We start from the raw sequence: 115,343 nt of genomic DNA on the forward strand, positions 1-115,343 counted from the left end.
CCCATTCACAACCCTCAACTCCTCGGCGCGGGGTGGAGCAGCCCGGTAGCTCGTCAGGCTCATAACCTGAAGGTCACAGGTTCAAATCCTGTCCCCGCAACCATACACACAACGCCCTCGCCAGCCAACGCTCGCGAGGGCGTTTTGCGTTCTGGCTACGCGTCTTCTGCGCGCCGACCCATCTCAAGACGGCGCCGACTTCGAAGTGCCACGTTGCGTGGACTTCACCGCGCTCGCCCTGAGCGTCAGGATTATCCCGTCGATGAGGCTGCAGGTGACGTCTGTTGCCTCGCCTTCGTTCTCGGGCGGTTCCGGAAGTCCGCCAAGCGCTCGCCCTTCGTACCCAGGTGCAGATCCGCAGCCCGCGGCTGACCAGGACCGCCAACGGCGTGGCGGCAACTTCCCAGCCGACTTACCTCTGCGACCACCCAGCCTCCTCCGCCGCCACCAGACTCGCGGACTCTGAACAGCCGCATCCCCGGAAGCGTCGAGTCCGTTGCGATTCCGATGCCTCCAGCCTGATCCTTAGCGACTGGCTATCGCCCGAAGACGGCAAACGCCTCGCGATCGTTGCTGCCGCCGCAGAAGCGACGTCGTTCCCTCGTCCCGCGCCGGCCCTCCGGCCTTGCACGCTCGCGCTACGAAAAACGTTTCTTTCTCCGAACCGTCACGATTTTGCCGTGCACGCTTCACAGCTCTGGTCCAGCAGCCCCGCAGCATTTCGGGGGAACCATGCATGATTGACCGGCACCTATTCGCGACCCTGCTCGCCACCACGGCGTTCGGCGTGCCGGTCCAGGCGCAGACCGCGATCGAGGATCGCGCCGCGGCGCCGGAGGGCGAGGAGATCTTCGTCACCGCGCAGAAGATCGAGCAGCGCGCGGTCGATGTTCCGATCACCATCTCGGCGCTCACCGGCGAGCGCATGGCCGAGATCGGCGTCGGCGATCTCGACGAACTGTCCAACTACGTCCCCGGCCTCAACATCCAGGAGCAGAGCGCTAACAATCCCGGCATCGTCATCCGCGGCATCACCTCGGACTCGGGGTCGTCGCAGCAGGGGCCGCGCGTCACCCTCTACTACAACGGCGTCGACATCTCGCGGTCGCGCGGATCGTACCAGGCGATCTACGACCTCGACCGGGTCGAGGTCATCAAAGGGCCGCAGGCGACGCTGTTCGGCACCGCCTCCGCGGTCGGCGCGATCAGCCTCACCTCGGCGCGTCCGCAGCCCGGCGTCTCGGGCGCGCTGACCGGCGGCTACGGCAACTACGACGCCCAACTCGTCTCGGGCTTCGTCAACGCCGGCTCGGACGTGCTTGCCGGCCGCGTTGCGTTCGAGTGGCGCAAGCGCGACGGTTATGTCGAGAATCTGGCGCCCGACCAGGACGATCTCTACGCGCAGGACCAGCTCGGCGTCCGCGCGTCGCTGCGCTATACGCCGAGCGACGCGCTCACCATCGACCTGATCGGCACCTACGATCGCCAGCGCAACAGCGGGACGCCGTTCGTCTCGCGCGCGCTCCCGACCGAGGGCGGTCCCGGCGATCCGTTCGGCAAGGCGCATCTCGGCGGCTCGCCGCTGTCCGAGGCGGTCCTGAGCGACGCGGAGCTCGGGCTCCACCGCGACGTTCACGACGTCAACCTGACGGCGGCCTACGACTTCGCCCCCGGCCTCACCTTCACCACCGTCAACGGCTATCGCGCGTTCGACAGCCGCGAGGTGTTCGACGCTGACGGCTCGGCGGCCTGGTATCTGGAGTTCGCCGAAATCGCCAAGGGATGGCAGGCGAGCCACGAGGGCCGCTTCTCCTACGGCGATCCGCATTGGCGCGCCGCGTTCGGGTGGAACGTGTTCGTCGAGGACAATCGCCAGACGGTGCCCTTCTCGTCGGAGGAGGGCACGTTCATCCAGTGCCTGACGCGCGCGGTGCCGAACCTCGGCTGCATCGACGCCGCGGGCGTGGTGACCGCCGCCCGGGCGACCGCGCTGGTCACGGGCGGTGCGCTCGCGCAGATCCCCTATCGCTCGGTGTACGAGAACCAGGGTCGCAACGACAGCTACTCGGTGTTCGCCGACGCGACCTGGATCCCGACGCCGTCGCTCGAACTCACCGCCGGGGCGCGGGTGCTGATCGAGACGCGGCGTTCGGGCTATCGTGCCGAGGTGCCCCGCCCGCTGCTGCCGACGCTGCTCCCCCCGGCGCTGCGCGCGCCGCTGCTCGCCGCGCTTCCCAGCCTCGTGCTGTCGCTGATCCCGGGTCAGGTCGATACCGGCGGCCGCACCTTCACGGCGGAGGACAGCTTCGCCGCGGTGCTGCCGCGCGTCAACGCGCTCTACCGGCTGAGCGATCGGATCAACGTCTTCGCCACCATTTCCAAGGGCCGCCGATCGCCGGTGGTGCAGCTCAACGCCGCGCGCGTCGGCGGCGTGCCGGCCGCCAACCTCCAGCCCGTGCCCGAGGAGACGGTGTGGAACTATGAAGTCGGGCTGAAGGGCAGCGCCGGTATCGTTTCCGGCGCGCTCGGCGTCTATTATCAGAAGTACGACGGCTTCCAGGTCAGCGTGCAGCAGCCCGACGGGACAAGCCGCACCGAGAGCGCCGGCACCGCCAGCAACCTGGGTGTCGAGGCCGAGCTGTCGGTGCGCCCGACCGAGTGGCTCAACCTGTTCGGCAATCTCGGCTATATCGACGGCGGCATCGACGCGAACGATGGCTTCGCCTCGGCCTATTCGGGGGCCCGCTTCCGCCTCCAGCCCGAATGGCAGGCGGCCGCCGGCTTCACCATCGATGCGCCGCTGGGCGGCGGCACCCGCGTGTTCGCGACGCCGAGCGTCACCTACCGCAGCCGCATCTTCTTCGAAGTGCCCAACAGCCGCGCGATCTCGCAGGGACCGGTGACGCTGGTCAACGCCCGCGCCGGGGTGAGCTTCCGCGACAAGGGCTTCGAGATTGCCGGCTTCGTTCGCAACGCCACCGACGAGCGCTATCTGCTCGACGCGGGCAACACCGGCGGCGGCTTCGGCATTCCCACCTTCATCCCGGCCGAGCCGCGCTTCTACGGCGCGCAGCTCACCGCGCGCTTCTGAGGACAGCAGACATGGCGATCAATCGACGCGGCGCGCTGGCGCTGATCGGCAGCGGCGCGGCACTGGGCGTACCGGGCGCGGGGATGGGCGCGGCCGCCACATCCGCGGGTTTCCGGCACGGCGTGGCGAGCGGCGACCCGGCGGCCGACGGCGCGGTGCTGTGGACCCGGGTCACGCCTGACGCGGACGAGAACGGCGACATCCCCGTGACCTGGCACGTCGCCGCCGCGGCGGACGGCACGCCGCTCGCCTCCGGCCGGACGAGCGCGCGCGCCGCCGCCGACCACACGGTCAAGGTCGAGGCGATCCGGCTCGAGCCCGGACGCGACTATTGGTACTGGTTCGCGCTGGCGAACGGCGACCGCTCGCCGGTCGGGCGCTTCCGCACGCTGCCGGTGGGCGCGGTCGAGGCGCTGGTGCTCGCGGTGGCATCGTGCCAGCTCTATCCGGGCGGGCTGTTCAACGCCTATGCCGACATGGCCGCGCTGCCGCGGCTCGACGCGGTGCTCCACCTCGGCGACTATATCTACGAGTACGGCGCCGACGGCTATGGCGCGGAGATCGGACGCACGCTCGGCCGGCTGCCGGACCCGCCGCACGAGATCGTCACGCTCGCCGACTATCGCCGCCGCCATGCCCAGGTGAAGGCCGACCCCGACCTGCAGGCCGCGCACGCCCGCGCCGCCTTCGTCTGCGTGTGGGACGATCACGAAGTCGCCAACGACGGCTGGATCGGCGGCGCCGAGAACCACGATCCTGCCACCGAGGGCGACTGGAAGGCGCGCAAGGCCGCGGCGATGCAGGCCTATTTCGAATGGATGCCGATCCGCGACCCCCGGCGCGGCCGGCCGTGGGAGGCGATCAACCGCAGTTTCGAGTTCGGCGACCTCGCGACGCTGGCGATGGTCGAGACCCGGCTGCTCGCCCGCTCGCGCCAGGCCGAGGTCAAGGGCGGCACGCCGGGCCCGGAGGACTATGCCGCAGTGATGGCCGAGCGGGCGCGGCCGGACCGCGAGATGCTGGGGGCGGAGCAGCAGCGCTGGCTGGAAGGCGTGCTCGCCGCGTCGGTGAAGGCCGACAAGCCGTGGCAGCTGCTCGGCAACCAGGTGGTGATGGCGCGCGTCGCGGGGCCGGACCTCCGCGCCTTCGCGCCGCGCATCGCCCAGCTGCCGCCCGCCTATCGCGACCGGCTCCAGCAGGCGGTCGCCGGCTTTGCGGCCGGGCTGCCGTTCAACTTCGATGCGTGGGACGGCTACCCGGCGGCGCGCGAGCGGCTCTATGCGGCGTTCCGGCGCGCCGGCGCGAAGCCGATCGTGCTGGCCGGCGACAGCCACGCCGCCTGGGCCAACGACCTGTACGACGCGGCCGGGACGCTGGTGGCGTCCGAGTTCGGCTGCACCGCGATCACCAGCCCGTCCTACGGCGCGCTGCTGCCCGGCGTCGGCACGGCGATCGCCGACGCCAACCGCGAGGTCGCCTTCTGCGACCAGGACCGCAAGGGCTACACGCTGCTGACGCTGACCCCCACGGCGGCGACGGCGGAGTTCGTCACCGTCTCGACGATCCTCGCCAAGCCGTTCGACCGCGCGACCGCCGCGACCTATCGCGCGGCGCCGGGCAAGGAACGGGCGCCCCTGCAGCGGGTGTGAGCGTCGGGGTCCCGGCAAACGCCTTGCTTTCTGCATCGCATCTTCATGTCGGGATGGCAGAAGGGGGGCATGGAGACACGATCCTCGCCGGCCTTGGCACCTGCGTCCCGAGCCCGTCCGCGGCGGCGCGCCCTGTTCACCTTCCGCTCGGGCTATGCCGGCCTCGCGCTGCTGGTGTTCGCGACGGAGGCGGCGATCGCGCTGTGGGTGCGCGACCGCATCGTTCGTCCCTATGCCGGCGACAGCCTGGCGGTCGTACTGGTCTATCTCGTGCTGCGCGCGTCGACGCGCCTGTCGGTGGGGGCGGCCACGGCCGCGGCGCTTGCGATCGCCTGCGCGATCGAAGGGGCGCAGCGCTTCCACTTCGTCCGGCTGCTCGGACTGGACGCCTATCCGGTCGCGCGGGTGGTGCTCGGCACCGGCTATGATCCCCACGACTTCCTCGCCTATGGCGCCGGCGGCATCCTGATCCTGCTGGTCGAGACGCTGCGCGCGCGTCGGCCGGCGCGAAACGCCACGAGCTAGGTCGGTCCCGGCCTTCATATGCGCAGCGACGCCGCCGGCGCTGTCGCAAAAGCGTAACCGCCGCGTCGCGAAGCTGAAACCAAAACCCGTCACCCGCCGCCCGAGCGAGTGAAGGGGGATTTCGATGATCATCGCGCGGATGCGGGCGCAGCTGATGCTGGGCGCGGCGGTTCTGGCGGCGCCGGTTGCGGCCTCCGCCGGCCAGGTCGTCGGCACGGTGTCCGACGCGAGCGGCACGCGCGCGCTGCCGAGCGCCGAGGTGGTGCTGGTCGAGCTCGGCCGCCGGGTCGAGGCGGACGACAACGGCCGCTACCGCTTCACCGACGTGCCCGCGGGCCGCTACACGCTGCGCGTGCGCTACACCGGCGCGGATCCGGTCGAGACGCCGATCACCGTCGACGCGAGCGGCGACCTTACCCAGGACGTGGTGGTCGGCGATCCCGAGGAGGGCACGATCCTCGTCACCGGCCAGCGCGCCAATCTGGCCAGCGCCCTCAGCCGCCAGCGCGGCGCCGACGGCGTCGAGAGCGTGTTGACCCGCGACTCGATCGGCCAGTTCCCCGACCAGAACGTCGCCGAATCGGTCCGTCGCGCGCCCGGCGTCAACGTCCTCAACGACCAGGGCGAGGGCCGCTTCATCGCGGTGCGCGGCCTCGACCCCAGCCTCAACGCCGCCTCGCTCAACGGCGTGCGCGTGCCCGCGCCCGAGGCGGATACCCGCTCGGTCGCGCTCGACGTGGTCGCGTCCGAGCTGATCGAATCGATCGAGATCAAGAAGTCGCTGACCCCCGACATGGACGCCGACACGATCGGCGCCTCGGTCGAGATCAACACCACCAGCGCGTTCGATCGCAAAAAGGACCTGCTCGCCGGGTCGATCGAGGGATCGTACAACGACTATTCGGGCAAGGTGACGCCCAAGGGCAGCGTCGATTTCTCGAAGAAGCTCGCCGACAATTTCGGCATCGCCGGCGGCGCCTCCTATTACCTGCGCAAGTTCGAGACCGACAACGTCGAGATGGACGGCTGGAGCGAGGACGGCTTCGCCGACACGGTCGAATATCGCGACTACGACGTGCGGCGCCTGCGCACCGGCGGATCGCTGACGCTCGACTGGCAGCCGAGCGAGTCCACCCGGCTCTATGCGCGGGGCATCTACAACCGCTTCTCCGACCAGGAGGATCGCCGCCGGCTGATCTTCGAGCTGAGCGACGCGCTGACCGGCACCACCGCGACCGGCGCGACCTTCCGCAGCGACGACAACGAGGACAGCCAGATCCGCGTCGAGCGCGACCTGAAGGACCGGTTCGAAAAGCAGGTCATCCAGTCCTATACGCTGGGCGGCGAGACCAACGTCGGCCCGTGGCGGCTGCAATATTCGGGCGCCTATTCGCGCGCGTCGGAGCTGGAGAACGGCTCGATCGATCCGATCGTGTTCCGCCGCGATTTCGAGCAGGGCGACGACCTCAGCGTCGGCTTCGACTATTCGAATTACCTCCGCCCGCGCTTCACCGTCGGCGGCGGCGATGCGGCGCGGTTCGAGGACGCGAGCGAATACGGCTTCGACAGCTTCGACCGTACGACGCTGAGCCGCGCGACCGATCGCGAATGGACCTTCCGCGGCGACGTCACCCGCAGCTTCCCGCTCGAAACCGGCACGTTCGAGGTGCAGGCCGGCGGCAAGGCGCGGCTGCGGCGCAAGGCCTACGACCTGGACGTCGACAGCTTCGACGGGTTCGACGGCGACTTCACCCTGGCCGACGTACTCGGCGAGCAGACCTACCGGCTGGCCGATCTGGGGCCGCTGGTCGCGAAGAAGGGCGAGCGCGGGTTCCTGTCGGACAATCTCGCCGGCTTCGAGCGCAACGATCTGGGCTCGGACTTCGATTCCGTAGCAGAGGATTTCTCGGTCGATGAGGACATCTACGCGGGCTATCTGCTCGGCCGCTATCAGGCGGGGCCGCTGCGCGCGATCGCCGGCGTGCGCATGGAGCACACCCGGAACGACATCCGCGCGAACACCGTCACGCTGAACGAGGATGGCGACGAGGGCGAGCAGCTGGTCGTCGCCCCCAACGCCTTCCGCCGCAGCTACACCGACTGGCTGCCGAGCGCGCTGGTCCGCTACGAGGCGACCAGCGACCTCGTGCTGCGGCTGGGCGTGTTCAAGAGCCTGGTGCGGCCGGGGATCGGCCAGCTCGCCCCGCGCTTTGCGATCGAGCGCGACGGCGACGATCTGGAGGGCGCGTTCGGCAACCCCGACCTCAAGCCCTATCGCGCGTGGAATCTGGATGCCGGCGCCGAATGGTATTTCGCCAAGTCGAGCGTGCTGCAGGCGGGCGTCTTCTACAAGCGCATCGACGACTACATCACCACCATCACCTTCGAGGGCGACGACGCGCCGTACGAGGGCATCTACCGCGGCATCGCCTTCACCGAGGCGGATATCCCGCTCAACACCGGCAAGGCGACGATCCGCGGCGTCGAACTCGGCTATTCGCAGGCCTATACGATGCTGCCCGCGCCGTTCGACGGGCTGCTGACCAACCTCAACTACACCTTCACCGACGCCGACGGGCAGACCTTCGACGAGGATGCCGGGATGCGCGACATCCCGCTGCCGGCCTCGTCGCGGCACACGTTCAACGCGGTGCTCGGCTACGAGAAGGGGCCGATCAGCGTGCGGCTGGCCGGCACCTATCGCGACAAATATCTCGACGAGGTCAGTGCGAACGCCGAGGAGGACCGCTACGTCCGCAACCATTTCCAGCTCGACGCCAGCGCGCGGGTGCGGGTGTCGTCGAACCTGCAGCTGTTCGGCGAGTGGGTGAACATCAACAATGCCAAGTATGTCGCCTATCAGCGCGGCCCCGGATCGCGCCGGCTGCTCCAGTATGAGGAATATGGCCCGACGGTGAAGTTCGGCCTGCGGGCGAACTTCTGATGCGGCGGGTCCTACTGGCCGCGCTGCTGCTCTCGGCGCCGGCGGCGGCGGACTCTGCGCCGCAGAGCGCTCCCCTGCCGGTGCCGCGATCGCCGGGCACGCCCTATGCGGCGAAGTCGCTGCCCGACCGCATCGTGCTGACCGCCGCCGCCGATCCGGCGCGCGGCATGGCGGTGGCGTTCCGCACCGACCGCGCCCAGGCGACCGCCGAGGCGGAGATCGCCGTCGCGGTGGACGGCCCGACGCTGGAGCGGCAGGCGCGGCGAGTCACCGGCACCACCCGCCCGATCGACAGCGCCAACGGCCCGGCCAACTATCACCAGCTGCGCTTCACCGGGCTGCAGCCCGGCCAGGTCTACGCCTATCGCGTGAAGGGGAGCGCGGGGTGGAGCGAGTGGCTTCAGTTCCGCACCGCCGCCGATCGCTTCCGCCCGTTCCGCTTCCTCTATCTGGGGGACACGCAGAACGGCATCCTGACCTATGCCGCGCGCGTGATCCGGCAGGGGCTCGCCGCCGGACAGATCGCGCTCACCGTCCACGCCGGCGATCTGGTGGCGCAGCGCGACGACCTGGACCATGACGACGAATGGGGCGAATGGACCCAGGCGGGCGGCTACAATTACGCGCAGGTCCCGCAGCTGCCGGCGACCGGCAATCACGAATATGTCGACGTGGCGCTGCCCGACGGGCGCGAGAGCCGGCGGCTGGGGCCGTACTGGCCGCTCCAGTTCGCGCTGCCGGGCAACGGCGTCGCGCCGGTCAAGGCGACCACCTATTTCGTCGACTATCAGGGGGTGCGCTTCGTCGTGCTCGACGGTACGGCCGCGCTCGATCTCGGCGCGCTCGACGCGCAGACCCAATGGCTCGACGCGACGCTGGCGGCGAGCAAGGCGCGCTGGAACGTGGTGCTGTTCCACCAGCCGATCTTCACCTGCGCGCGGCCGCAGGACACCGAGGAACTGAAGGCGGCGTGGAAGCCGGTGTTCGACCGCCGGCGCGTCGACCTGGTGCTCCAGGGGCACGACCATTGCTACAGCCGGCTGACCGCCGAGGCCGGGCGCGACGCCGGCCGCGCCGCGCGCGCCGGCGGGGCGACGCAGGGGCCGGTCTATCTGGTGTCGGTGACGGGATCGAAGATGTACGGCCTCAACGACCGCGCCCGCACCCAGCCCGACCGCACCGCCGAGGCGACCGAGCTCTACCAGATCGTCGATGTCGAGGCCGACCGGCTGAAGTTCCGCACCTATACCGCCAGCGGCCGGATCTACGACGGGTTCGACCTGGAACGGGGCGCGGACGGGCGCAACCGGCTGCGCGAGATCGCCGAGCCGCTGCCGCCGGTACGGACCTGCACCGGCGCGACCGGTCCCGATGGCGGCGCCTGCGTCGCGCGCGGCAAATAGGAAGATGACGATGACGCGTTCGATCCTCTGCACCCTGCCGCTGCTCGCGCTGGCCGCCTGCGCGACGCCCCATGCCGCGGTGCCGACCACCCCGGCGGCGAGCGTCCAGGCGCGTGGCGAGACCGAGCCGGTCGGCACCGGCAATGCCGACGCCGCCGACGACCCCGCGATCTGGCGCAACCCGGCCGACTCGGCCGCCAGCCTGATCGTCGCGACCGACAAGAAGGCGGGCCTCTACGTCTACGGCCTCGACGGCCGCCGCCGCGACTATCGCGTCGCGGGCCGGCTCAACAACGTCGACCTGCGCGACGGCGTCGCCATCGCGGGCACGACCGGCGTGCTGGTCGCCGCCTCCGACCGCAGCGACGTCGCCCAGGCGCGCATCGCACTGTTCCGGCTCGACACGCGTGGCGGCACGCTCCAGCCGCTGGGTGCGGTGCCGGCCGGCGCCGGCGAGGCGTACGGCATGTGCCTGGGGATGGTCGCGGGGAAACCCTATGGCTTCGTGGTGCACAAGGACGGCACGATCGTGCAGGTCGCGCTGGACGTGGCGGGCGCGGCGCCGGGCGGCAGCATCGTCCGGCGGATGAAGCTCGCCACCCAATCGGAGGGCTGCGTGGTCGACGACCGCACCGGCACGCTCTACGTCGCCGAGGAGGATGTCGGCATCTGGCGGTTCGATGCCGCGCCCGATGCTCCGGTCACGCCGGCCGCGGTCGTTAGGGTCGACGGGCGGACGCTGGTCGCCGACGTCGAGGGGCTGGCGATTGCGGCGACCGGCCGCGACGGCGGCTATCTCGTCGCCTCCAGCCAGGGCGACAACGCCTATTCGCTCTACCGCCTGCCCGACGGCGGCTATGCCGGGCGCTTCCGCATCGTCGCCGGCCGCGTCGGTGCGACCAGCGAGACCGACGGCATCGAGGTCGCGACCGGCGACTTCGGCCCCGGCTTCCCCGGCGGGCTGATGGTCGCGCAGGACGGCGACAACGCGCCGGCGGCGCAGAACTTCAAGCTGATCGCCTGGGAAGACGCGCTGCGGGCGGTCGCAGCCGACGCGCAATAGGCTCTTCCGGGAGCCATCGACCCGACCGAGCGTTTCACCGCCGCAACGACGCCGCGCGACCCGTGCGGCGCCTTCGGGGGACTACGGCGGGCATGACGCGCTTCAGACAGCGGATCGAGCGGGGCGGGCTGGTGCTCTTCCTGGCGCTGATCACGATCGGCCTCCTGCTGATCGTATCGGGGTTCATCGGCGCGCTGCTGTGGGCGGCGCTGGCGGCGCTGCTGTTCCAGCCGCTGTTCCAGCGCATGCTCGCGCGCTGGCCCGGCCGCCGCAACACGGCCGCCGCGGTGACGCTGCTCGTCATCACCGTCGCGGTGGTGATCCCGGCGCTGATCGTCGCCAGCCTCGTCGTCGAGCAGGCGGCCGGCGTCTACAACCAGATCCGCACCGGCCAGGTCGATTTCCGCCACTATTTCCAGCAGGTCCACGACGCGCTGCCGATCCGGCTCCAGAACGTGATCGACCGCTCGGGGTTCGACAGTTTCGAACAGGCCCAATCCCGCATCGCGCAGGCGCTCAGCAGCAGCGCGAGCATGCTGGCGAGCCGCGCCTTCTCGATCGGTGCCGATGCGGCGGCGTTCCTGCTGGTGTTCGGCGTTGGTCTCTACGTGACCTTCTTCCTGTTGCGCGACGGCGAGCGGATCGGCCCCGCCGTGGTGCGTGCGCTGCCGCTCGAGCCTTCGGTCGCAGACGAACTCGCCGAGCGCTTCGTCAGCGTCGTGCGCGCGACGATCAAGGGATCGGGCGTGGTCGCGCTGGCGCAGGGCGCGCTGGGGGCGATCACCTTCTGGATCGTCGGGCTGCCCGCGGCGCTGTTGTGGGGCGTGCTGATGGCGATCGCCGCGCTGCTGCCCGCGATCGGACCCGCGATCGTGTGGGGACCGGTCGCGATCTACCTGCTCGCCACCGGTGCGATCTGGCAGGCGGTGGTGGTGATCGTCTCGGGCGTGCTGGTGATCGGGCTGGCCGACAACATCCTGCGCCCGATCCTGGTCGGGCGCGATGCCGGCATCCCCGACTGGCTGGTGCTGGTCACCACGCTGGGCGGCATCAACCTGATCGGGCTGAGCGGCATCGTCATCGGCCCGCTCGCCGCCGCGCTGTTCCTCACCGGCTGGCGCATCCTGACCGAGCAGCGGCTGGGCGCCGACGCGGCCCAGCCCGTCGACACCGAAGGCTGAGCGGCAGGCAGACCGCTCAGTCGGTCGCCCTCAGCGGCGTCCATTTTTGCTCGCCGGCGGCGTTGCGGACGGCCGCGTCGACGAAGGCCATCGTGCGCAGCCCGTCGGTGAGGCCTGGGTAGCGCGGCTCGGCATCGTCGCGGACGCTGCGGCCGAACGCGCGATAGAGGTTGGCGAAGGCCTCGAGATAGCCCTCCGGATGCCCGGCGGGGAGGCGGAGCAGCGCCGCGGCTTCGGCGCTCAGCCCCGGGCCGCCGGCGCGGACGGTCTCCGCCGGGCGGTCGAGCCAGCGCAGCGTCAGTGTGTCGGGCGCCATCTGCGCCCACTCGAGCCCGCCCTCGCTGCCGTGGATGCGCAGCCGCAGGCCGTTCTCCTCGCCCGCCGCGACCTGGCTCGCGCGCAGGCTGCCGCGCGCGCCGCCGCCGAAGCGCAGCAGCGCGGCGACGTCGTCGTCGAGCCGGCGGCCGGGGACGTGGGTGGTGAGTTCGACGCTGACCGCCTCCACCTGCAGGCCCGAGACATGCTCGGCGAGGTGGAAGGCGTGGGTGCCGATGTCGCCCAGGCAACCGCCCGATCCGGCACGGGCGGGATCGGTGCGCCACGATGCCTGGCGGTCGCCCTCCGCATCGATCGGGCGGCTCAGCCAGCCCTGGAGATATTCCACCTCGATCCGGCGGATCGTGCCGAGGTCGCCGCGCTGCACGCGCTGGCGTGCCTCCTCGACCATCGCATAGCCGGCGTAGGTGAAGGCGAGGCCGTAGCGGCGGCCGCTGCGGCGCACCGCCTCGGCGATCGCCTGCGCTTCCGCGAGCGTCGCCGCCATCGGCTTTTCGGAGAAGACGTCGAAGCCGGCGTCGAGCGCGGCGATCGCGGCGGACGCGTGGAGGTGGTTGGGGGTGACGATCGCCAGCGCCTGCATCCGTGCGTCGGCCGGCAGCGCGCGTTCGCCGGCGAGCAGCGCGTCGACATCGTCGTAGACGCGGGCCGGGTCGAGCCCGACCGCGTCGCCGGTCCGGCGGTTGCGCGCGGCGTCGCTGCTGAACGCGCCGCATACCAGCGCCGTCTCGCCGTCGATCGCTGCCGCCATCCGGTGCACGGGCCCGATGAACGCGCCCTCGCCGCCGCCGACCATGCCGTATCGCATCCGCATCCTCCCGCTATCGCGCCGGTTCTTGCCAGCTTCTGTCCCGATTGGGCAGATTCCCTTTGCAATAATAACGCAAAAAGATATCCATAATAGCAAGCAGAGCGGATGAACCGCCGTGGAGAGGTATAGATGACAGGCAGAATCGGCCTGCTGTTGATCGCGACCGCCGCGACGATGGTGTTGGCGGGAACGCAGCTGTCGGCGCAGCAGAGCGCACCGGCGGCCGGTGCCCAGGTGTTCGCGACCTGCCGCGCGTGCCACACGCTCGGCAAGGGGCAGCGCAGCGGGCTCGGCCCCAATCTCAACGGCCTGTTCGGCCGGCAGGCGGCGAGCCTCCCCGGCTACAACTACAGCCCGGCGCTCAAGAAGTCGGGCATCCGCTGGGACGACAAGAGCCTCGACACCTTCCTCGCCGCGCCGACCAAGCAGGTTCCGGGCACGCGGATGGTGGTTCGGGTCGACGATCCCAAGAAGCGCGCGGCGCTGATCGCCTATCTGAAAGCCGAGACCGCGAAGTGACGGGCGACGGCCTGCGCGGGCCGGGCGTGTTCCTGGCCCAGTTCATGGGCGATGCCGCGCCGTTCGACACGCTCGCCAACGCGGCTCGCTGGATGGCCGAGGCCGGCTATCGCGGCGTGCAGATCCCGACCTGGGACGCGCGCTGCATCGACCTGCGGCTGGCGGCGGAGAGCCAGGACTATTGCGACGAACTCGCCGGCACCTGCCGCGAGGCCGGGGTCGAGATCACCGAGTTGTCGACGCATCTCCAGGGGCAGCTGGTCGCGGTCCATCCCGCCTACGACACCGCCTTCGACGCGTTCGCGCCGGCCGGGCTGCGCGGCAAGCCTGCCGAGCGGCAGCGCTGGGCGGTCGAGCAGCTGCGGCTCGGGGCCCGCGCGAGCCGGCGGCTGGGGCTGCGCGCGCAGGCGGCCTTCTCGGGCGCGCTCGCCTGGCCGTTCCTCTATCCGTGGCCGCAGCGTCCGGCCGGGCTGGTCGAGGAGGCGTTCGCCGAGCTCGCGCGCCGCTGGCGGCCGATCCTCGACGGCTTCGAGGAGGAGGGCATCGACCTCTGCTTCGAGCTGCATCCGGGCGAGGACCTGCACGACGGCGTGACCTTCGAACGCTTCCTGGCCGCGGTCGACGACCATCCCCGCGTCAACATCCTCTACGATCCGAGCCATTTCGTGCTGCAGGCGATGGACTATCTGCAGTTCCTCGACCTCTATCGCGACCGCATCCGCATGTTCCACGTCAAGGATGCCGAGTTCAACCCGACCGGGCGCGCGGGCGTCTACGGCGGGTTCCAGGACTGGGTCGACCGGCCGGGCCGCTTCCGTTCGCTGGGCGACGGGCAGGTCGATTTCGGCGCGGTGTTCTCCAAGCTCACGCAATACGGCTACGACGGCTGGGCGGTGCTCGAATGGGAGTGCTGCCTCAAGCACCCCGAGGACGGCGCGCGTGAAGGGGCCCCCTTCATCGCCGCACACATGATCCGGCGCCCGGAGCGCGCCTTCGACGATTTCGCGGGCGGCGGCGATCCCGACGCCAATCGGCAGTTGCTGGGGCTGACGCGCTAGGCGGCACAACAGGGGGGAGAGCGCGGATGATCGAGCGGACGATACACCGGGGGCGGCTGTTCTGGCTGGGGGTGCTCGCGCTGTTCACCGCCGCGACCAGCGCCGCGCTGCGCGCCGCGATCGCGAGCAGCCTGAAGGCGCAGTGGATCGACCCGATCGCGCCGGTCGAGGCGGGCGAGCTGATCGGTGCGGCGCTGGGCTCGGCCTTTCTGGGCTTCGCGGTGACGGTGTTCGTGACCAGCGCGGTGCTCGACCAGATCGGCATGCGGCGGATGCTGCTGGGCTGCGGACTGTGCTTCCTGGCCGGGACGCTGCTGGTCGTCGGCGCCGGAAGCCTCGCGAGCGGGATGGGTGTCTATCACCTCGTCTGGGCGGGGATGCTGCTGAGCGGGATCGGCTGGGGCCTGGCCGAGGCGACGATCAACCCGCTGACCGCGCGCCTCTATCCCGAGGACACCACCCATCGCCTCAACGTCCTCCACGCCTGGTATCCCGGGGGGCTGATCGTCGGCGGGCTGCTGGGCGTGTTCCTGGCGGACGCGCTGCCGTGGCAGGCGATCCTGGCACTGGTGCTGGTGCCCGCCGCCGGCGTGGTGCTGCTCGCCGCGACCACCGCCTTTCCCGCGCCGCAGCCGGTGGGCGGGAACGAGCCGAGCTTCCGCGAGACGATCGTCGAGGTGTTCCGCCGGCCGAGCTTCTTCCTGTGGTTCGGAGCAATGTTCCTTACCGCCTCGTCCGAGCTGGCGCCGGGGCAGTGGATCGACGTCGCGCTGTCCAACCGCGTCGGCATGCGCGGCATCCTGCTGCTGGTCTACGTCAGTGCGCTGATGTTCGTGTTCCGCCACTTCGCGGGTAGGCTGGCGGGCAAGCTGTCGAACCCCGGGCTGCTGTGGATCTCCAGCCTGCTCGCCGGCATCGGGCTGTTCCTGCTGTCGCGCGCGCAGTCGCCGGTGGCGGCGATTCTCGCCTCCACCGTCTGGGGGCTGGGGGTGTGCGCGATGTGGCCGACGATGCTCGCCTCGGTCGCCGAACGCTATCCGCGCGGCGGCGCCTGGGCGATGGGGCTGGTCGGATCGGCCGGCGCGCTCGCGAGCTTCTTCGTGCTGCCGCGGCTGGGCGCGATGTTCGACCAGGCCAAGGTCGAGCTCGCCGGCGGCGCGCAGGCGTTCGAGCGGCTGAGCGGCCCGGCGCTGCGCGCGGTCGAGGATGCCGCGGCGTCGATCTCGTTCGCACGGCTGACCGTGTTCCCGATCATCCTGCTGGTGGTGTTCGGCGGCATCTGGCTCGCCGAGCGCCGCGGCACCCGCCGGGTGCTGGCGGAGGGACGCGCGTGATGGTGTCGCGCCGCACCGTGCTCGGCACCGCCGCCGCCGCCGGCCTCACCGCGACGCTGGCCGGCGCGCAGCCGCGGGCCGCTACCCCGCGCTTCCTGCTCGACTACGCGCCGCACGAGGGCAGCTTCGCCAGCCGCGGCGGGCTGCTCGAACAGGTCGCCTATGCTGCCGATCAGGGGTTCCGCGCCTGGGAGGGCAACGAGGCGACGGCGCGGCCCGTCGCCGAACAGGTCGCGCTCGGTAACGAACTGCGCCGTCGCGGCATGCGGATGGGCGTGTTCGTCGCAAGCATGCCGCGCTGGGCGCAGTCGCGACCGCTGTTGGGCGGCAACGACGAGGCCGACCGCGACGGCTTCCTCGCCGACATCCGGGGCTCGATCGAGGTCGCCAAGCGGTTGGATGCCAAGTGGATGACGGTGGTGACCGGCTTCACCGATCCGCGGCTGCCGATCGACCTCCAGACCGCGCGCGTCGTCGACGCGATGCGCCGCGCGGCCGAGATCGTCGCGCCGCACGGGCTGGTGCTGGTGATGGAGCCGCTCAACACGCTGGTGAACCATCCCGGTGCCTTTATGCGCACCGTCACCCAGGGCTATGCCGTCGCGCGGGCGGTCGACAGCCCGGCGGTCAAGGTGCTCGCCGACCTCTATCACGAGCAGATTCAGGCGGGGAACCTGATCCGCACGCTCGAGACCTGCTGGGACGAGATCGGCTATATCCAGTTCGGCGACAATCCCGGGCGAAACGAGCCGCGCACCGGCGAGATCAACTACGCCAACATCGTCCGCTGGCTGCACGAGCGCCGCTACGCTGGCGTGATCGGCATGGAACACGGCAATTCGGCGAAGGGCCGCGCGGGCGAGGAGCGGCTGGTCGCCGCCTATCGCGCGATCGACCGCGCCGCGACGGGAGAGGGACTATGATCGACCGCAGAGAGGCGGTGGCGGGCATCGTCGCGATGTTCGGCACCGCGCTGTTCGCGCCGCTCGCGCGCGCGGCGGGCGTGGCGCAGGTGGCGCCGGCGGGGATCGCCGGCACCGTTCCCGAGATCAGCGGCGGCGCACCGACCGCGCGCGTCTTCACTCCCGCGCAGGCGGCGCTGGTGCGCACGCTGTCCGAACGCGTGCTGCCGACCACCGACACCCCCGGCGCGATCGCCGCCGGCGTGCCCGAGTTCATCGAGAAGCTGCTCGCGGACTGGTCCTACCCCAAGGAGCGGGTGCCGATCCTCGCCGGGCTCGACGCGATCGAGGCGCGCAGCCTGGCCGACCATCGCGTGCCGACGGCGCAGGCGACGCCGGCGCAGCTCGACGCGCTGCTGACGCTGGCGATGGACGACAAACTGCCGGGCGGCGCGGCCTTCTTCGAGCCGTTCCGGCAGATGGTGATCGCGGGCTATTTCACGTCCGAGATCGGCATCACCCAGGAGCGCGAATATCTGCCGGTGCCGGGCGAGTACGACGGCGCCTATCCCTATGCCAAGGTCAGCAAGGTGTTCTCGTCATGATCGATCGTCGCACCTTCGTCGTCGGCGCGGCGGCGCTGCTCGCCATGCCCGCCGTGCCCGCCTTCGCGCGCCGCGCCGCCGCGGTGCGGCCGATCGGGCTCCAGCTCTACACGCTGCGCACGCTGTTCGCGGCCGATCCGGTCGCCACGCTCGAGCAGGTCGCGCGGATCGGCTACCGCGAGGTCGAATATGGCGGCGGCGGCTACGAGGCGATGGACCCGGCCGAACTGCGCCGCACGATGGACCGGGTGGGGCTGCGCGCGCCGGCGGTGCACCTGGGCTATGAGGCGCTGAGCGAGCGGTTCGACCGGTCGGTGGCGATGGCCAAGACGCTGGGCGCCGACACGGTGGTGCTCCCCTATGCCGAGGATCGCTATCGCACCGAGGAGGGCTGGCGCGCGCTGGTCGCGGGGATGAACCGCATCGCCGCCCGGCTGGCCGACCAGGGGCTGGGGTTCGCCTATCACAACCATGATTTCGAGTTCACCACCCGGCCGGGCGGGATCAGCCTCTACGACCGGCTGATCCGCGATGCCGATCCGAAGCTGGTGCGGTTCGAACTCGACCTGTTCTGGGCGATCGAGGCGGGGCAGGACCCGCTGGCGCTGATCCGGCGGCTGGCGGGGAGGATTTATTCCTACCACGTCAAGGATCGCACCGCGGCCGGCAAGATGACCAGCGTCGGCGCCGGCACGGTCGACTTCGCCGGCATCTTCCGCCTCAACGCCCAGGCGGGCGTGCGCCACTTCTTCGTCGAGAACGACGAGGCGCCGGCACCCTATCTGCCCGACGTCACCGCCAGCTACACCCATCTCAGCCGCCTGCTCGGGCGTTAGGAGACCCCCCATGGCAGCAACCGACCGCTTCGACGCGATCGTCATCGGCTCCGGCATCAGCGGCGGGTTCGCCGCCAAGGAACTGACCGAGAAGGGGCTGCGCGTGCTGATGCTCGACCGCGGCCACATGGTCGAGCATGGCGAGTACCCCTACGACGGCAAGCCCGCCTTCGATATCCCGGCGCGCGACATGATGCCGGCGCCGCTGGTCGACAGCGACTATTTCATCGCCACCCACGGCTATGTCGCGCCGGGCACCCAGAGCTACTACAACAACGATCGCCTCAACCCCTATGCCTTTGACGAGGGGGAGAAGTTCTACTGGATCCGCCCGGCGGCGGTCGGCGGCAAGTCGCTGATCTGGGGCCGCTGGTGCTTCCGCTGGAGCCCGGCCGATTTCGAGGCGAACCAGCGCGAGGGCATCGGCGGCGACTGGCCGATCCGCTACGACGACGTCGCGCCGTGGTACGACTATGTCGAGGACTATATCGGCGTGTCGGGCGGCCGCGAGAACCTGGCGCACCTGCCCGACAGCCGCTTCCTCCCGCCGATGCCGATGAACGTCGCGGAGAAGTGGATGAAGGGGCGGCTGGAGTCGGCCTATCCCGACCGCAAGCTGATCAACGCGCGGCTGAGCAATATCACCGAGGACAAGCCCGACCAGAACCGCACCCGCTGCCAGAAGCGCAACCAGTGCGGCCGCGGCTGCTCGTTCGGCGCCTATTTCTCGACCCAGGCGGTGACGCTGCCCGCCGCACGCGCGACCGGCCGTCTGACGCTGCGCTCGGACGCGGTGGTGACCAACCTGGAATATGATGCGGGCCGCAAGCGCGTGACCGGCGTCCGCGTGGTGGATGCCAAGACCGGCCAGGCGGAAGTCATCCCGGCGAGGCTGGTGTTCCTCTGCGCCTCGGCGATGGCGTCGACGCAGATCCTGATGAACTCGCGCGACGCGCGCGGGCGCAGCCATTTCGACCGCAGCGGCACCCTCGGCCGCTACGTCATGGACCATATCTTCCGCGTCAACATCAGCGGCGAGATCCCGGGGATGACCGAGTTCATCGAATACGGCCGGCGGCCGGGCGGGGTCTATATCCCGCGCTTCCGCAACGTCGGCCGCGACGACGGGCTCGGCTTCCGCCGCGGCTACGGCTATCAGGGCAGCGCCTATCGCAGCCCCGCGCCGCCGCAGGGGTTCGGCGCGGCGATGAAGCACGGCATGCGGCGCTATGCCGGCTGGCGCTTCGGCATGGGCGCGTTCGGCGAATCTTTGCCCTACGAGGACAACCGCGTCTCGCTCCATCCGGACAAGGTCGACCGCTTCGGGGTGCCGCTGATGCGCTTCGACGTCACCTTCCGCGACAACGAGATGCGGATGATGGCCGACGCGCGCACCGAGGGCGAGGCGATGCTGCGCGCCGCCGGGCTGGTCAACGTCACCAGCGAGCGGCGCGAGCATGTGCCGGGCGATGCGATCCACGAGATGGGCGGCGCGCGCATGGGCGCAGACCCGCGTGCCTCTGTGCTCAACAAATGGGGGCAGGCGCACGATGCCGCCAACCTGTTCGTCACCGACGGCGCGCAGATGGCGTCGATCTCGTGCATCAACCCTTCGCTGACCTTCATGGCGCTGACCGCGCGCGCGGCGGACCATGCGGTGAAGCAGCGTACGGCGGGAGCGATCTGATGAGGCACGGACTCACCCGGCGCGGCTGGCTGGGCGGCGCGGCCGCGGCGGCGACGCTGGCGCTTCCCGGTGTCGCGCAGGCGCGGCGGCTGGCACCCAGCGACCGCGTCAACCTGGCGGTGATCGGCGCGGGCGGCATGGGCGCCGCCAACATGTTGCGGCTGATCAGCCAGAACATCGTCGCCGCCGCCGACGTCGATTTCGACCATGTCGCCAAGTCGTTCGTCGACGGCAAGGGCGCGGCCGTGGTCGAGCGCGCGCCGCTGCGCGCCGCCTATGATCGCGCGACTCGCCATGCCGATTATCGCCGGATGTTCGATCGCCACCGCGATCTCGACGCGGTGGTGATCGCGACGCCCGACCACCACCACGCGCTCGCCGCCAAGATGGCGATGGAGCGCGGGCTCCACGTCTACGTCCAGAAGCCGCTGACCTACACCATCGCCGAGGGGCGGATGCTCGGCGACCTCGCCCGCCGCAATCCCGAGCTGGTGACGCAGATGGGCAACCAAGGCCACTCGGGGCACGACGGCCGCCGCGTGGTCGAGCTGCTGCGCGGCGGCGCGATCGGGCGCGTGCGCGAGGTCCATGCCTGGACCAATCGCCCGGTGTGGCCGCAGGGCGTCGCCCGTCCGCAGCCGGTCGCCAAGCCCGCCAGCCTCGACTGGGACGTGTGGCTGGGGCCGGCATCGGTCGACTGGGGCTATCACCCCGATTACGCCCACTTCAACTGGCGCGGCTGGGTGCCGTTCGGCACCGGCGCGCTGGGCGACATGGGCGCGCATCTGCTCGACTTCCCGGTTTGGGCGCTCACGCCGGGGCTGCCGACGCGGGTCGAGGCGCGCCATTCGCTGTGGGGCGGCGACACCGACGTGTGGGACGGGCTGCCGCCCGCCGAGCTCGGCAGCTATCCGCTCGCCAGCACGACCTATTTCGAATTCGGCAAGGCGCCGGGCGGCCCGCTGCGGCTGACCTGGTACGACGGCGGGCTGATGCCGCCGACGCCGCGCGAGCTGCCGGCCGGCGCGCGGATGAGCGCCGAGGGCGGCGTGCTCTATGTGGGAGACAAGGGGATGCTGATGCACGACACCTATGGCGAGAAGCCGGTGCTGTTCGGCGCCGGTGCCGCCGAGCGCGGCGCCGCCGTCCCGCAGACGCTGCCGCGGGTCGCGGGCGGCCGCGACGGGCACGAGATGAACTGGATCGCGGCGATCCGCGGCGAGGCGCCCGCCTCCTCGCCCTTCGCCGAGGCGGTGCCGCTCAACGAGACGATGCTGCTCGGCATGGTGGCGCTGCGCGCGGGGCAGCCGATCGACTTCGACGGCGCCTCGGGCCGGGTGACCAACGTGCCGGACGCGAACCGCTTCCTCCAGCGCGACTATCGCGCGGGGTGGACGCTGTGAAGACGCTCGCCCTCGCCGCCGCCGCGCTTCTCGCCATGCAGAACGGTGCCAAGCCCGAAGATACCGAGGTGTGGACCCCCGAGGTGCCGGTGGTGACGCCGGGACCGCACGCCCCGGTACCGCCGCCCTCCGACGCGATCGTCCTGTTCGACGGACGCGACCTGTCGCAATGGGCGACCGTCAAGGACGGCTCGCCGGCGCGCTGGACGGTGGCCGACGGCGTCGTCACGGTCGCCAAGGGCACCGGCAACATCCAGACCCGCCGCAGCTTCGGCAGCTACCAGTTGCACCTCGAATGGCGCATCCCGGCCGGCATCACCGGCGAGGGCCAGGCGCGCGGCAACAGCGGGCTGTTCCTCGCGTCGCTCGGCAAGGGGGACGAGGGCTACGAACTCCAGATCCTCGACAGCTACCGCAACCGGACCTACGCCAACGGCCAGGTCGGCAGCATCTACAAGCAGTTCTCGCCGCTCGCGAACCCCTCTCGCAAGCCTGGGGAATGGCAGAGCTACGACATCCTCTGGACCGCGCCGACGTTCGATGCGTCGGGCACGCTGACCCGCCCTGCGGCGGTGACGGTGCTGATGAACGGCGTGGTGGTGCAGGACCATACGGTGCTCAAAGGTCCGACGCTCTACATCGGCCAGCCCAAGTACACGCCGCACGGCCGCGCCCCGATCAAGCTGCAGGACCATGGCGATCCCAGCGCGCCGATCAGCTTCCGCAACATCTGGCTGCGAGAACTGTCGTAGGACCAATGATGATCCAATGATCATACCAAGTCTTCGGAAGACTAAATAAACAAACTTGTTTTGCGATCTCATAAAAATAAGATATGTCCCATGAAACCGTGCGCATGACGCGGAACCTGGGAGAGAGCCTGTGCTGGATGGCGTTTCGATCATTGCTTTGTCGGTAGCGGCTGCTTCGGCAGCCGTGCCCCCTGCATCTCCTTCTAATCTCGGCTATATTCAGACGTCATCGGTAGAGTCTGCGCAGGACGGGTCCCTGACGGCGCCGGTTCCCGGCGCGCCCGCCGACAGCCCGACCTTGCCCGACCCGCAGCAGGCGCCCGCGCAGAGCGACGGCGACATCGTGGTGACCGGTCTTCGCCGCAGCGTTCAGGGTGCCCAGGCGCTCAAGCGCGACTCCGACCAGATCCTCGACGCGGTCGTCGCAGAGGACATCGGCAAGCTCCCCGACAACAACGCCGCCGAGGCGCTGGCGCGGATCACCGGCGTGCAGGTCTCGCGCTCGCAGGACGAGGCCAATGGCGTGTCGGTGCGCGGCCTGCCCGACGTCACCACCACCTTCAACGGCCGCGAACTCTACACCGCCGAAGGCCGCCAGGTTGCGTTCCAGGACTTCCCCGCCGCCTCGCTGGCCGGGATCGAGGTGTACAAGTCGACCACCGCCGACCTGGTCGAGGGCGGCATCGCCGGCCTCGTCAACGTGCGCTCGCGCCGGCCGTTCGACTTCGACGGGTTCGAGATCGCCGGCTCGATCCGCGGCATCTACGGGGACCAGGCGCGCAAATATGATCCGCAGGGCAGCCTGCTCATCACCGACCGGTTCGAGACCGGGATCGGCGAGATCGGCGCGCTCCTCAACGTATCCTATACCCAGACCAACTATCTGACCTCCGCGCGCTGGGACAGCGGCCGGATCGTCGCGCCGGCCGAAGACCAGCCGGTCACCACCCCCGGCGTCGGCCGCGACTTCCAGTTCCCGGAATCGGTCGGCATCTTCTACAATCGCGGCAAGCGATGGCGCCCGTCGGTCAACGGCACGATCCAGTGGCGCCCGGCCGACAACGTCGAGCTCTATGTCGAGGGGCTGTATCAGGGCTATCGCGGGCGCGAGAGCAACGACGAACTCGCGCTGCGGCTGGAGGGCGGCACCCCGACGCTGAGCAACGTCGTGCTCGACGAGGACGACCCGCAGAAGGTCAAGAGCCTCACCATCTCCAACGGTCAGGGATCGATCGGCACCGACCTGTTCCGCGGCGTGCCGCACAGCACCACCAACACCTACCAGTTCGCCGGCGGCGGCAGCATCGAGTTCGAGCATGCCAAGCTGTCGACCGACCTCGCCTACACCGACACCCATAATTATTTCACCGACTACGGCTTCGACTTCGCGGCGCGCGAGCCCGCGACCGCCGACATCGAGTTCGACATCGATCGCGACTATGGCGGCGTCGAGTACAGCCTGCCCGGCTTCGACCTCGGCGATCCGAACAACTACGTCATCCGCGGCATCTTCGACCGGCGGCGCGACGGCCGCGGTTCGGGCTGGCAGTGGCGGACGGACCTGGAGCTCGACTACGACCTGGGGCTGATCGACAAGCTCCAGTTCGGCACGCGCTTCACCACCCGCAAGAGCAGCTTCGCCGACGGCACCCGCTACGCCAACATCCGCGCCCAGCGCGTCTCGATCCTCGACGCGCCGATCGGGGCGGGCGGGCTGATCGTGCCCGGGTTCCGCGGCAGCGATGCCCAGCCGACGCGGCAATGGTATGCGCCCAAGGCCAGCGACATCTTCGGCAACATCGAGGCGCTTCGCCGCTTCGCGCAGGAGCGGCTGCGGATCAGCAACCTCGGCAACGCGGACCAGCAGCCGGAGATCTGGGACCCGGCGCTGCCGACCTACACCACCCAGTTCCAGGCCGACGAGAAGTCCTACGCCGCCTACGGCCAGCTGCACTATGCGTTCGACGTGGGCGGCATCGCGATCGACGGCATCGTCGGCGCGCGTATCGTCAACACGACGATCCGTACCACCGGCCAGGGGCTCGCCGACGGCGTCCCCAACACGACCGACGACCGCAAGAACTATGTCGACGTGCTGCCCAACGCGAGCCTGCGCGCGAAGCTGACCGAGCGGCTGCAGTTCCGCGCCTCCGCCACCGAGACGCGAACCCGACCGACCTTCGGCCAGACCAACCCCGCCTTCGTGGTGACGCGCGACGCCGTGAACCTGGGCGACTACAACGCGAGCAGCGGCAACATCGATCTCTCGCCGATCCAGTCGAAGAACTACGACGCCTCGCTCGAATGGTATTTCAGCCGGACGGGATCGCTGACCGGCGCGATCTTCCGCCGCGACCTCGAAGGCTTCATCAGCAGCTATACGACGCTGCAGAACGTGCCCGGCTTCGGCGAAATCCGCGTCACCCGCCCCGAGAATGCGGGCAAGGGCCGGATCCAGGGCGCCGAAGTCGCCTTCACCACCTTCTTCGATTTCCTGCCGGGCTGGCTGAGCGGGTTCGGCACCCAGCTCAACGCCACCTACCTCGACGGCAAGCAGGCGCTGCCGACGGTGCTGGGCGAGGAGGGCCGCATGGTGCGCGTGCCGAACACGTCCAAATGGACGTACAACGCCAACCTCCTGTTCGAGAAGGGGCCGGTGTCGGCGCGCCTCGCCTACAACTACCGCACCGACTGGGCGAACTTCTACAACAACACCGAGATGGAGGATGCCGTCGCGGGCGAGTTCACCCGCGCGACCGAGCGGCTCGACTTCTCCGCCTCGGTGACGCCGGTCGAGTATCTCACCATCACCTTCGACGCGACCAACCTGACCGGTGCGCCCTTCCAGAACGTGCGCAACTTCACCGAGACGCAGAGCTACCCGCGCGACATCCGGTACGAGGCGCGGACCTTCTCGCTCGGTGCCCGCTTCCGCTTCTGATCGCGGGCGGCAGCCGCCGCCTGTTCCCGCCCTTTCCATGACAGAGGACCTGATGCTGGCTTCTCCCTCGCTCCCCTCGCGCCGTTTCCGTGTCGCCACGCTGGCGGTGCTGCTCGCGGCCTCCTGTGCCGGGCCGCTCGCGGCGCAGGCGCCCGTCACCACGCGCACGCCGGCGACGCCGCTGGTCACGCACGACCCCTATTTCAGCCTCTGGAGCTTCGCCGACACCGCGAACGACCAGCCGACGCGCCACTGGACCGGCACCGAGCAGCAGCTGACCGGCCACGTCCGCGTCGACGGCAAGCTGCTGCGCTTCCTGGGCGGCGGACGCGGCGAGAAGATGGTGCAGACGGTGCGCGCGATCACGCCGACGCACACCGTCTACGACTATGAAGGGGCGGGGGTGCGGCTCACCGCGACCTTCTTCACCCCCGCGCTTCCCGACGATCTCGACGTGCTGTCGCGGCCGGTGACGTACCTCAGCTGGACGGTGCGCGCGACCGACGGGCAGCCGCATGCGGTGCAGCTCTATTTCGACGCGAGCGCCATGCTGGCGGTCGACAACGAGCAGCAGCGCGTGGTGTGGGGCACCAGCCGCGTCGGCGACATGAACGTCCTGCGGATCGGCACCAGCGAGCAGCAGGTGCTGCAGAAGGTCGGCGACAACGTCCGCATCGACTGGGGCTGGGCGCAGCTGGCGGTGCCGCAGCAGGCGGGCGCCACGACGGCGACGATCGGCGAGGGCGACCGCGGCGCCTTCCTGGAGGACAAGCCGGTGGCGGCGGACGACCTCGCCATGCCGCGGCTCGCGCACCAGAACCGCCCGCTGATGGCGGTGCGGTTCAATTTCGGCAGCGTCGGCGCGACAGCGGCCACGCGCCGCGCGATGCTCGCCTACGACGACCTCGAATCGCTCGAATATTTCAAGCGGCGGCTGCCGGCCTATTGGCGCCGCGGCGGCATGACGATGGCCGAGTTGTTGCTGAAGGCCGAGGCCGAGGAGACGGCGCTCCGCCAGCGCGGCGAGGCGTTCGACCGCGAGCTCACCGCCGATCTGGAGCGCGTCGGCGGGCGGCAGTACGCCGAACTCGCAGTGGTCGCCTATCGACAGACGCTCGCCGCGCACAAGCTCGTCGCCGACATCAACGGGCTGCCGCTCTATTTCTCCAAGGAGAATTTCTCCAACGGCTGCATCGGCACGGTCGACCTGACCTATCCGTCGTCGCCGTTCTTCCTGCTGCTCAATCCGACGCTGCTCGAGGCGCAGATGCGCCCGATCCTCGACTATGCGTCGATGCCGCGGTGGAAGTTCCCGTTCGCGCCGCACGACCTGGGCACCTATCCGCACGCCAACGGCCAGGTCTATGGCGGCGGCGAGCGCAGCGAGGACGACCAGATGCCGGTCGAGGAAACCGGCAACATGCTGCTGATGCTCGGCGCGCTGGCCAAGGTGCGCGGCAACGCCGATTTCGCCGAACGCTATTGGCCGCTGCTGGAGCGCTGGGCGACCTTCCTGCGCGAAAAGGGGCTCGACCCTGAAAACCAGCTGAGCACCGACGACTTCGCCGGCCATCTGGCGCACAACACCAACCTGTCGGTGAAGGCGATCAGCGCGCTCGACGCCTATTCCGAACTGGCGCGGATGCTGGGCAAGAAGGCGGATGCTGCGCGCTACCGCACCACCGCGCGGCAGATGGCGGCCAAGTGGCTGACGATGGCCAAGGACGGCGACCACACCCGCCTCGCCTTCGACCGGCCGGGAACGTGGAGCCAGAAGTATAATCTGGTGTGGGACAAGCTGCTCGGGCGCAACCTCTTCCCCAAGGCGCTGCTCGAGGACGAGGTGCGCTTCTACCTCCAGAACCAGCAGCCGTTCGGCCTGCCGCTCGACAGCCGCAAGACCTACACCAAGCTCGACTGGATTACCTGGAGCGCGACGCTGACCGACGACCGGGCGGCGTTCGAGCAGCTGATCGCGCCGGTGCACAAGTTCATGCGCGAAACGCCGACGCGGGTGCCGCTGAGCGACTGGTACGAGACGACCGACGGCAAGCAGGTCGGCTTTCAGGCGCGCTCGGTGGTCGGCGGCGTCTACATCAAGATGCTGTCCGACCAGGCGCTCTGGAAGAAATGGGCGGGCCGCGCGCAGGCCAGGGACTGAACGCGCGGCCCGGCCGGCGGCGTCAGACGGCGGGTGCGCGCCCGCCGCCGGCCGGAGTCTCCTGCAGCGTCGAGGACTTCGCCCACAGGTCGATCCCGCCCTCGCCGGCATGGACGTCGATCGCGGCCAGTTCCTCGGCGGTGAAGTCGAGCCGGCCGAGCGCGTCGAGGCTGTCGTCGAGCTGGGCGACGGTGCGTGCGCCGATCAGCGCGGCGGTGACGCGCGGGTCGCGCAGCACCCAGGCGATCGCCATCTGCGCGAGGCTCTGCCCGCGTGCCGCCGCGATTTCCCCCAGCGCCCGGATGCGCGCGAGATTCTCTTCGGTCAGCAGCGTCTGCGACAGCGAACCCTCGCGCGCCGCGCGGGCGTCGGCCGGCACGCCGCGGAGGTACTTGTCGGTGAGCATGCCCTGCGCGAGCGGTGAGAAGGCGATGCAGCCGGTGCCGAGTTCGCCCAACGTGTCGAGCAGTTCGCGCTCGATCCAGCGATTGAGCATCGAATAGCTCGGCTGGTGGATCAGCAGCGGCACGCGCTCCTCGGCGAGGATCGCGGCGGCGCGGCGGGTGAGCTCGGGCGAATAGGAGGAGATGCCGACGTAGAGCGCCTTGCCCTGGCGGTGGAGCTGGGCGAGCGCGCCCATCGTCTCCTCCAGCGGCGTGTCGGGATCGACGCGGTGCGAATAGAAGATGTCGACATAGTCGAGCCCTATCCGCCGGAGGCTCTGGTCGCAGCTGGCGATCAGATATTTGCGGCTGCCGCCGACGTCGCCGTACGGCCCGGGCCACATGTCCCACCCCGCCTTGGTCGAGATCACCAGCTCGTCGCGGTGCGTGGCGAAATCCTTGGCGAGGACGCGGCCGAAATTCTCCTCGGCCGAGCCGTAGGGCGGGCCGTAGTTGTTGGCCAAATCGAAATGGGTGACGCCGCGGTCGAACGCACGGCGCAGGATCGCGCGGCCGGTCTCGAACACGTCCTCCCCGCCGAAGTTCTGCCACAGGCCGAGGCTGATCGCCGGCAGGACAAGCCCCGATCGGCCGCAGCGGCGATAGGGCATGCGACCGTCGTAGCGTGCGGGATCGGCGGTGTAGGGGGGCTCGAACGGCATGGGGTATCTCCGGATGCGAGCATCCGCTTCTAGGCGCGCCCGGCGGAGACCGCCAGCGCAGCCGCGCCGCTCAGGCTCGGTCGGCGAAGGCCGGGGCGGGTTCGGGCTGGGGACGACCGATCCAATAGCCCTGGACCTGCTCGCAGCCCCACAGCCGCAGCATCGCCAGCTGCGCGCCGGTCTCCACGCCTTCCGCGACGACCGGGATGCCCAAGCTCGCGCCGAGCGCCAGCGTCGTGCGGACGATCGATTCCGACGGCGGATGATGGTCCATCGCGATCACGAAGCTGCGGTCGATCTTGAGCTTGTCGAAGCGGAAGTCGCGCAGGTTGCCGAGCGAGGCGTGGCCGGTGCCGAAATCGTCCATGACGATGCGTGCGCCCGCCTGCTGGAGCTGGTGGAGCACCGCGAGCACCGTGTCGCGGCGGCTGCCGAGCAGGGTCGCACTTTCGGTCACCTCGAACTCCAGCCGCGCGGGGTCGATGCCATGCGCGGCGGCGAGCGCGAGCAGCTCGCCGGCGAGTTCGCGGCGGCGCAGCTGGATGGGCGAGAGGTTGAGCGCGAGGAACTGGTGCCGCGGCCCACGTGCGGCGCGTGCCATCGCCTTGTCTGCAAGCCAAAGCCCGATCGAGTCGATCAGCCCGTCCGCCTCGGCCAGCGGGACGAACCGCTCGGGGGAGATCTGCCCCAGTTCGGGGTGGGTCCAGCGCAGCAGCGCCTCGTGGCCGAGCACGCCGAGCGTCCGCGCGTCGGCGAGCGGCTGGTACACCAGGTGCAGCTCGCCGCGCTCGACCGCCCGGCCGAGATCGCGCGCCAGCCGCCTGCGCAGCCGCACCTCCTCCTGCAGCCGGTTGTCGAAGAAGCGCGCGACGCCGCGCCCTTCCGACTTCGCCCGGTACATGGCCAGATCGGCGAGCACGTGCAGTTCCTCGAGATTCTGCTCGGGGCCGGACACGGCGACGCCGATGCTGAGGCGGATCGGGATGGTGCCCTGGGCGGTTTCCGCGCAGCCGCGCAGGATCCGCGCGGCCAGCGCCTCCGCCGCCGCCGGCTGGTCGGGGGCGATCTGGAGGATCGCGAACTCGTCGCCGCCGATGCGGGCGACCAGGTCGTCGCTGCCGACGCAGCCGGCGAGCAGCTGCGCGGCACGGCGCAGCGCGCGGTCGCCGCCGGCATGGCCGTGGCGGTCGTTGATCGCCTTGAACTCGTCCAGGTCGATCGCGAAGACCGCCACGCGCGCGTCGGTGCGGCGCGCCTCGCTCAGCGCCTCGGCGAGCCGGTTTTCGAACTGGAGCCGGTTGGGCAGGCCGGTGAGCGCGTCGTGATGGGCGAGATGGTCGGCGTGGCGCTCGGCCGAGCGCCGCTGCTCGACCGCCTGGCGATAGACGAACAGGCAGCGCGCGAGCTCGCCCAGCTCGTCCTCGCGCTGCAGCCCGGGCAGCTCGATCGCGGTCGCCTCGTTGCGGTTGAACGCGCGCAGCCGGTCGGCGATCACCACGATCGGCGAGATCACCTGGCGGCGCAGCCATACCAATGCACCCGCCAGCGCGACGACGGTGAGCCCGCCGGCGATCAGCACGCGCAGGATGTTGCGGTACATGGTGCGCGCGTTGCCGGTGATCGCCTCGTCGATCGTACGGGTCAGCACCATGCGCGTCGTGGACTGGGCGGCTTCGAGGTCGCGCAGCGCGGCGAGGAAGGCGCCCATCTGCGGCTTGATGGCGGCGGGGTCGCGCCGCGCGGTGGCGAGCAGATCGTTGCCGCGGGCCGAGAAGCGCGCGGCGGCTTCCGCGCGCGCCGCGACCGAGTCGCGCAGCTCGGGGACCAGATCGGCGGTTTCGGCCATGCCTGCGCGCTGCCCGAAGGCGCTCACGCCGCGCGACACCTGCGCCCAGCGCGCCGGCGGAACCGGAACGCCGGTTTCCGCTAGACGGGTGACCTCGCCGATCGCGAGGCGCAGTTGCTGCTGGAGATGATCCTCATGCCCTTGCGTGCGCAGTAGCGCGCTCATCCGCGCGACCTCGGCATTCTCGTCGCGGATCCGGTTGGCGACGCCCAGCCCGGTCGCCAGCAGCACGAACGCCACCAGCAGCAGGGTTCCGAAGGCAACCAGCACGCGCGTGGAGATCGATCTCGGCAAGCGCCCCCCTTGGTTCGTCAGGCTAGCCGTCGAGCCTTACCGGTTCGCAAGGACGGCGCAACGACGCTGTCAACGCACGGGCGCGCCGGTCGGGCGCCGCAGGATCCACAGCGCGCAGGCGGCGAGCACCGCCGCGATCGTCAGCGCGAGCCACAGCGGCGGGCGGGCGCCCCAGCAGAACAGCGCGTAGCCGACGGTCATGCTCAGGCACGCCGCCCATTTGGCATGCCGCGGGATCGCGCCGTGTCGCTGCCAGGCGGTGAGCGCCGGGCCGAAGCGCGGGTGGCGCAGCAGCCACAGCTCGAGCCGGGGCGACGAGCGCGCGAAGCAGGCCAGCGCCAGGATCAGGAAGTCGACGGTCGGCAGCAGGGGCACGAAGATGCCGACGAAGCCGATCGCCACGAGCAGCAGGCCGAGGCTCAGCCAGGCGAGTCGCGCCGGTCGCCCGCGCCGCAGGAGTTCGCTGCGTTCCGGGTCCGCGTCAGCCGAGCCGGGCATCGGCCAGCGCCTGCACGCGTGCGAACGCCGCCTCGGCCCCGGCGACTGCGCGCCTCTCCTCGGCCTCGGTTTCCAATGCGGCGTCGAGCCGCGCGGTGAAGCGACGCCAATGCTCGGCCGGCCCTTCGGCGGTGGGGGCGAGATGGCGGGCGCCGTGCGCGTCGGACAGTCCCAGCTTGGCGGCTTCCTTGCGCAGCAGCGCCGCACCGAGGTTTGATCCCTCGGCGACGTAGAGCCAGCCGAGTGCCTGGGCGACGTCGACGGGCTCGCCGGGCGCGAAGCGGGGGGGCGCGTCGGTGGCGGGGAGCGGCTGGCCGAGGTCGGCGAGGTCCCGCTCGATCGCCTCGATCCGGGATCGCGTCGCGAGGTCCGGCACCGACGTGGCGAGCGCGGGATGGCGGTAGAGCGCCTCGATGTCGCGGTGGAACAGCCACTGCATGGCGACGAATCGCGCATAGCCCTCGCGGGTCGCGAAGGCGTCGGCGGCCATGATCGTACCATCCAGCCGCTGATGTGTGTCTTGCGTCTGGTCACGCAGGCGCTTGGACAGGGGAAGCTCGATCGTCGCGGGCAATACGGGATCCTTTGCGGAGAGGATCTCCTCCCCGTCGGCGGCGGTACTGCGAACGGATCGCAACTTCAATCGGCAAACGCTCCGACGGAGCGGAGCGGCTGCCGACACCAGCGGCAACGGGGCCCGCCCGACGACCGGAAGTCGTTCGGTGCGAGCCCCGCTCCGGTCCGGCGGAGATCAGCCGCGCGGCGTGCCCGGCTGGTTCGGGATGCCGTCACCCGGCTGGGTCGGATCGCCCGGCTGCGGCGTGGACATCGGGTCCGTCGTGTCGGGCATCCCCGGCGTGGTCGGCATGCCGTCTGGCGGCGTCGGGGTGGTCGGCGTGCCCGGCACTCCCGGCGTCATCGGATCGCCCGGCATGTCCGGAGTCGTCGGCGTACCCGGCATCGTGGGGGTGCCGGGCGTGGTCGGCGTCGTCTGCCGGCTGCGGGTGGTGCGGCGGGTCTGCCGGTCGGGGCTGGTGGTGGTGCGGGTGTCGGGATTGCCGGGCACCGTCTGCGGCCCCGGCGTGCCGGGCGTCGTCTGGGTTCCGGGCACGCCCGGGGTTCCCGGCGTGGTGGGGGTAGAGGGGCTGGTGGTCACCTGAGCGATCGCCGTCCCCGAGCCACAGACCGCAAGCATCGCTGCCAACATCGTCGTGCGCATGATCGGGTTCCTTCTCCAAGTCTGGCGTGCCAACGCGCCACGACGGAAGAAGTGCCCATTTCCCGCCACAATGGCAGAAAAGCCGTTACTCTATCATAAGTTAGGATTCAGCCGCACTGCCCGCGATGCAGCAGCTTCTGGTCGGCGAGGACAAGCGCTACCATCGCTTCGACGACGGGGACGCCGCGGATGCCGACGCAGGGATCGTGGCGTCCCTTGGTGGCGAGCGTGGTGGCTTCGCCTTCCCGGGTGACGGTCTCCATCGGCGTCAGGATCGAGCTGGTCGGCTTGAACGCGACGCGCAGGCGGATCGGCTGGCCGGTGGCGATGCCGCCGGCGATGCCGCCGGCATGGTTGGCGAGGAAGCGCGGACCGTCGTCGCCCGGCCGCATCGGGTCGGCATTCTCCTCGCCGGTCAGTGCCGCGGCGGCGAAGCCGTCGCCGATCTCGACGCCTTTGACGGCGTTGATCGACATGGCGGCGGCGGCAAGCTCGCTGTCGAGCTTGGCATAGAGCGGCGCGCCCCAGCCGGCGGGCACGCCCGTCGCCTCGCACGCGACGACGGCGCCCAGCGACGATCCGGCCTTGCGCGCGCGGTCGACCAGCGCCTCCCAGCGCAGCGCCGCGTCTGCATCGGGGCAGAAGAAGGGATTGCGGCCGATCTCGGCGGCATCGAACTTCGCATAGTCGATCGCGTCGCCGCCGATCGCCTCGACCCAGGCGGTGATCGTCACCTCGGGGATCACCTGCCGGGCGACGGCACCGGCGGCGACGCGCGACGCGGTCTCGCGCGCGGACGAGCGCCCGCCGCCGCGATAGTCGCGGAAGCCGTATTTCGCGTCGTACGCATAGTCGGCATGGCCGGGGCGATAGGCCTTGGCGACGTCCGAATAATCCTTGGAGCGCTGGTCGACGTTCTCGATCATCAGCGCAATCGGCGTGCCGGTGGTGCGCCCTTCGAACACGCCGGAGAGGATGCGGACCTCGTCGGGCTCGCGCCGCTGCGTCGTGAAGCGCGAGGTGCCGGGGCGGCGCGCGTCGAGGAACGGCTGGAGGTCCGCCTCGCTGAGCGCGATCCCCGGCGGGCAGCCGTCGACGACCGCGCCGATCGCCGGCCCGTGGCTCTCGCCCCAGGTGGTGAAGCGGAACATCCGGCCGAAGCTGTTGACGCTCATGCCGCTTGCCCCAGCAGCGCGAAGGCGTCGGCATGGATCGCCTCGCCGCGCACGCCGCACGGCATCGCGCCCTGCTGCAGCGGCAGCGCCAGCAGGTTCTCGCCGGCATAGGGCGAGGCGAAGCCCTGCGCCCAGTCGGCGGAGAAGCCGAACCGCCCGTAATAAGCCGGATCGCCGAGCACGAAGCACAGGTGCACGCCCGCATCAGCGAGATGCTCCAGGCCGGCGCGGATCAGCGCCTCGGCCACGCCCTCGCGGCGATGGGCGGGGGCGACCGCGACCGGCGCCAGCGCGACCGCCGCCACCGACCGGTCCGCCACGTCGACCGCCATCCGGCTGAACGCGATCATGCCGGCGAGCATGCCGTCGTCCTCGTCGTCGGCGACCAGCGTCAGCACCATGTCGCCGGTGACGCACAGCCGCTGGACGAGCAGCGCCTCGTCCTCGGCCGGGAAGGCGGCGCGCAGCAGCGCGTCGATCGCCGCCACGTCGCCGCCCGATGCCGGGCGGATCGCGACCGTCACGACAGCGCGATGTCGGGCGCGTCCTCGGCCTTCATGCCGATGACGTTGTAGCCGGCGTCGACGTGGTGGATCTCGCCGGTCACGCCGCTCGCCAGGTCCGACAGCAGGTAGAGGCCGGCGCCGCCCACATCCTCGATGGTGACGTTGCGGCGCAGCGGCGAGTTCAGCTCGTTCCACTTCAGGATATAGCGGAAATCGCCGATGCCGGAGGCGGCGAGCGTCTTGATCGGCCCGGCCGAGACCGCGTTGACGCGGATGTTCTCCGGCCCCAGGTCGACCGCGAGATACTTGACCGAGGTGTCGAGCGCCGACTTGGCCACGCCCATCACGTTGTAGTGGGGGACGACCTTTTCCGAGCCGTAATAGGTCAGCGTCAGCAGGCTGCCGCCGTTCGGCATCATCGCGCGGGCGCGCTGGGCGACCGCGGTGAAGCTGTAGACCGAGATGTTCATGGTCATCAGGAAATTGTCGAGGCTGGTGTCGTAGTAGCGACCGCGCAGCTCCTCCTTGTCGGAAAAGCCGATCGCGTGGACGACGAAGTCGATCGTCGGCCACTGCTCCGCCAGCGTCGCGAAGGCGGTGTCGAGCTTGGCCATGTCCGACACGTCGCACTCGATCAGCCGATCCGAGCCGACCTGTGCGGCGAGCGGGCGCACGCGGCGCTCCAGCGCCTCGCCCTGATAGGTGAACGCCATCTCCGCGCCCTGCGCGTGCAGCGCCTTGGCAATGCCCCACGCCAGCGAGCGATCGTTGGCAAGCCCCATGATGAGCCCACGCTTGCCCTGCATCAGTCCCGTCACGCCGCAGCTTCCTCCATTGGTACAGCAGGGTCCTCTAGCGCCGGTTCGGGGGTTTCCGCCAGCGCCGCGTTCAATTCCACGCCGACCACCACGCCCAGACCGACGACGAAGAAGAAGATCAGCGCGATCATCACGCCCGCCAGGCTGCCGTAGGTGAGGTCGTAGCCGCCGAGCAAGTCGAGCGACAGCGGCAGCAGCGCGGTGGTCCCCAGCCACCAGCCGGCGGTGAGCGCCGCGCCCGGCCATTTCGGGCATTTGCTGTAGCGATATTTGCTGGGGGTGAGCGAATAGAAGAGCATGTAGAGCGCGACGAACAGCGCGACGGCAGGGGCGAGGCGCGCGACCGAGATCCATTGCGCGGTGTCGCTGAGGAACGGCAGCACGCGCAGGATGAACTGCTCGACGCCCAGCAGCACGACCTGAAAGCTGAACGCCGCCATCGCCAGCACCACCGAGGCGACGATCAGCCCGATCGAGCTCAGCCGATATTCCCAGAACGGGCGGGTGGAGGGGATGCCGTACGCCTGGCGCAGGATCGAGCGCACCGTCTCGATGAAGCCGGTGGTGGTCCACAGCCCGACGATCGCACCCAGCCACAGCAGCGACCCCGAGCGCGCCTGGAGCACGTCGAGGATCGGCTTTTCGAGCACGCTCGCCACCTCGGGCGGGACGGTGCGCAGGAACGCCTCGACCGCATGGACGCCGTCGCCGGTGCGCCCGACCAGCCGCGCCACCGCCGCCGCGACGATGAAGAAGGGAAACAGGGTGACCAGCGACAGATAGGCGAGGTTGCCGGCGTGGGTGAAGCCGTCGGTATAGGTGCCGACCGCGACCCGGCGCACGATCTCGATCACCCGCGCGCTCAGGCCGAGGCGCGACAGGATCGGCGCATGGCCGTCGCGCCGCGCCTCCGGGCTTTCCGGCGACACCGCGCCGGCTGCCGGGGCTGCGGCGCGGCGGTCGCTCACAAGCCCAGCTTCGCGCGCGGATCCTGGTCGCGGCCGGGCCAGCCCTGGACGAACTCGACCAGCGCGTCGTCGCCGACCGGCAGGTCGACCATCAGCGTCACCAGCTGGTCGCCGCGGCCGCCGCCCTTCTTGTGGAAGCCGCGGTTCTTGAGCCGGAGTACCTTGCCCGAGGTCGAGCCCTTGGGCACCTTGAGCATCACCGCGCCCTCTACGGTGGGCACGCGCACCTCGCCGCCCAGCACCGCCTCGGCGAGGCTGACCGGCAGCTCGAGCCGCACGTCGTCGCCGTCGCGGGTGAAGAAGCGGTGCGGCTGGACTTCGATCGAGACGATCGCGTCGCCGGCGCCGCCCGCGCCCGGATCGCCCTTGCCGGCGAGGCGCATCTGGGTGCCGCTCTCGACGCCGGCGGGGAGCTTCAGGTCGATGGTCTTGCCGTCGCGCAGCATGATCCGCTGCGGGCTGAGCGCCGCCGCGTCGGTGAACGCCACCGCCAGCCGATAGGGAACGTTGGCGCCCTTCGGCGCCTGGCGCCGGCCGAAGCCGCCGCCGAACCCGCCGCGCTGGCCGCCGCCGCCGCTGAACAGCCCCTCGAACAGATCCTCGAAGCCGCCGCCCTCGTTGCCACCGCCGAAGTCGAACCCGCCGCGCTGACCCGGCCGGAACCCGCCGCCACCCCCGCCGCCGCCGAAGCCGAACGGCGAGCTGGGATTGCCGTCGCCGTCGATCTCGCCGCGGTCGAAGCGCGCGCGCTTGTCCTTGTCGGTGAGCAGGTCGTAAGCCTGGGTCACCTGGCTGAAGCGCTCCGCCGCCTTGGGGTTGTCCTTGTTGCGGTCGGGGTGCAGCTCCTTGGCGAGCGTGCGATACGCCTTCTTGATGTCCGCTTCGCTCGCGTCGCGTGCGACGCCCAAAGTTGCGTAAGGGTCTGCCATGTCCCGTTAGCTAGGCGGTGCGGGGCCCGGCGACAATGGGGACGCGCGCATCCATTGCCGGGGCGGAACGAAGCCGGCGCCGCGGCCGTTTTCGCGGCCATGACCGACTGTGCCTCCCCCGCCCGCCGCCGGCTGCTCGTCCAGTCCGCCGCGTTGCTGCCGCTCGTCGCGCTCGCCGGCTGCGCCACGCCGCTCGGCAGCTATGGCGTGGAGGAGGGGGTGCGGCGGCTGCTCACCCTGTCGAGCCAGCGCGCCTTCGCCCGACTGACCGAGCCGGGCGGCTTCTACGACGACCAGCTCACCCGGCTGGTGCTGCCGGAGACCGGCGGCAACGACGTGCTCGGCGCGGTGCTGCGCACCAATGCGGTGCGCGGGCGGGTCGCGCAGGCGCTCAACGACGTCGCGGTCGATGCCGCCGACCGCGCGACGCCGGTGGTGCTCGATTCGATCCGCTCGCTGACGCTGACCGACGCGCTGGCGGTGCTGCGCGGCGGGCCGACCGCGGCGACCGACCTGCTCCAGCGGCAGGTCGGCGGCGCGCTGGTCGAGACGATGTTCCCGGAGTTTTCGGCCGGATTGCGCTCCGACACGCTCGAAATCCTCACCGCCATCGCGGGGGCGCGAACGGGAATCGACTATGCCGCGCTGGCGCGCACCGGCGCCGAGCAGGCGGGGCAGGCGATCTTCCGCGCGATCGGCCGCGAGGAAGCCGCGATCCGCGCCGACCCGCGCAGCACCCGCGACCCGACGCTGATCGCGTTGCTGAGCGGAGCATCGCTGGTGCGGTGACGCGGGCGTCGCGCTGGAGGGTCGGGCGTAGCGGCAATGGATCCTGACTTCCGTCAGGATGACGGTGGGGGGCGGTTTCCTCTCTTCCCCTCCGTTCGCCTCGAGTAGCCGTCGAGTAACGCCGTCAGGCGCGTATCGAGACGGCGTATCGAGAGGTCGGCTCCCGGGGCCGTACCTCGATACGAGCCCTCGATCCGCGCCTGACGGCGATACTCGGTCTCTACTCGGCACGAACGGGGCAGTGGGGTCGCTCCCCGTCACCCCTCCAGCGGCGCGACGTCGACCGAGACGTGCATCGTCTGCGCGCCTGATCCAAGCACGACGCCGTCGATCGGGGCGATGTCGGCATAGTCGCGGCCGATCGCGACGACGACGTGGTCGTTCGCCATCCAGATGCCGTTGGTGGGATCGACCCCGACCCAGCCGTGGCGCGCGCCGCACCACAGTAGCACCCAGGCGTGGGTGGCGTCCGCGCCGACCAGCCTCGGCTGGCCCGGTGGCGGCAGCGTGCGCAGATAGCCTGAGGCATAGGCCGCCGGCAGCCCCGCGGCGCGCAGGCCCGAGATCATGATCTGCGCGAAATCCTGGCAGACGCCGCCCCGCTTCGCGAAGGCGACGTGCGGGGGCGTGTCGACCAGCGTCGCGGTGGTGTCGAACGCGAACTCGCGCTGGATGCGCTGCGCGAGCGCGATCGCCGCCTCCAGCGCGCCGCGATCGGGATCGAGCTCCTCGGCGCACCAGGCGCCGATGTCGCGATCGAGCGGGATGTGCGGCGAGGGGAAGAGATAGCTCGCCGGGCTCGCCGGCCCGGCGTCGCGGCTGGCGCGTGCCTGGACGGCGATCTCGGCCAGCGTCGGATCGTCGGCCGCAGGGACCGGGATCGGCCGGTCGACGGTGACGCGGGCGCGGCTTTCGATGGTGAGCTCGCGCTCGGGCTTCTCCACCACCAGCCGCAGCACGTTGGCGAGGCCCGCCTGCGCGCGCGCGGGCGCGGTGTGGCCGCCGGGCTCGACCGACAGGTGATAGTCCTCCAGCACCTGTCCCGACCACAGGATCGGCTTCAGCCGCAGGTTGCAGCGCGCAAAGCCCGCCGCCTCGGCATAGTCGAAGCGGGTGACGTGGCGGATCGCGTAGCGCATCATGCCAGCGTCAGCCCGGAACCGCGCAAGGGCTCGGCGCCCTGCAGGAAATAGCGCGTGGCGATCGCGTCGGAGAGGCGCATCAAATGGCTCTCCAGCGCCTGCGCCGTCGCTGCGTCCAGCGTCGCGGCGGTCGCGGTCGCGACCGTGGCCTGCAGCGCGGTGGCGATCGCCTGCTGCGGCTCGGCGAGCCCCGAATCGGACAGCACCGGCAGCCGCGCGAGATGCTCGGCGATCGAGTCTGCCTGGAAGGCGATCGACCGCGGATTGCCGGGATCGAGCGCGATCAGGTCGACCACCGGCGCGGGCGCGAGCCCGGTCAGGTAGCGCTGGCGATAGCTGATCTGGCTGTCGGCCAGGTCGAGAAGCGTCGACAGATCGTCCGACGTCGCCGCGGGCGTGGCGAAGTGCCGGAGCGCCTGCGTCGCTGCCAGCGCGCGCTCGATCCGCCGGCCCAGATCGTGGAAGCGCCACGCGTCGGTGCGCGCCATATGTTCGGCCGACAGCCCCGCGAGTGCGGCGTAGCGGCGCTGGAGCGAGCCGGCCCGGTCGAGCAGCCCGCCGCGGTCGGGGGGCGGCGCCTCGAGCAGCCGCATCATGTCCGCGGCCAGCCGATCGCGCGAGATCGCGCCGATTCCCGCCGCCAGCCGGTTGATCGCGCGGACGCTGTGCCCTTCGCCCTCGATCGCCAGGCGGGCGAAGTCGACCAGTTCGCGGCGACGGCGGCCGGCGGGGGCGGGGGCGGCGCCGGCATCGGCGATCAGCGCCACCAGCCGCGCCACCGTCGCATCGGCGAGCGCAGCGCCGGTGTCGGCGCCGATCGAATGGCCGAGCAGCACCCGGATCGCGCCGAGCAGCGCCTCGCCGCGCTCGAGATAGCGGCCGAGCCAGAAGAGATTGTCGGCGACCCGGCTGGGCAACGTGCCGGGGTTGCGGCGCAGCTCGATCGCGTCGGCGGTGGGGAGCAGCGACACCGGCGGCACCGGATCGGCGCCGTGGACGCAGACGTCGGCGGACCAGCTCCCCGCGTCCATCCCCCCAACGTGCGTGTCGGCATGGCCGCCGATCCGCACCAGCCCGCCGGGGAGCACCGTCCACCCGCCCGCGGCATCGCGCGCGGCGTAGACGCGCAGCGTGAACGGGCGCGGCTCCAGCCGCTCGCCCTGCGCGAGTGGCATCGTCGAGAGGCGCACGACCTCCTGGCCGACATAGTCCTGCGGGCGGCGGGTCATGTCGTCGGCGAGCAGGCGGCGCGCGGCCGCATCGAGGTCGGCGCCGAGCACCGCGGCGCCGCCGGGCAGGCCGAGCGGCGTGGGGCCGAAGGCGGGTGCCACCACCAGCCGATCGAGGTCGGCGAGCACCCGGTCGCGCTCGGCCGGCTGGCCGCACCACCAGGTGGCGAGGTTGGGGAGCTTGAGCGGCGCGCCGGTCAGCCGCTCGGCGATGGCGGGAAGGAAGGCGGCGAACGCCGGCGCCTCCAGCATCCCCGCGCCGGGCGTGTTGGCGACGACGAGGTTGCCCGCCGCCATCGCATCGACCAGCCCCGGTACGCCGATCGTCGAACTGGCGTCGAAGGCGAGCGGATCGAGCAGTCGCGGGTCGACCCGCCGCCACAGGGCGTCGATCCGCTTCAGCCCGGCGATGGTGCGGACGTAGAGCTGGTCGTGGCGCACCGCCAGGTCGGCGCCCTCGACCAGCAGGAACCCCAGATAGCGCGCGAGATGCGCCTGCTCGGCGTAGCTCGGGTCCTGCCGGCCGGGGGTGAGCAGGCCGATGCGCGGCTCGGTGCGGCGGCACGCGGCGGCGAGCCCCTCGCGCATCGCCGCGAAGAAGGGCGCGTGGCGGCGGACGTTGAGCCGGCCCTGCAGCCCGCCCAGCGTGCGCGCGATCGCCAGCCGGTTCTCCAGCGCATAGCCCGCACCGACCGGCGCCCGAAGATGGTCGGCGAGCACCCGCCAGCCGCCGTCCGGGTCGCGGCACAGGTCGGCGGCGAAGAACTGCAGGTGGTGGCCGCCCGGCGGGACGACGCCGGCCATCGGGCGCAGGAACAGGGGGCTGCCGGCGACCAGCGCCGCCGGGATCGCGCCGTCGGCGACCAGCCGGCCGGGGCCGTAGAGATCGGCGGTCACCGCCTCCAGCAGCTCGGCGCGCTGGGCGATCCCGGCGGCGATCGTCTGCCATTCGCGGCTGTCGATCAGCAGCGGCACCGGCGACAGCGGCCCGCGGCGTTCCTCGCTCTCGCCGGGCATGCGGAGGCCGAGGTCGTCGGCCTGGCGCTGCGCCCGCTCGCGCGCCTGGTCGAGCGAGTCGCCCGCGGCGGCGGCGAGTTCTTCGAGGGCGGCGACCCAGGCGGCGCGCGCCCCGGCGCACAGCACGTCGCCGGCGGGGGCGTGCGCGCAATAGTCGGCGGCCCAGCGCTCGGCGATGGTGGCGGCGTCGAACAGGCTTGCGGCTCGGTTCGGCACGCGTCACTCCGATTGCGTTCGCCCGGTGTCACCACAAAGCGCGCGGGGGCGCAACCGGGAAGGGACAGGCAGGGGGGTGGTACAAGGCCCTGTTTCCCGCCTTCTCTGCTTTCCGTTCGTCTCGAGTAGCCGTCGAGTAGCTGCGCAAGCAGCGTATCGAGAGGGCGTATCGAGAGGCAGGTTGTGGGGCGGTACCTCGATACGAGCCCTCGACACGCGCCTGAAGGCGCTGCTCGGTCTCTACTCGGCACGAACGAGGGAGGGCCGGGGGTTTTCGGCTCCGCTCAGAAGTCCGGCAGCGGCTGGTCCGCAATCCCCCAGCCGGCCAGACCGCGGCCGTTGGCGCGCTCGATCAGTTCGTCGGCATCGTGGATCGAGAAGCGGCGGGGCGTCGCGATGTCGCCGAACTCCGCCCAGCTGACCGGGGCGGCGACATGCGCGCCGGGGCGGGCGCGGGCGGAATAGGGCATTACCGCGGTAGCGCCGCGCTGGTTGCGCAGCCAGTCGAGGAAGATCCGGCCCTTGCGCTTCGCCTTGGACATGGTCGCGACGAAGCGCTCGGGCTCGGCCGCCGCCAGCGCGCGGGCGAAGCGGTCGGCGAAGGACTTGACCGCCGGCCATTCGGCCTGGGGGGTGAGCGGCACCACAACATGCACGCCCTTGCCGCCCGACAGCATCGCGAAGCTCGCCAGCCCCATGTCGGCGAGGTGGCGCTTGACGTCCTCGGCGGCGCGCTGGACGTCGCGCCAGTCGAGCCCCTCGTCGGGATCGAGGTCGAACACCAGCCGGTCGGGCCGTTCGACGTCCTCCACGCGTGCTCCCCAGCCGTGGAACTCGATCGTTCCCATCTGGACGCACGCCATCAGCCCGTCGAGGTCGCGGACGTAGAGGTAGGGCTCGGTCGATCCGTCCTTCTCGCGGATGTCGACGTGCGCGACCTGGTCGCCGAAGCTGCCGGCGTCGTGCTTCTGGAAGAAGCACTGCTTGGCACGGCCTTGCGGGCAGCGCACCAGACTGATCGGGCGGTTGGCGACCCAGGGCAGCATGATCGGCGACACCTGCGCCACATAGGCGGCGAGATCGCCCTTGGTGGCGCCGTCTTCCGGGAAGATCACCCGGTCGGCGCTGCTGATCTTCACGGAGGATGTCGGAACCGCGGCCTTCTTGCCGGCAACCTTGGCGGGTCGGGTCGCGGCCGGCGGCGCCTCGGGAGCCTCGACGACCACCTCGGTTGCGGCCTTGTCCTCGCGCAGCGCGACGAAGCTGGCGTGGCGCACCACCTGTTCGGCGGTGAACTCGGCGAAGGCGACCTCGGCAACCAGCCGCGGCGTCACCCAATGCGCACCGAGCGCGGCGGCACGGGGCACCGCGACCGGCGGGGTCTTGCGGGCGATCCGGTCGAGCCGGCCCCGCAGATCGTCAATGGTGGCGGCTTCGAAGCCGGTGCCGACCTTGCCCGCATAGGTGAGGCCGTCGGGGCCGTTCACCGCCAGCAGCAGCGATCGAAGCCCCCGGCTGGCAGCGGTGGAGGGCAGCCAGCCGACGACGACGAACTCCTGCCGGCGGATGCACTTGGTCTTGAGCCAGCCCTTGCTGCGCGTGCCGCGATAGGGCGCGTCGGCGCGCTTGGAGACGACGCCCTCATAGCCCTCCCGGCACATCGCCTCGAACAGCTTCTCGCCGGCGCCGACGACATGTTCCGAATAGTGCAGCCGCGCGTCGACATTCTCGACCAGCGGGCGCAGCCGGTCCTTGCGCTGCACCTGCGGCAGCGCGCGCAGGTCCTCGCCGTCCAGTTCCAGCAGGTCGAAGGCGAAGAACGCCATCTCGCCGCCGTCCTTGATCGCGGCCTGCAGCGTGGAGAAGTCGGGGCGCCCGTCCTTGAACGCGACGATCTCGCCGTCGATCAGCGCACTGCCGGCCGGGATCGCGGCGGCGGCTTCGGCGATGCCCGGGAACCTGTCGGTCCAGTCGAGCCCGGAGCGGGTGTAGACCACCGGCCCGCCCTTGCCGATCGCGAGCAGCGCGCGATAGCCGTCGTACTTCACCTCGTGCAGCCAAGCGCTGCCGGTGCGGACCGCGTCGACCAGCGTGCACAGCTGCGGCTCGGCGAAGCTGGGGCGCTTGCCCGGCGCTTTGGCCTTGGCGCGTGGGTTCGTCGCGGCAGGCTTCCTCGCCTTGGGCTTGGTCGCGGCCTTCTTCCCCGCGGCGATCTCCTCCATCGTCCGGCCGGTTTTGATGCTGGTGAGCGCAGTTTCGACCAGCGTGTCGGCGCCGCCGGCGTGCGCATCGTCGATCTTGCGCAGCAGCCAGTTCTCGTTCTTCTCGCGGCCGCGCGGTTTCAGGCGGATCAGCAGCCACTCGCCCTTCATCCGTTCGCCGTCGAGGACGAAGTGGAGATGGCCCTTGTCGAGGTCCTTGGCCGACTTGCCCTTGATCGGCGCCCAGGTGCCATCGTCCCATAGCATCACCGTGCCGCCGCCGTACTCGCCCTTTGGGATGGTGCCTTCGAAGTCGCCGTAGGACAGCGGATGGTCCTCGGTGCGGACCGCCAGCCGCTTCTGGTCGGGGTCGAGGCTTGGGCCGCGCGTTACCGCCCAGCTTTTGAGCACGCCGTCCAGTTCGATGCGGAAGTCCCAGTGGAGGCGGGTGGCGTCGTGCTTCTGGACGATGAAGCGGTTGCCGTGGCCGGGCTCCAGCGTGCCCGCGGGCTCGGCGGTGCGGCTGAAGTCGCGCTTCGCGTTGTAGAGCGCGAGCGGGTCGGTCTTGGTCATGTCAGGCGGCCCTCGCCATCAACCGCGCGACACTATGCTCCCGCCCAATTCCGTGCTCCCGCGCAGGCGGGAGCCCAGGGTCGCGCACGCTACCTTTTGTGGTTCTGCCTGGCCCTAGGCTCCCGCCTGCGCGGGAGCACGGGTGCGGTGCAGGGGCGCGACCGTCGCGTACCCCGGCGAAGGCCGGGGTCCAGATGGGACTCACTGGCCGCTGCAGGGCTTGGCTCTGGATCCCAGCCTGCGCCGGGATACGGGTGCAGGGTGCGGGTAGGGCGTCAGGCACGTTTGCGCGCCGGGGCCTTTGCCGACGATTTCGCCGCCGGCTTCTTCGCGGTCGTCTTGCGCGCCGGCTTGCCTTCCGCGTCGTTGGCGGCCGCCTTGGTGGCGCGCTTCTTGGCCGCCGGTTTCGCATCGCCGGGCTTCTCCAGCGACTTCTTGAGCGCCGCCATCAGGTCGACGACATTCGCCCCGGAGGGGCGCGCGCCTTCGTCGGCGCTGGTGTCGACGATCTTGCCCTTGGCCTTCTTCTTGCGCTCGATCAGGTCCTTGAGCGCATCGACATAGCGGTCGTGAAACTCCTGCGGATCGAACTTGGCCGACTTCTTTGCGATCAGCGTCTCGGCCAGGTCGAGCAGGTCCTCGTCGGGCGCGTCGTCGGGAATGTCGCGGAAATAGCCCTGGGCGCGATGGACCTCGTCGGCGTAGCGCAGCGTCTCCAGCACCATGCCGCGCCCGCACGGTTTGAGGCTCACGACATATTCGCGGCCGCGCAGCGCGAGCTGGCCGAGCCCGACCTTCTTCGTGCGCTTCAACGCCTCGCGCAGCACGATGAACGCCTCTTCGGCCAGGTCGTCGGCCGGCACCACGAAATAGGGCTTTTCGTAGTAGAGCACGTCGATCTCGTGCGCGTCGACGAACTGGGTGAGCTCCAGCGTCTTCTTCGACTCGAGCTTCACCGCGTCGATCTCGTCCTGCTCCAGCAGGATGTAGTTGCCCTTCTCGACCTCGTAGCCCTTGACGATCTCGTCGGGATCGACCGGGCCGACGCCAGCCACGCTCTTTTCATATTTGATCGGCTTGCCGGTCGGCTCGTGCATCTGGCGGAAGGAGACCGTCGCGCTCGATTTGGTCGCGGTGTAGATCTCCACTGGGATCGACACCAGCGCGAGCCGGATCTGTCCCTGCCAATAGGCCCTTGCCGCCATCGCCCGTTCCCTGCTTGGTTGCGCAACCGATTCAATTCTCAGGCGAAAGAGTCGTTCCCGCGCGGGCCCGCCGATCCGATGGGGCGAAGGGGTGCGAAGCGGCGCCAAGCGGCGTATAGGCGCGGGCATGACGAACGATCCCTTCGCGCTGTTCGACGCCTGGCTGGCAGAGGCCGCGACGAGCGAACCCAACGATCCCAACGCGATGGCGCTCGCCACCGCCGATGCCGCCGGCCGACCATCGGTGCGCGAAGTGCTGCTGAAGGAGCATGGGGCGAAGACGGGGTTCGTCTTCTACACCAACCGGCAGAGTCGCAAGGGCGCCGACCTCGCCGCCAATCCGCACGCCGCGCTGCTGTTCCACTGGAAGGGGCTGCGCCGTCAGGTGCGCATCGAAGGCGCCGTGCGCGAAGTGAGCGACGCCGAGTCGGACGCCTATTTCGCCGTCCGTCCGCGCGATTCGCAGCTCGGCGCCTGGGCATCGCTCCAGTCGCAGCCGCTCGACGCGCGCGACAGCTTCGAGCGCCGCTTCGCCGAGGCGCAGGCGCGCTACGAGGGCGGCGACGTGCCGCGCCCGCCGCACTGGGGCGGCTATCGCGTCGTACCCGACCGGATCGAGTTCTGGCAGGACCGCGCCTACCGCCTGCACGAGCGGCGGCTGTTCACCCGCGCCGCCGACGGCTGGAGCGAGGGGCTGCTGTTCCCGTGACCGAGGCCGAGCGCGGGCGGATCATTCCCTTTGCGGTGCGCGCCGCCCTCGCCTCGGTGGCGATGGCGGTGGCGCTGCTCGTGCTCAAGGGAGTGGCGGCCTGGAGCACCGGGTCGGTGGCGATGCTCGGCAGCCTCGCCGACACCGCGCTCGACCTGCTCGCCTCGCTGGTGACGCTCTACGGCGTGCGGCTGGCGGCAACGCCGGCGGACCACGACCATCGCTTCGGCCACGGCAAGGCGGAGGCGCTGGCGGCGCTCTTCCAGGTGGCGCTCATCGCCGCCTCGGCGGTCGGCATCGCCTGGCGCGCGATCGGTGCCTTCGCCGAGCCGGGGGAGACCGCCGACGCGCAGTTCGGCATCGGCGTGTCGCTGTTCGCGATCGTCGCAACCTTCGCGCTGCTCGCCTATCAGCGCGCGATCATCCGCCAGACCGGATCGGTCGCGATCCGCGCCGACAGCGTCCACTATCAGTCGGACCTGTTGCTCAACCTGGCGGTGATCGCGGCGATCGTGCTCGACCAGTACGCCGGGCTGCCGGGCGCCGACCCGCTGTTCGGCATCGCCATCGCGCTGTGGCTGGCGTGGGGCGCGTTCCGCGCGTCGAGCCAGGCGATCGACCAGCTGATGGACAAGGAATGGCCGGAGGGCGAGCGCGCCGCCTTCCTCGACGTGGCGGCGCGGCAGGAGGGCTTGCGCGGCATCCACGATTTCCGCACCCGCCGCTCCGGCAGCCACGACTTCGCGCAGTTCCACATGGAAGTCGATCGCGACCTGAGCGTCGCCGACGCGCACGAGATCGTCGAGTCGGTGGAGAAGAACCTGCGCCGCGCCTATCCGCGCGTCGAGGTGCTGATCCACCTCGACCCCGAAGGCCATGTCGACACCGACAACCCGCTGGTCGAGGCCGACGTCACCCCGCACTGGTTCGGCAAGCGGGTAGGAGGATGACCATGGTTCCGTTCGCGCAAGTCGACGCCTTTACCGACCGGCCGTTCGCCGGCAATCCGGCGGCGGTGCTCGCGCTCGACGCCTGGCCCGAGGACGCGCTGCTCCAGCAGATCGCCGCCGAGAACAACCTGTCGGAAACCGCGTTTCTGGTGCCCGACGCGAGCGGGGCGGCGGATCGCGAGCTGCGCTGGTTCACGCCCGAGACGGAGGTGATGCTGTGTGGCCATGCTACGCTGGCGAGCGGGCATTTCCTGCTGTCGGCGGATCGCGCGCTGGAGCGGGTACGCTTCCGAACCTGCCACGCCGGGGTGCTGGAGGTGGCGCGCGACGGCGACGGCTATGCGATGGCGCTGCCGACCTGGGTGCCGGAACCCAAGCCGCTGCCAAAGATCGTCGCGGCGCTCGCCTGCGACGTCCAGGAAACGCTGTGGCACGACCATGGCTATGCCGTGGCGGTGGTCGCGAGCGCGGACTTGGTCGAGCAGCTCCAGCCCGAGCCCGCCGGCCTCTGCGTCGCGGGAGAGGCGATCGTGATCGTCACCGCGCCCGGCCGCGAGACCGACGTGGTCAGCCGGGTGTTCGCGCCGGGGTGCGGCATCGCCGAGGATCCGGTGACCGGATCGGCGCACGCCGTCATGGCGCGGTACTGGACCGAGCGGCTGGGGCGCGACCGTTTCACCGCCCACCAGGCGAGCGCGCGCGGCGGGCGGCTGACGGTGCGGCTGGACGGCGACCGCGCGATCCTGGGCGGGCGCTGCGTGACGGTGATCGAGGGGCGGTTCCGGCTGCCGTGAGGGTGGGAGGCACCGTCCCATCCTCCTCCCCGTTCGTGCCGAGTAGAGATCGAGTCGCGCCGCGAGGCGCGTATCGAGAGCTCGTATCGAGGTACGGTCCCGCACGCCAACCTGTCTCTCGATACGCCCTCTCGATACGCGGCTACGCCGCTACTCGATGGCTACTCGAGACGAACGGTTTGGGGGCTCACGCCGCCAGCGGCACAGCCGCTTGGGTTTCCGCGATCCAGCCGCCGCCTAGCACCCGCTCGCCCGCATAAAGCACCGCCGCCTGCCCCGGCGCCACGCCGTACTCTGGCGCGTCGAACACCAGCCGGTCGCCGTCGAGCCGCGCCGGAACGGGCTTGGCGAGCGAGCGCACCTTGGCGGTGAGCGGCTGGCCGCGATCGCCGCCCAGCCAGTTGATGTCGGAAAGCCGCGCCGCACCGACCGCCAGCGCGATGCGCGGGCCGACCACCAGCCGCCGGCTCTCCGGCTCCAGCCGCACGACGTACAGCGGCTCGGGCTGGCCGCCGATCTCCAGCCCGCGGCGCTGGCCCACGGTGAAGCCGACCAGCCCGGCGTGAGTCCCAAGTACCCGGCCTTCCAGGTCGACGATCTCGCCGCCGGCGTCGGCACCCGGCCGCAGCTTCTTGACCAGCCCGGCATAGTCGCCGTCGGGCACGAAACAGATGTCCTGGCTGTCGGGCTTGGTCGCGACGCCCAACCCCATCTCGGCGGCGATTTCGCGGACCCGCGCCTTGGGCATCCCGCCTAGCGGAAAGCGGATGAAGTCGAGCTGGCTGCGCGTGGTCGCGAACAGGAAGTAGCTCTGGTCGCGCGCCGGATCGACCGCGCGGTGGAGTTCGGCACCTTCGGCGCCCACCATGCGTCGGACGTAGTGGCCGGTCGCCAGGCAATCGGCGCCCAGATCGCGCGCGAGCGCGAGCAGGTCGGTGAACTTCGGCCCCATGTTGCACTTCACGCAGGGGATCGGCGTGCGGCCGGCGAGATATTCGTCGGCGAAATCGTCGATCACGGCTTCGCGGAAGCTGGTCTCGTGATCGAAGACGTAGTGGGCGATGCCCAGGCTGTCGCACACCGCGCGCGCGTCGCGGATATCGCGCCCTGCGCAGCAGCTGCCGGCGCGGCCGACCGCGGCGCCGTGGTCGTAGAGCTGGAGCGTCACCCCGATCGTCTCGGCGCCGGTCCGCGCCGCCAGCGCCGCGACGACCGAGCTGTCGACTCCGCCCGACATGGCGACGACGATGCGGCGTGCGGACACCGGAGACTCAAGCTGGAAATCGCCCTCGAACATGGCGGCGGACATAGGGCGCGCGACGACCGGATGCAAAAAACGCGACGGACCGAACCCGTCTTTACCCGGCCTTTAACATCCCGTCGTACCCCCGGCGCTGCCGATCGGTAGGGAGAAGCGACGTTTGGACCTGAGTTTTGCCCGGCTGGAACGCGGCGTCGCGGTGACGGCGCTGCCGGTCGACCTGGCGGTGCTGCTTGCGGGGGCGAGCGCGCGGCAGGCGGCCAGCGTGACGGCGCGGGTGCAGGCGAAGGTCACGATGGCGCGGGTCGGCGCCGGGTTGTTGGCGCCGCGGCACGGGGCGTTCCACCCGCTGGTGGCGGAGGTGCTGCGGCCGCCTCGGCCAACGGTGGAGGAACTCTCGGAAGCGTCACGGGACTGAACATGGGTGCGGGCCGCATCGGGAGAACGGCCGGCATCCCCAGAGGTAGAAGATGATCCAGAATCAGAAGATTCGTCCCGCAAAGGTGATCGGGCCGCTCGGCGAGCCGCTGACGATCGAGTCGCTGCCGCCGGCCGACACGACCCGCTGGGTCGTCCGGCGCAAGGCGGAGGTGGTCGCCGCGGTCAACGGCGGGCTGCTGACCGTCGACGAGGTCTGCGCCCGCTACGGCCTGTCGCCCGAGGAGTTCGCCGGCTGGCAGCGCGCGATCGACCGCTCGGGCATGCCGGGACTGCGCGTCACGCGCATCCAGCATTATCGTTCCCTGTACGAGCGCCAGCAGAAGTATTGATCGCGGTTGCCCGATACTCGTGACGCGCCCGGAACCTTCTGCCGCGTTGCGAGTCCTTCCACCAACAGGCCGAGTACGCGGCTGTAACGGAGGGACAAGGACTATGAACGTCATCATCTGGCTTATCGTGGGTGGTCTGGTCGGCTGGCTGGCGAGCCTGGTCATGCGCACCGACGCGCAGCAGGGCATCATTCTCAACGTCGTGGTCGGCATCGTCGGCGCGTTCATCGCGTCGCTGATCTTTGGCGCCAACATCAATGCCGGTATCACGGTGACGTCGTTCATCACCTCGCTGGTGGGTGCGATCATCCTGCTGGCGATCGTCAATCTGATCCGTCGCGGCACCGTCCGCTAAGCGGACGACGGGGCTTCCGCTAAGCGGACGCCCGGCCCCGCCGAGGGGCCCCGTCACACGCGGAATCGAAAAGGGCCGTCCCCTCGGGGGCGGCCCTTCTTCGTATTGGGGGAGGCGGCTCGGCGCCCCCCCCCGGTGCGGCTCAGCGCAGCAGAAATCGCACCGTCACCGTGGCGGTGATGTCCTGCTCGCCCGCAGCCATCGGCGTCGAGTCGGCCTCGGCCGACTGGAGCCGGACGCGGCCGGCCATCGGCATCGGCGGCGCCGGCACGTCGCCCTCGGCGATCGTCAGGATGCGATCGACGCGCAGCCCCGCCGCCTTGGCGTAGAGTTCGGCGCGGGCGCGGGCCTTGGCGATCGCGTCGGTGCGCGCCTCGTCGGTCGCCTGGTCGGCGGCGTCGACCGACAGGTCCGGCCCCTGGATCTGGTTCGCACCCTGCGCGACGAGCGCGTCCAGGATCGCGCCGCTCTTGGCGATGTCGCGGAAGCGCACCGACACCTGGTTCGACGCCTGATAGCCGGTGATCACCGGCGGCTCGTTTTCGGCATAGCGATACTGCGGCGACAGCGCGATGGTCGCGGTCTGGATATCGCGCGGCGCGACCCCGGCTTTGCGCAGGGCCGCGACCACGCGGTTCATCCGCGCCGAATTGTCCTGAAGCGCCGCCGCCGCGGTCACCGCCTGGGTCACCACGCCCGCACGCAGCGTCGCGATGTCCGGCACGCGCGTCGCCTTCCCTTCCGCCACCACGTCGAGCAGCGTCGCGTCGAGCAGCAGCGGGGCGTTCATCGCCTGCTGCGCGACGGCGGGGACGGCGGTACCGGCGGCCAGCGCCGCGGCGGCGAGAATCGGAAGACTGCGCAACGTTGTTCTCCTGTCGAAATCGGTCTGCGACCTGCGCTCTCCTTTGCGCGGCGCACGACAACGCAGGCTGAACGCCGGTTTTTCTTGCGGGCGGTTCGGGCAACGGGCAAGTCGCGAGCGCAGTCGTGCGGCCTTGAGGCGGGTGCCTTATTAGGATAACACAGCGGCGCGATGCGGCGGGGGAGTTGGCGCAGATGGAGTATGAGGCGAAGGCGATCGGGGAAGAGGATCGTCCCGCGCTGACCGGGCCGGAGGCGCCGGCGCGCCGCCGCCGCAAGTGGATTGTCGCCGCCGGACTCCTGCTGCTCGTCGCGATCGTCGTGGGATTCCTGATGAGCCGCGGCGGCGGCGAGGCGCCTGCCGCGCCCGAGGGGGGCGCTGCCGGCAACAGCCAGGTTCCGCGGGTGACCGTGATGGTTCCCGGGCGGGAGTCGGTGCAGAGCGTGGTGACCGGCACCGGATCGCTCGCCGCACGCCGCGAGATGCCGATCGGCGTCGCGGGCGAGGGCGGCGAAGTGACGCGCGTGCTCGTCGAACCCGGCAGCTGGGTGCGCGAGGGCCAGGTGCTCGCCAGCGTCGACCGGTCGGTGCAGGCGCAGACCGCCGAATCGCTGGAGGCGCAGGTACGCGTCGCCCAGGCCGACGCCCGCATTGCCCAAACCGAGCTCGACCGCTCGCAGCAGCTGGTCGGCCGCGGCTTCGTGTCCAAGGCCGACCTCGACCGCAAGACCGCGACGCGCGATTCCGCACGGGCAGGGGTGCGGGTGGCGGAGGCGCAGCTGGCCGAGGCCCGCGCGCGCAACCGCCGGCTCGACATCCGCGCTCCCGCCGCGGGGCTGGTGCTGACGCGCAGCGTCGAGCCGGGCCAGATCGTCTCGTCGGGCAGCGGCACGCTGTTCCGCATGGCGATGGGCGGCCAGATGGAGATGCGCGTGCAGCTGTCGGAAAGCGACATGGCGCGCATGACCGTCGGCGTTCCCGCCGAGGTGACGCCGGTCGGCTCGACCCAGACGTTCCGCGGCGAGGTGTGGCAGGTCTCCCCGGTGATCGATCCGGACACGCGGCAGGGCATCGTTCGCGTCGCGCTATCCTATGATTCCGCGCTGCGGCCGGGCGGCTTCGCCACCGCGCGCATCCTGTCGGGCGCGCGCGCCGCGCCGCTGCTCCCCGAATCGGCGGTGCTGAGCGACGCGGAAGGCAACTACGTCTATGTTCTCGACGCCAAGAACCAGGCGCAGCGGCGTTCGGTGACGGTCGGCGAGGTCTCGGACGCCGGCGTCGCCATCGCCGACGGACTCGCCGGGACCGAGCGGGTGGTGGTAAGCGCGGGGGCGTTCCTCAACCCCGGGCAGAAGGTCGATCCGACGCTGCGCAAGACGGGAGGCTGAGCCATGGGCTTCCGCAACATCTCCGCCTGGGCGATCCGCAACCCGATCCCGCCGATCGTGCTGTTCGTCGCGCTGACGATCGCGGGGTTCGTCAGCTTCTTCCGGATGGACGTCAACCAGGATCCGGACATCGAATTCCCGGTGGCGATCGTCGTCATCAACCAGCCGGGCGCGGCGCCGACCGAGCTGGAGACCCAGGTCACCCAGCGCGTCGAGGCGGCGGTGCGCAGCCTGCAGGGAATCGACGAGATCACCTCGGAGGTGAGCGAGGGCAATTCGACCACGGTCGTCCAGCTCGACATCGGCACGCCGATCGACCGCGCCGTCACCGACGTGCGCGAAGCGGTCAACCAGATCCGCAGCGAGCTGCCCGAGGGCATCCTCGAGCCGCAGATCTATCGCGCCAACACCACCGACAAGGACCTCGCCAGCTGGACCGCGATCGCCAGCGACATGACCGAGGAACAGCTCAGCTGGTACGTGGACAACACCGTCGCCAAGGAACTGCTGTCGATCGACGGCATGTCGACGGTCGAGCGGATCGGCGGCGTCGACCGCGAGATCCGCGTCATCCTCGACCCCGCGCGACTGCAGGGGCTGGGGGTGACCGCCAGCCAGGTGAACCAGGCGCTGCGCCAGGTGAACCTCAACGCCGCGGGCGGCCGCGCGCAGATCGCCGGCTCCGAACAGTCGGTGCGCGTGCTCGGCAACGCGGCGTCCGCCTACGAGCTCGGCCAGACCCGCATCTCGCTCGGCGGCGGGCGGACCGTGCGTCTCGCCGACATCGCCCGGGTGCGCGACGCCTATGCCGAGCAGCGCTCGGCCGCGGCCTACAACGGCCGCCGCGTGCTGTCGTTCGACATCAAGCGCGCCAAGGGCGCCTCCGACGTCACCGTGTTCCACGAGGCGGAGGAACGGCTCAAGGCGCTGCAGGAGCGCAACCCGCAGGTGCGCTTCGCGCTGCTGTCGGACAGCGTCAAATATACCGAGACCCAGTACGAATCGGCGATCGACGCGATGCTGGAGGGCGCGTTCCTCGCAGTCGTGGTGGTGTTCCTGTTCCTGCGCGACTGGCGCGCGACGCTGATCTCGGCGCTCGCGATCCCGCTGTCGGCGATCCCGACCTTCTGGTTCATGGACCTGATGGGCTTCTCGCTCAACCAGATGACGCTGCTCGCGCTCAGCCTGGTGGCGGGCGTGCTGGTCGACGACGCGATCGTGGAAATCGAGAACATCGTCCGCCACATGCGGATGGGCAAGTCCGCCTATCAGGCGTCGATCGACGCCGCCGACGAAATCGGCTTGGCCGTGCTCGCCACCACGATGGCGATCGTCGCGGTGTTCCTGCCGGTCGGCCTGATGCCGGGCATCGCCGGCCAGTTCTTCAAGAACTTCGGCCTGACCGTCGTCGTCGCGGTGCTCATCAGCCTGGCCGTCGCGCGTCTCATCACGCCGATGATCGCGGCCTATTTCCTCAAGGAACACGGCCACGTTACCAAGGGCGACGGGCCGGCGATGCGCGCCTATATGGGGACGCTGCGCTGGACGCTGAAGCATCGCTGGGTGGCGGTGGTCGCGAGCGCCGTCGCCTTCGCGGCAACATTGTTCATGTTCGGAGTGCTGCCGTCCACCTTCCAGCCGGCGCAGGACCGCGACCGCTCGACCGCGACGATCGAGATGGTGCCCGGCACCACGCTGGCGCAGACCGCGAAGGTGGTGAAGGAGGTCGAAGAGCTCCTGCGCGCGCAGCCGATCGTCACCTCCGCCTATTCGACGACCAACGTCGGCAACGGCCGGGTGAGCGTCGAACTCGCCGAAGACCGCGCAATGACCAGCATCGAGTTCGAGCGGAGCCTCGCGCCGCGGCTGAGCGCGATCCCCGACGCGCGCGTCGCGTTCCGGTCGCAGTTCGGCTGGGGTTCGAACAGCCGCGACCTGTCGATCGTGCTGGGTGGCGAGGACCCGGTGCTGCTCAACGAGACCGCCAGCCGGCTGGTGCAGGAGATGGCGAAGCTCAAGACCGTCGTCGCACCGCGCGTCAGCGGCGACCTGCAGCGGCCCGAGATCGTGATTCGCCCGCGGCTCGACCTCGCCGCGAGCCTGGGGGTGACGACCAGTGCGCTGTCCAACGCGATCCGCATCGCGACGCTGGGCGACATCGACCAGAACAGCGCGCGCTTCTCGCTCTCCGACCGCCAGATCCCGATCCGGGTCGCGCTGTCGGAGGATTCGCGCGAACGGCTGTCGACGATCCAGAACCTGCCGGTGCCGACCGGCAGCGGCGGATCGGTGCCGCTGAGCGTCGTCGCCGAGATCGGCTTCGGCGCCGGCCCGACCAAGATCGAGCGCGTCAACCAGCAGCGCCAGTTGGTGGTCGGCGCCGACCTGGCGCCCGGCGTCGTCAACAGCGAGGCGATGAAGCAGATCCACGCGCTGCCCACGATGCAGAAGCTGCCGATCGGCGTGCGCGAGCTCACGCTCGGCCAGGCCAAGTGGCAGACCGAGATGATCCAGAACTTCATGATCGCGGTCGTCTCGGGCCTGCTGCTGCTGCTGGCGGTGCTGGTGCTGCTCTACAAGCGGCTGATGCCGCCGTTCGTGAACATCGGCTCGCTGCTGCTGGCGCCGCTCGGCGCGCTGCTCGCGCTGTGGATCACGGGGCACGAGATCTCGATGGCCGTCTATATCGGGTTGCTGATGCTGCTCGGTATCGTCGCCAAGAACTCGATCCTGCTGATCGACTTCGCGCTGGAAGAGATGGGCAAGGGCGTCGAGAAGAGCGTCGCGATCCTCGACGCCGGGCACAAGCGCGCCCAGCCGATCGTCATGACCACGGTCGCGATGGTGGCGGGCATGGTGCCGACCGCGCTGGCGCTGACCGGCGACGCCTCGTTCCGCGCGCCGATGAGCATCACCGTGATCGGCGGGCTGATCCTCTCGACGCTGCTGACGCTGCTGATCGTGCCGGCGACCTTCAGCCTGGCGGTGGGGGTCGAGCGCTGGATCGGGCCACGGCTGTCGCGCCGGCTGCTCACCTACAAGCCGGGCGACGAGGTGCGCGACGGGCCGGTGATCGAGCACCAGCCCGGCGGCCACCTCGGCTATCGCGGCGACGGCCGCCCGGGCGAGGCGCCGGCGGAGTGACGCGGGAGGGCGGCGACCCGCAGCCCGCTCGCCTCGTCCTCCGCGTTCCGCACGTCCCCGGCGTCACCCTGAACTCGTTTCAGGGTCCATCTCTCCACCCGCGGCGCTGCTCCTGGGGCGCGGTGGATGCTGAACCAAGTTCAGCATGACGATGGAGCGGGATCGAGGCTTGCCCCGCATCGCGCGACGCTTCCGGCTTGAACCTTCCCCGGCTTCGGGGATTGTTTCGTCATGATCTCTTTCGCGCGCGCGCCCGGCACCGGGGGCGCCGTCCCGCCTGCGCTGACCCGGATGCGCCGAATCGCCACCGCGATGCTGGTGGCGATGGCGGCGCTGTTCCTCGCCTCGCGCGCGCTGGAGGCGCGGCATCCCGGCTGGGGCTTCGTCCAGGCGTTCGCCGAGGCGGCGATGGTCGGCGGGCTGGCCGACTGGTTCGCGGTGACCGCGCTGTTCCGCCACCCGCTCGGGCTGCCGATTCCGCACACCGCGATCATCCCGCGCAACAAGGACCGCATCGGCGACACGCTGGCGGTGTTCCTGCGCGACAATTTCCTGACCGCGCACGTAGTCGCCCGACGCATGCGGCGGCTCGACGTCGCCGCCATCGTCGGTCGCTGGCTCGCCAATCCGGTCGGCGGCGAGGGGCGGCTGCGCCACGGCGCCTCCCGGCTGGCGGCGGGCATGCTCCAGTCGTTCGACCAGGAGCGGCTGGGCGGCATGGTCAAGGGCGCGATCGCCACCCGCCTGCGCCAGACCGAGCTTGCGCCGCTGCTCGGCCAGGCGATCCAGGCCGCGATTGCCGAGGACCGGCACGTGCCGCTGATCGACGGCATGATCCGCTTCGTGGCGCGCGCGATCGACGCCAACGAGCAGGTGATCCGCACGATGGTGCACGACCGCGCCGGATCGGTGCTGCGCTGGACCGGGCTCGACGAGACGCTCGCCAACAAGATCCTCGACGGGCTGCGCAAGCTCGCCGACGACATCGCCGCCGATCCGCAGCACCCGCTGCGTGCCAAGGCGGAGGAGGGGCTGGCTCGGCTCGCCGCCGATCTCCAGACCGATCCCGCGCTCCAGGCGCGCGTCGAACAGTTCAAGGCGGACCTGATCGCCAATCCCGCGCTTCAGCGCTGGCTGGACGGCATGTGGGAGCGCAGCCGCGCGGCGCTGCTGCGCGTCGTCAGCGACCCCGACCGGGCGATGGCCGGCGGCCTGGGCGCCGCGCTGCGCCAGCTGGGCGAGACGCTGCAGCGCGATCCGCGGCTGTCGCGCACGATCAACCGTTTCGTCCGCCGTGCCGCGGTCGGCACCGTCGCCGATTACGGCGACGCGATCGTCCGGCTGGTGTCCGACACGGTGCGCGGGTGGGACGCGCGCACGATCACCGGCCGGCTCGAAAACGCGGTCGGCCGCGACCTCCAGTACATCCGCATCAACGGCACGCTCGTGGGCGGCATGGTCGGCCTGGCGATCCACAGCGTCGACGTGCTGTTGTGAGGGGCGCGTTGGGAGCGGAGCGCATGGCCTGCCGCGCTTCCCATCTCTTCGTCACCCCAGCGCAAGCTGGGGTCTCCCGGTGAGGGCGCGCGCCCGTGCCGCACGAGATCCCAGCCTTCGCTGGGATGACGGGAGTCGAGGTCGTGCCGCAGCGCCGATCACCCCTGCCAGTCGAGGATCCGCCACCCTTTCGCCTTGGCGAGCGCGCGCAGGGGCGGGTGCGCGTTGACCGCTACCGGCTCGTCCGCCCATTCGAACACCGGCGCGTCCGAGACATGGTCGCTGTAGAAGCGTACCTGCGTGTCCTCGCGCCGCAGCCCGTGCGCGGCGTACCAGGATTCGATCATCCGCAGCTTGCCGGGGCCGTAGCAGTTCTCGCCGTCGATCTGGGGCAGCAGCGCGCCGGCCTCGCTCAGCTTCGAATCGGTGGCGATGACATGGTCGAACCCCAGCCGCGCCGCGATCTCGGCCGCGTAGAAGCGGTAGGAGGCGGTGGCGAGCACCAGCGTGCGCCCCTCGGCGCGGTCGGCGTCGATCTGCCGCACCGCATCGGCGAACACGCCCTTGGCCAGCGTCCGCTCGGCGAAGCGGTGCGACAGCAGCTGCAGCGTCTCCTTCGGCACGGTGCGGCCCAGCATCAGCCGGTGGGTCAGCTCCTTCAGCCGGCCGCGGCTGTAGAGCTTGCTCGCATAGCCCGCGGCGAGCAGCACCGCGAGCGGCAGCAGCGCCACCCGCCAGCGCGCGCGGCCCTCGAGCGTGTGGAGGAGGAACGGCGTCCAGGTCCCGGCGCGGGTGATGGTCCGGTCCATGTCGTAGATCGCGAGGCGCTGCATCGTCCCGCCTCTGCAAGCTACCGGCTTGCCGATCCAGCACAAATCGCCGATGGAGCAGGACGATGACTGTGGCCGTCGACTTTGCCCCTGATCCGCAGGACCAGCGTGTGCTGCGGTTTACCGGGGATCTCACCCTGGCCCGCCTGGGCGACCTGCCCGACCGACTCGACGGATACGCCGAGCCGGTCGACCGAATCGACCTGTCCGACGTCGGGCGGATCGATACCGTCGGCGCGTGGCTGGTGCATCGCTTCGCCGTTGGTAAGGAGGCGGAGGTCGAGGGACTGGACGAGGACGGGCAGCATCTGCTCGGCCAGGTCCGCGATTCCGACAAGCCGGTGGTGCAGAAGGCGACGCCGCTGCCGCCGGTGATGCGGGTGCTCGACGAAATCGGCGCCGCGACGATGCTGTCGCTGCGCACGCTGCTCGGGCTGCTCGGCTTCCTGGGCGCGACGGTGATCGCGTTCGGCAACGTGATCCGGCATCCCAGCCGCTTCCGCTTCAACGCCACGGTCCACCGCTTCGAGGTGGTCGGCGTCTCGGCGCTGGCGATCGTCGGGCTGATGAGCTTCCTGATCGGCGTCGTCATCGCCCAGCAGGGCGCGGTGCAGCTGCGCCAGTTCGGGGCGGAGGTGTTCACGATCAACCTGATCGGGCGGATTACGCTGCGCGAACTGGGCGTGCTGATGACCGCGATCATGGTCGCGGGACGCTCCGGATCGGCGTTCGCCGCCCAGCTCGGCACGATGAAGCTCACCGAGGAGATCGACGCGATGCGCACCATCGGCGTGTCGCCGATGGAGGCGCTGGTGCTGCCGCGCACGCTCTCGGCGGTGCTGATGATGCCGCTGCTCGGCTTCTACGCCTCGCTGATCGCGATCATCGGCGGCGGGCTGCTGTGCTGGACCTCGCTCGGCATTCCGCCCGTCACCTACGTCCAGCGACTGCGCGAGGTGGTGCCGATCACCGACCTCTACGTCGGCATGATCAAGGCGCCGGTGTTCGGGCTGATCATCGCCGTGTCGGGCTGCTTCCAGGGCATGCAGGTCGAAAGCGACGCCGAGCAGGTGGGCCTTCGCACCACCTCCGCCGTGGTGCAGGCGATCTTCCTGGTGATCGTGCTCGACGCCTTCTTCGCGGTGTTCTTCGAACAGATCGGCTGGATATGACGAAGAACGACGAACCCGTCATCCGCGTCCGCGGGCTCAAGAACGTGTTCGGCGAACAGGTCGTGCACGAGAACCTCGACCTGGACGTGCGCAAGGGCGAGATCCTGGGCGTCGTCGGCGGATCGGGTACCGGCAAGTCGGTGCTGATGCGCTCGATCATCGGCCTCCAGACCCCGGCCGCGGGCGACGTCACCGTGTTCGGCGAGCAGGCGATCGGCCGCGAGGAGACCGAGGCGACCGAGATCCGCAAGCGCTGGGGCGTGCTGTTCCAGGGCGGCGCGCTGTTCTCGACGCTGACCGTGGGCGAGAACGTCCAGGTGCCGCTGCGCGAATTCTATCCCGAGCTGAGCGAGGCGCTGCTCGACCAGATCGCCAGCTATAAGGTGGTGATGACCGGCCTGCCGGCCGAGGCCGCGCCCAAATATCCGTCCGAGCTGTCGGGCGGCATGAAGAAGCGCGCCGGCCTCGCCCGCGCATTGGCGCTCGACCCGGACCTGCTGTTCCTCGACGAGCCCACCGCGGGCCTCGACCCGATCGGCGCGGCGGCGTTCGACGAACTCACGCTCTCGCTCCAGCGCACGCTGGGGCTCACCGTCTTCCTGATCACCCACGACCTCGATTCGCTCTATGCGATCTGCGATCGGGTGGCGGTGCTTGCCGACAAGAAAGTGATCGCCGTCGGCACGATCGACGAACTTCTCGCGTTGGATCACCCGTGGATCCAGGAATATTTCAACGGACCGCGCGGCCGCGCCGCGGTGGCCAGCGCCGGCGGGGCCGAGGCACGCCGGGCACAGGGGGCTTGAGAGGCTGATGGAAACCCGATCGAACCATGTCCTGGTCGGCGCGGTGGTGCTGATCCTGCTCGCCGTGCTGGCGATCTTCACCGTCTGGCTGGCGCGCGTGAACGGCTCGAACGAGCTGGAATACGACATCTTCTTCAAGCAGGCGGTCGACGGCATCAACAAGGGCTCGCCGGTCGCCTTCTCCGGCGTGCCGTCGGGCCAGGTGAAGGAGATCGCGCTGTTCAAGCCCGATCCCTCGCTGGTGCGCGTCCGCATCAGCGTGAACGAGGGCGTGCCGATCCTGGAGGGCACCACCGCCACCATCCAGGGCGTGGGCTTCACCGGCGTCAGCCAGATCGCGCTCGACGGCGCGGTCAAGGGTGCGCCGCCGATCGCCTGCCCGGCGGTCCATCCCGAAACCTCGTGCCCGATGGGCGTGCCGGTGATCCCGACGCGCACCGGCGGGCTGGGCGCGCTGCTGAGCTCGGCGCCGCGGCTGCTCGAGCGGCTGACGTCGCTGACCGAGCGGCTGACCGAGCTGTTGGGCGATCGCAACCAGAACTCGATCGCCGCGATCCTGGAGAACACCAACCGGCTGACCGATGCGCTTGCCGATCGCGGGCCGGAGATCGCCGCTACGCTCGCCGAGACGCGGGTCGCGATCCAGCGCGCCGGCATCGCCGCCGAGCAGATCGGCCAGCTGGCCGAGACCAGCAACGGCGTGCTCGCCAACGACGTGCGCCCGACGATCCAGAACCTGAACCGCACGATCGAGTCGGCGCAGCGCAGCGCCGAGACGCTCAACGCCGCGATCGGCGATGCGCGGCCGGGGCTGCAGACCTTCTCCAAGCGCACCGTGCCGGAGGTCGGCCAGCTGATCGCGGACCTGCGCCAGATGACCACTGCGCTCGCCGACGTGGCCGAGCGGGTCGACCAGGGCGGCGCAAGCTCGATCATCGGCCGGCAGAAGCTGCCCGACTACGAAGGCAAGTGAGGGACATGATGAAGAAGCTCGCCATTCTCGCACTGCTGCCGCTGTCGGCGTGCATCCGCCTCGGCGCCGAGCCGCCGCCGTCGCTGCTGACGCTCACCCCGACGCAGGGGGTGCCGGTCGGCAACGCGCAGAACTCGGGCGCGGCCAAGTCGATCCTGATCGCGGTGCCGAGCGTGCCGCAGGAACTGGCGGTGACGCGCGTGCCGGTGCGCGCGACCGACACCTCGCTCGCCTACGTCAAGGACGCGCAGTGGGTCGAGCAGCCCGGGCGGCTGTTCGCGCGGCTGCTGAGCGACACGGTGACGACGCGCACCGGCCGGGTCGTGCTGAGCCTGCGCCAGTCGAGCGTCGATCCCAGTTCGCAGCTGTCGGGCGAGCTGCGCGCCTTCGGCATGGACGCGACCACCAACGAGGCGGTGGTGACCTACGACGCGGCGCTGATCCGCGTCGGCCAGCCCAACGCGGTCGAGAAGCGCCGCTTCGAGGCGCGGGTGCCGGTGACCGCCATCACCAACGTCACCGCCGGCCCGGCGATCAACCAGGCCGCCAACCAGGTCGCGGTCGAGGTCGCCGACTGGATCGGCCGCTGAGGGCGACGCTCGAGCTTCAAAACCCCTCGTCATCCTGACGAAGGTCAGGATCCATTGCCGCTCCGCTTGCGTCTCCAGCGGTGCCCGTAGGAATGCGGACGTTCGTCGGCATGACGAGAGCGGGTCGGGCGTAGGCGAAGGTCTCGCGAAGCCCTGAGTGCCAGGGCCCGGATGCCGCCGCCTACGGCCGCCGTCGCACCTGCGGCGCCACGTTGCAGATATCCGCACCGCCCGCGGGCACGGTGAAGAACGGCGGCTGCCGGTGCTCGCGGTCGGCGACATAGGCCGCGAACCGCGGGTTGTCCGCGGCGCGATAGTCGAAACGCGGGCGCTGGGCTTCGGGCAAATCGCTCGCCAGCCGCACCGAGACGATCGGCACGCGCTCGTCCTCGCGCTCGTAGAAGCCGAGCTCGCCGGTGCCGCGCGGCAGCGTCGAGAGCCGCTCGATCCCCTCGATCACCCGGCCGACCAGCGCGATGTTGCGGTCGAGCTGGCGCGGCGCATGGCCGATCACCGTGTAGAGTTCGGCGCCGCTGCCGGTGCTCGGCGCCAGATCGCGCGCGACGCCGACCATCGCATAGCAGTGCGGCAGCCACGCCTCGCGGCTGCCGTCGCGCCAGCTGCCGCTCGCGACCGGCCAGCCTTGGGCGGTGAAGCCGGCGTGGCGGGCATAGGCGTCCGGCCGCGCGAGCATCGCCGCAAGCTTGGGCGTCGCGAACCCATATTCGGCCGGCGGGTTGGCGACGACGCCGGCGGGCAGCGGCTTCTTCTCGGTCACGTCGCCCCATTGCGCGACGTAGTTGTCCTGCACGCGGTACACGCTCGTCCCGTCCCACCAGTGCGCCCGCGCGAGCGCCCGGATGTTGGCGACGTGCACCGGCGCGGCGTCCGGCGTGAGGCGGATCACCACCTGCCTGCCGCCCGAGAGCGTCAGGACCAGCAGTTCGTCGTCCGGGATCGGCCGCCAGTCGGCGGCGAGCGGATCGGTGGGGCTGGCGGGCGCGCTTGGCGGCGCAGGGGCGGCCTGCGGGGCGGAAGCGCCGAGCAGCGCGAGCGGGAGGAGGGCGGTCAGCATCGCCGCACAGCGTGCCATGCCACCCCCGCTGCTGGCAACGGCATGCCGAGGAGCCTTGCGCCCCGCCGCGCGCCACGCTACGGCCCGCCGTCCAGAGCATGCGGAGCGGTGGCCGAGTGGTCGAAGGCGCTCGCCTGGAAAGTGAGTATACGGCAAAACCGTATCGAGGGTTCGAATCCCTCCCGCTCCGCCAAGGGCCATTCCACAGGGGGCCGCAAAAGGCCACTGGTCTCGACTTTTTCCTCCTGATTACCGATGCTTAGCAGACCGGTTCGGCCTCGGCCGTCCGTGCCCGTCCATGCCCATCCAGCGATTTGGAGGGGCGAAAACGAGGTACGCGCGGTCGAGAAACGAGGTATTTTCGGAGACCGAACCATGCTTACCGATGCCAGGGTGCGCACGGCCAAGCCGCGCCCCAAAGCGTACAAGATCGCCGACGCCAATCGCCTTTTCCTGATGGTGACGCCGAGCGGCGGCAAGCTGTGGCGCTGGAACTATGAATACGACGGCAAGAACAAGACGATGGCCTTCGGGGCCTATCCGCTCGTGTCGCTGGCCGATGCTCGTGAAAAGCGCGATGAGGCGTATTCCATGCTCTGCGAAGGGCATGACCCCAACGTCGCAAAACGGGTGAAGATCGAAGCGAACATCGAAGCCGGACGTCAGACCTTCGAGCGTGTCGCTCGCGAGTGGTATGGAAACGCCAAGGCGCAATGGGCGACGATCCACGCCAGCGACGTTATCCGCAGCCTGGAGCGCGATGTCTTTCCAACGATCGGCTCCTTGCCGATCGCGCAATTGACCCCACCCCTGATCCTCGGGGTGCTGCGGGAGATCGAGGCTCGCGGGGCAATCGAAACAGCGAAGCGCGTACGGCAGCGCATCTCAGCGGTGTTCGTCTGGGCCATATGCCAATGTTCGGCAGCCGCTGGTCCATACGCTCAACTTGGCGCACCTGATGCCGCTCTCCTCGGTCTGGGCGGGGCCGGTGGCGAACGCGCATCTCAAGGGCCCGCCGCTGCTGGTTGCCAGGACCGCCGGCTCGACGCCGTTCCGGTTGTCCACCCATGTCGACGATGTCGGTCATATGATGGTCGTCGGCCCGACCGGTGCTGGCAAGTCGGTGCTGCTCGGCCTGATTGCGCTCCAGTTTCGCCGCTACGCCGGCGCGCAGGTCTATATCTTCGACAAGGGCAGTTCCGCGCGCGCTGCGGTGCTGGCGATGGGCGGCGAACACCATGCGCTGGGGGCAGCGGGGGCAGGCGGCGAGACGCTCGCCTTCCAGCCGCTGGCAAGCATCGACGATGCCACCGAACGGAGCTGGGCGGCGGAGTGGGTCGCGGCGCTGCTGGCGCACGAGCATGTGCCCGTCACGCCGGAGATCAAGGACGCGGTCTGGACGGCGCTCGGCAGTCTCGCGTCGGCACCGGTCGAGGAGCGGACGATGACCGGCCTCGCGCTGCTGCTCCAGTCGAACGCGTTGCGCATGGCGCTCCAGCCCTACACGCTGGAAGGTCCGTACGGACGACTGCTCGATGCTGCCGAACAGCATCTGGCGCTATCCGATGTCCAATGCTTCGAGACCGAGGCGCTCATGGTCCAGACAGGCGCAGTCGCGCCGGTACTCACCTATCTCTTCCACCGCCTGGAGGAGCGGTTCGACGGTCGGCCGACCTTGCTGATCCTCGACGAGGCGTGGATTTTCCTCGATCACCCGCTCTTCGCCGCGCGAATCCGCGAGTGGCTGAAGGTGCTGCGCAAGAAGAACGTCGCAGTGCTGTTCGCGACCCAGAGCCTCGCCGATATCGCCGGGTCCGCGCGCGGTGGCGGCGCCGATTTGAACGCTGTCGGGCTCAGGGCGCCAGTGTCGCCCAACAGCCTGCTCGCCGGAAGCGTCATCGCGGCCAGTCTCATCACCGGGCTGAATTCCGACTTGCCGGGGATGGTGACGGCGCAAGTCACGCAGAACGTGTTCGATACGGTGACGGGCAGCATCCTTCTCGTTCCGCAAGGCGCCAGGCTGATCGGCAAATATGACAGCGTCGTGGCCTTCGGTCAGCGGCGCGCGCTCGTCGTCTGGCAGCGACTGATCCTCCCCGACGGGAGTTCGCTCCGGCTCGACAACCTGCCGGCCACGGACCTGGCAGGCTATGCCGGCGTTGCGGACAAGGTAGACTTCCACAGCTGGACGCTCCTGAAGGGCGTTGCGGTCGCGACGATGCTCGGCGTCGGCTCGGAATTGTCGATCTCGGGCGAGAGCGACCTCGTGCAGGCGATCCGCGAGTCTGCACAGTCGAACACTGCGCGGGCTGGTGACCAGATCACCCGCCGCAATCTCGACATCCAGCCGACCATCACCGTCCGGCCGGGCGCCCCCGTCCGCGTGCTGGTCACCCGAGACCTCATTCTCGCGCCATGGCGGCGCTAGGAGGCATCATGGACCTGAAGCTCGGCAAGCTCCCCGACCGGACGCCGGTCAAGTTGGCGATCACGATCATGCCGGACCTGAACGACGCGCTTCGCGAATATGCCCGATGCTATGCAGAAGCTTATGGTAGCGAGGAACCCGTCACCGAACTGATACCGGCGATGCTTGCGGCATTCCTCGAGAGTGATCGCGGCTTTGCTCGATATCGGAGCAACGGCCGATGATGGCCACGGACGCCGAAGCAGACCGGCTAATCAAGCTTGAGGAGGTGAAGCGCCGCGTCGGGCTGGGAAAGTCGATGATCTATCGGCTGATCCACGAGGGTACGTTCCCCGCGCCCTACAAGGTCTCCCCCGGCGCCTCGCGCTGGAGCAACCGGGAGGTACTCGCCTGGATTGATGACGTAAAAGATGGCTTTGAAGGCAAGCGCAGGAAGATTTGATCGGTACTTGCGCTTCGCCCACATGGGCAATGGTACAGAGGTGAACGCCGCCATAGTCGAGCACCTCGCGAACGGGGGGGCAAATAGGCTGTCTGCATCCAACGGAATCCCGTCGTCGACCAAGACGGAGAGGGTGTCGCCAAACGTGGCCCGCATCACGGCGGGATCTGGGTCGCCGAAGCCGAGCAGATCGAGATCACGCGTCAGACGCGCGGGGTCCTTGAGCCAGCTAGTGATCACCGGACCTCGGCCATCCAGTGCACCGCGTCCTCTCCCGCCGCAATTCCAAGCGGGGCGTTCAGATCGGCGGCCGCTAGCCAGACCGCCGCGGCCACGTCGGCGGCATGGGTGACAGGCCCGCTCTCGTCGCGGAAGCCAGCGATAATGCCTTCGATCATCGGCTCGTAGTCGGCATCATCGAGCCCGCGCAAATGCGGCATGGCACTGCTGCCAAAGCTCGTCTGGGGCGAGCGTCCGGGAAGGACGATGTGCACGCGCACGCCAAATGGCTCCATTTCGACCGCCAGACTTTCGGTAAGCGCGTTCACCGCCGCCTGGCTCGCGCAGTAGACGCTGACCAGCGGCAGCTGTTTGAGCGTCACCGTCGAGGTGACATGACGATAGTGCCGCTGCGGCGTTCGCGGAACCGGGGCAGGATCGCCTGCAGCATTGAGGTGGAAGGCTCGAACATTATCTACAGGGTCGCTCGACGAGCGCCCTCACGGCACTTGCAGAGAGGGGTCCTTCCACCTGGCATCCGACCGTTCGAGAAACGGCCGGTACTCTGTCCCCGTCTTGACGACGGCGTGAGCCACGCGCGCCATCTTGGCGGTGAGCGCCGTCATCGCCTTACGGCGACGGTCGGCATCGTCCGCGTGCCCGGCGACATATCGTCCGAGCTTATCGCGGAAACTGTTGTCGCGCTGACGCGCGGCGACCTGGGCAGCCATCCAGAAGGTGCGGCGCAGGCGCGCGTTGCCGTACTTGGACAGCTTCGTGCGGCCACGGAACGTGCCTGACTGACACGTTGCGAGATCGAGACCGCAGAACTTCAGGAACTGGCGATGATGATTGAAGCGTCGCAGATCGCCGGCCTCGGCTAGGATGGTCAGCGCGTTGATCGGGCCTATGCCGGGGATCTTGCGGAGCAACTGATAGTCGACGTGTTCGGCCAGTCGGGCATGGGCCAGCCGCTCGATCTCCTCGCGCTGGTGGATGAGGCTGCGGCCCTGCGCGATGACTATACGGAACATGGTGATGGCAGCTGAGTCTTCCTGCACCGGCAGCGCCGTCGAGGCGGACGCCGTCTCGTAGATGTCGTTGATGAGGCGTGCTTTGGAGACCTTGCGGCCAATAAGCGGCCAGGCCGCGGCCGAGAACGCCTCGCGGTCCAGGGCCGTGATGGTGGCCGGTGTCGGAAACCGCTCGATGAGCGCCAGGAACCAGTCGGACCGGCTGTTGCCTGCGAAGCGGGCGATCTCGGGGAAGTACAGCGGCAGGTAGTGGGTCAGGATCCGATGCCAGGTCTGCGTCTTCATCCGGGAGATCGTCTCGTGGGTCTTCGAGAGCTCCTGCAGGTCGTTGATCCCGGCCACCAACGGGTCGACGTAGCGCTGCGTCGCGCCGATCCGCAGCATGTGCAGGATGACTTGCGCGTCCTTGGGGTCGTTCTTGTCCCAGCCGTTGTGCAGCGCCTCGCGCGTTCGGGCGAGCGCGACTGACGAGATGAGCCGCAGCTCGAACCCCGCCGTCAGCAGCCGGTGCGCCAGCGTGCGATGGTAATTACCCGACGACGATGGGGCGCCCGATAGCAGGGAGCTGTTCGGCAAAGCCGTCATAGTCCTGCCTGGTCGCCATGACGGTAATCGGCCGGCGCCGGCCGCCTTCGGGTCGTTCTATAAGGACCTCCTGCCGGTTTTTGGACATGTCGATGGCTACCAGCACGGCGCCGGTAGGCGTAGGGATGAGCGCGGTCATGGTCGGTCGCCCTCCAAAGTGTTGTCTCGACAACCTCACTTTAGATACCTGCTGACCGGCCATGGCTTGCCCTGTTGAAGCCTGCGGCCGCTACGCGGCCTTGTCTTCAACAGGGCGCTGGCGGCTCCCGTTCCGACCCTTCCCAATGTGCTACGGCACCGAACTGACGTCGAACGCGGTGCTCGCCTGGTCCGGCGACGCCGGTGTCGAGTGGCATTACATCGCGCCGGGCAAGCCGACGCAGAACGGCTTCGTCGAGAGCTTCAACGGTCGCATGCGCGACGAACTGCTCAACGAGACGCTGTTCTTCACGATCGGTCAGGCCCGCTCGGTCCTCGCTCGCTGGGTCGACGACTACAATACCGAGCGCCCGCACTCCTCGCTCGGCTACGCCACCCCGACAGCATTCGCCGCCGAACTCGAACAGCAACGGGTGGGGTTAACCCCACCCGTTGCTTCACCTGCGCCCATGCGCGACAACACCGGTCGGTCTCTGGTTGCCGCTGGATGAAAAGCGGGGGTCACGTCACGCCCTGCCCGGCAATCCTGGCACTGACCAGCTGTAGCATGCTCGCAATATATACTACCTCGACAGATAGCCTGAATACCTACCAATCCGCTCGGGTTTTTCCTAACAGACTCGTAACTGGGGCGGCAACGCCAGACATCAGCGGCTCGCGAGCACCGCGGCTGGATTTTTGGCGCGTAGCACTCGCGCGCCTGAGCGCAAGGAAGTAGAGCATTATGAAGAGCTACATCTCGTGGGGCGTTGCTAGCTTGGTTTTCTTTGCTCCCACAGGTGCGCACGCCCAGATCGCTTCGCCGCCCCCTCCTGACGAAGGCGAGGATATTGTCGTCAGCGGGGTACGTCAGTCGCTAGAGAATGCTGCCCGCGCCAAGCGCGACGCGCCCCAGGTGCTCGATGCGATCTCGGCCGAGGATATCGGCAAATTTCCCGACAAGAACATCGGCGAGGCGTTGCAGCGGGTCACCGGCGTGCAGTTGACCCGCACCGGTGGAGAGGGATCCGGCGTCACCATCCGCGGTGCCGATCCGAGCCTGAACCGGGTGGAGATCAATGGCGTGACCCAGCTCTCCACTTCGGCAGGCGGTAGTGATGTCGACTTCCGGGATCTTCCGGTCGAGTTCGTCAACCGCCTCGAAGTGGTGAAATCGGTCACACCTGACATGACCGAAGGCGGACTGGGCGGCACCGTGCGGATCATCACCCGCCGCCCCTTTGATGCGCAGGGCGGCAACTATCTCGCCGGCTCGGCGCAAGGCACCTGGAGCGAGATCGGCAACAGCTTCGACCCCAAGTTCGCGCTGATCGGCAGCAAGACGTTCGCGAACGGCACCTTGGGCATCCTGCTTTCCGCGACCTACGAACGCCGGCACATCGAAACGCACGAGGCGCTGACCACCGGCTGGCGCCAGATCGACGGCGACCCGGCAACACCGGGCGTTCAACCGCTCGATCTAGACGGAAATGGACGGGGCGATTTCTTCCCCGAGATCCCGAGGTATTCGATCGGCCGCACCGACGCCCGTCGACATGCCCTAAACGGCGTCGTCGAGTGGCGGCCCGACGATAGCTTGCGCGTCTACGTGCAGGGCAATTATGCCGGCAGTACCCGGCAGGGAGAGTCTCAGTACCTACAGATGACGACGGTGGGCGCGACGCTTGACCGCGCGAACACGATCATCGGTCCAGACGACACAGTCTCACACGTCGAGTTCGTCGACGATCCGGCAGCCGCCATTAACAATCGTCTGGCGGCGGGCTATCGCACTACGCTCGGCAATTCCAAGCGCAAAACCTACAACATCGCGGCAGGGGGCGAGTATAAGAGCGATCACTGGAAGATCGTTACACAACTCGCCTACAGCTACGCGCATATCGACGACGGCTATGTAAACGCGACAGCGGATGCGATCGGTCTGTCGCGCATAGCCGTCGATTATCGCAACGGCCAGCAGGCGCCGTTGATCACGCTGCCGATCGATCCACTCACCACGCAGGGCATCAACCGGGTCGCGGTCCAGAACCGACCACGGATCAACGGCCAGGACGAATGGTCCGGCAAGCTGGACGTAGAGTACAAGGATCTTTCACCGCTGCTCACGGCGATCAAGGTCGGCGCGCAATTGCGCCGCGCCGTCTCCGACAGCCAGGAGTTCAATCGCTCGTTCACGTACGATGCGGTGACGAACCCGGCGCAGCTGTCGACCGTGCAGGATTTCGCGACGAATATGACGTCCAGCGGCAGCGATTTCTTCAAAACCGGAGACCTCGGCTACGAGGGCGGCATCCGCGACTGGCTGAACGCTGGACCGGCGTTCGCCGACGCCATCGGCATCCCCGATCCCTTCGATGCACCCAACCTGCTAAGCACGTGGGAGGTGAAGGAGCGCAATCTCGCCGGCTACACGCAGGCTTCGTTCGCGCTCGATTTGGGTGTTCCGGTGACCGGCACGGCGGGCTTTCGCGTCGTGAACACGCGTACCGTATCGAACGGCTACCTGACGGGTGGAGGAACGGTCAGCCCGGTGTCTTTCGATGGGGAGAACACCGAGTTTTTGCCTTCCGTAAACGCGTTGGCGCATCTGTCAGGTGATCGCCTGTTGCTGCGCCTCAGCGCAACGGAAGTGATCGCGCGGCCGACCCCGTCGCAACTCGCACCGCGGTTCAGCATCAATGCGGTCGGCCTCGTCGGCTCGCGTGGCAATCCCGAGTTGGAGCCGTTCCGGGCTCGGCAGTACGATGCGGGGCTTGAGTTTTATCTCAACCGCACCAGCTTTCTTTCCGCGACGTATTTCCGAAAGGAAATCGGCTCCTTTATCGAGAACATCGTTGCTCCCGAAGACGTAAACGGGGTCACCTACGCCATAACGCGACCAATAAACGGATCAAGCAAGGTCACGATCGATGGGCTGGAGCTTGGCGCCACGATCGACTTTTCGTTCTTGAGCGTTCCCGTACTGAACAAGTTCGGCGTAGTCGCGAATTTCACCTATTCCAAGGACTCGGGATACAGCGGAAAAGACTATTTCACGCAGTCGGCCCTGCCGTTCCCGGGGCTGTCACGCAACAGCTACAATGCCTCGGTTTATTACGAGGACGATCTGCTGAGTGTCCGCGGGTCCTACAACTGGCGCTCGGACTACCTGATCACGGCGCTGGGGCGCGGCAACAACCCAGAATTTGGCGAGGCGTTCGGCCAACTCGACGTTTCGGCGAGCATCAACCTGTCGCCGCGTGTGTCGGTGTTTCTGGAAGGGATCAACGTGACTGACGCCACCCAGGCACAGAACGCCAACAGCATGCAGCGCCGCACGACGATCGGGACCTATGGCCGACGTGTCTATGGCGGTGTGAGGTTCCGGCTGTGACCCGCTCTAGGTCGCGGTGGCAGGACAGGCGGACGGCTATCAGCGGCGCGGCAGTCGCAATTCCCTCCGACGTCCAAGATGCGCACCTGAACACATTTCGCAGCAATGCTTCTTCAAAGCGGCGTTCACTGGTGACCCGCCGCTTGTCTCCAACCCCTCATTCGACGGTGATACCGGCTATGCATCCTCGCAAAGTTGCTCTTTGGCTTCTATCTGGATTGGCGGCGCTTATGTCTCCGGCGGTGCTCCAGGCGGAGGAGAAAGCGCCTCCGCGTACATGGATCGACCCGGATACTGGCCACCGCGTCATCCGCCTTACAAAGGAGCCGGGTTCAGCCAGCCTCTATTTCAACATCAACGCCTATACCCCTGACGGCAAGCAGATGGTCTACAGCACACCGGACAAGGGTATTGGACTGATCGATCTGACGACGTTCAAGGAACGGCAGTTGGTGGCGGGGCCGGTCGGCGGCGGCCCAGGCGCCATTCTGGTCGGGCGACGCACCCCCACCGTCTACTTCTTCAAGGGGTCGGCATCGGACGCCAAGGCAGCCTCGCTGTGGGCAATCGATGCGCGCACGCGCAAACAGCGCAAGATCGCCGATCTGCCTCCGCGCGCAGGAATCTTTTCGATCAATTCCGACGAGACCCTAGGCGTGGGCAGCTATATCGTCGGGGACGGTGAGGACTACAACGGCCGCCAGGCCGGCCAGGTGGCGAGCAGTTCCGGTCACAACGAGCCGGAAGACAAGGGGGCGAAGATGGCCCGGCGTATGGCCGCGCGTCTCCCCATGGTAGTGTTCACGCTCGATTTGCGTTCGGGGCGCGTCCAAAACGTTTTCGAGAGTACCGACTGGATTGACCATCTCCAGTTCTCGCCGACGGACCCGACGCTGCTGATGTATGCCCATCAGGGCGCATGGCAGCAGGTGGAGAAGCTCTGGACGATCCGAACCGACGGTTCGCAGCAGACCCATATCAATCCGCGGATCATGAGAATGGAAGGCAGCGGGCATCAGTGGTGGGATACCAGGGGAGATGTCATCTGGTACGATCTGCACTTCCCGTTCGGAGTGACGTCTTACGTAGCTGGCTACAACGTGAAGAATGGCGAGCGGATCTGGTACCACTACCAGCCCGACGAAGCGTCGATCCACTTCCACCGCTCGTCCGACGGAAATCTGTTCGCAGGAGACGGCAGCACGGCGCCCGGTGCGCAGTGGCTCTACCTGTTCCGCCCCGAGCTGGTCCCCGACAAGCACACGCTTGGCCAGAACCTCATCCAGCCCGGCCAATTGCGGGCCGAACGGCTCGTGAACATGTCGCGGCACGACTATCGCCTCGAGCCGAACGTCAACTTCACGCCGGACGGCAAGTACGTGATCTTCCGTTCGAACATGTTTGGGCCGAGCTACGTCTTCGCCGTCGAGGTCGAGCGCGCCAAGACAGAAGAATAGAGCTCGATCTCAGCGGTGTTCGATGCGAAAGTTCGTCACGACTTGCTTCGAACCCGTGCTTCGCAACGCGAAATAGGAGAACGGCGGCGGCGTCTGAGCCGCGGAAAACAGCCGCTTGCCGTCGATGTAGAACTCTGTGCGATCGGGAAGGACGCAGGTCCGCAGATCGTAGCGACGGCCCGGCTCCAGCCGCATGTCTGACTCCGCCAGAAGCGGACGAGCCGCGCTACCATCGTAATGTCGGAAACGGCTGGTGGTGTTGTTGTTACCGCCGATGCCGACATAGAACAGGCTGTCGGGTGTGTAGGACTTGAACCGGCCGTCGCGGACGGCAGGCGCTTGTAGTGGGCGTGGATCGATCAGCCAGAACTGGTTAAGATCGGAAACCCTGAAGATCGTACCTTGCGATGGCAGGACTTCGCGCGTGTACCGGATGCAATAGGTCCCGCGGAGCTTCTTCAGCAACAGGACGGTGACGCCGCGAGCGGCGCTCACCGACATGGCGCCATCGTTGACGGTCACGATAGTTTCCGGGCTTGATGGCTCTGCTTCCACTCGCCATTTGTGCCCGGCGAAGGCGACCGTATCGCTCGGAGCGGCGTATCCCGATTCCGGCAACGTGAGGACCATAGAAGCGATCAGAAAGCTATCTTGCTTCATAAGGAACGCCTCCGAGACTATGTGCACGATCACTGCGCCTAAGTGAACCGCCCCGGATTGCCGGAGGCGTGGGTTTGTGAGTCACGCTGCCATGTCGATGGCATCCGCGGCAGCATAACATCGATCTTCGGCCTCGGCGAAGCGCTCGCTGTCTTTGACGGAGACGTGTCGGGCGGACTTGCGAGCCACGGTCGCTATGATGGATGAGACCGCCTCGATGGGCAGGCCGGCGGTCATAAAGCGCTTGTTCCAAAGCATCGAGGACGAAGCTGGCATGCGCTGTCCTGCTCGCTCGCCAGCCGACGATGGGCCTGGCGTAGGTGTCGATGACGAATGCGACATAGACGAACCCCGCTCAGGTTGCGACGTAGGTGAAGTCCGACACCCACAACATGCTCGGTGCTGGCGCGTAGAACCTGCGGTTGACGTGATCTAGCGGGCACGGTGCAGCTTTGTCGCTGACGGTCGTGCGAACCGGATTGCCCCGGATCACGCCTGCCCGACCCATCTCGCGCATCAGCCGTTCCACGGTGCAGCGGGCGACCGGAAAGCCTTCACGCATCATCTGCCGCCAGACCTTGCGGACGCCATAGACCGCGAAGTTCTCTGCGAACATCCGAGTGATCTCTGGCTTGAGAGCCTGATCCCGCTGCACCCGCGCCGACAGGCGCATTGAATATCGTCGCTGCGCGACACGTTTGAAATACGTCGATGGGGCGATTGGCAGGACGCGGCAAATCGGCTCGACCCCATAGGCTTCGCGATGATCGTCGATGAAGGCGATCATCGCCGGAACGGGCGGTCGAGCTCCGCCTGGGCAGAATACGCAGACGCCTTGCGCAGGATCTCGTTGGCCTCGCGCAACTCGCGGTTCTCGCGTTCCAACGCCTTCAGCTCGTCCGCCACATCGGTTGGAACTCCGGCGCACTTGCCGCTGTCGACCTCGGTCTTCTTCAGCCACTCATGCAGCGTCTGTGGCGCCCAGTCGATCTTCTCCGCAATGGAAACCACCGCCCCCCATCGCGACGGGTGGTCACGCTCATGATCCAGCACCATCCGCACCGCTCGCTCGCGAACCTCGGCGCAAACTTGTTCGTCGTCTTGCTCATACAGGCTCCACCTTCTCAGGAGTTGGAGCCTGCGACAAACACGGGGCGGTTCAGTCGGTAGATTTACCGTGTGGAGTTCCTCTTGTCGAAAAACTCGATCGCCTGCCCCGCTGCCGCGGAGCGGCTTCGTGCTCTGGATCGTATCAGCTTGGCGGCTGGAGTTCGCCTGTGAGCCATTCCAAGGTCATCCCCTGCGCGGCAGCAAGCATGGTTTGCTCCAATTCACGGTAATGCGTGAGAAGGGAACGCCCGAACTCCGTAAGTTTCGTGCCGGTAGGCCCGCCGACCTGTGTCTGTACGACCTTCGTCTTCCAATCTGCGTTGAGCGCCCGCACGAGAAGCCACACTCGGCGGTAGCTCATGCCGAGATCGCGCCCGGCGGCCGAGATCGAGCCGGTACGGTCGATCGCCTCCAGCACCATCGCCTTGCCCGGACCGATCGCCGGCTCTCGGCCGCGTAACACCTGCACGTTGAGCTTCAAGGGGCCGTCGATCGCCATCGCTTTCCTTATCCGCTGCCGGGACGGCAGAGATCGTCCGGGTAGCCGAACCGCTTGTCGGCCAGGAACGTGCGATCGGTCAACGCCTGGAGGAAGGCGATCAGCGCCGGCCGGTCGGCGGAGTCGCTGCCCGGATGAGCGGCCAGTGCGGCGTCGAGCGTCGCAGCCGAGCCGTCGTGCAACCAAGGTCCGGTCACTGCGACGTTGCGTAGCGAGGGGGTGCGGAAGGCGCCATCGTCCTCGAAACGCCCGGTGATCTCACCGGCGCCACGATCCGCTGCCGATGGAGGCCGAAGGCGGTGGAAGCGATCGTCGGTATAGTCGTGACCGGCATGGCACGAAGCGCATTTGACCGCGAAGATTGCAGCGCCTGCGGCCGGCGCCTCGCCGCGATCTACGGGCGCCTCAAATGACAACAGCGTCCGCTGGAACGCAGCCAGTGCCTGGATGACGCTCGCCTGGTCGATGCGGCCGCGCGTTGCCGGGAAAGCGGCCTTGAACATGCGGCGGTAGCAGGCGTCACGACCGAGGCGACGGGCGAGCTCCCGCCCGTCTTCGGCCATGCCCATCTCTACCGGCGTCATGCCGTTGAGCGGGATCGCAGCCTGCGCCTCCAGCGTGGTGGTGCGCGGATCGCCCCAGGTCAGCACGCGGCGCCACGCCACATTGGCAAGCCCCGGCACGTTGCGGCGACCGGGATCCCCGTGGACGCCGGCATGGGTGCGGTTGCCGTCGGCGAAGCCGCGATGCTGTTCGTGGCAGCTCGAACACGCCATCGTGCCATCGATCGACAGGTCGGCGTCGTAGAACAGCCGCCGACCCAGCGCGATCTTGGCTTCGCTCATTGGGTTATCGGCGGGAATGGGGGGTGCGATTACGCCGTTCGGCAGCGACCATTGCCATGACGATTGCGCTGCCGCGAGCAACGCGCCGGCCGTCAGCGTCAGGGCAACCCGGGCCAGCGCGCGCGGGCTCACGGCACGCGCGCGACCATCAGCGGCAGCGTCGGCGACCCGTTGCCTGCCACCTGGAGCAGGTAGCGGCCGGGCTGCAGGTCGAAGTCGACCATCTTGCGGATGCCGGTGCAGTCGGGGCCGTGCTCGTGGGCCACCGACGTGGCCGGAGTCGTGCCGGAGAGCACGTCGATCCACGCGCCGGAGCCCAGCGCGATGCGGTAGCGGCCCGCAGTCGGCACGCTGAATGCGAATAGCCCGCCATTGCTGACCGACCCGCCCGGCTTTTCCGGACGCACGGCATAGCGGACTTTGGGCGTCGGCAGCAGCGTTGCGACCACGCCGTGCCCGATCGGCAGCAGCGCGGCACCCGCCGCAGTCGCGCCGGCGCGAACCGGCCTGCCGGCAGACCAGCCCGCAAGCTCGGCAGGCGGCGGGGCGGGGGTTGAGGCGCAGGCGACCGGAGCGTGGTCCATGGTCTGCACCGCCTGCGACGGCGTGGCAGCAAGAAGCAGGGGCAGCAGGATAATGGCAGTCAAGGTCTTCTCCCCGGCAGATCGTCTGTATATGGCCGTATATAGCCAACGATGCGCCTGCGACAGGGCCGAGGTGGCGACAAGGGGATTTCACATGCGCTACCTGCTCTCGGCCGCCAGCCTGCTCGCCGTCGCCTCGCCCGCCTTCGCGCAAGAGGGTGTAACCCCGGAAAGCGAGACTCGGGCGGAGGCCGACACAGCGTTCGGGCTCGGCCAGATCATCGTCACCGGGCGCCGCCCCGAGGGAATTGCGATCGGCGGCGAGACGCTGGGCCAGGAGGCGATCTACACCTTCAACCGCAACAGCCTGGACGAGGCAGCCAGCATCATCCCCGGCGTCACCGCGTCGAACACCGGCGGGTCGCGCAACGAGCGGCTGATCTTCGTGCGCGGGTTCGACCGCTTCCAGGTGCCGCTGTCGATAGACGGCATCCGCGTCTACCTGCCCGCCGACAACCGCCTCGACTATGGCCGCTTCCTCACCCCCGACATCGCCGAGATCCAGGTGGTCAAGGGCTATGCTTCCGTACTCAACGGGCCGGGCGCACTGGGTGGCGCGATCAATCTCGTTACCCGCAAGCCGACCAAGTCGCTCGAAGTGGAGGCCCGCGGCACGCTGAACCTCGACCGCGACGTCGACTATGGCGGCTACAACGTCTTCGGCCTGCTCGGCACGCGGCAGGACAAGTTCTACGTCCAGGGCTCCTATGCGCGCAACGTGCAGGACCATTGGGATCTCGCCGGCGGCTTTGAGCCGACAGCCAACGAGGACGGCGGCGCCCGCGACTTCTCGTCAACCCGCGACTGGCGGTTGAACGCCAAGGCAGGGATCACGCCCAATGCGACCGACGAATACTCGATCAGCTACACGCGGCAGGAAGGCCGCAAGAACGCGCCGCTACACGTCACTGACGACATCGTTCCGCCGCTGGTGCCCGGCTCGCCCAACCCGCGCTTCTGGTCGTGGCCTTACTGGAACATCGAGAGCCTCTACTTCCTGTCGACCACTGCGCTCGGCGATCGCGCGACGCTCAAGACCCGCGCCTACCGCAACGCGTTCAACAATCTGCTCCGCTCGTTCGACGACCGGACGCAGACCACCCAGACGCTCGGCCGCGCGTTCAACAGCTACTATGAGGACCGCGCCTATGGGGGCTCGGCGCAACTCGACGTGCAGCTGACGCCCGCCGACCGCTTCAGCCTTGCCGCGCACTACCGGCGCGACAAGCATGTCGAGTTCCAGCAAGGCTTTCCCTCCGGCTTCACCGAGCCGCATCAGGAGAACCTGGAGGACACCTACAGCATCGCGGCCGAAAACCTGCTGGCGATCACGCCCGCGCTCAGCCTGACGCTGGGGGCGAGCTACGACTGGCGCGACCTCAAAAAGGCAGAGGAGTACGGCACCCCGCCGGGCGGCGGTGCGGCGCGGATCTTCAGCTATCCTCTGGCGAACGCGGCGGCGTTCAACTGGCAGGGCCGGCTGGAGTGGCGGCCTGAGGGCGACACGAGCCTCCACGCCAGCGTCTCGCGCCGTTCCCGCTTCCCGACCATCTTCGAGCGGTTCAGCACTCAGTTCGGCACCGCCGCCTCCAACCCCGGTCTCGATGCGGAGCGCGCGACCAACTACGAGGTGGGCGGCACCCGCGTCTTGGGCCCGGTGACAGTCGAGGTGGCAGCGTTCTACAGCGACATCAGCAAGGCGGTCGTCGCTATCCGGCCCGCCGACGCGCCGGCCGGCACGAGCCAGCGCCAGAACCTCGGCGATGCCGACTACTACGGTGCCGAACTATCGGTCACCGCCCGCGTCGCTGGGACGCTACTTGTGGGCGGGAACTACAGCTACATCCACCGGGATTTCGACACTCGCGAGCGCGCGGGCGTGGTCGTGCCGCTCGCGTTCGAGCTGACCGACGTGCCGGGCCACAAAGGCTTCGTCTACGCGGATTGGTCGCCGATGCCGCGGCTCCACATCGTGCCGAACGTCGAGGCGGCGTCGAACCGCACGACGCTCGCCTCCACCACGCCGACGCCGCCTGGCATTCCGTTCTACTACCGCATGGGCAGCTACGTGCAGGGCAACCTTCGCGTCGACTACGAGGTGGTGGACGGAGTGACGCTGGGCATGGGTGCGCGCAACCTGTTCGACGACAACTATCAGTTCGTCGACGGCTTTCCCGAGGCGGGCCGCAGCTTCTTTGCCAGCCTGCGCGCGCGCTACTGAAGGACAGGCGCCGGGTGGATGCCCGGAGGATCACTCGGCCGAGCCTTCACCGGGTGCCGGCCACGGGTGTCCGCATCAGGCGGAGCGCGATCGGCATGGCAAGCACCGCTGCGATCGCGCCGCCGAGGCGATCGGGCAGGTGGCCGCTGACCAGTCGCGCGACGATCAGCGCAACCGCGAAGGCGCTGAAGGCGAGTGCGCCGTGCGGCCACTGTCGGACCGGGAAGTAGAGGGTCATTAACGCCGTCACCGCACCGAAGGTGATGGCGGCGAGCGCGAAGCCGAGCCCCGGCAGCAGCACCGGGCCTAGGACGTCGCGGACAGAGCCCTGTGGCGAACGATGCGGCACCTTCGCCGGACGCGGAGAGACGATCGCCAGCGCGCCGAGCGGTAACGCGACCGTGACGGCGGCGATGCCGGCGAACGCGAAGCGGGCGAACACCGCACTGCCGAGCGGCGCGCCGACGGCGAGCGAGGCGAACATCGCCATGCCCATCCACGCGATCACCTTGGCCGATCGAACTGGCGACACGACCTCAAGGCCCCACAGCATGCCGCCGGTGATGACTAGGCTTTTCGACCCGCCGACCAGCATGCGGGCGAGGATTAGGATCGCGACCGACACCGTCGGCTACGTCCAGAACTGCAGCTAGAGAAGGTAGAACAGGCCGCCCGCAATCATCAGCGCCAGCCCAGCACCACAGCGCGCTTGGCTCCGCAACGATCCGCCAGGCTGCCCGCCCAGAAGCGGGTGACGAGCGCGGCGATGAACTGTCCCGCCGCCACCACGCCGACGACGGTCGGCCCAAAGCCCAGCACGTCGTGGACGTGGAGCGGCAGCACGGGAAGCGCCATGCCGATCGCCAGGAACGACAGGAACACTCCGCCCATCACCGGCAGTGTCGGCGCCATGTCGGTCCGCTTCGCGGCGGTGACGGGCGGAAGCGTGGCCATCGTTCAGCCGGCGGTGACCGTATAGCGGAGATGCACGGCGCCGCCGTCCAGCCGGTCGCAACCGGCGAGCGACAGCCTGGCCTTGCCCTTCAGCCCGTCCTCGCCCGCCTCGACGATGGCTGTGTTGGGCGCGCCATCAAGTGCGGGTGCAACCACCACGTGAAGTTCGTCCACCAGCCCGGCGGCAAGGAACGACCCGTTCACGTGGCCGCCCCCCTCCAGCATCAGCGTCTCGACGCCCAGTTCCCGCACGAGCGTCCGCATCAGCGGTGCGAGCGCCATGTCCTCGTCCTGCGCGACGAAGTACGACACGCCGTCCTCCGCAAGTTCGGCGAGATGGCTGTCGGGCACGTCGGGACCGAGCAGCACGACGACATGGTCGCCGTCGATCTCCGGCTTGGTGAAGTGCAGCTTGCCCGACCGGTCCAGCGCGATCGCGAACGGCCCCTCGCGTCGTGCGACATGGTGCGGGCGGGCGGGCGAATCGACATAGGCGGGCGGGTGCGGTTCGCCCTTGGCCATCTCGGCCATGGTCGTGCGCCCGACGATCCAGCCGTCCGCCTGCGCCGCGTCGTGAATTGCCTCGTAGGCGGTGCTCCAGTCCTCGCGCGTGCCGTCCGGGCTCGCGGTGTAGCGGCTCGGGTGCAGCCGTCCGTCGAGCGAGGACGTCATGAGGCAGATGATGCGGGGGCGGTCGGTCATGTGATCTCCGGGTGCGCTGTTCTGATGACACGTAGGGTGAGCAGCAGCGGGCGAAAGCTGAGCGGAGCCGGACGCGGCGATGATGCTCGCTCAACGCCATCGCTCGGCCATTCGAAGCCGAGCGGATCGGTTCTGAAGAAGCTTCGCTCGATTACGAGATTGAACGTATTTCACCTCGCAACGGTCCGCCGTCTCGATGAAGGGCAACGTGCCCGACAACTTCGCCGATTACGTCCGCATCGAGTCTCTCGCTTCGGGTGAGGAGCCGAGCCGTGTCGGCTCCGGCCACGTCACCTTCGCCCCGGGCGCGCGGACCAATCCGGTCGGTCAGTTCATCGTCATCACTGTCGGCAAGGACCGGGTGCAGACGGAGAGCGGGCCATGCGAGGCGGTCCGTTCCGGTGAAACCGTGTTCTTCGGCAAAGGCAGGAAGCATTGGCACGGCGCCACCGTCGACTACGGCATGAGCCACAATGCGGTAACCGAAATGGGCCCACGGCAAGGACATCGATCCGGTGGAGCCGGTAACCGACCCGGAATATCACGGGTCGGCGCGCTCGCTCGGTCGTTGCGCACGGGGTTGTCAAGGCTCATGATATTGCCATGCCAACCTCGCGTGCCGACCTCGCCGATTTCTCCTACTTCCTGGCGATCACACGCCACGGCAGCTTCCGCCGCGCGGCGCTCGACTTCGGTGTCAGCCCGTCCGCGCTCAGTCATTCGCTTCGCGGGCTGGAGGAGCGGATCGGCGTCCGCCTGCTCAATAGAACCAATCGTTCGGTCACGCTGACTGCAGCGGGCGAGGCGTTGCGCGATGCGATCGCCGATCCGTTTGAGCGGATCGATACCGCGGTCGACCTGCTCAACCGCTTCCGCGACGCGCCCGCCGGTCGAGTTCGCCTCAACGTCGTCGGCGATGCGGCGATCCTGCTGATCGCGCCGGTGATGCCGCAATTCGTCGACCGCTATCCTGACATGGCGGTCGACATCGTCGCCTCCAACCGGATGGTGGACATCGTGGCTGAGGGTTTCGATGCGGGCATCCGTCACGGCGGCACGGTGCCGGAGGACATGATCGCTCAGACGTTGTCGCCACCGATCCGCTGGGTGGTTGCAGGCGCGCCCGACTATTTCGCCCGGTTCGGCGTGCCACAGACGCCGGACGCCCTTGCCGCCCACCGCTGCCTCGGTGTGCGCCTAGGCGACGATCGCATCTACCGCTGGGAGTTCGAGGGCGAGGACGGGCCGTTCGACGTGGCGGTGCCGAGCACGGTCACTGTCGACGACAGCCGCCCGATGCTGGCGATGGCGCTGGGCGGCGCCGGGCTGATGTACGGGCCGGAGCCGATCGTCGCCGAGCATGTCGCCGCCGGCTCGCTTCGCCTCGTCCTGGAGGAGTGGGCGACGACCGGCCCCGGCTACCAGATATATCATCCCGGCCGCCGTCAACTGCCGACCGGGCTGAGATTGCTGATCGACCTGATCCGCGAGACGGCACCGATCGGTTTCTACCGCGCTTGATGAATGGCGCTCATCGCGGCGTAGAGCGATAGCGGCCTGATCGTCGGCCGCTCCGCTTCCCATATCGGGTCGGACACTGATGTGGAGACCCCATGACCGTTCAAGCATTTGGCGCGTTCGCCGCTGACAAGCCGCTCGAAGCCATGACCATCGAGCGCCGCACGCCCGGCGCGCACGATGTCGTGATCGACATCGCCTACTGCGGCGTGTGTCATTCCGACCTCCACACCGTGCGCGCCGAATGGGCAGGCACGCTGTACCCGTGCGTTCCCGGTCACGAGATCGTCGGCCGCGTCAGCGCAGTCGGCGACGAGGTCACGGCCTTTGCGACCGGTGACGTGGTCGGCGTCGGCTGCATGGTCGACAGCTGCCAGCATTGCGCCGAATGCGAGGCGGGCGAGGAGCAGTTCTGCCTCAACGGTATGACGCCCACCTATAACGGCCCGACCGAGACGGCGCCCGGCCATACGCTGGGCGGCTATGCCCAATCGATCGTGGTCAGCGACAAATTCGTGCTAAAGATCCGCCACCGCGAAGACCAGCTTGCCGCCGTCGCCCCGCTGCTTTGCGCGGGCATCACCACCTATTCGCCGCTGCGCCATTGGAACGTCGGACCGGGCAAGAAGGTGGGCATTGTCGGAATCGGCGGGCTGGGCCACATGGGCGTGAAGATCGCGCATGCGCTGGGCGCGCACGTCGTTGCCTTTACCACGTCGGAGGAGAAGCGAGAGGACGCGTTCCGGCTGGGCGCGGACGAGGTCATCAACTCGCGCGTGAGCGAGGAGATGGACGCGCATGCCCTGAGCTTTGATTTCATCCTCAACACCGTCGCTGCGAGCCACGACCTCAATGCCTACCTGAACCTGCTGAAGCGCGACGGTACCATGGCGCTGGTCGGCGTCCCCGAGCATCCGCACCCTGCGCCCGACATCGGGGCGCTGGTATTCAAACGACGTAGTCTCGCCGGATCGCTGATCGGCGGCATTCGCGAGACGCAGGAGATGCTCGATTTCTGCGCCGAACACGATGTGGTGGCAGATATTGAGATGATCCGCGCTGACGAAATCAACACTGCCTATGACCGGATGCAGCGCAGCGACGTGAAGTACCGCTTCGTCATCGACAACGCGACGCTTGCCGCGTGATACGATGAACCCGATTTACGACTTCTCGGGCAAAGTGGCGCTGGTGACGGGCGCCGCCATGGGCATGGGCCTCTCCGCCGCGCGCATGTTCGCCGCCAACGGCGCGGCGGTCGCGCTCGCCGATCTCGACGGCGACCTCGCCGAACGCGAGGCGAAGCGCATCTGCGACGGGGGCGGGCAGGCGATCGGCATCGCCTGCGATGTAGCGGACGAGGATCAGGTCGCGGCGATGGTGGACCGCACCGTCGCCGCGTTTGGCCGGCTCGACATGGCCTACAACAATGCCGGCATCCAGGTGCCGCCGTCCGATGCCGCCGACGAGCCGCTCGAAAGCTTCGAGCGCGTGACCGCGATCAACCAGCGCGGCGTCTGGGCGTGCATGAAGCACGAGCTGCGCGTGATGCGAGACCAAGGATCGGGCGCGATCGTCAACTGCTCGTCACTGGGCGGGCTGGTCGGCCTTCCGGGGCGCGCCTCCTATCACGGAACCAAGCATGCGGTGCTGGGCATGACCAAGAGCGCGGGCGTCGAATATGCCCCGCGCGGCATCCGCGTGAACGCGGTCTGCCCCGGTACGATCGAAACGCCGATGGTGGCGGACATGCTGGAAGGCCAGGCCGACGCGATGGCGGAGATCATGAAGCAGCAGTCGATCGGTCGCCTCGGCCGTGCGGACGAGGTCGCCGCCGCCGTCATGTGGCTGTGCAGCGACGCGGCGAGTTTCGTCGTCGGCGTCGGCCTGCCGGTCGATGGGGGCTTCACCGCGCATTGAGCGTTCCCCCCGTGCCTGCAAGCAACAGAGAGGCCCCTATCATGGCAGACGAACCGAACAACGCCCGCGACAGCTTTGGCGACATCGCGCCGCAACTCGCCGAGATCACCGACAGGACGCTGTTCGGCACGGTTTGGGAGGACCAGACGCTGTCGCCCCGCGAGCGAAGCCTGGTGACGATCACCACGCTGGTCGCGCAATACCGCCACAACGAGCTTGGCTTTCACCTGAAAAAGGGGCTGGAGAACGGCCTGTCTAAGGAGGAGATCATTGCTGCGATCACCCACATCGCCTTCTACGCCGGTTGGCCGAGCGCGATGACCGGGATTCAGCAGGCGCGCAAGGCGTTCGAGGACGCCTGATGCCTCACGTCCACGTCAAGATGTACGCCGGGCGCAGCGATGGCGAGAAGCAGGACCTCGCCGACCGAATTACGCAGGCGGTGACGACGGCGCTCGGCCATGACGATGATGCGGTGTCGGTCGCGATCGAAGACGTGCAGCCCACCGACTGGATGGTCGAGGTCTACGACCGCGACATCCGGGCCAACGAGGACAGGCTATTCAAGCAGCCCGGCTACAGTCCGCTCAAATGACGTAGCGGGACGGTGAGCGTCACTCATCGCCCCGTTCGACTGATCTCCAGCATCGGATCGACGCCCGATGCGTTGGTTGGTCATGGTGAAAATCAGGATAGCCGCCGCAGCGCCGCTGCTGATCGCGAGCCTGGCCTTGCCCTCTTCTGCTACAGCAAGGGCAGAGCCGCAGCAGGCTCCCGACTATGTCAGGCAGAGCGCCCCGGCGCTGGCGCGCTATACGCAGGACACGCTGTTCGGTGACTTGTGGAAGCGTTCCGACCTGTCCCCCCGCGACCGCAGCTTCATCACCGTTGCGACGCTGATCGCGACGGGCAAGGATGATCAGCTCGGATTTCACATCGGGCGCGCGCTCGACAACGGAGTGACGCCGGCCGAGATCGGCGGCATCATTACCCAGCTCGCCTTCTACGCCGGCTGGCCGAACGCTATGTCCGCGGCGAAGGTGGCCGATCAGGTGTTCAAGGAACGCGGCATCAAGACAGCTGCGGCGCAACCCGCGCGGGCGGCGATGCGGGCGGCACCGGAAGGCGACGGCAAGCGTTCGCAGTCCGTGCGCGAGGGCGTCGGCACCGTCGCTCCCACGCTCGCGGAGATGACCAACAAGGTGCTGTTCGACGATCTGTGGCGGCGCACCGACCTGTCGCCGCGTGACCGCAGTCTCGCCACCATCACCGCGTTAACCGCGGGCGGCGACGCGGCGCAGCTCGGCTTTCACCTGAAGACCGGCCTGTCTAACGGCCTCACCCGAGACACGATCGGCGCGGCGATGGCGCAGATCGCGTTCTACGCGGGCTGGCCGAAGGGCTATTCGGGCGCGACGGCGCTCCTCGACCTAGAGAAGGGGCGATGATCGACACGCTCGATTCGGGCAGGTCGGTGGTCGAATTCGCCGACCCGCACGACATGCTGACGCAAAACAGCAAGACGAACTCGTCCAAGATGCTGGAGGCGGGCGCATATTCGCGAACGAGCAATGCGCCGACGAGCATTTTGCCAAGATTATGGAATTGAAAATGGTTGTTGTATCTCCGCTACTGCCGTGAAGTACTTCATGCTGCGCGACGAGGGGCGGATCATCAACATTTCGGTCAACGGCAGGCCGGCGATCGACATCCCGCGCCTCCGGTCGGGCTACGCTCTCCCTACGCCCCAATCAGGGCGAATGCTGTGCCCGTCATACCTGGCGCGCGCATCCGCAGATGGGGTGCCTTTTGGACGCCGATAGCCGCAGCCCAAACGAACAAGGTAGCGCACGGCGTTGATCACCTCGCGGAAATCCACCTCGCGGGGAGTGCCCCGGCGTTCCGGCTTGGGCATCAAGGGCGCTAGGCGCTTTCATTCCTCCTTGATCAGATCTCTGGGGTAGCGCTTCGTCTTTCTGGCAATGCGGGCCATTCGCCCGCGGCTCTGCTGCGTGCACATGCAGAGCCTGAGTCGAACAGAACGTTCCTCCACAAACCCCCTCGCCAATTTTCCGAACAGCCTCTCATGAGTCGAAGCATCGACGAAGCTGCCGCGGTTCAGAATGAGCTTTGCCAGCGCTGGCAATAATTGCTTTGACGAGGATCGTATCGGCAGTTTACTCTGACAAATGTACGGATCGTGAAGGGTGAACACACCCGCAGGATCGTGGCGCAAGGCGGAAGACCTGCGGCGGAATCAACGGCTGTGTTGGATTCCCGTGCGACAGATCGGAGAGGATTCAACATGTCCGAGCTTACAGTGAGGCTGCTAACCGGCATCGGGGTAACGGCCGCGTTCCTGCCCAGTCTGGCGTTTGCACAAGAGACTGCCACTCCGGGGGTGGAGCAGGCGGAGGTGTTCGAGAGCCAGGCTTCCGCCGGTGAGGCCGGTCCCGCAGGCGACATCGTCGTGACGGGCTTTCGCCAGAGTCTTCGGACCGCCCAGAACATCAAGCGCAACGCATCCGAGATCGTCGACTCCATCGTCGCGGAGGACATCGGCAAGCTTCCGGACAACAATCTGGCGGAAGCGCTCCAGCGCGTTCCCGGCGTCCAGATCACGCGACATCACGGCGAAGGCAGCGGCATCTCGATCCGCGGTCTCACCCAGACGAGCACGTTGGTGAACGGCCGCGAGGCGTTCAGCGACAACGGCCGCAGCCTCTCGCTTGAGGCGATCCCGGCAGAGGTGCTGGCCGGGATCGACGTGTACAAGAACCCCTCCGCGGCGTTGATCGAAGGCGGCCTCGGCGGCGTCGTCAATCTGAAGACCCGTCGTCCATTCGATTTCGCCGGCTTTCAGGCCAGCCTGAGCGTCCGCAACAACTATTACGACTTCGTCGAGCGCTCGCGGCCGCAGGTGTCGGGGCTGGTCTCCACGCGCTTTGATACCGGCGCCGGGGAGATCGGCATCCTGCTGGGCGGCGCCTTCATACGGTCGGCGGGGCGTCGCGACCAGCAGGGCGCCGAACCCTTCAACAACCGCTACAACCTCGTCGACTTCAACGGCAACGGCGTGTTCGGAGGGATCGACGCCACCAACGCTGCCGCACAGGCGGTCGATCCGGGCGATCTCGTCCTCGCCCCCAACGGGGGCGGCGCCACGATCGAGATCACCGACCGGACGCGTACCGCCTTCAACGGCGCGATCCAGTGGAAGCCTAGCGAGCGCCTCTCCGTCTACTTCGAGGGCTTCTACAACCGGTACAAGTACGAGCAGGAAGGCTATCTGGCCTACGCAAATCGCGGGCCGCTGCTGGCCGCGCCGGATGCGACCTTCACCTTCCACGAGGGAACGAACGTCGTCCGGTCGGGATCGTACCGGGACGTCGAGTTCACCGCCAACGCCAGCCTGGCGCCCTCGCGGTCCCGGGTGTGGCAGCTGGCCGGCGGTGCCGAGTGGGAGGCGACGGACAATCTGAAGCTGTCGGCCGACCTGGCCTATACGGACTCGACCCGCACCAGCGACTTCAGCGCGACGCGCGTCGGCAACAACGGCAACACTGCCGGCACCCGGCTCGACTTCGACACGCAGGGCGATCAGGTCCTGCTGAACCTCACCGGGTTCGACTTCGACAACATCGCGAAATACCGGTTCCTGGAATCATTCGCGCAGACCGAGGTGGCAAGCAGCGACGGATGGGCCGGGCGCGCGGACGCCGAATACAGCTTCACCGACTCCGTGCTCAAATCCGTCTCGATCGGCGGGCGCTTCACCGACCGGAACGTCGACCGCAGGCAGGGGACGCAGAACCACTTCCCACCCGCAGCGCCCGGACAGCCGGCGAACACCTTCCCGGGAACGGTGTTGCCGGAAGCCTTCGTGCCGATCGGGCTGGCGAACAACTTCTACCGCAACGGCAACGTCCCCAATCCGATGAACGTCGTGCTTTCCGTGCCGATCTGGCTGCAGCGCGACCAGGCACGGCTCTGCCAGGTGTTCGGCGACACAGTCTGCGAGCCGCAGTTCAACCCTGCCAACACCTACTCGCAGCAGGAGCGCACCTATGCGGCCTATGGCCAGGCAGGGTTCGATCTGGAGCCGCTCGGCATCCCGGTCGACGGGACCTTCGGCGCACGGTACCTCAAGACCGAACTCTCGACCGTCGGCGTGGTGACCGCACCCACCGGGGCAACCTCGCCGATCAACCAGGATTCAAGCTACGAGAACTTCCTTCCCAGCGCGAACATCCGCTTCAAGATCATGCCCGACCTCTTCCTTCGCCTGGCCGCCGCGAAGCAGCTCACGCGCCCCGGGTTCGGCAGCCTCAGCCCGACGTTGAACGTGACCTCGCTGGCCGCGAGCGGCGTTCTCAACATCAACGCGGGCAATCCCGACCTCCGGCCGCTGCGTTCGACCTCGTACGACGCCAGCCTGGAGTATTACTTCACGCGCAACGGCTATGCGTATCTGTCGGGGTTCAAGAAGGACGTGAGCGGGTTCATCCAGAACTTCATCTCGCGCGAGACGGTGAATCTCCCTGCCTTCCCGAACGTGACGCAGGCCGACATCAACCGGCCGCAAAATGGCGATGATGGCTCGATCAAGGGCTTCGAAGTCGGCGTCCAGACCTTCTTCGACTTCCTGCCGCAGCCGCTCGACGGCTTCGGCATCCAGGCCAACTACACCTATGTGGACTCCAAGGCGCCGGGGCCGATCGCCGGCGAGACGGTGCCGCTGGAAGGTCTGTCGAAGAACAGCTACAATCTGGTCGGCTTCTACGAGAAGAACGGAATCCGCGCACGCGTCGCCTACACCTGGCGCGACGATTACGTCGAGACGACGAGCGGTCCGGGATCGGGCGCCTTGCCGATCTACGTGCGGCCCTTCGACCAGCTGGATGCGTCGATCGGCTACACCGTCAACGACCATTTCGACATCTCGCTGGATGCCTCCAATCTCCTCAATTCCTCCACCAACACCTATTTCGGCGAAACCATCCGCCCGCGCTTCAACAGTGTCGTCGACCGCCGCATCGGGCTGGTCGTCCGCATCAAGAGCTGAGCAGGCGGCGGGGTTCGCGATGGCGGTGTCGGCACGTGGGCGACGACGGCTTGCCCCGCGTGCCGATGCCCGCCCGCTTGTCGGGACGGACCAGGCATCGGAGAGAGGGGGTACGCATGGGGTGTTCTTGACCCTGCTGCCGCCGAGAGAACCGGGCGCGCCCGGACCCATTGGATGAGATGCAGATGAAGCTGGCAAGACTTGGTTCGTTCGTGGTCGCCGTTGCGGTCGCCGGAGGCGCCGTCGCGATTCCGGCGCAGCCGGGCGATCCGAAGGTCCATCCGGTTCAGGTCGATCCCAGCCGCCCGGATTGGGAGAACCCGGCGGTGTTCGCACGCGGCAAGCGTCCGGCGCGCGCGACCGGCTTCCCCTTCGAGAGCCGCGAGCGCGCCCTGTCCAGCGACCCCGCGCGATCAACCCGCTACCAGTCACTGAACGGGCTGTGGAAGTTCGCCTTCTCCCCGGGCGCGGACCAAGTGCCGACCGGGTTCGAAGATCCCGGCTTCGACGTGTCGCAGTGGCGGTCGATCAAGGTGCCCTCAGACTGGCAGGCGGAAGGCTATGGCCAGGCGGTCTATAACAACTGGAAATATCCTTTCCCGGCCAACCGCCCACTCATCCCGCACGCGACCAACCCGGTCGGTTCCTATCGGCGCGATTTCGACGTTCCGCGCGACTGGGACGGCAAGGACCTGATCCTGCACATCGGCGCGGCCGGCTCCGCCTATTACGTCTGGGTCAACGGACGGAAGGTCGGCTACGCCCAGGACAGCAAGCTGCCGTCGGAGTTCGACATCACGCCGTATGCGCGTACTGGCCGAAACACCGTTGCCATCCAGGTGTTCCGCTGGTCCGACGGCTCCTACCTGGAGGATCAGGACTTCTGGCGCGTGTCGGGAATCGAGCGCGACGTCTTCGTCATCGCGGCACCCAAGGCGCGCATCGATGACTTCTTCGTCCATGCGGATCTGGACGGCAGCTACCGCAACGGGCGCCTATCCACCGACCTCGTAGTGACGCCGGGGCCGAAGGCGCGCGCGCGCCTCACTTTGATGGACGGTGACAGGGTCCTTCTCCGCCGCGACGCTGTCGTCCCCGCGGGCGCCGCGCAGCGCAGCCTCACCCTGCGTGGGGACGTGCCCGCGGTCCGCGCCTGGACCGCCGAGACACCGAACCTCTACACGCTGCTGGTCGAACTGGAGGACTCCTCGGGGCGTCTCGTGCAGTCCACGCCGACGCAGATCGGCTTTCGCACGGTGGAGATGAAGGACGGCCTCGTCACCGTGAACGGGCGACCGATCACGATCCGGGGCGTGAACCGCCACGAGCATGATCCGGAGACGTTCCACGTCCTGTCGCGGGAATCGATGGAGCGCGACGTCCAGCTCATGAAGGCGAACAACGTCAACGCCATCCGCACCGCCCATTACCCGAACGACCCCTATCTCTACGAGCTTGCCGATCGCTACGGGCTCTACGTCATGGACGAGGCCAACATCGAGAGCCACGCCTATATGGAGATCGGCAACCGCTTGCCCGACAAACGCGCCGACTATCAGATCGGCTTCGATCCGGCATGGCGCGACGCGCATGTCAGCCGCGTGATGAACATGCTGGAGCGGGACAAGAACCATCCCTCGATCATCTTCTGGTCGCTCGGCAACGAGGCGGGCATCGGACCGACCTTCGAAGCGGCCGCGCAGCAGGTGAAGCAGCGCGATCCCGGCCGCCTGCTGAGCTACCTCGGCTGGGGACCGTTGCCGGTCGGCGATCACCGTCCCAACTGGTATGCCGACATCTATGCTCCGATGTACGATCCGGCCGTCAAGATGGCGGACTATGCGACGAACTGGTCGTTCCGTCAGCCAATGATCCAGTGCGAATATGCGCACATGATGGGCAATTCCGGGGGCGACCTGCAGGAATATTGGGATACGATCTATGCTCATCCTCACAAGCTGCAGGGCGGGTTCATCTGGGACTGGGTGGACCAGTCGATGTACGGCTACACCAAGGACGGTCGGCGCTACTGGGCCGACGGTGGCGAATACGGCCCCAATTATTCGGGAGACATCGAGTTCGGCGACGGCCTGATCCAGTCGGACCGGACGCCGAACCCGGCGCTGCACGAGCTGAAGAAGGTGTCCGCACCGATCCAGTTCGCGAACTTCGACCCTACCGATGGATCGGTTCAGGTGCGCAACCGGCAGGACTTCCTCGATCTCGGCCGATACCGCTTCGACTGGGAGGTGCTGGAGAACGGGCACGTCGTCGCGGCAGGGTCTCTGGAGGCACCGGATGTCGCCGCACGGGGATCGGGTACGCTCGTTGTTCCTGTTTCGACGATCGAGCGCCGTGCCGATGCGGAGTATTTCGTGACGGTTCGCGCGCGATCCACGGCAGCTCTGGTCCCCGGCGTTCCCGCTGGCGAGACGATCGCATGGGAGCAATTCTCCCTGTCGCCGTATACGGCGCCCGCGGCGCCTGCTTCGGGAGCGGTGTCGGTGGTCGAGAACGGAACCGAGGTGCGGTTTGCGGCGGCCGGGGCGGTCCTGATCCTGGACCGTCGCACCGGGCTGGTGACATCCTACGCCAAGAATGATCGGCAGCTTCTCGAGGGCGGCGCCCCCAACTTCTGGCGGGCCGAAACCGATCCCAGCCTCGGTACCGGCACCGCGAAGAAGCTGGCGATCTGGAAAGGCATGAGCGAAACGCGCGAGGTCTCGAGCGTCACGGTCCGGCACGATGCCGGCGGCACGGCCGAAGCCGTGGTGGAGTTCGCCTGGAAGGCGGGCTTCGCGGAACCCGCGGTGACCTTCCGTTCGGGATACCGCATGGCCGCCGACGGGTCCGTGCAGATCTCCGCCGCGTTCACACCGTTGCGGCAGGACCTCCCGCCACCGTTCCGGGTCGGACTCGCCTTCACGCTTCCCGGGGCGCTGACCACCGCCGAGTGGTACGGCCGCGGGCCGCACGAAAGCTACGTCGATCGTAAGCGTTCGGCGGCAGTCGGCCTGTGGCGCGGATCGCTCCGCGACCAGCCGCACGACTACATCCGGCCGCAGGAAACCGGCAACAAGGTGGACGTCCGCTGGATGGAGCTCTCCGGTGCGGACCGCGGCTTTCGGGTGGAGGGCTCCCGACCCTTGATGATGAACGTGCTGCCCTTCGCCTACGACACGCTGTACCGCCGCGCCCCTGGGACATGGAAATGGACCGACATCGCGATGGAGGAGGAGGGCACGTTGCTCGTCGACGTCTCGCAATGGGGGGTGGGCGGAGACAATCAGTGGAGCGACTTGGGGCAGCCTCTGCCACAATATCGCACGAAGCTCGAGCCGGCGTCGTTCGCCATTCGCCTGAGCCCCGGCGTCGCCGCTCCGCGCCCCGACGCGAAGCCGGGCGGCAACGAGGTACCGCCCTCGGGCGGCTGATGACTGGTTGCTGCGCGATCGTACGAACCGATCGCGCAGGGTCTTGAACCGCTGCGCTACTTGGGAGCCGGCCCGGTCGATTCCGCGGGCATCAGCGCGAGGGTCATCCTCGGCGTTGGCGGGATCTCATCGCCTTCGATCCGTGCAATGAGGCGTTCCGCCGCCGCTGCCGCCATTTCGGCGAAGGGGCGGTGGACCGAGGCGATCGCGGGCGTGAGCATCTTGGTGATGGGGCTGCCGTCGAAGCCCACTACCGAAAGAGCGCCCGGAACGGCGATGCCACGCCGGGCGGCGACCTTCAGCACACCGGCGGCCATGATGTCGTTCGCCGCGAACATGCCGGAGGGCGGGTTCGGTGCCGACAACAGCTGCTCCGCTCCCGCGACCCCCGAAACGAAGCCGTAATCCCCCGGCGCTTCCGCCACGGTGACGCCGGCCTCGCGCGATGTCTCCGCGAGGAAGCCCGCTCGGCGCTCTCTGGCGGAGGTGGCGTCCGCAGGGCCGTTGATGATCCCGAGCCTGCGATGGCCGAGATCCATGAGGAAGCGCGCGACCTGAGCACCGGCCACTCGCTCGTCACTCACGATCACATCCTGATAGCCTTCGAGAGCAATGGAGGAGAGGGCGACGGCAGCGATCGCGTTTCGGGAGAGCGTCGCGGGGAGGTGAAGAAACTCCGAAATCGGCGGCAAGACGATCAGCCCGTCCACTCGGGAGCGCTCCGCGAACGCGATCACGTCCTCTACAGCCTGTTGCGGCTCGAGCGGAGTGGGATGAACGATGACTTCGTAGCCCTTCGCAGCCGCCGCGTCGGCGAGGCTGCGCTGTATCGAACCCAGGACGAGGGCGTTACGATCATGATGGATCAGGCCGATAAGAAAGGACCGCCGCATCGCAAGCGCGCGCGCACGCGCACTCGGGCGAAAGCCGAGTTGTTCGATAACTAGCTCTACGCGCTTTCTCGTCTTTTCGTTGACCTTGGCAGACCTGTTCAGCACCCGGGAAACGGTGCGAATGGAGACGTCCGCGCCCGCCGCTACATCCTCGATCGTAGAGCTATTCTTACGGTGCACGCCGTTCACTCGGGTCATCGCCCTCTCATGCGCCCTGCTTGGCGCGCACGCAACGCCGTGCTGGCTGCGCGGGCACCCTCGATCTGGCCCCTCGCGCCGAGCGTGCAGTCGTTCTGAAATGCTTTCGTACGGCTTGAACTTGAGAAGGATTTACCTGGGGCGGGGCGCTGATGGAGCCTGCATGCTGGGGATGCGGCGGCAACGGTGCAGGCTTGGCGTCGTCAATCTTCGATCCGCATACCCATGAGGCGATGCACGATTGCAAAGACGTCCTGACCAGGCGACGCGTTGAAATCAGGGGCGGCCGTCATCAGAATATCCGCCACGGAGGTGACGATCGCGCCGGTACGCTCGATCCGCCGCAGCGCGGCCGTTTCGGTGCGCGCGGCGCGGGCGCCGCAGGCATCGAGTGCCACGACCACGCGATAGCCGCGCTCGATTGCGTCGAGCGCGGCGAACTGGACCACCGCTTCGACGGAATAGGCCGCAAGCACGATGGTCCGGCGTCCGGTCGCCTCGAGTGCGGCAGCGAAGGCATCGTCCCCGAAGGGGCTCGCGCAGCGCCGCGTGAACACTCGCTCCACCGTGGCGGATGGCGCAAGGCCCGGCAACGGGGTCGCGGATCCACCGTCCTCGGGCACCACGCTGAACAGCAGCGGCCAGCCGAGCAACCCCGCCGCCTCGGACAGCGCGGCGGCGCCGGCTTCGATCATCGCCGGCGTGTTGGTGCGGCTGTTGCGAACCAGCACCGGTTGCAGGTCGGCGAACAGGACGAGCGCGTCGGTGGGATCGACGGCTCGGGCCAACGCCGTCACCAGGCGTAGGCCATGGGCGCTTCACCGCCGGGGCCGGGCCATATCTCGTCGAGGCGCTTCAGCGTCTCTTCGGAGACGGTGACGTCGAGCGCGGCGATATTGTCGCGCAACTGGTCGAGGGTGCGCGGGCCGGTGATCGCCGCGGTGACGATCGGATTGTGGAGCAGCCACGCCAGCGCCACGTGCGCGGGTTCGGCCCCGATCTCGCGGCACAGTGCCTCATACCGCTCGACCTGCGGACGCACTTGGTCGAGCTGCTGGTTCAGCTTGTCGCTCGACCGGCGGCCCTCCTCATGCTTGGCCAGGATGCCCGTCAGCAGTCCCTGCCCGACCGGGCTCCACGGGATCAGCCCGATGCCGAGCGCGCGCAGCGCCGGGATCATCTCCAGCTCGATCGTCCGCTCGGTCAGGTTATAGAGGCTCTGCTCCGAGGCGAGGCCGAGCAGCCCGCGCTTCTCGGCTTCGTACTGCGCCTGCACGACGTTCCAGGCGGCGAAGTTGCTGGAGCCGACATAGGTGATCTTCCCCTCCCGGATCAGCTGCTCCATCGCCTGCCACACCTCGGCCCAGGGCGTGTCGGGATCGACATGGTGCATCTGGTAGAGGTCGATGTGATCGGTGCCGAGCCGCCTCAGGCTGGCCTCGCACGCGCGGCGGATGTGATAGGCGGAAAGATATTTATCGTTCGGCCCGGTCTCCATCGGCTGGTAGACCTTGGTCGCCAGCACGATGCGGTCGCGCTTGCCGGTCTTGGCCAGCCAGCGGCCGATGATCTCCTCGGAGATGCCGTACCCCTTCTCCATGTCGGGCTTCTGCGGCCCGCCATAGACGTCGGCTGTGTCGAAGTGGTTGATGCCGGCGTCCAGCGCCTCGTCCATGATGCGGAAGGCGGTCTGCTCGTCGGTCAGCTCGCCGAAGTTCATCGTGCCGAGGATCAGCGGGCTGACGCGGAGGCCGGTGCGGCCGAGATGGCGATAGTCCATGATCGTGCTCCTTCAGACGGGAAGGTGGGGGGAGCGGCTGGCTTCTCCGCCGCGACGCTCCCTCTGGCTCAGGCGGCTCGCTCGCGCTTCTTGCCGAACACGGGGAAGGCGGATGCCTCGCCGTAGTTGTCGCTCGCGTCGATCGCCTTCAGCGCCGCCATGTCGTCGTCCGAAATGGCGAAGTCGACCGCGGCGTTGCTGCGCAGGTGCTCCGGATTGCTGCTCTTGGGCAGCGGCAGCAGGCCGAGCTGGAGGCAGTAGCGGATGCCGAGCTGGGCGACGCCGACGTCGTAGCGATCGGCGATCCGGCGCAACTCCGGATGGTCGAGGATCGCACCGTGGCCGACCGGCGAATAGGCCCCGACCAGCATGCCCTTGCCGCGGCAGTAGTCGATCAGGTCGAACGGCGTGTTGCCGACGTGCGCGAGGACCTGGTTGACCATCGGTGCGACGCTGCCGTTGTCGATCAGATTGTCGAGGTCCGCGCGTTCAAAGTTGGACACGCCGATCGCGCGCAGCTTGCCCGCCTTGTGCGCGTCTTCCATCGCGCGCCACGCTTCCAGATTGCCTTCGTCGAACCGCTCGCCCTCGCGGAACTCGGCCCAGGGCTGCGGGCTGTGGATCAGCAGGAGGTCGATAGCGTCGAGGCCGAGCGTGGTCAGCGAGCCGTCGATACGCGCCTTGGCCTCCTCGTAGCTCTTCGCCTCGGCCACCAGCTTGGTCGTCACGAACAGCTCGTCGCGTGCGACGCCGCTGGCGCGCACCGCCTCGCCGACGCCGCGTTCGTTTTCATAGGCCTGGGCGGTGTCGATGTGGCGGTAGCCGGCGTCGATCGCGGCACGGACGACCTGCCCGACGGCGTCGTCGTCGATGCGCCACGTTCCGAGCCCCAGCTTCGGGATCGTGACGCCGTTCGACAGGGTGTAGGTTTCTTGGAGGATCATGTTTCGTCTCGCTGGATGCTCGGCGACGACCGCAGCCGGTCTCGTCTGCCGATTGAAGGTGGATGGCTGGGCTTCAGGACCTCGCTTGCCCCGGCCGCGGGCCGTACCCCGGCTCCTTGGCAAGCTGGTCCCACTTGCCCAGAATGTCGGGCTCGAAGACCTGCTCGGTCCAGTCCGCCGACGCGACCTCCTCGAAGGCGACCGACACTGCGTCGTCGCCGTAGCCGAGGATGCTTGTCACGTTCTGCGTGATGGCGTCGGCAAGTCGCTGCTTCTGCGTATCCGACTTGCCGGGCCAGAGCTTCACGATGACGTGCGGCACCGGATCATTCCTTGCCGAGCGGGGTGTTATATTCCTCGTCGGTCACCTTCTCCATCCACGTGACGTTTTTGCCGTCGATCGACTCCTGGATGGCGACATGGGTCATGCCGTCGTGCGGGGTGGCGCCGTGCCAATGCTTGTGCTCGGCCGGGCACCACAGCACGTCGCCGGCATGGAACTCGTATTTCGGACCGCCCTCGATCTGGGTCCAGCCGACGCCCTCGGTGACGATCAGCGTCTGGCCGGCAGGATGCGTGTGCCACGCCGTGCGCGCGCCGGGCTCGAAGTGGACGATCGCGCCCGTTACCCTCGACGGCGCCTCGCGCTGGAACTGCCCGGTGATCGTCGCCTTGCCGGTGAAGTATTCGGCCGGTCCTTCGACCGTCTTCATGTCTTCTTTGCGTTCGATGGTCATGGTGCTGGTTCCTTCCTGCGCGTGCGCCGCGCCCGATACCGAGATCAGGACGGCCATGGTCGCTGCATAAAGCTTCATCATCACGATCGATCCTTTCCCGGGCGGCGCGCCGGAATGGTGGCCGCTACACCCACGAGATAGGGTGGCGCACCTACCCGGATTAGTAGGCGCGTGATGGATGATCTGATGAGCCGCGCTCAACAATGCGCTATGGCGGCGACATGAGCCTGAGCCGTGCCGACCTGGCGGACTTCGCGTATTTCCGCGTATTTCATCGCCATCGCGAAGCATCGCAGCTTTCGGAAGGCTGCTTCGGAAATGGGGGTTTCGTCCTCCGCAATGAGCCATGCCATGACCGCATTGGAGGAGCGACGCGGGGTCCGGCTGCTCAACCGGACGACGCGAAGCGTGACCCTGACCGCCGCGGGCGAAGAACTGCAGGCCGGCATCGAGATTTCGCTACACACGATCGGCGAGGCGGCCGAGCGCCTCCACCGCTACCGCGACGTGCCTGCCGGGCGGATCAGGATCAACGTTCTCGAGGATGCGGTGCCGCTGCTGATCGAGCCCGTCATTCCGGCGTTCGTCGAGCGCTACCCGGAGGTCGAAGTCGACGTCAGCGTCAGCAATCGCTTGATCGACGTCGTCGACAGCGGTTTCGATGCCGGCATCCGCTACGGCGGCACGGTCCCCGAGGACATGATCGCACAGCGACTGTCCCAGGACATCCGCTGGGTCGCCGCCGCTGCCCCGACGTACCTCGAACGCTTCGGCGAACCGGCGACGCCGCAGGACCTGGCGAACCATCGCTGCGTGCGCATGCGGCTGGGGGACAACCGGATCTATCAGTGGGAGTTCGCACGCGGCGACGAGGAGATCGCCGTAGCGGTTCCTGGGCCGCTGACCGCCGACGGCAGCCACGCCGTCCTCGGTTTCGGACTCGGCGGCGCAGGCATCATCTACGGTGCGGAACCCGTGCTGCGTGCGCATGTGGAGCGAGGCGCATTGAAGGTCGTGCTGGCAGACTGGGCGGCAACGGGAAGCGGATTCCACGCCTATTACCCGAGCAGACGGCAGCTCCCGACCGGCCTGCGGCTGTTCATCGAACTGGTTCGAGAGTTTCAACCCGTCAAATAAACCTTCTCCAAAGGGAGGCAGTGCGGGTGCAAAGACCTGGCTTAGTTGCGAAGTTCCGATGATCAGCTGGCTCCGCCGATCGCGGATGGCGTCAAGGCCAGCGCCAGGAGGATCAGCGCGATGCCGACATATGCATATGCGCCCATCCCGGCCCATGCGATCCGGCGCGCCGTCCGCTGACCCTTCTCGGCTTTTTGCAGGCGTTTGGCGTAGATGATCACGCCCGTCCCCGACATGCCTGTCAGGACGAGTCCGAAGAGGAACCAGAGCGCCTTGGTCACCAGGCCTCCGAAGGTGCCGAAGTGAAGGGGGTCGGCCATCTCGGCGATCCGCTGATGGGCGTCGAGATCGGTGCCGTCGAGCGACGTGAGGATGCGGCCGTCGGCCGGATCGACCGCTACCTCATTGGCGCGATCCCGAACCAGCCAGGCGTGCTCCTGGCCGAGCAGCACCACGCCGTTCTTCTGCGTGAACCGGATTTCGCGAATGTCGAGAGAAGGGCGCTCGCGGCGTGCGCCGGCAATCAACCGATCGAGCTCGGCACCCGTCGGGACCGCGGCCGCCGATCTGACCTCCGCCAGACCGGGGACGGGCGCTCGTCCGCCCAGCGTCTCGACCAAATACCACATCCCGGTCAGCGCGATCAGGGCGACGAACCAGAGGCTCCACAGCCCGCCGAGACGGTGCAGATCCCCACTCAGCTTGCGGGCATCGCCGCCTTTCGGCAGCCGGAAAAAGCCGCGCCACCATTTCTTGTAGGTGACGATGCCGGTGATGAGCGAGGCCAGTAGCAGGAACGCGAGCGAACTCACGATCGGGATGCCGATCTTCGTCGGTAGCATGAGGTGGCGATGCACCTGCCGCAGGAAGCGATGGACATTGGCCCAGCCGTGCGTGCCGGTCACCCGTCCGCTCCACGGGTCGACATAGACGCGGCGGGGCGCGCCTTCGCCAGTGTCCATCAAGACCTCGGCCGTGAACCAGGGGTCGATAGGGGCATAGATGATCTGCAATCGCCCGTGCGGCTCGGCACGCGTGGCCGCAGCGGCAAGGGTGCCCCAGCTGACGCTGGGACCATCCTGCGGTGACGCTCGCATCGCGGGCGTCACCAGCCAGTCGATCTCGTGCGCGAAGACGGCCAACGTCCCGGTAGCCAGCACGAAGGTCATGAAGATCGCCAGCTTCAGCCCGGCCCAGCTATGGACCCGCCACCAGAGCGAGCGCCCCTTGGCCTTGGCTTTCGCATAACCCCCTGCCTTCACCACTTTCAGAACCGCAGGCGCAGTTCGGCCAGGAACGTGCGCGGCTCTCCGGGGAAGTGCCCGCTGCGATCCGAAAAGCCGGATGCGGCATAGACCTTGTCGAAGATGTTATCGACGCGCAGCAGCACTTCGGCGATGCCCAGGCTCTTGGTGATCGAGGCATCGAAGATGGTGTATGGCTTCACCGTCTGTCCGGACAGGCTGATGCGCCGCGACACGTGCTCGCCCCCGACCGCGAACGCCGTACCGATGGCGGGCACCTGATAACGCGTCCAGAAGCCGACCTTGTGCTTGGGCGCGTTGGCGAAGCGGTCGCCCACGGCGTTGATGATCGACTGCCCCTCGGCGGTGCCGGTGATCTTGGTGTCGTTGTAGCCGTAGTTCACCAGCAGCACCCAGTCGGGCGTGATGTCGGTGGTCAGGTCCACCTCGAAGCCCTTGCTGGTCACTTCGCCGATAGGCGCGAGCTGGTCGATGCCGTTGATCGGCGGCAGCGTGGGATCGACCTGGACGATGTTCTTGCGAACGATCCGGTATGCGGCCGCGTTCGCCTGCAGGCGGCCGTTGAACAGCTGGGTCTTCACCCCGCCTTCGACCTGGTTGCCCGTGACGGGGGCGAAGGGGCCGCCGGCGTCGCCGTTCTGGTCTGCGGCGGCTTGCGGTTCGAAGCTCTGCGACCAGCTGGCATAGAGCGATATGTCCGGCCGCGGCTTGTAGATCGCACCGCCACGAAACGTCACGTCGCTGTCGGAGTAGGAAGAGCGGCCCGTGGCGTCGCCGCCGGTGCTGGTCGTTACCCCGTCGTCGAACTTGTCATAGCGCACGCCCGCCACCAGCAGCAGCGCGTCGGTGAGGCTGATCTGGTCCTGGAGATAGGCGCCCTTGCGCTTGGTGCGGGTGTCGGTGGTGGTATAGGGCAACAGCGCCGCGCGCGCCGCGTCGCCCTCCGCCTGACCATAGACCGGGTTGCTCAGGCTGAGCGGGGGCACGCCCGCGCGCAGGATGCGCGATTGCAGCACGCTCTTTTCGTCGTACCAGTCGGCCCCGGCCTGGAACTTGTGCTCCATGCCCAGGATATCTACGCGCGCGGTCATGTTGGCCATGAACGACAAGCCGTCCACCGGGCGGATCTGATCGCGAAATTCGCGAACCACAAGGTCGGGGTTGCCGGCGACCAGACCGCGCGGCTCGTGGTACTTCTGCGTCTCCTTGGCCTTGAAGTAGCGCGCGCCGGCATCGAACGTCACCCTGTCGCCGATCGTCGTGGCATAGCGCGCCTGATAGGCTTCTGACCGCAGGTTCAGGAAATCGCTCTTCTCGTTGGCGTTCCAGCGGATGTCGGTCAGGAAGTTGCCGTCGTCGTCCACCAGCACGCCGCGCAGGCGGTTCGCCTGCAGTTCGTTGTCGTAGGCCGTCGCCTGGAGCGTCAGCTTGCCGCCTTCGTTGGTCCTGATCGCGATGCCCGCATCACCAATGCGCGACTTGTGCTGCGTGTTGCGGCGGTAGGGATCCGTCGATTCATGGAACCCGCCGAGGCGATAGGTGACAATTCCTCGGCTATCGATCGGGCCGGTCGCTTCGGCCGAGATCCCGACGCGATCATAGTTTCCTCCGGTGATCACGGCGCGCAGGCCAGTCTCGTCCCGGGGGGTCTTGGACACGTAGTTGATGATGCCGCCGGGCGACCCCGGGCCGAAGAACAGGCCTGCCGGGCCCTTCAGCACTTCGACCCGATCGATGTTGAACAGCTGGGGCACGGAAAAGCCGATGAACGGGTTGCCGCGCTGGCCGTCATAGAAGGACTGGTCCTGGCGAAAGCCGCGAAAGGTAACGCCGGAATAGCTGAAGAAGCTCACCCCGGAGATGTTGCGATAGATGTCGGTCGCATCGCGGGCGCCCTGGTCGGCGAACAGGTCCGAGTTGATGACCTGCACCGCCTGCGGAATGTTCATCGGGTCTTCAGCGGCTTTGCCGACTGTGGTTTCTTCGACGCGATACAGCCGCTGTGCGCGGCCGACGACGACGATCTCGTCAGTCGCAGCCGAGGGCTCTTGCGATCCGTTTTGTGCGAATGCGGGCACTGCGATAACGGAAACCGACGCGATCATCGCTGCCCTGGAAAACGACACCTGTGCTCCTCCTCGGATTAGAATTGCGAGGCATTCGCAATGATCGCGTCCGTTAACGGCTGAGCTGGCGATAACCAAGGGTATATTGCGAACTATTATCGACGCTGCGGGAGTGGGGTAGGTGCGTTTCGTCCCGCTGCTATGTCAGGGCGTTCGTCCGCGGTCTGTTCGCTGGCGCGGCCGCCGGCAGGACCGCCGCGCGATCGCGATCAGTCCGGCGACTGACCGGCTTCACGTTCCGAATGAAGCAAAGCCGGCTGCGCAGCGTCTGATTCTGATGGGCCACCGGATCCCGCAAGCGATGAGCTGGGCAGATGGATATGCGCGCATCCAGGCAGCCCCAGACGGATAGGCGATGCGGCAGTCCGCAGACCGCGCCGGCGCCCTACGCCGCGCTATCGGCGAGCGGGCTGGGCGGCGGCGAGCAGGTCGACGAGGTCGCTGACGGTGTCTCGAAGCGCCTCGATCTGCCCCGCGTCCTGGCCGCGCATCATGGTTTCCGGCACCGTTACCGCCCTTGCCCGGAGCGATCGACCCGCCTCCGTCAGCGAAACCAGCACGCGGCGCTCGTCCGCGCGATCGCGCTCTCGCCGGACCAGGCCGAGCGCCTCCATTCGTTTCAGCAGCGGTGTGACCGTGGCGCTGTCGAGGTGCAGCCGTCGGCCCAGCACGCCGACCGAAATCTCGTCGCGCTCCCATAGCACCAGCATCACCAGATATTGCGGATAGGTGAGTCCCAGCTCGGCCAGCACTGGCGCGTAGAGGCGGTTGATCAGGTTGCTCGCAGCATAGAACTGGAAGCAGAGCTGGCGATCGAGGGCCAACGGGTCTGCCGCGGCTACGCTCTCGTTCACACCTCCCATCATCCACCTTTCGCAGCGAACATGCCGGGCGGGCGAGAGGCCGAGGCCGCACGCTGAGCTATTTCGAAGAGAGGTGAGCGCAAGTGCTGCATCGCTGTCACGTTAGCGCGGACGTCGTCGATTGCCACTGGTCAAAAACCTCGTGCGCGACTTAATCGCTAGCGGTGGAACTATTTCGGGCTGCGGGGTTTGGATGCGTGCAAGCCGCCGCCTGGCGGGCAAACGGAAAAGAAAGGCATCGCCGGATGGAGCAGCTTGCCGACAAGTTTTGGAATTTTCGCGGGATTTTCAAAATCGGCGGGCTCATTGACGTTGGCACGCAGATGTCGCTGGTTCGGCGCGCCAACGGACGCTTCCTGCTGATCGACAGCTATTCGGCCACAGACTCCGACAAGCAGAGCCTGCTGGCGCTGACCGACAATGGCACCGCCGTTGACGCGATCATCAACGTGCATCCCTTTCACACGCTGCACTGCCGGGTGGCGCATCACTTGGCGCCGCACGCGCGGCTGATCGGCACGCGGCGCCATCGCGAGCAGGTGCCCGAACTGCCTTGGGAGGGCGGGGTGATCGAAGACCCGGCGATCCAGACCGAATTCGCCGCCGATCTGGAATTCACCGTTCCCGCCGGGCTCCAACTGGTGACGGCCGACGACAGCGTTCATGCCGCGTCGGTGCTCGTGCGACACCGCGAAAGCGCGATCGTGCACGTCGACGACACGCTGAACGTGCTCGCCGCGCCGGGGCCGCTGAAAGCCGTTCTTCCCCAGTCGCGGCTGCGCTTCCATCCGATGCTCGGCAAGGCGCTGGAGCCGCGCCCCGGCGCGGCGGATGCATTCGCCGCCTGGGCGCGCGGCCTTGCCGATCGCTGGGCGGGAACGCCGATCGTGTGCGCCGCCCATTCGGCAGTGCGCCGTCTGGCCGACGGCGGCTGGCGCGAGGAGGTCGGGCGCGCCCTCTCCGACGTCGAAAAGACGCTCGCGACGCATCGTTCGCGGCACGGCTGACCCGGCCTGCCGCCCACCTACTCCCCGAACAAGGATTCCTGCATCATGCACGACAATCAATTCCAGACGATCAATCCGCTGACCGAGGAGGTCATCGACACCTACGCCTTCCTGTCCGACGAAGAGGCGGCCGCCGTCGTTCAGGCGAGCCACGATGCCTTCCTGGACTGGCGGCTGCGCAGCCTGGAGGAGCGCGCGCAGGTGATCGCCGCCATCGCCCGGGCGCTGCGCGATTCGAAGGAGGAATTCGCGCAGTTGATGACGCGCGAAGTCGGCAAGCTGATCGGCGACAGCCGTGCGGAAGTCGATCTCGTCGCCGCGATCTGCGACTATACCGCACAGCATGGCCCCACGGAGCTCGCCGACGATACCCGCGAGGCGAACGGGGCGACCGCCTTCGTCACCCACGCGCCGATCGGTGTCGTCTACGGAATCCAGCCGTGGAACTTCCCCGCCTATCAGGCGGTGCGCTATTCGATCGCCAGCCTGATGGCGGGCAATGGCGTGCTGCTCAAGCATGCCGAAAGCTGCACCGGCAGCGGGCTGTTCCTGCGCGACCTGTACGAGCGCGCGGGCCTGCCGAAGGGGCTGTTCGGCGTGCTGATCATCACGCACGAGCAATCGGATCGGATCATCGAGAATGACCTGGTGCGCGGGGTAACCCTGACCGGCAGCGACCGCGCAGGCCGCGCAGTCGCCGCAAAGGCGGGCGAACTGGTCAAGAAGACCGTGCTCGAACTGGGCTCCAACGACGCCTATCTGGTGCTCGACGACGCCGATCTCGATCTGGCGGTGAAGACCTGCGTCGCAGGCCGCCTCTACAACAATGGCCAGACCTGCGTGAACGCCAAGCGCTTCATCGTCACCGAGAAGAACTACGACGCGTTCGTGAAGGGCTATGTCGAGCAGTTCGGCGCGATCACGATGGGCGATCCGACCGATGGCGACACCAAGCTCGGGCCGCTGGTGAGCCGCAGCCAGCGCGACCAGCTCGACCGGCAGGTCCGGGAAAGCGTCGCCAACGGTGCGCGCTTGCTGGTCGGTGGGGCGGTGCCCGATCGCACCGGCTGGTTCTATCCGGCCACGGTGCTTGCCGATGTCGCGCCGGGGCAGCCGGCCTATGACGACGAACTGTTCGGGCCGGCCGCCGCGATCATCCGCGCCAAGGACGACGACGACGCGATGCGGATCGCCAACGACAGCCGCTATGGCCTGGGTGGGGGGATCTTCAGCCGCAACGTCGATCGTGCGCGCGAGCTGGCGGCGAAGTTTTTCGATACCGGCATGGTGTTCATCAACAGCTTTGACGTCGCCACGCCCAGCCTGCCGTTCGGCGGCGTCAAGAATTCGGGCTATGGCCGCGAACATGGGCCTGAGGGCCTGAAGGAGTTCGTCAACGTCAAGTCGATCAAGATCGGCTGAGCACGATGGCGGAGCTTTTGCAGTGCGACGTCGCGGTGGTGGGAGCCGGCACCGCCGGACTCGCCGCCGAGCGCGCGGCGCGCAAGAATGGCGCATCCACGGTATTGATCGATCCCGCGTTCAAGGGGACGACCTGCGCAACCGTCGGCTGCATGCCTTCCAAGCTGCTGATCGCGGCAGCGAAGGAGGCGCGCAGCATCGGCCGTGCCGGGCTGTTCGGGATCGAGGTGGAGTCGGTGCGGATCGACGGCGCGGCCGTGCTGCGCCGGGTGCGCAGCGAACGCGACCGCTTCGCCGCCCGCACCCGCGAGTCGTCGATCCACTCCCTGCCGGACGGCGTCGCAATCCGTGCCCGGGCGCGGTTCGACAGTCCGAACCGGCTGGTGCTGGACGACGGCCGCGCGATCGAGGCGCGCGCGATCGTGATCGCCACCGGTTCGGCGCCGGTGCTGCCGCCGCCGTTCGCGGCGCTCGGCGATGCGGCGCTCACCAGCGACGGCATCTTCGATCTCTCCGATCTGCCGAAGCGGCTGGCTGTGGTCGGCTCGGGGGCGATCGGGCTCGAACTGGCGCAGGCCTTCGCGCACCTCGGCGTCGCGGTCGCGCTGTTCGACAAGGGGCAGCACATGGCAAAGCTGCGCTGCCCCAAGGTGCACGCCACCCTGCGCGACGTCCTCGAACGCGATCTCGCCCTGCATCTGGGCGTCGAGGTGTCGCCCGAGCCGGCGAAGGAGGGAGTGTGCCTGCGCTGGACCGGCGACGACGCGGGTGAGGCGGTCTTCGACAAGGTGCTGGTTGCGGTCGGACGGCGCCCGCAGTTGGCAGCGCTCGCGCTGGAAAAGACGGGGCTGCCGCTCGACGAAGAGGGCGTGCCGCTGCACGACCGCGCGACGATGCGCTGTGGCGACAGCGCGATCTTCCTGGCCGGCGACGTCGCGGCCGATCTGCCGCTGCTCCACGAAGCCTCGCACGACGGTGCCATCGCCGGGCGTAATGCCGCGGCCTTTCCGGCGCCGATCAGGGCGTCACGCAACACCGCCTTCAGCATCACCTTCACAGAACCTGCGCTCGCCACCATCGGCAAGGCCGAAGCGGACGGTGCCGTCACCGGCACCGCGACATTCGCCGATCAGGGACGCGCACGCGTGGAGGGTCGTAACGACGGCGTGCTGACGCTCTATGCCGCCGCACCCGAAGGGCGGCTGATCGGCGCCGATCTGATCGCGCCGGCCGGCGAGCATCTGGCGCATATGCTCGCCTGGGCGATCCAGCGCGGCACCACCGCAACGGAACTGCTCGAAATGCCCTTCTATCACCCGACCATCGAGGAAGGTCTGAAGCAGGCGCTGCGGACGATCTGTGCCTCGACCCCCATTCCACTGCCACAGGACCAGGACACCGGTACACCTGCTGGTGCCTGACGGCGATCAAGGAACGAAGAATGACCGATACCAGCATCCTCTTCCGACCGCTGCGCGTGGGGGCGCTCGATCTCCGCAATCGCGTGCTGATGGCGCCGCTGACGCGCAGCCGCGCGTACGCCGACGGGACCCCAAAGGAGCTTGCGATAGCCTATTACCGCCAGCGTGCCTCGGCAGGGCTCCTCATTTCCGAAGCGACGCAGATCTCGCCGATGGGCAAGGGCTATATCGACACGCCCGGCATCCACAGTGACGCGCATGTCGAGGGGTGGAAACCGGTGATCGAGGCGGTGCACGCTGCCGGCGGCGCCATCTTCTGCCAGCTATGGCATGTCGGGCGGATCAGCCATACCTCGCTGCTGCCCGGCGGCGCGCAACCGGTGTCGGCGAGCGCGGTACGTGCCAAAACGCAGACCTTCACCGCGGAAGGGCCGACCGATACGTCCGAACCGGTAGCGCTCGATGTCGACGGGATCGCGGCCACGCTCGACGCTTATTCGGCTGCCGCGCGTTATGCGAAGATGGCGGGGTTCGACGGGATCGAGGTGCATGCGGCCAATGGCTATCTCCTCGACCAGTTCCTGCAGGACGGCACCAACCGGCGTGACGACGATTATGGCGGTTCGATCGAGAATCGGCAGCGGCTGCTGCGCGAAGCGCTCGACCGGGTAGGCGAGGTGTTCCCGGCGGACCGCGTGGGCGTGCGGCTTTCGCCGCTCGGCCAGGCCAACGACATCCGCGACAGCGATCCCGAAGCGACCTTCGACGCCGCCTATCGCATGCTCGGTGACCGCAATCTCGCCTATCTTCACGTGATCGAGGAGTTCTTCGGTCAGAACACCAGCGACGATCAGCGCGCGATGCTCAAGCGGCTGCGCAGCCGCTACGACGGCATCTACATCGGCAACGGCGGGTACAACGCCGAACGCGCGGCCGCGGCGATCACCGGCGGTGATGCGGATGCGGTCAGTTTCGGCAGGCCGTTCATCGCCAATCCCGACCTGCCCGAGCGTTTCCGAATCGGCGCGCCGCTTGCGGAGCCCGACCAGGACACCTTCTATGGTGGCGATGCCAAAGGCTATTCCGACTATCCCGCCCTGCCGCCCGCGCATTGAAGGGCGGACAGGTCATTACCGCAGATCGGCCCGCGCCGAGGGCGCGGAGTTGACTCGCTAAGGGGGGCGGGCGGGGCCCGGCACCTTACCTGCTCGTGGCAGGAGTCTCACGCACGACGCAGCGAAATCCGATATGGGTGGTCGAAGAGTCTATGGTCTGGGGGTGGCGCGCCGCTGGACGGTAGCGTTGACAGTAGTTTTGCGCACACAGATGCGAGCCGCCCTTGACGACCTTTCGCCCGATTGCAGGCGCCCCTGGTTCCAGGCTGTCGCGCTCGCGTCCGCCGCGTGGATTGGTCGGCACCTGGCAGCATCCACCGCGACCGGTAGCCTTGGCAGCGTTGCGACGCCGCAGGGCAAACCAGTCGCTGGTCCATTCCCATACGTTGCCGATCATGTCGTAGAGGCCGAAGCCGTTCGCCGGGTATGTTTGTACCGGCGAGGTGCGCTCCCATCCGTCGAGCATCTGGTTGGCGAACGGAAAGAGCCCCTGCCAATAGTTCGCCAGCATCGCCCCGCCGGGCGCGAGTTCGTCCCCCCAGGCGAACTCGGCACCCGACAAGCCGCCGCGTGCGGCATATTCCCATTCGGCTTCCGTCGGCAGCGATTTGCCGGCCCACCGCGCGAACGCTTCGGCGTCCGCATAGGCGACATGTACCACCGGATGGTCGTCCAGTCCCTCGATCGAACTGTCCGGGCCAAGCGGGTGGCGCCAATCGGCCCCGAAGCGGAAATGCCACCATGCGGAAACGTCGGACAGGTCGACCGGCCCTGAGGTCTTTTCGAATACGAGCGAACCGGCGATCGCCCTTTCCGGCTCCAGATCGGCGTAAATCTCAGGATCGGGTGCCTGCTCGGCAACGGTGATGTGCCCGGTCGCTTGCACAAATCGCGCGAACTGCCGGTTCGTAACCGGCGTTTCATCGATCCAGAACGGGTCGACACGCACCGTGCGGACCGGCGCCTCCTCAGGATAGAAGCGCTCGGAGCCCATCCGAAAGCGGCCGCCGTCCAACCGGCGCATGCCAGCCATCAGGTCGTCCCCGTGTGCGATCGCTTCTACCATGTCGTCACTTCCTCCCACAGTCCACGATAAGTGGGGTGCGGCCGCACGTCCAAGCAAGCGGACGCCATTTCCGGCCGTGGCAGCCGTGCAGCACTGCATGTCCGGCCGAGGCGCGCAAGATATCAGTCCGCGGGCGGGCCGGGTACTGGGAAGCAGGCCCCAGAGTCCGCGTTCGGTACCGGTCGCATCCGACAGACGCATTTTTTCATGACGGAACGGGCGGGCTGCGGACTCATGGGGTCATCGGGAGTTTGGATGGTACCGGACGAAGAGAGTGTTGCTGACTGGATCGGGCGCGAGATCCTGCCGCATGAACGCGCCCTGCGCGAATGGTTGCAGCACCGCTTCATCGCCGTCCGAGACGTCGAGGACATCGTACAGGAATGCTATTGCCGTCTGGCGGAGTTCGAGGACGTGACCCGGATCCTGAACCCGCGGGCGTATCTATTCACCATGGCGCGCAACCTGGCGCGTCATCAACTGAAGCGCGCATCCGTCGTCAGACTTGAACCGTTAACCGCAGCGAACGGATACGAACTCGCCGGATCGGATCCCTTGCCGGACCAGATCCTCGCCTCGAAGCAGGACCTGGACCGGTTGCAGGCGGCGCTCGCCGCACTTTCGGAACGCGCGCGCCGCATCTTCGTCATGCGAAAGGTCGAAGGATTGAGCCAGAAGCAGATTGCGGAACAGCTTGGTGTTACCGAACGCGTTGTCGAGAACGATGCAAGCCGCAGTTTGCGCGCCGTTCTCGATACGATCACGCGACCGGATGAGATGATGCAGCTGACCCCGAAGACGGGGACGCGTCGTGACTGACGCGATCGAAGATGCCGCCGCGCGCTGGGCCGTTCGCCACCCGTTGAGCCCCGAGGACGCCGACAAGATGGATGCATGGCTGAAGCAAGACCGGCGCCATGCAGGCGCCTTGCTGCGCGCGCGCGCAGGCCTCAGTCGGATCAACGACGGCTTGGTCAGTGCGCGGCGGGATGCCGGAATGCCCGGCGCACAGCGTGTCACGATTGACCGCCGTTGGATGCTGGCCGGCGCAGGCGGCGCCATTGCCGCGACGATTGCGGCCGTAGTGGGTGTGCGCATCCCCGGGGAGGAGCGAATCGCGACCGCACACGGCGAGATTCGGCGGCTGCCGCTCGAAGATGGCTCCGAAGCCGTTGTCGATTCGGATACCGACTTGCGGATCGCCATGTCCGAGGGGGCACGTCGGATCAAACTGAGGGAGGGACAAGCGTTCTTCAGGGTGGCCAAGGACAGGAAGCGGCCGTTTACCGTTGAGGTTGAAGGTGTCGAAGCGCGCGCCATTGGTACCGCTTTTTCCGTGAGCCGGACACCGGACGAGGTGCGGGTGCAGGTGACCGAAGGGGTGGTGGAGACTTGGGCAAACGAGACTTCCACCAGTTCCAAGTTACTGTACGCGGGGCAATTCGCGATTTTTCGAAAGAGCGACGCGGCGCCTGTGATCGGATCCGCTCCCGACCGGATCGAACAGTCGCTCGCCTGGCGCGACGGTGAAATCTGGCTGGAGAACGACACGCTGGCGTATGCCGTTCAGCAGTTCAACCGATACAATAGGCGCCAGCTCGTATTGGGCGAGGAGAGCCTGGCGAACGAGCGCCTCGTCGGCGTTTTCAAACTAAGCCGGCCCGAATTGTTTGCCGACGTGCTGGCCGAAAGCTTGGAGGTGGCGGTTTCGACGAAAGATCGGCAGATCACGCTTTTCCGGAAAAATAAATCTTCGGACCGGTGACGGAATCGGCGTTCGCCACACTCGTTGATCGCAGAAGCGGAAGTTTTAAGCCGCGGATCGTCAAGGGGAGGGATGAATGGCTAGACGTTGCCACTGGCTGCTGGCGGGGGTCGTAGGCGCTGGATACATCGTGCAAGCGCCGGCGGCATCGGCCCAAGTGCGTCACTTCGACATCGCCAGCCAGCAGGCCGCGACAGCCATTCCGCTCTTTGCCAAGCAGGCCGGTATCCTGATCATCGCATCGTCGGACGTGGTCGAGGGCGTCGTCGTCCGAAAGATCTCCGGTACGATGGATACGGCAGCAGCGCTGGACGCATTGCTGGCCGGTACGGGCCTGACGACGGTACGTGTCGGTCCGTCCATCGCCGTCAAGCGCAGCCGAGACATCGCCAAGCCCGTTCTGACCGCCTCGGCCGTTCAGATGACGCCGGTGCAGCAGCAGGCGCCGTCCATCCCCGCGCCGGGATCCACGCCCGCGCCGCAGGACGAATTCGTCGGCGAGGATATCGTCGTCACGGGGGTGCGGCAGAGCCTGGAAAAGGCAGCGCAGATCAAGCGCAACGCAGATCAGGTCGTCGACTCGATTGTCGCCGAGGATATCGGCCGCTTCCCCGATCCAACCGTCGCGTCCGCGTTGCAGCGTGTGCCCGGCGTGCAGGTCACGGTTGCTGGAAACAACGAGATCGCCAGCCCGATCATTCGCGGGTTGGGCGACATCCTGACCACGGTGGACGGCAGGGAGATCTTCACCGGTATCGGCCGGGGCTTCGCGTTTCGGGATCTGCCGGCCGAGGCGCTTGCAGGTGCCGATGTCTACAAGTCGAGCTCGGCCGAGCTGATCGAGGGCGGCGTCGCAGGCGCAATCGACCTGAAGTTGCACCAAGCCTTCGACTTTCGGAAGCTGACCGTCGCCGGGACCGCGCGCGCAACCTACGCGCCGCGCGCCGATGCCGTAAACCCGACCATCGGCCTGTTGGTCGCAAATCGCTGGGACACCGGTATCGGCGAGATCGGCGCACTGTTCGACGTGTCCTATTCCGACAACAAGTTCAGCCGCCAGACCCCCTTTAACGGCAATTTCCGCGGCAGATTGTATCCGATCTCCGGCGCCGACGGCATCGTCCAGCCGACCGCTGCCAACCTACTCAATTCGAATGGCGACTATCAGCGCCCGCAAGCCAACCTGTCGCTGCAGTGGCAGGCGAATGACGCGTTGCAGGTCTATGTCAACGGTCTGTTCGCCGGCTACCGCACGCGCTTTGCCAACAACTACAGCTTCCACGACGTGTTCAATGCGCAAAGCATTTCGGACGTGGTCGTGAACGACGATTGCGCCGACTACCAGGTCGGCGCCAACAGCTACTACAATCCCAACGGCACCGTTCGCCGGCTTTGCACCGTGTCTTCGTACACGGCGAACAACACCTTCGGACAGGCGCAGGCGGAGGCGCGGCACCAGACGACCAACCTTTATCTGGCCGCGGGTGGCTTCCGGTACGACGAGGGCGCGCTGCACGCCAATGTCGACGTTTCCTGGCAGCGTTCTCGGACTCGTACCGAGCAATTCACCGTGGTGATCGGCAAGCCGATTGCGGCGCTGAACGTGCGAACCGATGTCGACGGCGGACTCTCCTTCGATTCGCCGGGCAACCCGATGGGCGACCCGTCCGACTTCCGGTTCGCGCAGGGTCTGAACCAGAACTATGACGACGCGGTCGGCGAATTGTTCGCAATCAAGGGTGACGCGTCCGTCGACCTGGATGGGGTGGTGCAGAAGATCTCCGGCGGGTTCCGGTATGCCTCGCGAGACAGTACGCTGCTGTCGGCTTATCTCGGCAAGCTGGCGCCGGGCGGGGATTATGCGACCCCGATCGCGAGCGTGGCACTGCCCGCCGATTTCCTGGATCGGGTCGACTATCCCGGCCGGGTGAACGGCGGCGGCAAGTTCGTCGTGCCACGCACCAGCTATCTTCTGGACAACGACGTGCAGGACGTCCTGCGCGCCGCCTATGGCGTGCCGCTGGGCCGGCCCGCCTATCAGCCGGAGCGTGGATTCGACGCGAGCGAAAAGACGCTGGCCAGCTATGTTCAAGCCAAATACGCCATCGACCTGGGTGGCGCGATCGCGGTCGATGGCCTTGTCGGCCTGCGCCTGACGCGGACGACCCGCGACGTGGCGGGAAGCGGCGTGGTCACCGCGCCGGACGGCGTTCGCACGGTAACGCCCGTGCAGCGTTCGACGCAGGACACGGATCTGCTGCCGAACCTCTCGGCGCGCGTGCAATTCGGCGGCGGCCTCCAGGCCCGCTTGTCCTATGCCAAGGCGATCAGCCGGCCGGACTTCGCGTCGCTCAACCCGGGGCTGAACTATGCGCTATCCACCAACGCCTCGATCCTGAACTCCGGCTCCGCCGGCAACCCCGAACTGCGGCCGCAATCGTCCGACAGCATCGACGGCAGCCTGGAATATTATTTCGGCCGGCGCGGATATGTCGCGATCGTCGGCTACTACAAGGATATTGCGGACCGCGTCACCAGCACCGTCACCCGCGAGCTGATCGGCGGCGTCGAGTACAACATCAGTCGTCCGCGCAACATCGGTAGCGCCAAGCTGCGGGGCCTGGAGGTCAGCGGCCAACTGTTCATGGACTTCCTGCCGGGTGCCTTGTCGGGCATCGGCGCGTTCGGCAACTACACCCTGGCGGATAGCGAGGTGACGACGCCCGGAGATCGCCTGTTCGGCCTGCCGCTGACCGGCGTCTCGAAGCACAGTTTCAACCTCGGCCTGCTGTATGAGAAGTACGGCTTCCACAATCGTGTGGTCTATACATACCGGTCCAAGTTCGCGGTCGGGGACCTGACCCAGGCGCAGGACGTCCGGCCGACGACGGAGTTGGTCTATCTCAACGAGAACCGTGCCTATGGCCGCCTCGATTTCGGCTTGAGCTACGACTTGACGCCGCGCATCGTCCTGAACCTGGACGGGACCAACGTGCTGAACAGCAAGACGCGTTCGTATCGCGCGGTCGACGGGCGTCCGCTGTTGCCGCGCGACTATTCGTTCGACGATAGTACCTATTCGGTCGGATTGCGCTTCAATTTCTGATCCCCGGAGATACGATGAACAGAAGACAGCTACTCGGATCCGCCGCGGCGACCCTGGTTCTGGCCAGTCGCGCCGCCGGCGCGGTACGGGCGCGTCGCAAGCCGAACTTCATCGTCGTCCTGTGCGACGATTTGGGCTTCGGCGACGTCGGCTTCAACGGCGGCAGCATCCCGACGCCGAACATCGACCGACTGGCGCGCGAGGGGTTGCGGCTGGAAAATTACTACGCGCCGGCCAACCTGTGCACGCCGTCACGCGCGGGGTTCCTGACCGGCCGTTACCCGGTCCGCACGGGGCTGGGCTGGGCGGTAATTGGGCCCAACGACGATCGCGGCCTGCCGCTGGGGGAGCAGACGATCGCCAACGCGCTGGAGGGCTACGCCAGCGCGCTGGTCGGCAAATGGCATCTCGGGCACGTCGCGCCTTACTGGCCCCCGACAAAGCACGGGTTCGACCTGTTCTACGGCATCCCGTACAGCCACGACATGGACCCGCTGGCGCTTTACGAGGCGCGCGCGACCAGCACCGAGGTGAAGAGCCAACCTGTCGATCTTCCGGTGCTCCAGCAGCAATTCTATGCCGCCGCCGAGCGCTTCATCGACGAAAACCGCACGCGTCCGTTCTTCCTCGAACTGGCGCTGAGCGCGCCGCACCTCCCCAACAAGTCGCCGCCGCCTTTCGACGGGGCGTCGCCGCTCGGCCCCTATGCCGACACGGTCATGGAGATCGACTCCATCATCGGCCGGCTGCTCGCCAAGCTGAAATCGGCGGGGATCGATGAAGACACGCTGGTGGTTCTGACATCCGACAACGGTGCGTGGTTCGAGGGATCGAGCGGCCCGTTGCGCGATCGCAAGGGCGGCGCGGCCTACGACGGTGCCGCGCGCGTGCCGTGCGTGGTCCGGCAACCCGGCGTGATCCCCGCCAACCGCCGGGCAGAGGCGATCACCTGCGGAATCGACTGGCTTCCCACCTTCTGCGCCCTGTCGGGTTCCGGCAATCCGCCGGGAGTGGAACTGGACGGCCGCGACATTTCCGCCGTCCTGACCCAGGGCGCGGCGTCGCCGCACGAGGAGATTCTGCTGTTCGACGACGAAAACGTGGTTGGTCTTCGCACCCAACGCTTCAAATACGTGCAGAGCGGCTATTGGCGCGGTGGGCTGATGAACTTCCAGGACAAGGGGTATGACGAACTGTACGACCTGACCCTTGATCCGGGGGAAAACTACAGCGTATCCGAACGGCACCCGGACGTCGTCGCGCAGATGCGCGCCCGGCTGGAGCAGGCGCAGCAGCGTTTCGCCCCGTTCCGACACGCGGGACGGCCGCCTTACGGCACCGGCCTGCGCCCCCGGCACGATCAGAGGATCGACTGAATGAGCCATCGTGCACCCGCCATGCTCGCGCGCATGGTCAAGTCGCGCGCGACCCTGCCGCTGTTGCTGGCATGCGCATCCGTCCTGGCACCTGCCGCTTCGGCGCAGCAGCCGACCCAACCCGTCCAGCCGGCGATGCAGGGGCAGGCGTCGCAAGGCGCGGTGGTAGAGCGCGGGCCGGCCCGCTTCACCGTGCTCACCCCCCATCTGATCCGGATGGAATGGGCCGAGAATGGCCGTTTCGTGGATGCTCCCTCGCAGGTCTTCGTCAATCGCGCACAGCCGGTTCCCGCCTACACGGTGCGCACCCGCAGCGGCGTGCTGGAAATCCAGACGGACGCGTTGACGCTGACCTATCGGATCGGCAGCGGCCGGTTCGACAAGTCCAACCTGCGGGTGCGTTCACGCCGCCTCAAGCCCGCCTTCGACTGGCATCCGGGTGATCCGGAGTCCGGAAACCTGGGCGGAACCGCGCGCACGGTGGATCGCTACTCTGGCGATCGCCACATCGACAGTGGGGAAAAGCTCGATCTCGGCCAGGGATTACTGTCGCGCGCCGGCTGGCATGTCCTCGACGATTCCGCATCCTTTCTCTTCAGCAGCGATCCTTGGCCTTGGGCGCAGAAACGCGCGTGTGCCGACTGCCAAGACCTGTACTTCTTCGGCTATGGCCACGACTATCGCCGCGCCCTGTCCGACTATGCCAGCGTCGCGGGCCGCGAACCGATGCCGCCGCGCTACGCCTTTGGCTATTGGTGGTCGAGGTACTGGAACTATTCCGACCGCGAGATGCGCGAACTGGTCAACGATTTCGAGCGGTATCGCCTGCCGTTGGACGTGATGGTCGTCGACATGGACTGGCACCGGACCGACGGGCTTAGCTGGGACGAACGACACGTCCAGCGCGACGTCTTCGGGCAATCGGTCGGGTGGACAGGTTATACCTGGAACCGCAGCCTGTTCCCCGAACCGGGCAAGCTGCTGGCCTGGCTGCACGGCAAGGGGCTCAAGACGACGCTGAACCTGCATCCTGCATCCGGCATTCCTTCGGATGAGGAAACCTATCCCGCCTTCGCCAAGGCAATGGGGATCACCGGCGGCGCGCCAGTTCCGTTTGAGGCCGCGGACCCGCGGTTCGTCCGCAACTGGTTCGATATCACGCTCGACCCGCTGACGCGTGCCGGCGTCGATTTCTGGTGGCTCGACTGGCAGCAATGGGCGGATTCGAAGGCGATGCCCGGCCTGTCGAACACCTGGTGGCTGAACTACGTCTTCTACAGCCACATGCAGCGGACAGAGGCCGAGCGGGCGATGATCTACCATCGCTGGGGCGGCATGGGGAACCATCGCTACCAGATCGGCTTTTCGGGCGACTCGGTCATCTCCTGGCCATCGCTCGCCTATCAGCCCTACTTCACCGCCACCGCGTCCAACGTCCTGTATGGGTATTGGAGCCACGATATCGGCGGTCACTTCTTCGCGGAAACCACGCCAGTCAGCGAACGCCAGATCGATCCGGAACTGTACGTCCGCTGGATGCAGTTCGGCGCGTTCAGCCCGATCCTGCGCACGCATTCGGCCAAGGAGGCGGGCCTGCGCAAGGAGCCGTGGCGTTTCTCGCCCGACGTATTCGCCGTTCTTCGGGACACCATCGACCAACGGTACCGCATGGCGCCCTACATCTACACCGCCGCCCGTCAGGCCTATGACAGCGGCGTCTCGATCATGCGCCCGCTCTATTAC

Annotated in this window: 94 protein-coding genes, 2 tRNA genes, 5 pseudogenes and 1 other annotated feature (1 of these 102 running past the window's edge); of the genes and pseudogenes, 61 read left to right on the forward strand and 40 right to left on the reverse strand. The window is 68.1% G+C overall.

The annotated features are described in order from the left end of the window. Positions 1-26: 26 nt before the first annotated feature. From ACBY01_RS05235 to ACBY01_RS05270, 8 genes are all read left to right on the forward strand, one after another. Positions 27-103: transfer RNA gene (locus ACBY01_RS05235), tRNA-Met, on the forward strand. A gap of 633 nt (positions 104-736) precedes the next feature. Continuing rightward, positions 737-3,091, forward strand: coding sequence for a TonB-dependent receptor (locus ACBY01_RS05240; protein WP_416459729.1), 2,355 nt, complete (start codon positions 737-739; stop codon positions 3,089-3,091). Between the two features lie 11 nt (positions 3,092-3,102). Continuing rightward, positions 3,103-4,740, forward strand: a complete 1,638-nt coding sequence (locus ACBY01_RS05245) for an alkaline phosphatase D family protein (RefSeq protein WP_416459731.1) — start codon at positions 3,103-3,105, stop codon at positions 4,738-4,740. A gap of 93 nt (positions 4,741-4,833) precedes the next feature. Next, the gene (locus ACBY01_RS05250) at positions 4,834-5,265 is read left to right on the forward strand and encodes a DUF2809 domain-containing protein (protein WP_416459732.1); all 432 of its coding nucleotides are present in this window, start codon (positions 4,834-4,836) and stop codon (positions 5,263-5,265) included. Between the two features lie 124 nt (positions 5,266-5,389). Then, positions 5,390-8,209, forward strand: coding sequence for a TonB-dependent receptor (locus tag ACBY01_RS05255; protein WP_416459733.1), 2,820 nt, complete (start codon positions 5,390-5,392; stop codon positions 8,207-8,209). Then, entirely contained in the window at positions 8,209-9,612 is a 1,404-nt protein-coding gene (locus ACBY01_RS05260; RefSeq protein WP_416459734.1) for a purple acid phosphatase family protein, read from the forward strand. The genes ACBY01_RS05255 and ACBY01_RS05260 overlap by 1 nt, the downstream gene beginning before the upstream one ends. Before the next feature lie 10 nt (positions 9,613-9,622). Beyond that, positions 9,623-10,675 carry a phytase gene (locus ACBY01_RS05265; protein ID WP_416459735.1) on the forward strand — a complete coding sequence of 351 codons (1,053 nt, stop codon included), beginning with the start codon at positions 9,623-9,625 and terminating at the stop codon, positions 10,673-10,675. 92 nt (positions 10,676-10,767) lie between these two features. Further along, on the forward strand, positions 10,768-11,856 hold the full coding sequence (locus ACBY01_RS05270) for an AI-2E family transporter (RefSeq protein ID WP_416459736.1): 1,089 nt from the start codon (positions 10,768-10,770) through the stop codon (positions 11,854-11,856). 16 nt (positions 11,857-11,872) lie between these two features. Here ACBY01_RS05270 and ACBY01_RS05275 read toward each other — a convergent pair whose 3' ends face one another. Continuing rightward, complete coding sequence (locus ACBY01_RS05275; protein WP_416459823.1) at positions 11,873-13,000, reverse strand: Gfo/Idh/MocA family protein; 1,128 nt, start codon at positions 12,998-13,000, stop codon at positions 11,873-11,875. A 132-nt stretch (positions 13,001-13,132) separates the two neighbouring features. Here ACBY01_RS05275 and ACBY01_RS05280 point away from each other — a divergent pair, with 132 nt between their 5' ends. The 11 genes from ACBY01_RS05280 (at position 13,133) to ACBY01_RS05330 (ending at position 27,201) form a co-directional block, all read left to right on the forward strand. Next, positions 13,133-13,522 carry a c-type cytochrome gene (locus ACBY01_RS05280; RefSeq protein ID WP_416459737.1) on the forward strand — a complete coding sequence of 130 codons (390 nt, stop codon included), beginning with the start codon at positions 13,133-13,135 and terminating at the stop codon, positions 13,520-13,522. 44 nt (positions 13,523-13,566) lie between these two features. After that, positions 13,567-14,580 carry a sugar phosphate isomerase/epimerase family protein gene (locus tag ACBY01_RS05285; RefSeq protein WP_416459824.1) on the forward strand — a complete coding sequence of 338 codons (1,014 nt, stop codon included), beginning with the start codon at positions 13,567-13,569 and terminating at the stop codon, positions 14,578-14,580. Between the two features lie 26 nt (positions 14,581-14,606). After that, entirely contained in the window at positions 14,607-15,914 is a 1,308-nt protein-coding gene (locus tag ACBY01_RS05290) for an MFS transporter (protein ID WP_416459738.1), read from the forward strand. Continuing rightward, positions 15,914-16,837: a hydroxypyruvate isomerase family protein gene (locus ACBY01_RS05295; RefSeq protein ID WP_416459825.1), complete on the forward strand. Its 924-nt coding sequence runs from the start codon at positions 15,914-15,916 to the stop codon at positions 16,835-16,837. The genes ACBY01_RS05290 and ACBY01_RS05295 overlap by 1 nt, the downstream gene beginning before the upstream one ends. Further along, on the forward strand, positions 16,834-17,421 hold the full coding sequence (locus tag ACBY01_RS05300; RefSeq protein WP_416459739.1) for a gluconate 2-dehydrogenase subunit 3 family protein: 588 nt from the start codon (positions 16,834-16,836) through the stop codon (positions 17,419-17,421). The genes ACBY01_RS05295 and ACBY01_RS05300 overlap by 4 nt, the downstream gene beginning before the upstream one ends. Next, entirely contained in the window at positions 17,418-18,257 is an 840-nt protein-coding gene (locus tag ACBY01_RS05305; RefSeq protein ID WP_416459740.1) for a sugar phosphate isomerase/epimerase family protein, read from the forward strand. The genes ACBY01_RS05300 and ACBY01_RS05305 overlap by 4 nt, the downstream gene beginning before the upstream one ends. Positions 18,258-18,267: 10 nt before the next feature. Continuing rightward, positions 18,268-19,944 carry a GMC family oxidoreductase gene (locus tag ACBY01_RS05310; protein ID WP_416459741.1) on the forward strand — a complete coding sequence of 559 codons (1,677 nt, stop codon included), beginning with the start codon at positions 18,268-18,270 and terminating at the stop codon, positions 19,942-19,944. Then, the gene (locus ACBY01_RS05315) at positions 19,944-21,347 is read left to right on the forward strand and encodes a Gfo/Idh/MocA family protein (RefSeq protein WP_416459742.1); all 1,404 of its coding nucleotides are present in this window, start codon (positions 19,944-19,946) and stop codon (positions 21,345-21,347) included. Before ACBY01_RS05310 ends, ACBY01_RS05315 begins: the two co-directional genes overlap by 1 nt. Then, positions 21,344-22,099: a 3-keto-disaccharide hydrolase gene (locus tag ACBY01_RS05320; protein WP_416459743.1), complete on the forward strand. Its 756-nt coding sequence runs from the start codon at positions 21,344-21,346 to the stop codon at positions 22,097-22,099. Before ACBY01_RS05315 ends, ACBY01_RS05320 begins: the two co-directional genes overlap by 4 nt. A 298-nt stretch (positions 22,100-22,397) precedes the next feature. After that, positions 22,398-25,040 carry a TonB-dependent receptor gene (locus ACBY01_RS05325; protein WP_416459744.1) on the forward strand — a complete coding sequence of 881 codons (2,643 nt, stop codon included), beginning with the start codon at positions 22,398-22,400 and terminating at the stop codon, positions 25,038-25,040. Positions 25,041-25,092: 52 nt separating this feature from the next. After that, positions 25,093-27,201, forward strand: coding sequence for a glutaminase family protein (locus tag ACBY01_RS05330; RefSeq protein ID WP_416459745.1), 2,109 nt, complete (start codon positions 25,093-25,095; stop codon positions 27,199-27,201). Between the two features lie 22 nt (positions 27,202-27,223). Here the strand turns inward: ACBY01_RS05330 and mgrA are convergent, their stop codons facing one another. The 10 genes from mgrA to ACBY01_RS05380 all read right to left on the reverse strand — a co-directional run bounded on the left by mgrA (position 27,224) and on the right by ACBY01_RS05380 (position 36,559). Beyond that, complete coding sequence (gene mgrA / locus ACBY01_RS05335; RefSeq protein ID WP_416459746.1) at positions 27,224-28,306, reverse strand: L-glyceraldehyde 3-phosphate reductase; 1,083 nt, start codon at positions 28,304-28,306, stop codon at positions 27,224-27,226. A gap of 70 nt (positions 28,307-28,376) precedes the next feature. Further along, positions 28,377-30,422: a putative bifunctional diguanylate cyclase/phosphodiesterase gene (locus tag ACBY01_RS05340; RefSeq protein ID WP_416459747.1), complete on the reverse strand. Its 2,046-nt coding sequence runs from the start codon at positions 30,420-30,422 to the stop codon at positions 28,377-28,379. A gap of 93 nt (positions 30,423-30,515) precedes the next feature. Continuing rightward, positions 30,516-30,944 carry a YbaN family protein gene (locus tag ACBY01_RS05345; RefSeq protein WP_416459748.1) on the reverse strand — a complete coding sequence of 143 codons (429 nt, stop codon included), beginning with the start codon at positions 30,942-30,944 and terminating at the stop codon, positions 30,516-30,518. Continuing rightward, positions 30,928-31,518, reverse strand: a complete 591-nt coding sequence (locus ACBY01_RS05350) for a biliverdin-producing heme oxygenase (RefSeq protein ID WP_416459749.1) — start codon at positions 31,516-31,518, stop codon at positions 30,928-30,930. Before ACBY01_RS05350 ends, ACBY01_RS05345 begins: the two co-directional genes overlap by 17 nt. 177 nt (positions 31,519-31,695) lie before the next feature. Then, positions 31,696-32,163: a hypothetical protein gene (locus ACBY01_RS05355; protein ID WP_416459750.1), complete on the reverse strand. Its 468-nt coding sequence runs from the start codon at positions 32,161-32,163 to the stop codon at positions 31,696-31,698. A gap of 107 nt (positions 32,164-32,270) precedes the next feature. Continuing rightward, positions 32,271-33,338 carry a chorismate synthase gene (gene aroC, locus ACBY01_RS05360; RefSeq protein ID WP_416459751.1) on the reverse strand — a complete coding sequence of 356 codons (1,068 nt, stop codon included), beginning with the start codon at positions 33,336-33,338 and terminating at the stop codon, positions 32,271-32,273. Further along, entirely contained in the window at positions 33,335-33,862 is a 528-nt protein-coding gene (locus tag ACBY01_RS05365) for a GNAT family N-acetyltransferase (protein WP_416459752.1), read from the reverse strand. Before ACBY01_RS05365 ends, aroC begins: the two co-directional genes overlap by 4 nt. Further along, a complete protein-coding gene (gene fabI, locus ACBY01_RS05370) occupies positions 33,859-34,662 on the reverse strand; it encodes an enoyl-ACP reductase FabI (protein WP_416459754.1) in 804 nt (267 codons plus the stop codon). The genes ACBY01_RS05365 and fabI overlap by 4 nt, the downstream gene beginning before the upstream one ends. Further along, on the reverse strand, positions 34,659-35,630 hold the full coding sequence (locus tag ACBY01_RS05375; protein ID WP_416459755.1) for a YihY/virulence factor BrkB family protein: 972 nt from the start codon (positions 35,628-35,630) through the stop codon (positions 34,659-34,661). The genes fabI and ACBY01_RS05375 overlap by 4 nt, the downstream gene beginning before the upstream one ends. After that, complete coding sequence (locus ACBY01_RS05380) at positions 35,627-36,559, reverse strand: DnaJ C-terminal domain-containing protein (RefSeq protein WP_416459756.1); 933 nt, start codon at positions 36,557-36,559, stop codon at positions 35,627-35,629. Before ACBY01_RS05380 ends, ACBY01_RS05375 begins: the two co-directional genes overlap by 4 nt. Positions 36,560-36,658: 99 nt before the next feature. On the opposite strand from ACBY01_RS05380, the gene ACBY01_RS05385 reads away from it, so the two are divergent. Continuing rightward, complete coding sequence (locus ACBY01_RS05385) at positions 36,659-37,348, forward strand: DUF4197 domain-containing protein (RefSeq protein ID WP_416459757.1); 690 nt, start codon at positions 36,659-36,661, stop codon at positions 37,346-37,348. A 257-nt stretch (positions 37,349-37,605) separates the two neighbouring features. On the opposite strand, the gene ACBY01_RS05390 is transcribed toward ACBY01_RS05385, so the two are convergent. The 4 genes from ACBY01_RS05390 to ku all read right to left on the reverse strand — a co-directional run bounded on the left by ACBY01_RS05390 (position 37,606) and on the right by ku (position 44,931). Continuing rightward, on the reverse strand, positions 37,606-38,487 hold the full coding sequence (locus ACBY01_RS05390) for a transglutaminase family protein (RefSeq protein ID WP_416459826.1): 882 nt from the start codon (positions 38,485-38,487) through the stop codon (positions 37,606-37,608). After that, entirely contained in the window at positions 38,487-40,952 is a 2,466-nt protein-coding gene (locus tag ACBY01_RS05395; RefSeq protein ID WP_416459759.1) for a circularly permuted type 2 ATP-grasp protein, read from the reverse strand. Before ACBY01_RS05395 ends, ACBY01_RS05390 begins: the two co-directional genes overlap by 1 nt. A 284-nt stretch (positions 40,953-41,236) precedes the next feature. Then, entirely contained in the window at positions 41,237-43,726 is a 2,490-nt protein-coding gene (gene ligD, locus ACBY01_RS05400; protein WP_416459760.1) for a DNA ligase D, read from the reverse strand. Between the two features lie 275 nt (positions 43,727-44,001). Continuing rightward, positions 44,002-44,931, reverse strand: a complete 930-nt coding sequence (ku, locus tag ACBY01_RS05405; RefSeq protein ID WP_416459761.1) for a non-homologous end joining protein Ku — start codon at positions 44,929-44,931, stop codon at positions 44,002-44,004. Positions 44,932-45,058: 127 nt separating this feature from the next. On the opposite strand from ku, the gene pdxH reads away from it, so the two are divergent. Genes pdxH through ACBY01_RS05420 form a run of 3 tightly spaced genes read left to right on the forward strand, consistent with a single transcriptional unit; the run spans position 45,059 to position 47,384 of the window. Then, positions 45,059-45,640 (forward strand): pyridoxamine 5'-phosphate oxidase, encoded by a 582-nt coding sequence (gene pdxH / locus ACBY01_RS05410; RefSeq protein ID WP_416459762.1) that lies wholly within the window; start codon positions 45,059-45,061, stop codon positions 45,638-45,640. After that, positions 45,637-46,590, forward strand: coding sequence for a cation diffusion facilitator family transporter (locus ACBY01_RS05415; RefSeq protein ID WP_416459763.1), 954 nt, complete (start codon positions 45,637-45,639; stop codon positions 46,588-46,590). The genes pdxH and ACBY01_RS05415 overlap by 4 nt, the downstream gene beginning before the upstream one ends. Next, on the forward strand, positions 46,587-47,384 hold the full coding sequence (locus ACBY01_RS05420; RefSeq protein ID WP_416459764.1) for a PhzF family phenazine biosynthesis protein: 798 nt from the start codon (positions 46,587-46,589) through the stop codon (positions 47,382-47,384). The genes ACBY01_RS05415 and ACBY01_RS05420 overlap by 4 nt, the downstream gene beginning before the upstream one ends. Positions 47,385-47,571: 187 nt before the next feature. Here ACBY01_RS05420 and mnmA read toward each other — a convergent pair whose 3' ends face one another. Further along, positions 47,572-48,681: a tRNA 2-thiouridine(34) synthase MnmA gene (mnmA, locus tag ACBY01_RS05425; RefSeq protein ID WP_416459765.1), complete on the reverse strand. Its 1,110-nt coding sequence runs from the start codon at positions 48,679-48,681 to the stop codon at positions 47,572-47,574. 124 nt (positions 48,682-48,805) lie between these two features. Here mnmA and ACBY01_RS05430 point away from each other — a divergent pair, with 124 nt between their 5' ends. The 3 genes from ACBY01_RS05430 (at position 48,806) to ACBY01_RS05440 (ending at position 49,770) form a co-directional block, all read left to right on the forward strand. Further along, on the forward strand, positions 48,806-49,063 hold the full coding sequence (locus tag ACBY01_RS05430; protein WP_416459767.1) for a hypothetical protein: 258 nt from the start codon (positions 48,806-48,808) through the stop codon (positions 49,061-49,063). A 52-nt stretch (positions 49,064-49,115) separates the two neighbouring features. Next, on the forward strand, positions 49,116-49,415 hold the full coding sequence (sciP, locus tag ACBY01_RS05435; protein ID WP_416459768.1) for a CtrA inhibitor SciP: 300 nt from the start codon (positions 49,116-49,118) through the stop codon (positions 49,413-49,415). Between the two features lie 103 nt (positions 49,416-49,518). Then, positions 49,519-49,770, forward strand: coding sequence for a GlsB/YeaQ/YmgE family stress response membrane protein (locus ACBY01_RS05440; RefSeq protein ID WP_416459769.1), 252 nt, complete (start codon positions 49,519-49,521; stop codon positions 49,768-49,770). Between the two features lie 142 nt (positions 49,771-49,912). Here the strand turns inward: ACBY01_RS05440 and ACBY01_RS05445 are convergent, their stop codons facing one another. Continuing rightward, positions 49,913-50,635 carry an SIMPL domain-containing protein gene (locus ACBY01_RS05445; RefSeq protein ID WP_416459770.1) on the reverse strand — a complete coding sequence of 241 codons (723 nt, stop codon included), beginning with the start codon at positions 50,633-50,635 and terminating at the stop codon, positions 49,913-49,915. Positions 50,636-50,829: 194 nt separating this feature from the next. Here ACBY01_RS05445 and ACBY01_RS05450 point away from each other — a divergent pair, with 194 nt between their 5' ends. The 3 genes from ACBY01_RS05450 to ACBY01_RS05460 all read left to right on the forward strand — a co-directional run bounded on the left by ACBY01_RS05450 (position 50,830) and on the right by ACBY01_RS05460 (position 56,664). Continuing rightward, positions 50,830-52,023 carry an efflux RND transporter periplasmic adaptor subunit gene (locus ACBY01_RS05450; RefSeq protein ID WP_416459771.1) on the forward strand — a complete coding sequence of 398 codons (1,194 nt, stop codon included), beginning with the start codon at positions 50,830-50,832 and terminating at the stop codon, positions 52,021-52,023. 3 nt (positions 52,024-52,026) lie between these two features. Next, positions 52,027-55,167 (forward strand): efflux RND transporter permease subunit, encoded by a 3,141-nt coding sequence (locus ACBY01_RS05455; protein ID WP_416459772.1) that lies wholly within the window; start codon positions 52,027-52,029, stop codon positions 55,165-55,167. Between the two features lie 231 nt (positions 55,168-55,398). After that, a complete protein-coding gene (locus ACBY01_RS05460; RefSeq protein WP_416459773.1) occupies positions 55,399-56,664 on the forward strand; it encodes a DUF445 domain-containing protein in 1,266 nt (421 codons plus the stop codon). Between the two features lie 158 nt (positions 56,665-56,822). Here ACBY01_RS05460 and ACBY01_RS05465 read toward each other — a convergent pair whose 3' ends face one another. Then, positions 56,823-57,497 (reverse strand): HAD family hydrolase, encoded by a 675-nt coding sequence (locus ACBY01_RS05465; RefSeq protein WP_416459774.1) that lies wholly within the window; start codon positions 57,495-57,497, stop codon positions 56,823-56,825. A 62-nt stretch (positions 57,498-57,559) separates the two neighbouring features. On the opposite strand from ACBY01_RS05465, the gene ACBY01_RS05470 reads away from it, so the two are divergent. From ACBY01_RS05470 to ACBY01_RS05485, 4 genes are read left to right on the forward strand one after another with little or no spacing between them, the layout of a single operon-like run. After that, positions 57,560-58,666 carry an ABC transporter permease gene (locus ACBY01_RS05470; protein WP_416459775.1) on the forward strand — a complete coding sequence of 369 codons (1,107 nt, stop codon included), beginning with the start codon at positions 57,560-57,562 and terminating at the stop codon, positions 58,664-58,666. After that, a complete protein-coding gene (locus tag ACBY01_RS05475; protein WP_416459776.1) occupies positions 58,663-59,472 on the forward strand; it encodes an ABC transporter ATP-binding protein in 810 nt (269 codons plus the stop codon). The genes ACBY01_RS05470 and ACBY01_RS05475 overlap by 4 nt, the downstream gene beginning before the upstream one ends. Before the next feature lie 7 nt (positions 59,473-59,479). After that, a complete protein-coding gene (locus tag ACBY01_RS05480; protein ID WP_416459777.1) occupies positions 59,480-60,445 on the forward strand; it encodes an MlaD family protein in 966 nt (321 codons plus the stop codon). A 5-nt stretch (positions 60,446-60,450) separates the two neighbouring features. Beyond that, positions 60,451-61,035 (forward strand): ABC-type transport auxiliary lipoprotein family protein, encoded by a 585-nt coding sequence (locus ACBY01_RS05485; protein WP_416459778.1) that lies wholly within the window; start codon positions 60,451-60,453, stop codon positions 61,033-61,035. Between the two features lie 181 nt (positions 61,036-61,216). Here the strand turns inward: ACBY01_RS05485 and ACBY01_RS05490 are convergent, their stop codons facing one another. Continuing rightward, the gene (locus ACBY01_RS05490; RefSeq protein ID WP_416459779.1) at positions 61,217-62,128 is read right to left on the reverse strand and encodes a peptidylprolyl isomerase; all 912 of its coding nucleotides are present in this window, start codon (positions 62,126-62,128) and stop codon (positions 61,217-61,219) included. 84 nt (positions 62,129-62,212) lie between these two features. Here ACBY01_RS05490 and ACBY01_RS05495 point away from each other — a divergent pair. The 5 genes and pseudogenes from ACBY01_RS05495 (at position 62,213) to ACBY01_RS05520 (ending at position 64,980) form a co-directional block, all read left to right on the forward strand. Then, positions 62,213-62,303: transfer RNA gene (locus ACBY01_RS05495), tRNA-Ser, on the forward strand. A 182-nt stretch (positions 62,304-62,485) separates the two neighbouring features. Beyond that, a pseudogene (locus ACBY01_RS05500) lies at positions 62,486-62,998 on the forward strand (tyrosine-type recombinase/integrase); the annotation flags it as partial. Between the two features lie 58 nt (positions 62,999-63,056). Beyond that, entirely contained in the window at positions 63,057-64,538 is a 1,482-nt protein-coding gene (locus ACBY01_RS17190; RefSeq protein ID WP_487247710.1) for a TrbI/VirB10 family protein, read from the forward strand. A gap of 5 nt (positions 64,539-64,543) precedes the next feature. Next, positions 64,544-64,762 carry a DUF2274 domain-containing protein gene (locus ACBY01_RS05515; protein ID WP_416459828.1) on the forward strand — a complete coding sequence of 73 codons (219 nt, stop codon included), beginning with the start codon at positions 64,544-64,546 and terminating at the stop codon, positions 64,760-64,762. Beyond that, positions 64,759-64,980 (forward strand): helix-turn-helix transcriptional regulator, encoded by a 222-nt coding sequence (locus ACBY01_RS05520; protein ID WP_416459780.1) that lies wholly within the window; start codon positions 64,759-64,761, stop codon positions 64,978-64,980. Before ACBY01_RS05515 ends, ACBY01_RS05520 begins: the two co-directional genes overlap by 4 nt. A gap of 236 nt (positions 64,981-65,216) precedes the next feature. Here ACBY01_RS05520 and ACBY01_RS05525 read toward each other — a convergent pair whose 3' ends face one another. Further along, a complete protein-coding gene (locus tag ACBY01_RS05525) occupies positions 65,217-65,582 on the reverse strand; it encodes an SDR family NAD(P)-dependent oxidoreductase (protein WP_416459781.1) in 366 nt (121 codons plus the stop codon). Between the two features lie 92 nt (positions 65,583-65,674). Continuing rightward, positions 65,675-66,957, reverse strand: a pseudogene (locus ACBY01_RS05530) (IS110 family RNA-guided transposase). 154 nt (positions 66,958-67,111) lie between these two features. On the opposite strand from ACBY01_RS05530, the pseudogene ACBY01_RS05535 reads away from it, so the two are divergent. The 3 genes and pseudogenes from ACBY01_RS05535 to ACBY01_RS05545 all read left to right on the forward strand — a co-directional run. Continuing rightward, a pseudogene (locus ACBY01_RS05535) lies at positions 67,112-67,468 on the forward strand (integrase core domain-containing protein); the annotation flags it as partial. A gap of 233 nt (positions 67,469-67,701) precedes the next feature. Next, on the forward strand, positions 67,702-70,350 hold the full coding sequence (locus tag ACBY01_RS05540) for a TonB-dependent receptor (RefSeq protein WP_416459782.1): 2,649 nt from the start codon (positions 67,702-67,704) through the stop codon (positions 70,348-70,350). 218 nt (positions 70,351-70,568) lie between these two features. Then, on the forward strand, positions 70,569-71,807 hold the full coding sequence (locus ACBY01_RS05545) for an oligogalacturonate lyase family protein (protein WP_416459783.1): 1,239 nt from the start codon (positions 70,569-70,571) through the stop codon (positions 71,805-71,807). A 9-nt stretch (positions 71,808-71,816) separates the two neighbouring features. On the opposite strand, the gene ACBY01_RS05550 is transcribed toward ACBY01_RS05545, so the two are convergent. From ACBY01_RS05550 to ACBY01_RS05570, 5 genes and pseudogenes are all read right to left on the reverse strand, one after another. Then, positions 71,817-72,467, reverse strand: coding sequence for a DUF6250 domain-containing protein (locus ACBY01_RS05550; RefSeq protein ID WP_416459784.1), 651 nt, complete (start codon positions 72,465-72,467; stop codon positions 71,817-71,819). A 151-nt stretch (positions 72,468-72,618) separates the two neighbouring features. Further along, positions 72,619-73,576, reverse strand: a pseudogene (locus tag ACBY01_RS05555) (IS3 family transposase); the annotation flags it as partial. Then, positions 73,180-73,296 (reverse strand) — a sequence feature (AL1L pseudoknot). (Overlaps the previous pseudogene by 117 nt.) Before the next feature lie 143 nt (positions 73,577-73,719). Beyond that, positions 73,720-74,076 (reverse strand): winged helix-turn-helix domain-containing protein, encoded by a 357-nt coding sequence (locus ACBY01_RS05560; RefSeq protein ID WP_416459785.1) that lies wholly within the window; start codon positions 74,074-74,076, stop codon positions 73,720-73,722. Between the two features lie 8 nt (positions 74,077-74,084). Next, on the reverse strand, positions 74,085-74,921 hold the full coding sequence (locus tag ACBY01_RS05565; protein WP_416459786.1) for a cytochrome-c peroxidase: 837 nt from the start codon (positions 74,919-74,921) through the stop codon (positions 74,085-74,087). 128 nt (positions 74,922-75,049) lie between these two features. Beyond that, positions 75,050-75,568, reverse strand: a complete 519-nt coding sequence (locus ACBY01_RS05570) for a homogentisate 1,2-dioxygenase (RefSeq protein WP_416459787.1) — start codon at positions 75,566-75,568, stop codon at positions 75,050-75,052. Between the two features lie 91 nt (positions 75,569-75,659). Between ACBY01_RS05570 and ACBY01_RS05575 the strand changes: the two genes are divergently transcribed. Continuing rightward, positions 75,660-77,786 (forward strand): TonB-dependent receptor plug domain-containing protein, encoded by a 2,127-nt coding sequence (locus tag ACBY01_RS05575; RefSeq protein WP_416459788.1) that lies wholly within the window; start codon positions 75,660-75,662, stop codon positions 77,784-77,786. A gap of 46 nt (positions 77,787-77,832) precedes the next feature. Here the strand turns inward: ACBY01_RS05575 and ACBY01_RS05580 are convergent, their stop codons facing one another. The 3 genes from ACBY01_RS05580 to ACBY01_RS05590 are packed head-to-tail and all read right to left on the reverse strand — an operon-like array spanning position 77,833 to position 79,442. Next, entirely contained in the window at positions 77,833-78,411 is a 579-nt protein-coding gene (locus ACBY01_RS05580) for an MFS transporter (RefSeq protein WP_416459789.1), read from the reverse strand. 56 nt (positions 78,412-78,467) lie between these two features. Further along, entirely contained in the window at positions 78,468-78,740 is a 273-nt protein-coding gene (locus ACBY01_RS05585; RefSeq protein ID WP_416459790.1) for an MFS transporter, read from the reverse strand. 3 nt (positions 78,741-78,743) lie between these two features. Next, entirely contained in the window at positions 78,744-79,442 is a 699-nt protein-coding gene (locus tag ACBY01_RS05590; RefSeq protein WP_416459791.1) for a RibD family protein, read from the reverse strand. A gap of 603 nt (positions 79,443-80,045) precedes the next feature. Here ACBY01_RS05590 and ACBY01_RS05595 point away from each other — a divergent pair. The 7 genes from ACBY01_RS05595 to ACBY01_RS05625 all read left to right on the forward strand — a co-directional run bounded on the left by ACBY01_RS05595 (position 80,046) and on the right by ACBY01_RS05625 (position 84,489). Next, positions 80,046-80,963 (forward strand): LysR family transcriptional regulator, encoded by a 918-nt coding sequence (locus tag ACBY01_RS05595; RefSeq protein WP_416459792.1) that lies wholly within the window; start codon positions 80,046-80,048, stop codon positions 80,961-80,963. A gap of 92 nt (positions 80,964-81,055) precedes the next feature. Next, a complete protein-coding gene (locus ACBY01_RS05600; RefSeq protein ID WP_416459793.1) occupies positions 81,056-82,108 on the forward strand; it encodes an NAD(P)-dependent alcohol dehydrogenase in 1,053 nt (350 codons plus the stop codon). Then, positions 82,098-82,880, forward strand: a complete 783-nt coding sequence (locus tag ACBY01_RS05605) for a glucose 1-dehydrogenase (RefSeq protein WP_416459794.1) — start codon at positions 82,098-82,100, stop codon at positions 82,878-82,880. Before ACBY01_RS05600 ends, ACBY01_RS05605 begins: the two co-directional genes overlap by 11 nt. A gap of 41 nt (positions 82,881-82,921) precedes the next feature. Further along, positions 82,922-83,242 (forward strand): carboxymuconolactone decarboxylase family protein, encoded by a 321-nt coding sequence (locus tag ACBY01_RS05610; RefSeq protein WP_416459795.1) that lies wholly within the window; start codon positions 82,922-82,924, stop codon positions 83,240-83,242. Continuing rightward, a complete protein-coding gene (locus ACBY01_RS05615) occupies positions 83,242-83,475 on the forward strand; it encodes a tautomerase family protein (RefSeq protein ID WP_416459796.1) in 234 nt (77 codons plus the stop codon). The genes ACBY01_RS05610 and ACBY01_RS05615 overlap by 1 nt, the downstream gene beginning before the upstream one ends. Positions 83,476-83,542: 67 nt before the next feature. Beyond that, on the forward strand, positions 83,543-84,328 hold the full coding sequence (locus ACBY01_RS05620) for a carboxymuconolactone decarboxylase family protein (RefSeq protein WP_416459797.1): 786 nt from the start codon (positions 83,543-83,545) through the stop codon (positions 84,326-84,328). Next, positions 84,325-84,489 carry a hypothetical protein gene (locus ACBY01_RS05625; RefSeq protein WP_416459798.1) on the forward strand — a complete coding sequence of 55 codons (165 nt, stop codon included), beginning with the start codon at positions 84,325-84,327 and terminating at the stop codon, positions 84,487-84,489. The genes ACBY01_RS05620 and ACBY01_RS05625 overlap by 4 nt, the downstream gene beginning before the upstream one ends. Before the next feature lie 120 nt (positions 84,490-84,609). Here the strand turns inward: ACBY01_RS05625 and ACBY01_RS05630 are convergent. Then, positions 84,610-84,900: pseudogene (locus ACBY01_RS05630) on the reverse strand (transposase). Positions 84,901-85,185: 285 nt separating this feature from the next. On the opposite strand from ACBY01_RS05630, the gene ACBY01_RS05635 reads away from it, so the two are divergent. Both ACBY01_RS05635 and ACBY01_RS05640 read left to right on the forward strand, forming a co-directional pair. Further along, positions 85,186-87,945: a TonB-dependent receptor gene (locus ACBY01_RS05635; RefSeq protein WP_416459799.1), complete on the forward strand. Its 2,760-nt coding sequence runs from the start codon at positions 85,186-85,188 to the stop codon at positions 87,943-87,945. 185 nt (positions 87,946-88,130) lie between these two features. After that, positions 88,131-91,379 (forward strand): glycoside hydrolase family 2 TIM barrel-domain containing protein, encoded by a 3,249-nt coding sequence (locus ACBY01_RS05640; RefSeq protein ID WP_416459800.1) that lies wholly within the window; start codon positions 88,131-88,133, stop codon positions 91,377-91,379. Between the two features lie 56 nt (positions 91,380-91,435). Here ACBY01_RS05640 and ACBY01_RS05645 read toward each other — a convergent pair whose 3' ends face one another. From ACBY01_RS05645 to ACBY01_RS05670, 6 genes are all read right to left on the reverse strand, one after another. After that, positions 91,436-92,470 carry a LacI family DNA-binding transcriptional regulator gene (locus tag ACBY01_RS05645; RefSeq protein ID WP_416459801.1) on the reverse strand — a complete coding sequence of 345 codons (1,035 nt, stop codon included), beginning with the start codon at positions 92,468-92,470 and terminating at the stop codon, positions 91,436-91,438. 203 nt (positions 92,471-92,673) lie between these two features. Then, positions 92,674-93,267 carry an isochorismatase family protein gene (locus tag ACBY01_RS05650; protein ID WP_416459802.1) on the reverse strand — a complete coding sequence of 198 codons (594 nt, stop codon included), beginning with the start codon at positions 93,265-93,267 and terminating at the stop codon, positions 92,674-92,676. After that, a complete protein-coding gene (locus ACBY01_RS05655) occupies positions 93,264-94,250 on the reverse strand; it encodes an aldo/keto reductase (RefSeq protein ID WP_416459803.1) in 987 nt (328 codons plus the stop codon). The genes ACBY01_RS05650 and ACBY01_RS05655 overlap by 4 nt, the downstream gene beginning before the upstream one ends. Before the next feature lie 68 nt (positions 94,251-94,318). Continuing rightward, a complete protein-coding gene (locus ACBY01_RS05660; protein ID WP_416459804.1) occupies positions 94,319-95,194 on the reverse strand; it encodes an aldo/keto reductase in 876 nt (291 codons plus the stop codon). A 73-nt stretch (positions 95,195-95,267) separates the two neighbouring features. Next, positions 95,268-95,516, reverse strand: a complete 249-nt coding sequence (locus ACBY01_RS05665) for a tautomerase family protein (protein ID WP_416459806.1) — start codon at positions 95,514-95,516, stop codon at positions 95,268-95,270. A gap of 4 nt (positions 95,517-95,520) precedes the next feature. Further along, positions 95,521-96,012, reverse strand: coding sequence for a (R)-mandelonitrile lyase (locus ACBY01_RS05670; protein WP_416459807.1), 492 nt, complete (start codon positions 96,010-96,012; stop codon positions 95,521-95,523). A gap of 153 nt (positions 96,013-96,165) precedes the next feature. Here ACBY01_RS05670 and ACBY01_RS05675 point away from each other — a divergent pair, with 153 nt between their 5' ends. Next, positions 96,166-97,068, forward strand: coding sequence for a LysR family transcriptional regulator (locus ACBY01_RS05675; RefSeq protein WP_416459808.1), 903 nt, complete (start codon positions 96,166-96,168; stop codon positions 97,066-97,068). 62 nt (positions 97,069-97,130) lie between these two features. Here ACBY01_RS05675 and ACBY01_RS05680 read toward each other — a convergent pair whose 3' ends face one another. The 3 genes from ACBY01_RS05680 to ACBY01_RS05690 form a co-directional block, all read right to left on the reverse strand. Beyond that, the gene (locus ACBY01_RS05680) at positions 97,131-98,333 is read right to left on the reverse strand and encodes a PepSY-associated TM helix domain-containing protein (RefSeq protein ID WP_416459809.1); all 1,203 of its coding nucleotides are present in this window, start codon (positions 98,331-98,333) and stop codon (positions 97,131-97,133) included. 2 nt (positions 98,334-98,335) lie between these two features. Further along, positions 98,336-100,537, reverse strand: coding sequence for a TonB-dependent siderophore receptor (locus ACBY01_RS05685; RefSeq protein WP_416459810.1), 2,202 nt, complete (start codon positions 100,535-100,537; stop codon positions 98,336-98,338). A 317-nt stretch (positions 100,538-100,854) separates the two neighbouring features. Beyond that, positions 100,855-101,313, reverse strand: coding sequence for a MarR family winged helix-turn-helix transcriptional regulator (locus tag ACBY01_RS05690; protein WP_416459811.1), 459 nt, complete (start codon positions 101,311-101,313; stop codon positions 100,855-100,857). Positions 101,314-101,567: 254 nt separating this feature from the next. Between ACBY01_RS05690 and ACBY01_RS05695 the strand changes: the two genes are divergently transcribed. From ACBY01_RS05695 to ACBY01_RS05710, 4 genes are read left to right on the forward strand one after another with little or no spacing between them, the layout of a single operon-like run. Beyond that, positions 101,568-102,329, forward strand: coding sequence for a hypothetical protein (locus tag ACBY01_RS05695; protein WP_416459812.1), 762 nt, complete (start codon positions 101,568-101,570; stop codon positions 102,327-102,329). Positions 102,330-102,374: 45 nt separating this feature from the next. Next, entirely contained in the window at positions 102,375-103,751 is a 1,377-nt protein-coding gene (locus tag ACBY01_RS05700) for an NAD-dependent succinate-semialdehyde dehydrogenase (protein ID WP_416459813.1), read from the forward strand. 5 nt (positions 103,752-103,756) lie between these two features. Continuing rightward, positions 103,757-105,172, forward strand: coding sequence for a dihydrolipoyl dehydrogenase (locus ACBY01_RS05705; protein WP_416459814.1), 1,416 nt, complete (start codon positions 103,757-103,759; stop codon positions 105,170-105,172). 20 nt (positions 105,173-105,192) lie between these two features. Continuing rightward, positions 105,193-106,287 (forward strand): alkene reductase, encoded by a 1,095-nt coding sequence (locus ACBY01_RS05710; RefSeq protein ID WP_416459815.1) that lies wholly within the window; start codon positions 105,193-105,195, stop codon positions 106,285-106,287. Positions 106,288-106,372: 85 nt separating this feature from the next. On the opposite strand, the gene ACBY01_RS05715 is transcribed toward ACBY01_RS05710, so the two are convergent. Continuing rightward, positions 106,373-107,311 (reverse strand): formylglycine-generating enzyme family protein, encoded by a 939-nt coding sequence (locus ACBY01_RS05715; protein ID WP_416459829.1) that lies wholly within the window; start codon positions 107,309-107,311, stop codon positions 106,373-106,375. A 297-nt stretch (positions 107,312-107,608) separates the two neighbouring features. Here ACBY01_RS05715 and ACBY01_RS05720 point away from each other — a divergent pair, with 297 nt between their 5' ends. The 5 genes from ACBY01_RS05720 to ACBY01_RS05740 all read left to right on the forward strand — a co-directional run. After that, on the forward strand, positions 107,609-108,172 hold the full coding sequence (locus tag ACBY01_RS05720) for an RNA polymerase sigma factor (protein ID WP_416459816.1): 564 nt from the start codon (positions 107,609-107,611) through the stop codon (positions 108,170-108,172). Further along, positions 108,165-109,118: a FecR family protein gene (locus tag ACBY01_RS05725; RefSeq protein ID WP_416459817.1), complete on the forward strand. Its 954-nt coding sequence runs from the start codon at positions 108,165-108,167 to the stop codon at positions 109,116-109,118. The genes ACBY01_RS05720 and ACBY01_RS05725 overlap by 8 nt, the downstream gene beginning before the upstream one ends. Positions 109,119-109,275: 157 nt before the next feature. Then, complete coding sequence (locus ACBY01_RS05730; protein WP_416459818.1) at positions 109,276-112,224, forward strand: TonB-dependent receptor; 2,949 nt, start codon at positions 109,276-109,278, stop codon at positions 112,222-112,224. Between the two features lie 14 nt (positions 112,225-112,238). Further along, positions 112,239-113,600: a sulfatase-like hydrolase/transferase gene (locus ACBY01_RS05735; protein ID WP_416459819.1), complete on the forward strand. Its 1,362-nt coding sequence runs from the start codon at positions 112,239-112,241 to the stop codon at positions 113,598-113,600. Further along, on the forward strand, positions 113,601-115,343 hold the 5' portion of the coding sequence (locus tag ACBY01_RS05740; RefSeq protein ID WP_416459820.1) for a glycoside hydrolase family 31 protein. The gene runs 960 nt beyond the window's last position; only the first 1,743 of its 2,703 coding nucleotides appear in the window; it begins with the start codon at positions 113,601-113,603; its stop codon lies beyond the right edge, outside the window.

The sequence above is a fragment of the Sphingomonas mangrovi genome (assembly GCF_047975845.1).
GTDB lineage: Bacteria > Pseudomonadota > Alphaproteobacteria > Sphingomonadales > Sphingomonadaceae > Sphingomonas.

Bases quoted from the DNA above. Each gene is read 5' to 3' on its own strand.
- ACBY01_RS05610 (WP_416459795.1), top strand. From the start codon at position 82,922: ATGGCAGACGAACCGAACAACGCCCGCGACAGCTTTGGCGACATCGCG.
- ACBY01_RS05390 (WP_416459826.1), bottom strand. From the start codon at position 38,487: ATGCGCTACGCGATCCGCCACGTCACCCGCTTCGACTATGCCGAGGCG.
- mnmA (WP_416459765.1), bottom strand. From the start codon at position 48,681: ATGTTCGAGGGCGATTTCCAGCTTGAGTCTCCGGTGTCCGCACGCCGC.
- ACBY01_RS05520 (WP_416459780.1), top strand. From the start codon at position 64,759: ATGATGGCCACGGACGCCGAAGCAGACCGGCTAATCAAGCTTGAGGAG.
- ACBY01_RS05455 (WP_416459772.1), top strand. From the start codon at position 52,027: ATGGGCTTCCGCAACATCTCCGCCTGGGCGATCCGCAACCCGATCCCG.
- ACBY01_RS05590 (WP_416459791.1), bottom strand. From the start codon at position 79,442: ATGACCGACCGCCCCCGCATCATCTGCCTCATGACGTCCTCGCTCGAC.
- ACBY01_RS05275 (WP_416459823.1), bottom strand. From the start codon at position 13,000: ATGCGATACGGCATGGTCGGCGGCGGCGAGGGCGCGTTCATCGGGCCC.
- ACBY01_RS05705 (WP_416459814.1), top strand. From the start codon at position 103,757: ATGGCGGAGCTTTTGCAGTGCGACGTCGCGGTGGTGGGAGCCGGCACC.
- ACBY01_RS05720 (WP_416459816.1), top strand. From the start codon at position 107,609: ATGGTACCGGACGAAGAGAGTGTTGCTGACTGGATCGGGCGCGAGATC.
- pdxH (WP_416459762.1), top strand. From the start codon at position 45,059: ATGACGAACGATCCCTTCGCGCTGTTCGACGCCTGGCTGGCAGAGGCC.
- ACBY01_RS05385 (WP_416459757.1), top strand. From the start codon at position 36,659: ATGACCGACTGTGCCTCCCCCGCCCGCCGCCGGCTGCTCGTCCAGTCC.
- ACBY01_RS05620 (WP_416459797.1), top strand. From the start codon at position 83,543: ATGCGTTGGTTGGTCATGGTGAAAATCAGGATAGCCGCCGCAGCGCCG.
- ACBY01_RS05420 (WP_416459764.1), top strand. From the start codon at position 46,587: ATGACCATGGTTCCGTTCGCGCAAGTCGACGCCTTTACCGACCGGCCG.
- ACBY01_RS05330 (WP_416459745.1), top strand. From the start codon at position 25,093: ATGCTGGCTTCTCCCTCGCTCCCCTCGCGCCGTTTCCGTGTCGCCACG.
- ACBY01_RS05465 (WP_416459774.1), bottom strand. From the start codon at position 57,497: ATGCAGCGCCTCGCGATCTACGACATGGACCGGACCATCACCCGCGCC.
- ACBY01_RS05240 (WP_416459729.1), top strand. From the start codon at position 737: ATGATTGACCGGCACCTATTCGCGACCCTGCTCGCCACCACGGCGTTC.
- ACBY01_RS05470 (WP_416459775.1), top strand. From the start codon at position 57,560: ATGACTGTGGCCGTCGACTTTGCCCCTGATCCGCAGGACCAGCGTGTG.
- ACBY01_RS05670 (WP_416459807.1), bottom strand. From the start codon at position 96,012: ATGATGAAGCTTTATGCAGCGACCATGGCCGTCCTGATCTCGGTATCG.
- ku (WP_416459761.1), bottom strand. From the start codon at position 44,931: ATGGCGGCAAGGGCCTATTGGCAGGGACAGATCCGGCTCGCGCTGGTG.
- ACBY01_RS05480 (WP_416459777.1), top strand. From the start codon at position 59,480: ATGGAAACCCGATCGAACCATGTCCTGGTCGGCGCGGTGGTGCTGATC.
- ACBY01_RS05440 (WP_416459769.1), top strand. From the start codon at position 49,519: ATGAACGTCATCATCTGGCTTATCGTGGGTGGTCTGGTCGGCTGGCTG.
- ACBY01_RS05380 (WP_416459756.1), bottom strand. From the start codon at position 36,559: ATGGCAGACCCTTACGCAACTTTGGGCGTCGCACGCGACGCGAGCGAA.
- ACBY01_RS05460 (WP_416459773.1), top strand. From the start codon at position 55,399: ATGATCTCTTTCGCGCGCGCGCCCGGCACCGGGGGCGCCGTCCCGCCT.
- ACBY01_RS05265 (WP_416459735.1), top strand. From the start codon at position 9,623: ATGACGCGTTCGATCCTCTGCACCCTGCCGCTGCTCGCGCTGGCCGCC.
- ACBY01_RS05655 (WP_416459803.1), bottom strand. From the start codon at position 94,250: ATGGACTATCGCCATCTCGGCCGCACCGGCCTCCGCGTCAGCCCGCTG.
- ACBY01_RS05735 (WP_416459819.1), top strand. From the start codon at position 112,239: ATGAACAGAAGACAGCTACTCGGATCCGCCGCGGCGACCCTGGTTCTG.
- ACBY01_RS05290 (WP_416459738.1), top strand. From the start codon at position 14,607: ATGATCGAGCGGACGATACACCGGGGGCGGCTGTTCTGGCTGGGGGTG.
- ACBY01_RS05645 (WP_416459801.1), bottom strand. From the start codon at position 92,470: ATGACCCGAGTGAACGGCGTGCACCGTAAGAATAGCTCTACGATCGAG.
- ACBY01_RS05575 (WP_416459788.1), top strand. From the start codon at position 75,660: ATGCGCTACCTGCTCTCGGCCGCCAGCCTGCTCGCCGTCGCCTCGCCC.
- ligD (WP_416459760.1), bottom strand. From the start codon at position 43,726: ATGACCAAGACCGACCCGCTCGCGCTCTACAACGCGAAGCGCGACTTC.
- ACBY01_RS05475 (WP_416459776.1), top strand. From the start codon at position 58,663: ATGACGAAGAACGACGAACCCGTCATCCGCGTCCGCGGGCTCAAGAAC.
- ACBY01_RS05560 (WP_416459785.1), bottom strand. From the start codon at position 74,076: ATGGCGATCGACGGCCCCTTGAAGCTCAACGTGCAGGTGTTACGCGGC.
- ACBY01_RS05485 (WP_416459778.1), top strand. From the start codon at position 60,451: ATGATGAAGAAGCTCGCCATTCTCGCACTGCTGCCGCTGTCGGCGTGC.
- ACBY01_RS05710 (WP_416459815.1), top strand. From the start codon at position 105,193: ATGACCGATACCAGCATCCTCTTCCGACCGCTGCGCGTGGGGGCGCTC.
- ACBY01_RS05600 (WP_416459793.1), top strand. From the start codon at position 81,056: ATGACCGTTCAAGCATTTGGCGCGTTCGCCGCTGACAAGCCGCTCGAA.
- ACBY01_RS05305 (WP_416459740.1), top strand. From the start codon at position 17,418: ATGATCGATCGTCGCACCTTCGTCGTCGGCGCGGCGGCGCTGCTCGCC.
- mgrA (WP_416459746.1), bottom strand. From the start codon at position 28,306: ATGCCGTTCGAGCCCCCCTACACCGCCGATCCCGCACGCTACGACGGT.
- ACBY01_RS05245 (WP_416459731.1), top strand. From the start codon at position 3,103: ATGGCGATCAATCGACGCGGCGCGCTGGCGCTGATCGGCAGCGGCGCG.
- ACBY01_RS05635 (WP_416459799.1), top strand. From the start codon at position 85,186: ATGTCCGAGCTTACAGTGAGGCTGCTAACCGGCATCGGGGTAACGGCC.
- ACBY01_RS05255 (WP_416459733.1), top strand. From the start codon at position 5,390: ATGATCATCGCGCGGATGCGGGCGCAGCTGATGCTGGGCGCGGCGGTT.
- ACBY01_RS05715 (WP_416459829.1), bottom strand. From the start codon at position 107,311: ATGCGCCGGTTGGACGGCGGCCGCTTTCGGATGGGCTCCGAGCGCTTC.
- aroC (WP_416459751.1), bottom strand. From the start codon at position 33,338: ATGAGCGTCAACAGCTTCGGCCGGATGTTCCGCTTCACCACCTGGGGC.
- ACBY01_RS05695 (WP_416459812.1), top strand. From the start codon at position 101,568: ATGGAGCAGCTTGCCGACAAGTTTTGGAATTTTCGCGGGATTTTCAAA.
- ACBY01_RS05300 (WP_416459739.1), top strand. From the start codon at position 16,834: ATGATCGACCGCAGAGAGGCGGTGGCGGGCATCGTCGCGATGTTCGGC.
- ACBY01_RS05540 (WP_416459782.1), top strand. From the start codon at position 67,702: ATGAAGAGCTACATCTCGTGGGGCGTTGCTAGCTTGGTTTTCTTTGCT.
- ACBY01_RS05640 (WP_416459800.1), top strand. From the start codon at position 88,131: ATGAAGCTGGCAAGACTTGGTTCGTTCGTGGTCGCCGTTGCGGTCGCC.
- ACBY01_RS05490 (WP_416459779.1), bottom strand. From the start codon at position 62,128: ATGGCACGCTGTGCGGCGATGCTGACCGCCCTCCTCCCGCTCGCGCTG.
- ACBY01_RS05625 (WP_416459798.1), top strand. From the start codon at position 84,325: ATGATCGACACGCTCGATTCGGGCAGGTCGGTGGTCGAATTCGCCGAC.
- ACBY01_RS05700 (WP_416459813.1), top strand. From the start codon at position 102,375: ATGCACGACAATCAATTCCAGACGATCAATCCGCTGACCGAGGAGGTC.
- ACBY01_RS05595 (WP_416459792.1), top strand. From the start codon at position 80,046: ATGCCAACCTCGCGTGCCGACCTCGCCGATTTCTCCTACTTCCTGGCG.
- ACBY01_RS05585 (WP_416459790.1), bottom strand. From the start codon at position 78,740: ATGGCCACGCTTCCGCCCGTCACCGCCGCGAAGCGGACCGACATGGCG.
- sciP (WP_416459768.1), top strand. From the start codon at position 49,116: ATGATCCAGAATCAGAAGATTCGTCCCGCAAAGGTGATCGGGCCGCTC.
- ACBY01_RS05310 (WP_416459741.1), top strand. From the start codon at position 18,268: ATGGCAGCAACCGACCGCTTCGACGCGATCGTCATCGGCTCCGGCATC.
- ACBY01_RS05260 (WP_416459734.1), top strand. From the start codon at position 8,209: ATGCGGCGGGTCCTACTGGCCGCGCTGCTGCTCTCGGCGCCGGCGGCG.
- ACBY01_RS05355 (WP_416459750.1), bottom strand. From the start codon at position 32,163: ATGCGCACGACGATGTTGGCAGCGATGCTTGCGGTCTGTGGCTCGGGG.
- ACBY01_RS05295 (WP_416459825.1), top strand. From the start codon at position 15,914: ATGGTGTCGCGCCGCACCGTGCTCGGCACCGCCGCCGCCGCCGGCCTC.
- ACBY01_RS05550 (WP_416459784.1), bottom strand. From the start codon at position 72,467: ATGAAGCAAGATAGCTTTCTGATCGCTTCTATGGTCCTCACGTTGCCG.
- ACBY01_RS05270 (WP_416459736.1), top strand. From the start codon at position 10,768: ATGACGCGCTTCAGACAGCGGATCGAGCGGGGCGGGCTGGTGCTCTTC.
- ACBY01_RS05315 (WP_416459742.1), top strand. From the start codon at position 19,944: ATGAGGCACGGACTCACCCGGCGCGGCTGGCTGGGCGGCGCGGCCGCG.
- ACBY01_RS05565 (WP_416459786.1), bottom strand. From the start codon at position 74,921: ATGAGCGAAGCCAAGATCGCGCTGGGTCGGCGGCTGTTCTACGACGCC.
- ACBY01_RS05345 (WP_416459748.1), bottom strand. From the start codon at position 30,944: ATGCCCGGCTCGGCTGACGCGGACCCGGAACGCAGCGAACTCCTGCGG.
- ACBY01_RS05285 (WP_416459824.1), top strand. From the start codon at position 13,567: ATGGGCGATGCCGCGCCGTTCGACACGCTCGCCAACGCGGCTCGCTGG.
- ACBY01_RS05615 (WP_416459796.1), top strand. From the start codon at position 83,242: ATGCCTCACGTCCACGTCAAGATGTACGCCGGGCGCAGCGATGGCGAG.
- ACBY01_RS05660 (WP_416459804.1), bottom strand. From the start codon at position 95,194: ATGATCCTCCAAGAAACCTACACCCTGTCGAACGGCGTCACGATCCCG.
- ACBY01_RS05280 (WP_416459737.1), top strand. From the start codon at position 13,133: ATGACAGGCAGAATCGGCCTGCTGTTGATCGCGACCGCCGCGACGATG.
- ACBY01_RS05450 (WP_416459771.1), top strand. From the start codon at position 50,830: ATGGAGTATGAGGCGAAGGCGATCGGGGAAGAGGATCGTCCCGCGCTG.